Origin of the sequence: Hydrotalea sp. AMD, assembly GCF_004100315.1 — a bacterium.
GTDB classification, from domain to species: domain Bacteria; phylum Bacteroidota; class Bacteroidia; order Chitinophagales; family Chitinophagaceae; genus Hydrotalea; species Hydrotalea flava.
This window is the reverse complement of the sequence record NZ_SCKY01000006.1, coordinates 1-115,343: the sequence shown is the minus strand read 5'-3', so window position 1 is coordinate 115,343 and position 115,343 is coordinate 1. Positions and strand designations below refer to the sequence as shown.

General features: G+C 36.6%; 102 protein-coding genes, 1 tRNA gene and 1 pseudogene. 64 read left to right on the top strand and 40 right to left on the bottom strand.

The window, feature by feature from the left end; genetic code table 11:
• Positions 1-2,559 carry a zinc-dependent metalloprotease gene (locus EO766_RS05800; RefSeq protein WP_074421070.1) on the bottom strand — a complete coding sequence of 853 codons (2,559 nt, stop codon included), beginning with the start codon at positions 2,557-2,559 and terminating at the stop codon, positions 1-3.
• A gap of 325 nt (positions 2,560-2,884) precedes the next feature.
• Here EO766_RS05800 and EO766_RS05795 point away from each other — a divergent pair, with 325 nt between their 5' ends.
• From EO766_RS05795 to EO766_RS05760, 8 genes are all read left to right on the top strand, one after another.
• Positions 2,885-3,766: a MotA/TolQ/ExbB proton channel family protein gene (locus tag EO766_RS05795; RefSeq protein WP_068243068.1), complete on the top strand. Its 882-nt coding sequence runs from the start codon at positions 2,885-2,887 to the stop codon at positions 3,764-3,766.
• Between the two features lie 61 nt (positions 3,767-3,827).
• On the top strand, positions 3,828-4,478 hold the full coding sequence (locus EO766_RS05790) for a biopolymer transporter ExbD (RefSeq protein WP_074421071.1): 651 nt from the start codon (positions 3,828-3,830) through the stop codon (positions 4,476-4,478).
• A gap of 48 nt (positions 4,479-4,526) precedes the next feature.
• Entirely contained in the window at positions 4,527-5,084 is a 558-nt protein-coding gene (locus EO766_RS05785; RefSeq protein ID WP_074421072.1) for an ExbD/TolR family protein, read from the top strand.
• Between the two features lie 56 nt (positions 5,085-5,140).
• On the top strand, positions 5,141-5,968 hold the full coding sequence (locus tag EO766_RS05780; RefSeq protein WP_068243076.1) for an energy transducer TonB: 828 nt from the start codon (positions 5,141-5,143) through the stop codon (positions 5,966-5,968).
• Positions 5,969-6,090: 122 nt separating this feature from the next.
• Complete coding sequence (gene mnmE / locus EO766_RS05775; RefSeq protein ID WP_074421073.1) at positions 6,091-7,485, top strand: tRNA uridine-5-carboxymethylaminomethyl(34) synthesis GTPase MnmE; 1,395 nt, start codon at positions 6,091-6,093, stop codon at positions 7,483-7,485.
• A gap of 346 nt (positions 7,486-7,831) precedes the next feature.
• Positions 7,832-8,119 (top strand): helix-turn-helix transcriptional regulator, encoded by a 288-nt coding sequence (locus EO766_RS05770; RefSeq protein WP_179855940.1) that lies wholly within the window; start codon positions 7,832-7,834, stop codon positions 8,117-8,119.
• A gap of 11 nt (positions 8,120-8,130) precedes the next feature.
• Positions 8,131-9,273 (top strand): site-specific integrase, encoded by a 1,143-nt coding sequence (locus tag EO766_RS05765; protein WP_074421075.1) that lies wholly within the window; start codon positions 8,131-8,133, stop codon positions 9,271-9,273.
• A gap of 11 nt (positions 9,274-9,284) precedes the next feature.
• Complete coding sequence (locus tag EO766_RS05760; protein ID WP_074421076.1) at positions 9,285-9,845, top strand: ORF6N domain-containing protein; 561 nt, start codon at positions 9,285-9,287, stop codon at positions 9,843-9,845.
• Positions 9,846-10,000: 155 nt separating this feature from the next.
• On the opposite strand, the gene EO766_RS05755 is transcribed toward EO766_RS05760, so the two are convergent.
• Both EO766_RS05755 and EO766_RS05750 read right to left on the bottom strand, forming a co-directional pair.
• Positions 10,001-10,804, bottom strand: a complete 804-nt coding sequence (locus EO766_RS05755) for a nucleotidyl transferase AbiEii/AbiGii toxin family protein (RefSeq protein ID WP_074421077.1) — start codon at positions 10,802-10,804, stop codon at positions 10,001-10,003.
• Complete coding sequence (locus tag EO766_RS05750) at positions 10,801-11,622, bottom strand: type IV toxin-antitoxin system AbiEi family antitoxin domain-containing protein (protein ID WP_074420586.1); 822 nt, start codon at positions 11,620-11,622, stop codon at positions 10,801-10,803. The genes EO766_RS05755 and EO766_RS05750 overlap by 4 nt, the downstream gene beginning before the upstream one ends.
• 1,377 nt (positions 11,623-12,999) lie before the next feature.
• Here EO766_RS05750 and EO766_RS05745 point away from each other — a divergent pair.
• The 6 genes from EO766_RS05745 to EO766_RS05720 all read left to right on the top strand — a co-directional run bounded on the left by EO766_RS05745 (position 13,000) and on the right by EO766_RS05720 (position 20,763).
• Positions 13,000-14,439: a hypothetical protein gene (locus EO766_RS05745; protein ID WP_074420264.1), complete on the top strand. Its 1,440-nt coding sequence runs from the start codon at positions 13,000-13,002 to the stop codon at positions 14,437-14,439.
• A gap of 482 nt (positions 14,440-14,921) precedes the next feature.
• Entirely contained in the window at positions 14,922-16,013 is a 1,092-nt protein-coding gene (gene arsB, locus EO766_RS05740) for an ACR3 family arsenite efflux transporter (RefSeq protein ID WP_074418463.1), read from the top strand.
• Positions 16,014-16,110: 97 nt separating this feature from the next.
• Positions 16,111-16,815, top strand: coding sequence for a uracil-DNA glycosylase family protein (locus EO766_RS05735; RefSeq protein ID WP_074418464.1), 705 nt, complete (start codon positions 16,111-16,113; stop codon positions 16,813-16,815).
• A 190-nt stretch (positions 16,816-17,005) separates the two neighbouring features.
• Complete coding sequence (acnA, locus tag EO766_RS05730) at positions 17,006-19,777, top strand: aconitate hydratase AcnA (protein ID WP_074419490.1); 2,772 nt, start codon at positions 17,006-17,008, stop codon at positions 19,775-19,777.
• Positions 19,778-19,931: 154 nt separating this feature from the next.
• Positions 19,932-20,282, top strand: a complete 351-nt coding sequence (locus EO766_RS05725; protein WP_074419489.1) for a DUF488 domain-containing protein — start codon at positions 19,932-19,934, stop codon at positions 20,280-20,282.
• Between the two features lies 1 nt (position 20,283).
• Positions 20,284-20,763 (top strand): transposase, encoded by a 480-nt coding sequence (locus EO766_RS05720; RefSeq protein ID WP_081298683.1) that lies wholly within the window; start codon positions 20,284-20,286, stop codon positions 20,761-20,763.
• A gap of 238 nt (positions 20,764-21,001) precedes the next feature.
• Here the strand turns inward: EO766_RS05720 and EO766_RS05715 are convergent, their stop codons facing one another.
• Positions 21,002-21,310 (bottom strand): RNA recognition motif domain-containing protein, encoded by a 309-nt coding sequence (locus EO766_RS05715; RefSeq protein WP_074419487.1) that lies wholly within the window; start codon positions 21,308-21,310, stop codon positions 21,002-21,004.
• A gap of 165 nt (positions 21,311-21,475) precedes the next feature.
• Here EO766_RS05715 and EO766_RS05710 point away from each other — a divergent pair, with 165 nt between their 5' ends.
• A complete protein-coding gene (locus tag EO766_RS05710) occupies positions 21,476-22,729 on the top strand; it encodes a YaiO family outer membrane beta-barrel protein (RefSeq protein WP_074419486.1) in 1,254 nt (417 codons plus the stop codon).
• 35 nt (positions 22,730-22,764) lie between these two features.
• Here EO766_RS05710 and EO766_RS05705 read toward each other — a convergent pair whose 3' ends face one another.
• Genes EO766_RS05705 through EO766_RS05695 form a run of 3 tightly spaced genes read right to left on the bottom strand, consistent with a single transcriptional unit; the run spans position 22,765 to position 27,953 of the window.
• Positions 22,765-26,364: a sulfatase-like hydrolase/transferase gene (locus EO766_RS05705; protein WP_081301306.1), complete on the bottom strand. Its 3,600-nt coding sequence runs from the start codon at positions 26,362-26,364 to the stop codon at positions 22,765-22,767.
• Positions 26,365-26,407: 43 nt separating this feature from the next.
• Positions 26,408-27,514 (bottom strand): HEAT repeat domain-containing protein, encoded by a 1,107-nt coding sequence (locus EO766_RS05700; RefSeq protein ID WP_074418329.1) that lies wholly within the window; start codon positions 27,512-27,514, stop codon positions 26,408-26,410.
• Entirely contained in the window at positions 27,504-27,953 is a 450-nt protein-coding gene (locus EO766_RS05695; RefSeq protein ID WP_074418328.1) for a response regulator, read from the bottom strand. Before EO766_RS05695 ends, EO766_RS05700 begins: the two co-directional genes overlap by 11 nt.
• A 279-nt stretch (positions 27,954-28,232) precedes the next feature.
• Between EO766_RS05695 and EO766_RS05690 the strand changes: the two genes are divergently transcribed.
• The 4 genes from EO766_RS05690 to EO766_RS05675 all read left to right on the top strand — a co-directional run bounded on the left by EO766_RS05690 (position 28,233) and on the right by EO766_RS05675 (position 30,558).
• Positions 28,233-28,703 carry a thioredoxin family protein gene (locus EO766_RS05690; protein ID WP_081298681.1) on the top strand — a complete coding sequence of 157 codons (471 nt, stop codon included), beginning with the start codon at positions 28,233-28,235 and terminating at the stop codon, positions 28,701-28,703.
• 163 nt (positions 28,704-28,866) lie between these two features.
• Positions 28,867-29,157: an Asp-tRNA(Asn)/Glu-tRNA(Gln) amidotransferase subunit GatC gene (gene gatC / locus EO766_RS05685; protein ID WP_074420265.1), complete on the top strand. Its 291-nt coding sequence runs from the start codon at positions 28,867-28,869 to the stop codon at positions 29,155-29,157.
• Positions 29,158-29,175: 18 nt separating this feature from the next.
• Positions 29,176-29,886 (top strand): ABC transporter ATP-binding protein, encoded by a 711-nt coding sequence (locus EO766_RS05680; protein WP_074419579.1) that lies wholly within the window; start codon positions 29,176-29,178, stop codon positions 29,884-29,886.
• 96 nt (positions 29,887-29,982) lie between these two features.
• Positions 29,983-30,558, top strand: coding sequence for a cob(I)yrinic acid a,c-diamide adenosyltransferase (locus EO766_RS05675; RefSeq protein ID WP_074419578.1), 576 nt, complete (start codon positions 29,983-29,985; stop codon positions 30,556-30,558).
• 17 nt (positions 30,559-30,575) lie between these two features.
• Here the strand turns inward: EO766_RS05675 and EO766_RS05670 are convergent, their stop codons facing one another.
• Complete coding sequence (locus tag EO766_RS05670; RefSeq protein WP_245634906.1) at positions 30,576-31,322, bottom strand: ABC transporter ATP-binding protein; 747 nt, start codon at positions 31,320-31,322, stop codon at positions 30,576-30,578.
• 48 nt (positions 31,323-31,370) lie between these two features.
• Here EO766_RS05670 and EO766_RS05665 point away from each other — a divergent pair, with 48 nt between their 5' ends.
• Positions 31,371-31,592 carry a DUF2795 domain-containing protein gene (locus EO766_RS05665; protein WP_068244984.1) on the top strand — a complete coding sequence of 74 codons (222 nt, stop codon included), beginning with the start codon at positions 31,371-31,373 and terminating at the stop codon, positions 31,590-31,592.
• A 112-nt stretch (positions 31,593-31,704) separates the two neighbouring features.
• On the opposite strand, the gene EO766_RS05660 is transcribed toward EO766_RS05665, so the two are convergent.
• The 5 genes from EO766_RS05660 to EO766_RS05640 form a co-directional block, all read right to left on the bottom strand.
• Positions 31,705-32,520 (bottom strand): enoyl-ACP reductase FabI, encoded by an 816-nt coding sequence (locus EO766_RS05660; RefSeq protein WP_074418324.1) that lies wholly within the window; start codon positions 32,518-32,520, stop codon positions 31,705-31,707.
• Between the two features lie 110 nt (positions 32,521-32,630).
• The gene (gene recN, locus EO766_RS05655) at positions 32,631-34,286 is read right to left on the bottom strand and encodes a DNA repair protein RecN (protein ID WP_074419577.1); all 1,656 of its coding nucleotides are present in this window, start codon (positions 34,284-34,286) and stop codon (positions 32,631-32,633) included.
• A 71-nt stretch (positions 34,287-34,357) separates the two neighbouring features.
• Positions 34,358-35,842, bottom strand: coding sequence for a tetratricopeptide repeat protein (locus EO766_RS05650; protein WP_074419576.1), 1,485 nt, complete (start codon positions 35,840-35,842; stop codon positions 34,358-34,360).
• Positions 35,843-35,951: 109 nt separating this feature from the next.
• Positions 35,952-36,797 (bottom strand): zinc ribbon domain-containing protein, encoded by an 846-nt coding sequence (locus EO766_RS05645; protein ID WP_287100792.1) that lies wholly within the window; start codon positions 36,795-36,797, stop codon positions 35,952-35,954.
• Positions 36,798-36,825: 28 nt separating this feature from the next.
• Positions 36,826-37,923 (bottom strand): Nif3-like dinuclear metal center hexameric protein, encoded by a 1,098-nt coding sequence (locus EO766_RS05640; RefSeq protein WP_074420410.1) that lies wholly within the window; start codon positions 37,921-37,923, stop codon positions 36,826-36,828.
• A 51-nt stretch (positions 37,924-37,974) separates the two neighbouring features.
• Here EO766_RS05640 and EO766_RS05635 point away from each other — a divergent pair, with 51 nt between their 5' ends.
• Together EO766_RS05635 and EO766_RS05630 are read left to right on the top strand one after the other, a co-directional pair.
• Complete coding sequence (locus EO766_RS05635; RefSeq protein WP_074420411.1) at positions 37,975-38,829, top strand: aminotransferase class IV; 855 nt, start codon at positions 37,975-37,977, stop codon at positions 38,827-38,829.
• 43 nt (positions 38,830-38,872) lie between these two features.
• Positions 38,873-40,189: a cryptochrome/photolyase family protein gene (locus EO766_RS05630; RefSeq protein WP_074420412.1), complete on the top strand. Its 1,317-nt coding sequence runs from the start codon at positions 38,873-38,875 to the stop codon at positions 40,187-40,189.
• A gap of 14 nt (positions 40,190-40,203) precedes the next feature.
• On the opposite strand, the gene EO766_RS05625 is transcribed toward EO766_RS05630, so the two are convergent.
• Both EO766_RS05625 and mqnB read right to left on the bottom strand, forming a co-directional pair.
• Positions 40,204-41,046, bottom strand: a complete 843-nt coding sequence (locus EO766_RS05625; protein WP_074420413.1) for a 1,4-dihydroxy-6-naphtoate synthase — start codon at positions 41,044-41,046, stop codon at positions 40,204-40,206.
• A gap of 20 nt (positions 41,047-41,066) precedes the next feature.
• Entirely contained in the window at positions 41,067-41,747 is a 681-nt protein-coding gene (gene mqnB / locus EO766_RS05620) for a futalosine hydrolase (RefSeq protein WP_074420414.1), read from the bottom strand.
• A gap of 177 nt (positions 41,748-41,924) precedes the next feature.
• Here mqnB and EO766_RS05615 point away from each other — a divergent pair, with 177 nt between their 5' ends.
• Positions 41,925-43,184 carry an alkaline phosphatase family protein gene (locus tag EO766_RS05615; protein ID WP_074420415.1) on the top strand — a complete coding sequence of 420 codons (1,260 nt, stop codon included), beginning with the start codon at positions 41,925-41,927 and terminating at the stop codon, positions 43,182-43,184.
• 71 nt (positions 43,185-43,255) lie between these two features.
• Positions 43,256-43,666: a 6-pyruvoyl trahydropterin synthase family protein gene (locus EO766_RS05610; protein WP_074420416.1), complete on the top strand. Its 411-nt coding sequence runs from the start codon at positions 43,256-43,258 to the stop codon at positions 43,664-43,666.
• Positions 43,667-43,714: 48 nt separating this feature from the next.
• Here EO766_RS05610 and dxs read toward each other — a convergent pair whose 3' ends face one another.
• Positions 43,715-45,643 carry a 1-deoxy-D-xylulose-5-phosphate synthase gene (dxs, locus tag EO766_RS05605; protein ID WP_287100791.1) on the bottom strand — a complete coding sequence of 643 codons (1,929 nt, stop codon included), beginning with the start codon at positions 45,641-45,643 and terminating at the stop codon, positions 43,715-43,717.
• 172 nt (positions 45,644-45,815) lie between these two features.
• On the opposite strand from dxs, the gene EO766_RS05600 reads away from it, so the two are divergent.
• The 3 genes from EO766_RS05600 (at position 45,816) to EO766_RS05590 (ending at position 49,035) form a co-directional block, all read left to right on the top strand.
• Positions 45,816-46,865 (top strand): sensor histidine kinase, encoded by a 1,050-nt coding sequence (locus EO766_RS05600; protein WP_075051454.1) that lies wholly within the window; start codon positions 45,816-45,818, stop codon positions 46,863-46,865.
• A 24-nt stretch (positions 46,866-46,889) separates the two neighbouring features.
• Positions 46,890-47,624: a LytR/AlgR family response regulator transcription factor gene (locus EO766_RS05595; protein ID WP_074418610.1), complete on the top strand. Its 735-nt coding sequence runs from the start codon at positions 46,890-46,892 to the stop codon at positions 47,622-47,624.
• A gap of 115 nt (positions 47,625-47,739) precedes the next feature.
• Positions 47,740-49,035 (top strand): M28 family peptidase, encoded by a 1,296-nt coding sequence (locus EO766_RS05590; protein WP_287100790.1) that lies wholly within the window; start codon positions 47,740-47,742, stop codon positions 49,033-49,035.
• Here EO766_RS05590 and EO766_RS05585 read toward each other — a convergent pair.
• On the bottom strand, positions 49,032-49,787 hold the full coding sequence (locus EO766_RS05585) for a phosphoglycerol geranylgeranyltransferase (RefSeq protein ID WP_074418609.1): 756 nt from the start codon (positions 49,785-49,787) through the stop codon (positions 49,032-49,034). The genes EO766_RS05590 and EO766_RS05585 overlap by 4 nt on opposite strands.
• Positions 49,788-50,405: 618 nt before the next feature.
• On the opposite strand from EO766_RS05585, the gene EO766_RS05580 reads away from it, so the two are divergent.
• Complete coding sequence (locus tag EO766_RS05580) at positions 50,406-53,768, top strand: vitamin B12-dependent ribonucleotide reductase (RefSeq protein ID WP_074418184.1); 3,363 nt, start codon at positions 50,406-50,408, stop codon at positions 53,766-53,768.
• A gap of 128 nt (positions 53,769-53,896) precedes the next feature.
• Positions 53,897-54,376, top strand: coding sequence for a YcxB family protein (locus tag EO766_RS05575; protein WP_228733086.1), 480 nt, complete (start codon positions 53,897-53,899; stop codon positions 54,374-54,376).
• A gap of 15 nt (positions 54,377-54,391) precedes the next feature.
• On the opposite strand, the gene EO766_RS05570 is transcribed toward EO766_RS05575, so the two are convergent.
• On the bottom strand, positions 54,392-54,823 hold the full coding sequence (locus EO766_RS05570; protein ID WP_074418183.1) for a GNAT family N-acetyltransferase: 432 nt from the start codon (positions 54,821-54,823) through the stop codon (positions 54,392-54,394).
• 169 nt (positions 54,824-54,992) lie between these two features.
• Here EO766_RS05570 and EO766_RS05565 point away from each other — a divergent pair, with 169 nt between their 5' ends.
• From EO766_RS05565 to EO766_RS05550, 4 genes are all read left to right on the top strand, one after another.
• Positions 54,993-55,229 carry an acyl carrier protein gene (locus EO766_RS05565; RefSeq protein WP_068244159.1) on the top strand — a complete coding sequence of 79 codons (237 nt, stop codon included), beginning with the start codon at positions 54,993-54,995 and terminating at the stop codon, positions 55,227-55,229.
• A 93-nt stretch (positions 55,230-55,322) separates the two neighbouring features.
• The gene (gene fabF, locus EO766_RS05560; RefSeq protein WP_074418182.1) at positions 55,323-56,576 is read left to right on the top strand and encodes a beta-ketoacyl-ACP synthase II; all 1,254 of its coding nucleotides are present in this window, start codon (positions 55,323-55,325) and stop codon (positions 56,574-56,576) included.
• Between the two features lie 10 nt (positions 56,577-56,586).
• On the top strand, positions 56,587-57,285 hold the full coding sequence (rnc, locus tag EO766_RS05555; RefSeq protein ID WP_074418181.1) for a ribonuclease III: 699 nt from the start codon (positions 56,587-56,589) through the stop codon (positions 57,283-57,285).
• 90 nt (positions 57,286-57,375) lie between these two features.
• Complete coding sequence (locus EO766_RS05550) at positions 57,376-58,368, top strand: ABC transporter ATP-binding protein (protein ID WP_074418180.1); 993 nt, start codon at positions 57,376-57,378, stop codon at positions 58,366-58,368.
• Here the strand turns inward: EO766_RS05550 and mce are convergent.
• Complete coding sequence (gene mce / locus EO766_RS05545; protein ID WP_074418179.1) at positions 58,358-58,762, bottom strand: methylmalonyl-CoA epimerase; 405 nt, start codon at positions 58,760-58,762, stop codon at positions 58,358-58,360. The two genes, EO766_RS05550 and mce, sit on opposite strands and share 11 nt — an antisense overlap.
• 117 nt (positions 58,763-58,879) lie before the next feature.
• Between mce and EO766_RS05540 the strand changes: the two genes are divergently transcribed.
• From EO766_RS05540 to EO766_RS05515, 6 genes are all read left to right on the top strand, one after another.
• Complete coding sequence (locus EO766_RS05540) at positions 58,880-60,037, top strand: IscS subfamily cysteine desulfurase (protein WP_287100789.1); 1,158 nt, start codon at positions 58,880-58,882, stop codon at positions 60,035-60,037.
• Positions 60,038-60,329: 292 nt separating this feature from the next.
• On the top strand, positions 60,330-60,680 hold the full coding sequence (locus EO766_RS05535; RefSeq protein ID WP_074418178.1) for a HesB/IscA family protein: 351 nt from the start codon (positions 60,330-60,332) through the stop codon (positions 60,678-60,680).
• Between the two features lie 132 nt (positions 60,681-60,812).
• Positions 60,813-61,529: an ABC transporter permease subunit gene (locus tag EO766_RS05530; protein ID WP_287100788.1), complete on the top strand. Its 717-nt coding sequence runs from the start codon at positions 60,813-60,815 to the stop codon at positions 61,527-61,529.
• Positions 61,530-61,603: 74 nt separating this feature from the next.
• On the top strand, positions 61,604-63,313 hold the full coding sequence (gene gldG, locus EO766_RS05525; RefSeq protein ID WP_074418176.1) for a gliding motility-associated ABC transporter substrate-binding protein GldG: 1,710 nt from the start codon (positions 61,604-61,606) through the stop codon (positions 63,311-63,313).
• Between the two features lie 4 nt (positions 63,314-63,317).
• Positions 63,318-64,274 carry a TerC/Alx family metal homeostasis membrane protein gene (locus EO766_RS05520; protein ID WP_074418175.1) on the top strand — a complete coding sequence of 319 codons (957 nt, stop codon included), beginning with the start codon at positions 63,318-63,320 and terminating at the stop codon, positions 64,272-64,274.
• Positions 64,271-66,733 carry a bifunctional UDP-N-acetylmuramoyl-tripeptide:D-alanyl-D-alanine ligase/alanine racemase gene (locus EO766_RS05515; protein ID WP_074418174.1) on the top strand — a complete coding sequence of 821 codons (2,463 nt, stop codon included), beginning with the start codon at positions 64,271-64,273 and terminating at the stop codon, positions 66,731-66,733. The genes EO766_RS05520 and EO766_RS05515 overlap by 4 nt, the downstream gene beginning before the upstream one ends.
• Before the next feature lie 125 nt (positions 66,734-66,858).
• Here the strand turns inward: EO766_RS05515 and EO766_RS05510 are convergent, their stop codons facing one another.
• Positions 66,859-67,365: a hypothetical protein gene (locus EO766_RS05510; protein ID WP_141676824.1), complete on the bottom strand. Its 507-nt coding sequence runs from the start codon at positions 67,363-67,365 to the stop codon at positions 66,859-66,861.
• Between the two features lie 216 nt (positions 67,366-67,581).
• On the opposite strand from EO766_RS05510, the gene EO766_RS05505 reads away from it, so the two are divergent.
• Positions 67,582-67,663: transfer RNA gene (locus tag EO766_RS05505), tRNA-Leu, on the top strand.
• 70 nt (positions 67,664-67,733) lie between these two features.
• Entirely contained in the window at positions 67,734-69,101 is a 1,368-nt protein-coding gene (gene tig, locus EO766_RS05500; protein WP_074418546.1) for a trigger factor, read from the top strand.
• Between the two features lie 51 nt (positions 69,102-69,152).
• Here tig and EO766_RS05495 read toward each other — a convergent pair whose 3' ends face one another.
• Together EO766_RS05495 and EO766_RS05490 are read right to left on the bottom strand one after the other, a co-directional pair.
• Positions 69,153-69,881: a ferredoxin--NADP reductase gene (locus EO766_RS05495; protein WP_074418547.1), complete on the bottom strand. Its 729-nt coding sequence runs from the start codon at positions 69,879-69,881 to the stop codon at positions 69,153-69,155.
• A gap of 103 nt (positions 69,882-69,984) precedes the next feature.
• Positions 69,985-73,737, bottom strand: coding sequence for a S8 family serine peptidase (locus EO766_RS05490; RefSeq protein WP_074421065.1), 3,753 nt, complete (start codon positions 73,735-73,737; stop codon positions 69,985-69,987).
• 67 nt (positions 73,738-73,804) lie between these two features.
• Here EO766_RS05490 and EO766_RS05485 point away from each other — a divergent pair, with 67 nt between their 5' ends.
• The 3 genes from EO766_RS05485 to EO766_RS05475 all read left to right on the top strand — a co-directional run bounded on the left by EO766_RS05485 (position 73,805) and on the right by EO766_RS05475 (position 78,548).
• Positions 73,805-74,272 carry a carboxypeptidase-like regulatory domain-containing protein gene (locus EO766_RS05485; RefSeq protein WP_143439612.1) on the top strand — a complete coding sequence of 156 codons (468 nt, stop codon included), beginning with the start codon at positions 73,805-73,807 and terminating at the stop codon, positions 74,270-74,272.
• Between the two features lie 62 nt (positions 74,273-74,334).
• Positions 74,335-77,757, top strand: coding sequence for a transcription-repair coupling factor (gene mfd, locus EO766_RS05480; protein WP_287100787.1), 3,423 nt, complete (start codon positions 74,335-74,337; stop codon positions 77,755-77,757).
• A gap of 239 nt (positions 77,758-77,996) precedes the next feature.
• Positions 77,997-78,548, top strand: coding sequence for a hypothetical protein (locus EO766_RS05475; protein ID WP_074419335.1), 552 nt, complete (start codon positions 77,997-77,999; stop codon positions 78,546-78,548).
• A 76-nt stretch (positions 78,549-78,624) separates the two neighbouring features.
• Here the strand turns inward: EO766_RS05475 and EO766_RS05470 are convergent, their stop codons facing one another.
• Together EO766_RS05470 and gyrB are read right to left on the bottom strand one after the other, a co-directional pair.
• Positions 78,625-78,831, bottom strand: coding sequence for a hypothetical protein (locus tag EO766_RS05470; protein ID WP_081298659.1), 207 nt, complete (start codon positions 78,829-78,831; stop codon positions 78,625-78,627).
• Between the two features lie 143 nt (positions 78,832-78,974).
• Positions 78,975-80,954 (bottom strand): DNA topoisomerase (ATP-hydrolyzing) subunit B, encoded by a 1,980-nt coding sequence (gene gyrB / locus EO766_RS05465; protein ID WP_074419334.1) that lies wholly within the window; start codon positions 80,952-80,954, stop codon positions 78,975-78,977.
• A gap of 241 nt (positions 80,955-81,195) precedes the next feature.
• Between gyrB and EO766_RS05460 the strand changes: the two genes are divergently transcribed.
• The gene (locus tag EO766_RS05460; protein WP_074419814.1) at positions 81,196-82,119 is read left to right on the top strand and encodes a helix-turn-helix domain-containing protein; all 924 of its coding nucleotides are present in this window, start codon (positions 81,196-81,198) and stop codon (positions 82,117-82,119) included.
• Between the two features lie 167 nt (positions 82,120-82,286).
• Here EO766_RS05460 and hemL read toward each other — a convergent pair whose 3' ends face one another.
• Genes hemL through hemA form a run of 8 tightly spaced genes read right to left on the bottom strand, consistent with a single transcriptional unit; the run spans position 82,287 to position 89,864 of the window.
• Positions 82,287-83,576 (bottom strand): glutamate-1-semialdehyde 2,1-aminomutase, encoded by a 1,290-nt coding sequence (gene hemL, locus EO766_RS05455; protein WP_074419333.1) that lies wholly within the window; start codon positions 83,574-83,576, stop codon positions 82,287-82,289.
• Positions 83,577-83,615: 39 nt separating this feature from the next.
• A complete protein-coding gene (locus tag EO766_RS05450; protein WP_074419332.1) occupies positions 83,616-83,912 on the bottom strand; it encodes a YciI family protein in 297 nt (98 codons plus the stop codon).
• Positions 83,913-83,956: 44 nt separating this feature from the next.
• On the bottom strand, positions 83,957-84,931 hold the full coding sequence (gene hemB / locus EO766_RS05445) for a porphobilinogen synthase (protein ID WP_074419331.1): 975 nt from the start codon (positions 84,929-84,931) through the stop codon (positions 83,957-83,959).
• A gap of 42 nt (positions 84,932-84,973) precedes the next feature.
• The gene (gene hemF / locus EO766_RS05440) at positions 84,974-85,954 is read right to left on the bottom strand and encodes an oxygen-dependent coproporphyrinogen oxidase (RefSeq protein WP_074419330.1); all 981 of its coding nucleotides are present in this window, start codon (positions 85,952-85,954) and stop codon (positions 84,974-84,976) included.
• A gap of 15 nt (positions 85,955-85,969) precedes the next feature.
• Positions 85,970-87,007, bottom strand: coding sequence for a uroporphyrinogen decarboxylase (gene hemE, locus EO766_RS05435; RefSeq protein ID WP_074419329.1), 1,038 nt, complete (start codon positions 87,005-87,007; stop codon positions 85,970-85,972).
• Entirely contained in the window at positions 87,004-87,723 is a 720-nt protein-coding gene (locus tag EO766_RS05430) for a uroporphyrinogen-III synthase (RefSeq protein WP_074419328.1), read from the bottom strand. Before EO766_RS05430 ends, hemE begins: the two co-directional genes overlap by 4 nt.
• Positions 87,710-88,630, bottom strand: a complete 921-nt coding sequence (gene hemC, locus EO766_RS05425; RefSeq protein ID WP_074419327.1) for a hydroxymethylbilane synthase — start codon at positions 88,628-88,630, stop codon at positions 87,710-87,712. Before hemC ends, EO766_RS05430 begins: the two co-directional genes overlap by 14 nt.
• A gap of 13 nt (positions 88,631-88,643) precedes the next feature.
• On the bottom strand, positions 88,644-89,864 hold the full coding sequence (hemA, locus tag EO766_RS05420; protein WP_074419326.1) for a glutamyl-tRNA reductase: 1,221 nt from the start codon (positions 89,862-89,864) through the stop codon (positions 88,644-88,646).
• 254 nt (positions 89,865-90,118) lie between these two features.
• Between hemA and hemH the strand changes: the two genes are divergently transcribed.
• From hemH to EO766_RS05405, 3 genes are read left to right on the top strand one after another with little or no spacing between them, the layout of a single operon-like run.
• Complete coding sequence (gene hemH, locus EO766_RS05415; protein WP_074419325.1) at positions 90,119-91,168, top strand: ferrochelatase; 1,050 nt, start codon at positions 90,119-90,121, stop codon at positions 91,166-91,168.
• A gap of 16 nt (positions 91,169-91,184) precedes the next feature.
• On the top strand, positions 91,185-91,730 hold the full coding sequence (locus EO766_RS05410) for a CopD family protein (RefSeq protein WP_074419324.1): 546 nt from the start codon (positions 91,185-91,187) through the stop codon (positions 91,728-91,730).
• A gap of 6 nt (positions 91,731-91,736) precedes the next feature.
• Complete coding sequence (locus tag EO766_RS05405) at positions 91,737-92,615, top strand: ChaN family lipoprotein (protein WP_074419323.1); 879 nt, start codon at positions 91,737-91,739, stop codon at positions 92,613-92,615.
• Here EO766_RS05405 and hemN read toward each other — a convergent pair whose 3' ends face one another.
• Positions 92,616-93,983, bottom strand: a complete 1,368-nt coding sequence (hemN, locus tag EO766_RS05400) for an oxygen-independent coproporphyrinogen III oxidase (protein ID WP_074419322.1) — start codon at positions 93,981-93,983, stop codon at positions 92,616-92,618. It abuts the gene before it with no gap.
• Positions 93,984-94,132: 149 nt separating this feature from the next.
• Between hemN and EO766_RS05395 the strand changes: the two genes are divergently transcribed.
• From EO766_RS05395 to EO766_RS05385, 3 genes are all read left to right on the top strand, one after another.
• Positions 94,133-95,767 carry an amidohydrolase gene (locus tag EO766_RS05395; protein ID WP_074419321.1) on the top strand — a complete coding sequence of 545 codons (1,635 nt, stop codon included), beginning with the start codon at positions 94,133-94,135 and terminating at the stop codon, positions 95,765-95,767.
• A 129-nt stretch (positions 95,768-95,896) separates the two neighbouring features.
• A complete protein-coding gene (gene ileS / locus EO766_RS05390; RefSeq protein WP_074419813.1) occupies positions 95,897-99,289 on the top strand; it encodes an isoleucine--tRNA ligase in 3,393 nt (1,130 codons plus the stop codon).
• A 5-nt stretch (positions 99,290-99,294) separates the two neighbouring features.
• Positions 99,295-100,203 carry a TraR/DksA family transcriptional regulator gene (locus EO766_RS05385; RefSeq protein ID WP_179853201.1) on the top strand — a complete coding sequence of 303 codons (909 nt, stop codon included), beginning with the start codon at positions 99,295-99,297 and terminating at the stop codon, positions 100,201-100,203.
• Between the two features lie 68 nt (positions 100,204-100,271).
• Here EO766_RS05385 and EO766_RS05380 read toward each other — a convergent pair whose 3' ends face one another.
• A complete protein-coding gene (locus EO766_RS05380) occupies positions 100,272-102,092 on the bottom strand; it encodes an ABC transporter ATP-binding protein (protein WP_074419390.1) in 1,821 nt (606 codons plus the stop codon).
• A gap of 64 nt (positions 102,093-102,156) precedes the next feature.
• Between EO766_RS05380 and EO766_RS05375 the strand changes: the two genes are divergently transcribed.
• Both EO766_RS05375 and EO766_RS05370 read left to right on the top strand, forming a co-directional pair.
• On the top strand, positions 102,157-102,531 hold the full coding sequence (locus EO766_RS05375) for a ribosome-binding factor A (protein WP_081298668.1): 375 nt from the start codon (positions 102,157-102,159) through the stop codon (positions 102,529-102,531).
• 38 nt (positions 102,532-102,569) lie between these two features.
• Positions 102,570-103,787: an FtsX-like permease family protein gene (locus tag EO766_RS05370; RefSeq protein WP_074419391.1), complete on the top strand. Its 1,218-nt coding sequence runs from the start codon at positions 102,570-102,572 to the stop codon at positions 103,785-103,787.
• 86 nt (positions 103,788-103,873) lie between these two features.
• On the opposite strand, the gene EO766_RS05365 is transcribed toward EO766_RS05370, so the two are convergent.
• Entirely contained in the window at positions 103,874-104,716 is an 843-nt protein-coding gene (locus EO766_RS05365; RefSeq protein WP_074419403.1) for a transketolase, read from the bottom strand.
• A 185-nt stretch (positions 104,717-104,901) separates the two neighbouring features.
• Here EO766_RS05365 and EO766_RS05360 point away from each other — a divergent pair, with 185 nt between their 5' ends.
• The 4 genes from EO766_RS05360 to frr all read left to right on the top strand — a co-directional run bounded on the left by EO766_RS05360 (position 104,902) and on the right by frr (position 106,719).
• Positions 104,902-105,186, top strand: a complete 285-nt coding sequence (locus EO766_RS05360; protein WP_143439129.1) for an MraY family glycosyltransferase — start codon at positions 104,902-104,904, stop codon at positions 105,184-105,186.
• Positions 105,180-105,710 (top strand): MraY family glycosyltransferase, encoded by a 531-nt coding sequence (locus EO766_RS05355; protein WP_074419393.1) that lies wholly within the window; start codon positions 105,180-105,182, stop codon positions 105,708-105,710. Before EO766_RS05360 ends, EO766_RS05355 begins: the two co-directional genes overlap by 7 nt.
• Positions 105,711-105,753: 43 nt before the next feature.
• Positions 105,754-106,035, top strand: a complete 282-nt coding sequence (locus EO766_RS05350) for a hypothetical protein (protein ID WP_143439130.1) — start codon at positions 105,754-105,756, stop codon at positions 106,033-106,035.
• A gap of 120 nt (positions 106,036-106,155) precedes the next feature.
• Complete coding sequence (gene frr / locus EO766_RS05345) at positions 106,156-106,719, top strand: ribosome recycling factor (protein ID WP_074419395.1); 564 nt, start codon at positions 106,156-106,158, stop codon at positions 106,717-106,719.
• A gap of 57 nt (positions 106,720-106,776) precedes the next feature.
• Here frr and EO766_RS05340 read toward each other — a convergent pair whose 3' ends face one another.
• Positions 106,777-107,646 carry a DMT family transporter gene (locus EO766_RS05340; RefSeq protein WP_081298669.1) on the bottom strand — a complete coding sequence of 290 codons (870 nt, stop codon included), beginning with the start codon at positions 107,644-107,646 and terminating at the stop codon, positions 106,777-106,779.
• Between the two features lie 65 nt (positions 107,647-107,711).
• Between EO766_RS05340 and EO766_RS05335 the strand changes: the two genes are divergently transcribed.
• The 3 genes from EO766_RS05335 to EO766_RS05325 all read left to right on the top strand — a co-directional run bounded on the left by EO766_RS05335 (position 107,712) and on the right by EO766_RS05325 (position 109,892).
• A complete protein-coding gene (locus tag EO766_RS05335; RefSeq protein WP_074419405.1) occupies positions 107,712-108,458 on the top strand; it encodes a PPK2 family polyphosphate kinase in 747 nt (248 codons plus the stop codon).
• Between the two features lie 63 nt (positions 108,459-108,521).
• Positions 108,522-108,938, top strand: coding sequence for a large conductance mechanosensitive channel protein MscL (mscL, locus tag EO766_RS05330; protein WP_074419396.1), 417 nt, complete (start codon positions 108,522-108,524; stop codon positions 108,936-108,938).
• Positions 108,939-109,064: 126 nt separating this feature from the next.
• Positions 109,065-109,892 carry a segregation and condensation protein A gene (locus tag EO766_RS05325; protein ID WP_245634900.1) on the top strand — a complete coding sequence of 276 codons (828 nt, stop codon included), beginning with the start codon at positions 109,065-109,067 and terminating at the stop codon, positions 109,890-109,892.
• A 75-nt stretch (positions 109,893-109,967) separates the two neighbouring features.
• On the opposite strand, the gene EO766_RS05320 is transcribed toward EO766_RS05325, so the two are convergent.
• The 4 genes from EO766_RS05320 to dtd all read right to left on the bottom strand — a co-directional run bounded on the left by EO766_RS05320 (position 109,968) and on the right by dtd (position 112,684).
• The gene (locus EO766_RS05320) at positions 109,968-111,434 is read right to left on the bottom strand and encodes a glycine--tRNA ligase (RefSeq protein WP_074419398.1); all 1,467 of its coding nucleotides are present in this window, start codon (positions 111,432-111,434) and stop codon (positions 109,968-109,970) included.
• A gap of 77 nt (positions 111,435-111,511) precedes the next feature.
• A complete protein-coding gene (locus tag EO766_RS05315; RefSeq protein ID WP_074419399.1) occupies positions 111,512-111,838 on the bottom strand; it encodes a nucleotide pyrophosphohydrolase in 327 nt (108 codons plus the stop codon).
• 2 nt (positions 111,839-111,840) lie between these two features.
• Positions 111,841-112,254, bottom strand: coding sequence for a group III truncated hemoglobin (locus EO766_RS05310; protein WP_218836944.1), 414 nt, complete (start codon positions 112,252-112,254; stop codon positions 111,841-111,843).
• Positions 112,232-112,684, bottom strand: coding sequence for a D-aminoacyl-tRNA deacylase (dtd, locus tag EO766_RS05305; protein WP_074419400.1), 453 nt, complete (start codon positions 112,682-112,684; stop codon positions 112,232-112,234). The genes EO766_RS05310 and dtd overlap by 23 nt, the downstream gene beginning before the upstream one ends.
• A 59-nt stretch (positions 112,685-112,743) precedes the next feature.
• Between dtd and arfB the strand changes: the two are divergent.
• From arfB to EO766_RS05285, 4 genes and pseudogenes are all read left to right on the top strand, one after another.
• Positions 112,744-113,133, top strand: a pseudogene (gene arfB / locus EO766_RS05300) (alternative ribosome rescue aminoacyl-tRNA hydrolase ArfB); the annotation flags it as partial.
• A gap of 7 nt (positions 113,134-113,140) precedes the next feature.
• Positions 113,141-113,848: an MbnP family protein gene (locus tag EO766_RS05295; RefSeq protein WP_143439131.1), complete on the top strand. Its 708-nt coding sequence runs from the start codon at positions 113,141-113,143 to the stop codon at positions 113,846-113,848.
• Between the two features lie 49 nt (positions 113,849-113,897).
• Entirely contained in the window at positions 113,898-114,935 is a 1,038-nt protein-coding gene (locus tag EO766_RS05290; RefSeq protein ID WP_179853202.1) for a cytochrome-c peroxidase, read from the top strand.
• An 83-nt stretch (positions 114,936-115,018) separates the two neighbouring features.
• Positions 115,019-115,343: lipopolysaccharide biosynthesis protein (locus tag EO766_RS05285; RefSeq protein WP_502697229.1), on the top strand; the 325-nt coding region annotated here is incomplete at its 3' end.

The following is a 115,343-nucleotide window of genomic DNA, read 5'->3' as shown; positions in this document are numbered from 1 at the left end:
TTAAGCCTTAGGCTCTAACGCTTTTTTGATTCTTTCTGCAACATCCTGTAAATGATATTTACTCATTTTATCTCTTGTGGCAGGAATTGCTGCATTGATGGCTGCTAATAAACTTTTCAATTCGCCTCTTGCTACAGAAGGTACATCTGTATTAGCGGTATTAATAATAGAAAGATTGAAGCCTCTGGCTGTTGCTGTTAAGCTGGCAGAATTTGATTTAGCAGGGTCTATTAAATCAATCAGTTTACTTACATAGGCTTTTTGCAAATTTCTGCGATAGGCATCAATTGGTTTTTGGGTGCTTAATTCACTCCAAATACCTTTTTGAACATCATCCATCATTTCATCCAAACCATAAGTGCTGGTGCCAAATCGGTTCCTGCTGGTTTCTAAACGATACAAGCGTGCGGCATCTAATAAACTGTTCAATATACTGATTTGCAGGTTTTGAATGGCTTCATTAGCGGTTGGGTAAGCTATCTTATTTAAAATATCCTTATCTAACAACCAGTTAGGCGTTTGGAAGAGTTGTGTATTTAAAAAGGCAACTGCTGCTTTTTGTTTTTCTTTTGATGTGGGAGTATACACATCGCCTTTTTGTTCTACACTTTTAAAGGTTTCTTCTATGCCACCCACATTTTTGGTTACATGGCCCATATATCGGGCAAACTGACCCACTAATTGTTGGTATATATCGCTTAAATTCTGGTATTTATCGGCTTCTTCTTTGGTCCAAACCGGCAATTGTACAATAATTCTTTTCAGGTTCATAATACCGTAACTGCTGGCTTTAACTGCATCGTCGCCCAAGTCTTCAGTTTGTGCTCTGGGGTCAACATTTCTTCCTTCGCCGCCAAACCATAATCTGGGGTTTTTAAGACTGTCGATTGCCCATTGGTTGGTAACCAATTCATCTTTTTTGGGATCGTTAATACCAGTGTAGGTATAACCCCATTGAATGGCCCATTTATCGTAATCCCCAATTCTTGGGAATAGTCCGGCTTCGCTGATATTATCTTCCGGTTGTGCAACATAGTTAAAACGAGCATAATCCATAATAGAGGCAGTATGTCCGTTGGCTTCTATCCAGGCTTTGTTACGCAGTAATTCAACCGGTGTTTTGCTGCTGCTGCCCATGTTGTGGCGCAAGCCAAGGGTGTGGCCCACTTCGTGTGAAGAAACGAAGCGAATTAACTGGCCCATCAACGAATCATCAAATTTCATTTTTCTGGCTTTCGGATCAACGGCAGCTGTTTGAATCATGTACCAATCGTGCACTAATTTCATAACATTATGATACCATCCAATATGGCTTTCCAAAATCTCACCGCTGCGAGGGTCGTGTACATTGGGGCCGTATGCGTTTTCAATATCAGAAGCAAAATACCGTATAACAGAATAACGGGCATCTTCTAAACTCATGGTACTGTCGTTTTCAGGCCATTCCTTTGCTACGATGGCATTTTTAAAACCGGCTTTTTCAAAAGCTTTTTGCCAGTCGTTTACGCCTGCAATTAAATAAGGACGCCATTGTTTAGGTGTAGCAGGATCAATATAGTATACAATTTGTTTGGCAGGTTCTACCAGTTCACCACGTTTGTATTTATCTATGTCCTCAGATTTGGGTTCCAGTCTCCAACGTACTGCAAAAACCTGATTATCTACTTTTTGTTGGTTATCACTGTAAATGGTGTAATCATCTGCAAAAAAGCCTACTCTGGGGTCAAACAGCCTTTTATGCATAGGTGTTTTGGGTAATAACAGCATTGAAGTGTTTAATTCAAGTGTAACGGCACCCGCATCCATGGCAGCAGGTAGTGGTTCACTTTGTGGTATGGGTGATGGGGATGGGGCGCCAAATCCACCGGCAGGGCTGGGTGTAGAATTGTATGTTTTTACTGTTCTGATTTCTATATTGATGGGGTAAGTGTGTATACTTTCAATATAGGAACGGTCAGATGCCAGCATAGACAGGCTAAGTCTGCGTTTAATAGCAGGAGTAAGGTTTACTGCTTGGTTATCTCCTTTAAAGAAATCAGTTACATCAATTACAGACGAGGCAGAATCTTTGCCATAAGCAGCAATAGGAAATGCAGCTGCAATGGGGTTTAAGTTAGAATTGGCTACTGCTTTTGAAATTTCATTGGTGGAATCTGCATAATTAATTAAGGTAATGACTTTTAGAAATACTTTGTTTTCAGGGCCTTTTGCAAATTCAATGGTTTGTTGGTTCACCAATTCACCGCCATAATTTCTGCCGCCACCGGGTGTTTTGCTGTAACGGGTTACAGCTAAAATTTCATGTCCTAAAATTGAATCCGGAATTTCGAAATAATATTTATCCTCAACTTTATGAACCGTAAATAAACCTTTTTGTGTTACGGCCTTGTTGGTAATTACTTCTTTATAAGGCTTTGGACCAGTAGCTGGTTTTGCTGCGGCAGCTGCTCCGGCTGTTCGCCCATTCAGTATTGGAAATCGTGATGTATCAGGCCTTTGCTGCGCACATAGCCAGGTTCCGGTTAAAATAAGCAAGGTAAAAGATAACGTTTTCTTCATATAGTGTTATTTAAAATTTTAATGAATGAAGATAACAAGAGGGCTTGAAAAAAAAGGTGTTTTTTATAATTTTTGATGAGTGGTTTAAAAACGGCTTTTTCAGGTTTAATTTTATAAAACAAACCCATTGAAGCAGATTTTGGTTAATTCTTTAAAAAAAATAATGGCACTTATTGAAAAACTAATTTGCAGCATTAATGAAAATAACTATTTTACAGGCCTCTAAAAAAATTTGAAACATTGTTTTGTTTTTTCAAAATAATTTTCAGTAGAATTGTAAAATCTTTTTAACACTGTAATTTAAAAACCAAAAAACAATTGAACCATGGCGGACATTAAACCCACAGCTTCAGCTTCTGCTGCTAAACCGGCAACAGCACAACACCCTAAAAGAAAAGGTAATTCTATTTCATGGATTGCGCCTGTAATTTGTGTTATTGTAGGATATTCTTTTTGGCGTTTTTATCTGGGCGCACCAGATCATTTTTCTCTTCCTGATACTGATCCAAGCCATTGGTTTTGGCCTGGTCATAAAGGACCAAAATCAACCGTTCCTATTGCAAAAATGTATGAAGGCGGTATTATCGTGCCTTTATTAATCGGAACTTTTTTAACTGTATTAACTTTTGTGGTTGAAAGATTTTTAACTGTTACCAAATCAACCGGAAAAGGCAGCATTCAGGAATTTATTCGTAAAGTACAATTTCACTTAGCCAATAAAGATGTTGATAAAGCACTAGCAGAATGCGATAAACAACAAGGTTCTGTTGGTAATGTTATGAAAGCCGGCTTACGCAGGTACAAAGAAATGATTACCAATACAGAATTGGATACTGAACAAAAAATTCTGAATATTCAAAAGGAAATTGAAGAAGCAACTGCTTTGGAATTACCTATGTTGGAAAAAAACTTAGTATTCCTATCAACCATTGCTTCTGTAGCAACTTTGTTAGGTCTGTTAGGTACGGTATTAGGTATGATTAAAGCGTTCTCTTCTCTTGGTGAAGAAGGTGCCGGTGGTGATGCTGCCCGTGAATTATCTGTGGGTATTTCTGAAGCCTTGTTCAATACCGCTTTGGGTATCGGTACTTCAGCCATTGCCATCATTTTCTACAATATCTTCACCACTAAAATTGATGGTATTACTTATGGTATTGACGAGTCTGGCTTTACATTAACACAAAGTTTTGCTGCAAACTATAAATAATAAGTTTGTGGAAAAATTGGAAATCGGAATCTCATTAGTGAATTAATGTAAAATCAGTAAAATGGCAAGACCAAAGTTACCACGAAAAAGCACGAATGTAGACATGACTGCTATGTGCGATGTGGCATTTTTGTTGCTGACTTTCTTCATATTGGCAACAAAATTTAAACCACCTGAAGCTATTGAAATTGTAACACCTAAGTCGGTTGCTTCTAAAGTTGCACCATCCAAAGATGTTGTATTGGTAAGTGTAGACAGAGACGGTAAAGTATTTTTTTCAGTAGAAGATCCGGATGCCAAAAAATACATTGCCAATGCCATCAACAATACCAAGAATTTGGGAATTGATGTAAATGCTTTTGTAAATGCACAGTTCATCGGTGTTCCTTTCAGTCAGTTAAAAGCATTTTTAGCTTTGCCTGAAGCAGATCGCAAAGCCAATGCACTTCCCGGTATTCCGGTGGATACTACAAAAGGGGCCAATGAAATGATAGATTGGATGCGTTATGCAGTAGATGCTTACCAGGGTAAAAAAATGAACCTGTTGTTGAAAGGCGATAATAAATCGAAATATCCTTCAATAGAGGGTGTGATTAATGCCTTTAAAAAAACAGATCAGTTAAAATTTGAAATGGTAACCAATCCCGAAGCAGTTCCAACCGGAAGTGAATTATGGAAATTGGCACAGAAAGGACAAAGAACCGAAGAATAAAACCTATATAGTTTAACCCAATTTTGTTCACTCTAAAATTATCCTGTTATGGCAGAAATGGATACCTCCTCGGGCGGGGGGCATAAGAAAGGCCCGGGCGTCAAGAAAGGTAAAAAAATGTCTACTCGTGTAGACTTAACGCCAATGGTTGACTTAGGGTTTCTATTAATTACCTTCTTCATCTTTACCACTACCATGAGCCAGCCAACGGCCATGAAGCTCTTTTTACCAAAAGATGCAGATAAGCCCGATGAGCAAAATAAAATTAAAGAGTCAGGTGCGCTCACCATTTTATTAGGCGGCGATAATACCGTTTTTTATTATGAAGGTGAATTGGCCCCCAATGGAACTAATTTTAAATCGGCTAACTATAGTAATGGTGATGAGGGTATTAGAGCAGAAATTTTAAGAAAAAAAGCAAGCACACCTGAAAAAGATTTAATGGTCGTGATTAAACCATCACCACAGTGTACTTATAAAAACGTTGTAGATGCATTGGATGAAATGTCTATTAATGTCATTAAAAGGTATGCGTTGGTGGATATATCACCGGTAGAAGAGCAGTTGGTTCAAAAATCGCAGACTGCTGCCGCAACCGGAAATTAATTCAGACAAGGTGTGAAAATAATTAGAAACCGCATCTCATTTTAAAGTTTATTATCATGGACGCAAAACAAGTAATGAATGCCGATTTCCTCGACATCATATTCGATGGTAGAAACAAAGAATATGGGGCATACGAATTGCGCAAAACCTATAACAAGCGAATCATTACCGGTGTAATTTTTATGCTTGCTTTTACTGCGCTGTTCTTACTGCTTACGGTGTTAGGAAATTCAACCAAAAAGGCTAAAACACAAATACTGGTGCAGGATGTTTCCCTGGCAAATGTTACCGACAAACCCAAGGAACCACCTCCACCTCCACCTCCACCACCACCCAAAGTGGAACCACCCAAAGTGGAAATTACCAAATTTACCCCTCCTAAAATTGTAAAAGATGAGCAGGTGAAAGAACCACCTCCGGAAGTTGCAAAATTAGAAGACACTAAAATTGGAACCATTAATCAGGAAGGTGCAAAAGATATGGGAATTGTAGCCCCTGTTGTTGAAAACAAAGGTACCGGTGTGGTGGAAGCACCCAAACAACAGGAAGATTACGACAAAATTTTTACCGTAGTACAAATTCAGGCCGAATTTCCCGGTGGATTGGCTGCATGGCAAAAATATCTGGAACGTAATTTAAACAGTAGTGTACCTGTTGATAATGGGGCGCCTCCCGGTAAATACACTGTTGTTGTAAGTTTTATTGTAGATAAAACCGGCGCATTAAGCGATATTAAAGCTGAAAACGATCCCGGTTATGGTACAAAAGAAGAAGCCATTCGTGTATTGAAAAAAAGCCCTAACTGGAAACCTGCTGTTCAAAATGGTAGAAATGTAATTTATCGCCAACGTCAAAGTATCACTTTTGTAGTGGCAGATGAATAAATAAATATACCTCAATTTAATTTTTTAAAAAACCTGCAGATGAAAATTTGCAGGTTTTTTTATTCTCCGGCACTGATAATTTTATAATGATTTAATTTGTATCCCATCTTCATTAACATTGTATGCAACATCAGTTGAATTATAATACTACCATTGTAGCTTTGGCTACACCGCCAGGGTCTGGTGCAATTGGCATTATCCGATTAAGTGGAACGAATGCAATTGCTATAGCGAATAAAATTTTTAACGGCAAAGATTTATCACTACAACAAGGGTATACCGCTCATTTTGGAGAAATTACAGATGGAGTCAATACTATTGATAAGGTATTAATCACCCTTTTTAAAGGGCCTAAAAGTTATACAGGAGAAGATATTGTTGAAATTAGTTGCCATGGTTCTTCTTTTATTTTAGAGTCTGTTATACAATTGTGTGTAAAAAATGGTGCTACTCCTGCCATGCCGGGGGAGTTCACACAACGTGCCTTCTTAAATGGGAAAATGGACCTAACGCAGGCAGAAGCCGTAGCTGATTTGATTGCCAGTAATGCGGCGGCGGCGCACAAAGCAGCATTGCATAACTTAAAAGGAGGCTTCAGGCATGTATTAGATGATATGCGGCAGCAACTCATTCATTTCAGCGCATTAATTGAATTGGAGTTAGATTTTAGTCAGGAAGATGTAGCTTTTGCCGATAGAAGTGCATTAATTGATTTGCTGAATCAACTTAGTACAAAAACCCAACAGTTATTGCGTTCATTTACCCTTGGAAATGTGATTAAAAATGGTGTAAAAGTTGCCATTGTGGGTAAGCCCAATGCCGGCAAAAGTACATTGTTAAATGTGCTTTTAAATGAAGAGCGAGCTATTGTAAGCGCCATTGCTGGCACAACCCGTGATACGGTAGAGGAAACTTTAAATATTCAGGGTGTTTTGTTTAAATTAATTGATACGGCCGGTATACGCCAGCATACTACCGATGAAATTGAAGCCATCGGTATAGCACGTAGCAGAAAGGCTATAGAACAGGCCGATATTGTTTTATTTATTTTTGACGTGAATGATCCCGTTAATGAAGTCCTGATTCAAATAGACCAATGGAATCTTTTAAAACATCAATGCATTGCCGTTGGTAATAAGTGCGATGTATCAACTACCAATGTTCAATTATTACAGCAAAAATTTTCAAATATTCCAATTCAAAACATACACTATATTTCTGCACTGCAACAAAACGGAATAGAAAATTTAAAAACATTACTTTTTAATATGGCAACGGGTGGTTCATTAGATTTTGAGCACACCATTGTTACCAATGCCCGTCATTTCGCAGCTTTACAGGAATTGGCCAACGCGTTACACGAAGTAAAACAGGGATTAGAACAAAATATTCCCGGCGATTTATTGGCATTGGATATACGGCGTTGTTTGCACTTTCTTGGAGTGATTACCGGTAAAATTGAAACCGATAGAGATATTCTTAGAACTATTTTTGGAAAATTCTGTATCGGAAAGTAACCCACACAAAACAACCAAACACAAAACCTATAAAAATCAACATAAATCCCTGTAAATAAGGGATTTTTTAATGTTTATTAATATACGTTTTTTTTCTTTGTTATTTGTTTATTTATCAAATATTTGTACCTTAGTTGTACCTTGATGTACAAAAACCGATTTTTCGGCTTTTTTTGTACCTCAAAAGGTAAAATAACTTTACACTTTTATACACTTTTTTATAAAACAATACACTATTAATTAAAAAGCAGGTAAAATGAGTAGTAGCAATTTCAAAATTTTAAAGCAGTGTACCAATTGCGGAAATATGTTTGAAGCACAGCGAATTACAACAAAATACTGTTCTATGAAATGTAATGCTGCACATTATAAATTAAAGAAACGGCAGGAAATAAAAGGGAAGGCTGAAAGTGAAATCATACATACCAAAAATTTTAAACCGATTATTCCGGCTTTAAAAGTAGCAGCGGTAAAAGATAAGGAGTTTTTAAGTGTTAGGGAAGTTGCTTTTTTGTTTGGTTGCAGTAGACCAACAATTTATTCATTAATAAAAAGCGGCAAGGTTAAAACATTCAATCTGCATAAAAAGAAAACAATGTTTAAGCGTTCTACTATTGATAAACTGTTTGATTAATATAAAAGACAATGGCAATAAAAGTTAAGTTAAGAGAAAAGAAAATTTCAGGGAACAGGCAAAGCCTGTATTTAGATTTTTACCCAGCCATACCACACCCCGAAACAGGTGAACCAACCCGAAGGGAATTTTTAGGGCTGTACCTTTTTGACAAGGCAAAGAATCCTATTGATAAGCAAGGCAATAAAGAAACCTTACAGCTTGCTGAACAGATAAGGCAGAAACGGGAAAACCATTTGAACAAACCCGAAATTTACACGGGGTACGAACTGGAACAGAAAAGAATTAAGGAACGGGGCGAACAGAACTTTGTTGCCTATTTTAAAAGCCTTGCCGACAAACGCAAAGCCAGTAACCACGATAACTGGGTTTCAGCATATAGTTACCTTGAAACATTCACAAAGGGAAATTTGAAGTTTGTCGACCTCAACGAAAAGTTTTGCAATGAGTTCAAAGAGTATTTACTCACTACCAAAAGCAATAAGAGCAGCAAAACAACCCTTGCCCAAAATTCAGCCGTTTCCTATTTCAATAAACTAAAAGCAACCCTGAAACAAGCTTATAAAGACGGGTATTTAACCACCGACCTGAACGCAAAAATTGAACCCATAAAACAAGCAGAAACCCGAAGGAATTTTTTGACCATTGAGGAACTGAACAGTCTTGTAAAAACGGAATGTAATAACCCTTTATTGAAATGTGCAGCCCTGTTTTCAGCCCTTACCGGGTTGAGGTTTTCGGATATTCAAAAGCTGGTTTGGGGCGAAATATACCACAGCGTAGAAAATGGTTATTCAATTCAGTTCACCCAACAAAAAACAAAAGGGGTTGAGGTATTACCTATTTCAAAACAAGCTTACAGCTTACTGGGTGAACCCAAAGAACCCACCCGCAAAGTATTTGAAGGGCTTACCTATTCAGCATACGAAAACAAACACCTGTACCAATGGATTGGAGCAGCAGGAATAACAAAGGATATAACCTTTCATTGTTTCAGGCATACGTTTGCCACCTTGCAACTATCAAAGGGAACAGATATTTACACCGTTTCAAAAATGCTGGGACACCGTGAACTGAAAACTACACAGATTTACGCAAAGATTATAGACCAAACAAAACGTGAAGCAGCCGACAAAATAAAATTGGACTTCTAAAAACTTACAATATGCAAATAATACAAACCATACAAAACAGGATTTACGAAATACGAGGCGAAAGGGTAATGTTAGACAGGGATTTAGCAGCCCTTTATGAAACCGAAACTAAAGCCTTAAACCTTGCTGTAAAGCGTAATATTAAGCGTTTTCCACAAGATTTTATGTTTCAGCTTACCCAACAGGAATGGGAAAGTTTGAGGTTTCAAATTGAAACCTTAGAGAAACAACAGCACCCTTTGAGGTTGCAAAATGAAACCTCAAAAGGCAGGGGCGGTACAAGGTATTTACCCTATGCCTTTACCGAACAGGGAGTTGCTATGTTAAGCGGTGTATTAAACAGCGACCGGGCAATAAACATGAATATTGCCATTATGCGGGCTTTTGTAGAAGTGCGAAGGGTGCTATTACAGCAAACAGATATAAAAGAGCAGTTGCGTTTGATAAAGGAACAAATTGCCGAACACGATGTACAACTAAGCCAAATTTATGACAGCATAGAAAACCTGTTAGATGATAAAGCAGCACAAAGAAAGTGGGAGGATAGGGAAAGGATAGGCTTTAAAAAATAATAAAACTTAAAGAATAAAAGACAAATGGCAAATTCAAAAATTCTTTCACTTATTCATTATGATGTCGGTTTTGCTTTGACTGAATTGCAAAATCAACTAAAAAATAACCAATTGGAGTTGCTACTTATTCTGTTCTATTTCGTGACTGTTCATTACTAAAATTTCAATTTTTTAAGGTGTCGTTGCACTTCTCTTTCCACTTGGTCAAAGTCGGGCAGGTCTTTTATTTGTTCGCTCATGGAGCTTTTCCACCTGCCTTTATATTGAGGTAATCTTTCTTCCAATTTTTTCGGAAAATCTGTGTGCTGTAAATCCTTGCTTTTGCATTTGGCTTCAAATTCACTTACACAAAAATCTGCATCCATTTCATGTTTTTCCAAGAGATACCAGATGTCGTAAAAATCTCTCGCTTGCATTCGCTGCATTACCGATCGCATTTTTTCAACTAACACTTCTTCCAAACTATAACATAAAAGTTTGTGTTCTTCCATGTCGGAATAGCTAATTATAACATTCTGTATTACAGGTTCAAACACCAATTGCTCACTGCGAGAAATATCTACTTTGACTTTTTTGTTTTGGCCTTGGCCACCAAGTGGACCTATGTAGCTGATGTAAAAGTTGATGCCTCCATCTACGTGTTCATTATTGTCAATGATTTCGAGGGGAATATTTGCTTCCTCTTTTATGAATTCAAATACTTCCTCAAACCAGGAGAAAACCTGATCATTGCTTATTTCGTTATTCAACAGGGTAAAATCCAAATCTTCTGAAAAACGATACTCTTCAAAATATACTTTCTTTAAAACGGTACCTCCTTTGAAAATGATTGCCTTCGATAGTTGATCATGTTTAGCAATACCAAACAGAATCCATGAAAGAATGTAATCCTTTTCAATCTGCTGGTCACGCACACCAACCGCATTTGCCTTTTGCTGTATTTCTCCGGGTTTAATCATGTGTAAATGGCAGATTTAATAGTTTCCGTTTCTAAATTTTGTTGAATACTCCAACGGCTTATTCGCTTTCCTGTTTTGGGCAATTCGGTATCAAGCACCACATACGAAGCGGTTTTCATTTGTTGTAATTCCTGAATAATATGGGTGTCTATGTCTAATGTTTCTAAAAGAAAGCCCAATCGTTTTATCACCGCTTGGGAATCAAATTTCTTGGCGTATTCAAGAAGTGTATCGTATTTTATTTTGTCTTTTGAAGTGTAGATTGCCCTTGATACTTCAACAATTCCACCTGCATAATCGGGTTTAAACAAACAGTCAATAAAAGTTTTCTCTAAGTCAGAACAAAGCACCTTATTGAAACTGTCAACCCAGATTTTTTTTGCACCAAAAAAATGTTTCTCGTTGTGATAGATAAATTGAAAAGGGACTTCTTTGATTTTTATTTCCGATGGTCGTATTTGTTTTGATACAACGATTTGTTCTTTTAATGACGGCTGTGTAATGAGGTTATGTATTTGCAAAGCGGAATAATAGCCAATGTAATGTTTGGCATCATTCACTAAATGCTCTGCTATCAAATGCCAGTCAGGCATAAAAGTTTCTGCATTTTGCTCATAAGGGATGATGTAATAAACGCCTTCTTTCAATCGCATCAATAATCCTCTCTTTGTCATGTCGCTGAGTAACTCCCTCACGGCACTTGCTTTAGAGTCGGGCAAGGCTTTGTATGCCAAAGAATAGTCAAAGCAATTCCTGTTCTGTCCGTTGAAATAGAATAGAAGTTCGTTGGATTGCGTTGAAATGTATTTATTCTTCATAGTAACAATGTCAGGATAAACCTGACTGCAATGATACGAAAGATAATTGAGTTAATTGTTTCAATTTGTCAAAAAAATTATTGTTTATAGTGTCTTGTGAAGCAGTCAGGATAAACCTGACAAAATAGATTTCTAAAACAAGTCTACAAGAAAACATAAACAATAAAAGGATGGAAAGTTTACAATTTTCCAAACTCGGAAGTAAAAGGCTTTAACCCCTCAAAAGTGAGTTTCCTGAAAGTTTTGTACCTTATTTGTACCTTGAAAGTATTGTATTTTCATAAAGCCTTGTAAATAAAATGTTTCAGCCAGTTAGTTACTTTCTGTATCGGAAAGTAACTGTACAAAATAAGCTCCTTTACCAATGGATTCAAGCCACGGAGATAAAAAAGAAATATAACCTTTCATTTATACAGCTCCGTATTTCCCCGATAGTGTATGTATTGCCACAGGCGGAAACTATGGTTGTAAATGGACGGATAAAGATAAATGCAGCGTATACAAGGGCGTACAGTAATACTTTATTCAGATATTGATGCCCATGACGACTGGGAGCGTAAAGCCGAAATATTAAGAAGTTACGGGCTTAATGTCCAGGTTTCACAACTTATAAAAAACCATGCTTTAAAGTATGCTGAACAATACGGAATTGATTACAGCGATTAGTAAAAGAGAAATACGATTTAAGGGGAATTATCTTGTCCTATCATATGATTATAGTAATAAGGCTACACCTGATGAGCTATGCAGGTTTATTGGAATTTATAAAAGACACCTATAAAGCCTGGAGAAAAACGTACAACGCATCCTTTGCATTTTCTCCATAAAACAATGGGGTACTACCCCAAATTTTGAAACAATCATTTTTTAGCCTGTAATCCTTTGAAGCAAAGAATTACAGCGGCTTTTAAGTTAAGTTTTGTCGGACAATAATGATTTAAAATCAATTTAAACATAAGAATTTTTTTAATTAATAAAAATGTAAAATTAATGTAATATGAAAACTACCATCTATTACATTCACATTGCCAATTTCATAATTATCTAACAACAACAAATTTTTAGAATCTCCTCTCCATAGTCACTTATAGAAATAAATCCATTCGAAAAAGACCAACTTTTCTCCAGAGTTAATGAAATGGGCTGAAAGTGAAAACCTCCTTTATCATCCCTGGCAAATACTCTTGTAACATTGTTTTCTTTAATAACCCTTTACAGTTCTGCAGTAATTTCAAGAAGAAGTGGCGCTGCAACAATATCCCGGAAGGAGATAGCGTTTTATTCCATGAGATAACCAGTGTTATAAATGCCTGCATATCTTATCCGGTAAAGAAATGCAGGCATTCGTTTTTAACTTATTTTAGCCACCCATCCAATATGAATTGCCCACGGTATAAAATACTATTACTTTTTTTAGGATTGATATTGCATCAATCTGTTCAATCGCAGAATTACCATGCGCTCAACGGTTCAAAATATGCAGGCGTTTTTGGTATGTATAATAATCCTGCAAGTACAGTTAATGCGCCAATGAAATGGGACCTGAATGTATTTTCGTTACAGGGAACAACCACCAATTCATTGATTGCATTCAATCATTTTTCGTTATCCAATTTTGATAGCACAACCGTTAATATAACTGAAGGAAAAAGAAGCCGTTTTTTTAATGCAGCGATTGATATGAATATCCTGAACCTGCGTTTTGCCATTGGCAGGAATAAGGCCATTGCTTTTGGTTTAAGGGGCAGAACCTACAACCATGTAAAAACCAGTACATTTACCACATACGACAGCATTACCTCTTTTAGCGGTTTTTTACATGCCAATACCAATACTGATTACCTGAGTGGCTTTGCAACACATGCGGGATGGATAGAAGGCGATATCAATTATTCGCAGGTATGGATTGATGATGCCCGGCACCGGGTATCCGGCGGCATTACATTAGGAATTATGAGGGGTTTATCGGGCGCCTTCAGCCAGCTAAATAAACTAACCTATCGGGAATATCCTGATGCACAAAATAATTATTACCAAATTATAACCGGGGGAACTGCCACAGCCGAATATTCAAAAAATTATGACCTTGCAGATACCAATACTATTACAGCAGCAGCTATTAAATCTTTTTTAAAAAATACCCGAACAGCATTCAGCTTAAGTTTAGGCATGGAATATTTAATTAAAAAAGATGAAATTGACGAAACAAAACCAGGGTATGAAACTGATTATAACTGGAAGATTGGCGTAAGCATCATGGATATTGGCGCTAACACATTTGATCCAGCCGGCGGTTCATTTTATGCAGGTATCCCGAAAACAAATATTACGGCAGACCGCTTACGGCAACAGTTCCTTAACGCAACTTCATTAAAAAAATTAAGGGACTCTTTGTTACAAACAATGAACCTGGTTGATACTCTTTCATCTGAGTTCAGCATTACAATACCTACCCGCTTATTGATATCGGTTGATAAAAACCTAAACAATAATTTTTACATCAACGGGCAACTGAATGTAAATTTTTATTCTGCAGAACCCTATAATAAAATTAAAACAAGGGAATTAAACTTAGTAACCATAACACCCCGGTGGGAAACGAGAACATGGGGCGTTTATTTACCTGTTCAATATAATGCACAGGGCCAGCTATGGGCAGGCGCTGCTTTAAAAGCAGGGCCATTGCTAATAGGTATTCATAATGTAGGTTGGTTATTTGGAAAAATGCAGCAATTAAATGGTGGGGGATATATTGCCCTGCATTTTACACCGGCTCCTAAAAAAATAAAAACAAGATTGGATTGCCCTGTAGAGTAAACAGTAACCTGGCTTTATATCCCTACCTTTTCTACGAATAAATGAGTTTGGTATTGTTGCTTGCTAAAAAATTTAAAGAATAACGTGTTGTACTATTAAATAAGTTTCAAACTAATAAGGATTTTTAATAGCAGAGCACCTTAAATTTAAGGTATGATAAGCACAGACAACACAGAAAATGGAGCGAAACAGAGAAGCTCCAAATTATCCAGGAAGCGGAATAAAATGGATTAATGGAAATGCCCCGCTAATACAATGTAGAATTTATTTTATTTAAATGGTGATAAAGTAAATGTGATTTTAGCAGATTTTGAATTTCATATTTAAAAATTTTATCATTCATATATTACTTTTTGCGAATAATATTATTTACCCTCATTTAGTAAACCTCCATAATTTATTTCAACAATTGCAAAATCATAAAAATATCGTAATATTGCGATTGAATTACTAAAATTTATTCCAATCAAGAAAGTTTAGTTATGGCAGCAAATAATTGCGCTCCTGCACAAGAAAGAAAACATTTGAGTTTTTTAGACAGATACTTAACATTGTGGATATTTCTGGCGATGGCAGTCGGTGTATCTATTGGCTATTTTTTTCCTTCATCCGCTAATTTTATAAATTCATTTTCATCAGGTACCACCAATATTCCGTTGGCTATCGGTTTAATATTAATGATGTACCCGCCATTTACCAAAGTAAAATACGACAAGTTAAAAGAGGTATTTAAAAATACAAGGGTATTAAGTGTGTCACTTTTTTTGAATTGGATTATTGGGCCTTTTTTGATGTTTTTTCTTGCCATTATTTTTTTGCACAATTATCCTGCTTACATGACAGGGCTCATTTTAATTGGATTGGCTCGTTGTATTGCGATGGTGATAGTATGGAATGAATTAGCAGAAGGCAACAGGGAATATGCAGCTGGATTGGTAGCACTGAACAGTATTTTTCAGGTATTGTTGTATAGTGTATATGCTTACTTTTTTATTACTATTTTACCACCTCTTTTTGGATTTTCAGGCAATACAGTCAATATTACCATTAAACATATTGCAGAAAGTGTTGCCATCTATTTAGGAATTCCTTTTGTTGCCGGGTTTTTAACCCGCTATTTTTTATTGAAAGCTAAAGGCGAAGAGTGGTATAAAAATAAGTTTATACCTTTTGTTTCACCTATTACCTTAATTGCACTTTTATTTACCATTGTGGTGATGTTTGGTTTAAAGGGTGAATTGATTGTTCAGATTCCTTATGATGTGCTGCGTATAGCATTACCTCTGGTTATTTATTTTGCCATTATGTTTTTGGTGAGTTTCTTTATCGGGAAAAAGATGGGTGCAGATTATTCGGTGAATGCATCTATTGCTTTTACTGCTGCCGGTAACAATTTTGAATTAGCCATTGCTGTAGCAATTGGTGTATTTGGCATCAATAGTGGGGAAGCATTTGCCGGCGTAATTGGCCCGCTGGTTGAAGTGCCAGCTTTAATTACATTGGTAAATGTTGCATTCTGGATACGCGATAAATGGTATGCACCTAAAGTTACTGATGCGCAGGAGCCGGAATAAGTATAAAATTTCATTCCTTTCATTATTTTAAGGTTTCGCTATGGGTTCAAACAATAACTTTATTGTTTGGTTTGAATGCTGTGAAGCTAATATGGTAATGAAAAAAACTTTTGCAGATAGCGTTATTCGTTTTAACAAAGAACTATCATTAAATATTCCTTTGCCTAAAACCATTGTTGCAATGAACCCCTTTCAAAATAATGGGGGTGCTATTCAGTTAATGAAAAGTTTTTACAAGAAGTTTTACGATGATCGAAAGAAACGTTTTTTTATCATCGGTATTAACCCGGGCCGTTTTGGTGCTGCAGTTACCGGTGTTCCTTTTACTGATACCAAACGGTTAACTATTGCATGTGGTATACCTTGTAAAGGTAAAGAAACACATGAACCTTCTTCTGTTTTTATTTATGATATGATTCAGGCTTTTGGAGGTACACAGGTATTTTATCAACACTTTTATATCAATTCCATTGTTCCGCTGGGTTTTTCAAAACAAACAAGTGCAAATAAATTCGTGAATTTCAATTATTATGATGACAAAGATTTGCAAACAGCATTAAACCCATTTATACTTCAATCATTGCAGCAACAAATTCATTTTGGCATTTATACCCATACTGCTTTTTGTTTGGGAAGCGGTAAAAATTATAAGTACATTCAACAATTAAACAAGGAGTTCAATTTCTTTCAAAAAATTATACCGTTAGAGCATCCCCGATTTATTATGCAGTACAGGCAAAAACAAAAACAACTGTATGTTGAAAAGTATGTACAAACTTTCTATGAAACATTATTATTTTAAGTATTTCAGGTAATTTTTATCTTCCCTTTAAAATAAATTGTTTCCTTCCTTCCATTAAAATGAAGTAAATTTATACGCCATTTTACTGCAATAACATTTGAGTGGCATAGCTGTACAAATTCACACAGTTTTTATTTGTTCTTGCTTATTATGCTTGCATACTTTATTTCTTCACCATAAAATTTTCCGTATGAAGAACGATTTTTTAAGCATCACAAAAACACTTCAAACAGCTAAAGGTAGTTTTGCATACTATAGCCTTCCTGAATTAGAACGTAAAGGATATGCTGTAAGTAAAATGCCTTTCTCAATTAGAATATTATTAGAAAATGCACTTCGAAATTTTGACGATTTTGCTGTTACCAAAGAAAATGTAGAAACCATATTAAATTGGAAACCTCAAGCATCAGATAAAGATATTCCATTTAAACCGGCAAGAGTATTGATGCAGGATTTTACAGGTGTTCCTGCCGTTGTTGATATTGCATCATTACGGACAGCCGTTGCTGAAAAAGGTAAAAATCCCGATATCATAAATCCTTTAATACCTGTTGATTTGGTGATAGATCATTCAGTACAGGTTGATTATTTTGGAACTGCTTATGCATACGATAAAAATATGCAGGAAGAATATGTTAGAAATGAAGAACGCTATCGCTTCTTAAAATGGGCGCAACATGCATTTAATAACTTTAGTGTAGTACCTCCCGGAATGGGTATTTGCCACCAGGTGAATTTGGAATATTTATCCAAAGGTATAATAGAACGCGATGGAGTAATCTTTCCCGATACATTAGTAGGTACTGATAGTCATACACCTATGGTAAATGGAATTGGAGTGTTAGCCTGGGGTGTTGGTGGCATTGAAGCGGAAGCTGCTTTATTGGGGCAACCAGTTTATTTTATTATGCCGGAAGTAATTGGATTGCAATTAACCGGAAAGCTTCCCGTGGGTACAACAGCAACAGATATGGTATTAACCATTGCTGCATTATTAAGAAAATATGGCGTTGTTGGAAAATTTGTTGAAGTGTTTGGCGATGGGCTGGATCATTTAACTGTGCCCGATCGTGCTACAATTGGAAATATGTCTCCTGAGTTTGGTTGCACAATAACTTTCTTTCCAATAGATGCAAAAACTATTGAATACATGCGCGAAAGCAATCGTTCTCCTGAACAATTGGCCTTGGTAGAAAATTATTGTAAGGCCAATTTATTATGGAGAACAGGCAATGAGCATATAGAATATACCGATGTAATTACACTCGATCTGTCTACCGTTGAGCCTACTGTATCCGGCCCCAAACGACCGCAGGATAAAATACTTTTAAAAGATTTTAAAAAAACATTTGTTCAACTTTTAAAAGCGAATTATGGACGAGCCTACATCACAGCCAATGAACAATTCATTGATAAATGGAAGGCAGAAGGTGGTAGCCAGCTGATGCATGAACCAAAATCTGCCGAAACAAATGTAGTTGAAGTGTTGGTTGAAAATGGTATGAAAAAAGTATGGGTTAGTTTGGGAGAAGAAAAGTTTATGCTGAATGATGGTGCAGTAGTAATAGCTGCCATCACTTCCTGTACCAATACCTCTAATCCTTATGTGATGATTGGTGCCGGCTTGGTAGCACGTAAAGCAAGAGCCCTGGGTATTGATGTGAAACCCTGGGTAAAAACTTCATTGGCACCGGGTTCAAAAGTAGTAACAGATTATTTGAAAAAGGCTGATTTGCTGGGCGATTTGGAAGCTTTGCAATTTCATGTAGTAGGATATGGTTGCACTTCTTGCATCGGCAACTCAGGACCGTTACCTTTTCATATTGCAAAAGCAGTTGAACAAAACGATTTGGTGGTAGCATCTGTTTTATCTGGTAACCGAAATTTTGAAGCGCGAATACATCCACAAATAAAAATGAATTTTCTCATGTCGCCTATGTTGGTAGTGGTATATGCATTGGCCGGCAGAGTGGATGTTGATTTACTGAACGAACCAATTAGTTTCGACAGAAATCTGGAACCCGTTTATTTAAAAGATATTTGGCCAACAAATGAAGAAATTCAAACAGTGATGCGTCAGGTATTATCACCCAATGATTTTGAAAAAAATTATCAAACTATTTTTGAGGGAAATAGTATTTGGCAAAATCTACCAGTAGCAAAAGAAAAATTATATGAATGGAGTACCGACTCCACATATATTAAAGAAGCCCCTTTTTTTAAGGATCTTCCCAATGAGCCTGCACCATTTCAAAATATTGAACATGCTCGTGTATTATTAATGTTGGGCGATAGTATTACTACCGACCATATTTCACCTGCGGGATCATTCTCAGAATCTTCTGCTGCAGGAAAGTATTTATTAAGCAAAGGAGTACAAAAATCCGATTTTAATTCATACGGTTCACGCAGAGGAAATGATGAAGTAATGGTTCGTGGAACTTTTGCCAATGTTCGAATAAAAAATAAAATTGCCAACAGAGAGGGTGGCTATTCCGTTTATTTGCCCACAAGAGAAGAAATGTTGGTATATGATGTTGCGATGAAATATAAGGAACAACAAACGCCTTTGTTGGTTTTGGCAGGAAAGGAATATGGTAGTGGCTCATCAAGAGACTGGGCTGCAAAGGGTACTTTTTTATTGGGTATTAGAGCAGTGCTGGCAGAAAGTTATGAACGCATTCATCGAAGCAATTTAGTTGGAATGGGCGTTTTGCCTTTACAATATCTGGATGGAGCCACCGCCGAAAGTATTGGATTAACTGGGAAAGAAACTTTTAATATTATGGGTATTGATCAATCTTTAACTCCACTAAAACAATTAACCGTTTCGGCAATCAAAGAAGATGGTACTGCTACTCAATTTAATGTACTGGCCAGATTAGATTCTGAAATTGAAGTTGAATATTACAGGCATGGAGGTATTCTTCAATATGTTTTAAGGCAGTTTTTGAAACAATAATTGATCTTCTATTTAGTGTAGTTACCTTTTTTCGTTTCAACAATTCAAATGTTGATGGGTATGTATAAATTTGGATTAAAGTTATAAACAATACAATAGTTTATTTGATCATTGGATGAAGTAATAATATAGTTTTTTTCATAAACATGAATTCATGAAAAAAAATTTATCCCTAAAAAGAGTATACGATCCACCTGAAGACTCAGATGGATTGCGTGTTCTGGTAGATCGGGTTTGGCCTAGAGGGTTAACGAAAGAAAAAGCAAAGATTGATGTATGGTTGAAAGACATTGCACCAAGTACCGAATTGCGCAAATGGTTTGCACATGATGTTGCAAAGTGGAAAGTATTTCATGAAAAATACACTACTGAATTGTTACATAATAAACCGGCTGTAGAAGAGTTAAGAAAATTACTGTCAAAACAAAATATTACACTTGTTTTTGGTGCAAAAGATGTTTTACACAACCAGGCTGTGGTTATAAAAGAATTCATGAGTAAATAATATCGATTCATCACTAACGCATAATAGCAAAAACTATTTTAGTTATAAGAACCATGTTAATGCCGATAGCACAACCAAACTCATTACCGGCTACAAAGTTACTACCGCCAATATACAGGATAGTGAACAGATGGATGAATTATTAAATAAGAAAGAAGATGGCGGTCAACCCCTTTATGCCGACAGTGCTTACCGCAATAAAGCCATAGAACAGATATGCCACCGGAAAAATATAGAAAGTTGCATCCATGAAAGAGGTTACCGGGGCAAGCCGCTGACAAAGCGGCAACAGCAACGTAATAAAAAGAAATCAGCCATCAGAGCCAGGATAGAACACATTTTTGGTTTTATGACCAATAGTATGAATGAAATGTATTTACGGTACAGGAACTTTATAAGAAACCAGGCGGCCATCGGGTTAATGAACCAGACCTACAACCTGTTCAGGCTGGTTCAACTGAAAGTAGAACTAAGAAGTTGATGGGATAGCTGTACCTATCCCCTAAAAAAAAGGGCATAAAAAGATAAACCGGGATGAAAAACATCCCGGCAATGAAACCACAAAAAAGATTATCAAACCAAACTGCATCAAAAATCATTCTTTGAAATATTGCTAACAAAAAATGGGTTATTATAAATACACCTATGTGTAAAACAAACTGAGCTCTAAAAAAATAGATGCCGACAATATGACCGACATCTATTCAAAAATTAATTTTTTAGTATCTTCTTCCCGGAGGTCTGTTATTAAAAGGTCTGCCGCTACCGCTATTGTTGTTGCTTCGGCCATTATCTTCCGCTTGAGTAACAGCAATTTTTTTGCCCATCATTTTTACGCCGTTCAGCAGCTCAATGGTTTCTTTGGCTTCTGCATCATTGGGCATTTCAACAAAACCAAACCCTTTGCTTTTTCCGGTTTGTTTATCTTTGATAACAATGGCTGAGCGCACATCGCCATATAATTCAAACATCTCCTTTAAATCGGTTTCATCAATATCGCCGGGTAATCCCCCAATGAAAAGCTTCATACAAATTGTTTAACGTTCAACTGCAAAAATAATCAATCAAACGGCTAATTAATAATAATCTTTTTTAAAGTTAACTGCTTATCCTGTTTTACAAAAAAAAATAGCATTTCAGTGTTTAAAATGCACTGCTGTTGCTATCTTTACAAATATTTTAACACCTGTCCTATGCAGCGTAATAGGTATTTATGGCTAATATCTCTGCTATTTTTTACTACTACTATCTACTCTCAAGCAAATTTATCAAGCGATAGTTTGCTTATTTTAGCTCGTAATGCTGCTTTCCGGCAGCATAATTATGCATTGGCAAAGCAATACCTGCATCAGGGTATTCAGCAAAGCCCGGGTTATACTGATTTATGGGTATTTATGGGCAGAATAAACAGTTGGGAAAAAAATTATGACAGTGCGGCTTATTTTTTTGAAAATGCCTTGCAGAAAAATCCTGGCTATGAAGATGCTTCATTAGGATATGCTACAATGTTATTTTGGAATAATGCTTATCCAAAAGCATTGGCTATATGTAACACTGGTTTGCAATTTCATCCGGAATCAGCATCCTTGCTGTTGTTAAAATCAAGGATTTTTGTAGCGCAACAAAACTATGATAGTGCTTATTTCACTATTCAAAAACTGATTCATTTTAGAAATGAAATGGCTGCTGCAAGGGCGTTGGCCGCATCTATTAAATCATTACTCTCAAAAAATCAGATAGATCTGAGTTATGATTTTGTATATTTTGATCAACAATTTAACAACCCCTGGCATTTGGCTAGTGTTGATTATGGAAGGACAACCTCGTTGGGATTAATCACCGGAAGAGTAAATTATGCCAATAGGTTCAACGAAAATGCCTTGCAGTTTGAAGTAGAATCTTATCCGCATATTTCAAAAATATTTTACAGCTATATCAATGCTGGTTATACGGGAAATAATAACGGGGTATTTCCTCAATGGCGTGGTGCATTTTCATTATATGCTAATTTGCCAAAAAGTTATGAAGCAGAAATGGGGGTACGCTATTTACAGTTTGGTAATAGTCCAACTTGGTTATATACTGCCTATGCTGGCAAGTATTATAAAAACTGGCTTTTTGGGGCAAGAGCTTATATTATTCCGTCTAATTATACTTCCAAAGCCGGTGTTTCTTATAGCGCAATGGCGCGTTACTATTTTGGCGGAGCTTATGACTTTATTGGCATTTCTGCCGGTTATGGTATTTCGCCAGATGACAGGTATAATGCAGTTTTATTAGATAATAGGGCTAATCTGGTTGCTTATAAAGCGGGCTTGTTATACCGGAAAACTATTGGGAAAATGAATGTATTGTCGATTGATGCTAATTGGGTAAATCAGGAATATTTACCCAAAATCAAAGGTAATCAATATCAGGTAGGAGTAGCCTGGATGTTTAGGTTATAGATACACTAACATACACTGTAGCTTGTGGGATTTAATTATTCTGTATATTTTTTAAACAAGCTATCGGGTAATAGTTTTAAATCTTTTGCGAATTGATTGTTTTTTACTTTGAATTGATTAAATCTATTATTGATTTCTGCCAATACAGAGTCTTTTTTTGTTGCTTCAATCGATAAGCTTGGATAAATTCTAAACAGGCTTTCCTGGTTTTCTAAGTACTCATTACTGATAAAATCTACTAAATCGGTTTTTGTTTGCATCAATGGATAATGATGTATATTTCTGAACCTTATTGCGGTATCTAAACCTAATCCCATCCATGCAACAGTATCCGGAAAAGCAAGCCTGTATTGCTTTTGTAATAACTTAATAAGTGTTGGCGTTATATCAAAATGTGTAGATATACTCCTGAACACTTCACTTTTTTTCAATAATGGCGAATAGATAATCAAGGGTACATGATATCGGTCTAATTTATCTTCTATAGGGATTTCAGGCATTCTGTGATCACCGGTTATGATAAAAATAGTATGTGTAAAATCTGTTCTTTGTTTATAAACATTAAAAAAATATCTTATATTTTCATCGGCATATAAAACTGCACTTAGCTCTTGTTTGTAATGTGCAACTTTTTCTTTATCTGATTCTCTTAATGCAAGTCGGCTTAAATGTTTACCAAATTTATTATAGTATAAAGCTGCCTGATTGAGTGAGAAAGGCTCGTGAGTAGATAAAGTTAATAAAACATTCAGGTAGGGTGTTGTATTGTTGAGATGATCAAAATAAAACTGATACAGCGATTTATCTTCATAACCCCATGAAAAATTATTCACTGAATTTATTTTTTGATATTTTGTGGCATTGAAATCATGCATATCAAATATTCTGTCTGTTCCATTTTTTTTCATAAACAGGTTCATATTATCAAATGATGCATCTCCACCGTACAGGAACGCAGAATGATAGCCATGTTTCTTTAATAAGTTCATGAGCGTAAATGCCGGCGGCATTTTATTGCCAAGTTCTGCAAAGCCACTTTGTGCAAATGGGAGTGATCCTGTAATAGAAGGTAGTGCAGCAAAAGTTCTGCCACCCTCACTTAAAAAATTACTCCAATACAATGCATGCTTTGATAAAGAATCTAAGAAAGGTGTAAAACTGCCCAAATAAGCTTCATCATTACTAAATGCACTTCCTAAACCTTCTATAATGATAATGACAATATTGGGTATGGTACTGTCAGTTTTAAAATACTGTGAAAGGGTTTCGGCAGAGCTATCTGCTATATGCAGAAAAGGATACTTTTTTTCATCTATATATTTAAAATTTTTTTTAACAAATTTTTCTTGCTCTAATTGTGCTATATTTTCAATGTGTTTTGGAAAGAGGTATTGGTACGATGCGCTTAGAAAATATGCAGTTTTGTTTTGTGATAAGTTGTTGTAGTAATAATTGTTGTATTCTCTAATTTTCATAAAAGAAGAAAATCCTGTAAAAGAAAGTATTAGCAGTATACCACTAAAGATACTAATGCTAATATTGCCAGGGTTCAATTTTTTGGGTAGAAATATTTGCAGGTAAAAAATAATGAATACAATTCCACAAAAAGCTATGATTACATAAACTGAAATATTTGATGCAGTAATGGTTGTTACAATATCACTCCAACTATAACCAAATATATCCGCTCCTAAAGGCACCTGAGTAAAGTAAAAATATGCTGATAACATTAATTGAATAATGCATACACTAAAAAAAACTGATTGAATAAGGAGTTTCGAAAGTTTTCGGCTAATTAAATATGCAAGATACAATAGGAAATACAAGCTAATGACAACTAAAAATAAAAATCGTATATCATGAAAGATAGAGCTTTGCAAAATTTTTGGTAATTGATCAGGAGCACCATTTTTATAGATTTCAGCTAATAATTCAAGTGTACTGATGGTTATAATAGTGCTCACAAATACTATGATATATTTTGCATACAGTTTTGAGAAATAAACCAACTTCAAAAAATAATTTCCAAATGCTTCTAATGTTTTACGATCCTTTTTTTGTTTTAGATGTTCCTCTTTGTGCTGTACAATTGTTGTATTGTTTTCCGTAACAATATTTTTTTTATTGAATCCTATTCGAACCATTTCACCCCAATTTGATTTTTTATTGATTTTATCAATAAATCCTTTCATTGCACTCCAAACTACAAATGGGTGAAAGTAGAAAGGTTCTGTAAAAGTGCTAAATATTAAATGAGTAATATCTATTCTCCGCTTATATTGATGATATGTAAGTACTTCCATTAAAATGGCAAAAATGGAATAAGTATATCCGAAAAATATTATAACGATTAAATATAAAATAAAATAACTCCAATCCAATATTCCTGCTAAAGCAAAAATTAAAAAACTGATAAAACCTATAAATTCTATGATGGGTGAACATAGTTCAAAGAAAAACCAATAAGGATAACTTAATAGGCCAAGTATACCGTATTTGGGATTAAAAAACATTTTTTTATGCAGCCACAATGTTTCATAAGTTCCCCGGAGCCATCGATTACGCTGGCGGCCTAAAATTTTAAAATTATCTGGCGCCTCTGTCCAGCACAGAGGATCGGGAATGTATTTCACTACATATGGTAGTTTTCTTTCTTCCATATACCTGCGCATTCTTACCACCAGTTCCATATCTTCTCCTACAGTTTTGTGGTTATAACCACCAGCCTGTATCACAATTTCTTTATCAAATGCACCAAATGCTCCGGATATTAGCATTAATCCGTTTAAACGACTCCATGCCATTCTGCCTAAAATAAAAGCTCTGATGTACTCCAGTGTTTGCATGCGTGGCAAATACTTTTCAGGTAAATGTACTTTTACAAGTTTCCCACGCACCACTTCACACGAATTGGCAATTCTAACAACACCACCGGTAGCAATTACTTTTTTATCCGACTCTTCTAAAAATGGTTTCATTACTTTTAATAATGCATCTGGTTCCAAAATGCAGTCAACATCTATACAAACAATATAATCTTTTGATGCAATATTGATACCCACATTAAGCGCATCTGCTTTTCCTCCATTTTCTTTATCTACAATAGATAATTTTTTGTAAAGTGGATTTCTACTTCTATAAACACCATTTATAGGTTTTGTTTTAATTTTCTCTTCTGTATAAAAGTTTACCTGCTCTAATTCAAATGCAGTAATTAATTGGGTTAAACTATCATCTTTACTGCCATCATTGATTACAATAATTTCAACATTTATATAATCAATCGATAAGAGTGAATGTACATTTTCCACAATAGTTTTTGCTTCATTATAAGCAGGAGCCAGTACACTAATGCCTGGAGCATAATTATTGGTAAAAAGTAAATCATAATCAGTATATGTGTTCTTATGTAGGTATTTTTTTGTTTCTCCAATTGAATATAATCCTATAAATAAGTATGTGGTAATAAGTGCAACCGAGTAAATGAATATTATTTCTGAAATAATATGATATATTGCTTCAGTCAGTTGATGTGCATTCAGGAGCCACAACATACCATTCTCCCAAATAATGTTTATGTTGCAAATGATGGAGGCAATTTCAAATAGTATATGATGTGTGGCTAAAAAAATCATTTCAGTTGCACGAGCTTTTGTGTTGAAACAGTATCATCAAAATTTATTGATAAGCTAGTTCATCTAGTGCATGCAAAGTGAATTTTGTTACTTTGTTTTTTTGTACAAATAATTGTTCCTTCCACGTTATCATATCCGGTGCTATTTTTAATAGTGTAATCATAGCTTCTTTAGCTAAATCAATATCTTCAGATAGAACTATTTCTTTTAAAAATTGAATATCGTTTCTGCTTCCGATTTTTCGTAGTACAGTTAGTATGGCTATTTTATTTTGTTTTGTTTCTAATTTATAAAGTGCTTTTAGTGCTGATGTTTCTGTTTGTTGGGGAAATGAAACCAATGTTTCAATAGCTGTTTTTCTAACAAAGGCATTATTATGCTTTAAACAAGTTTGGTGAATAATAGGCAATGCTTCTTTAATGCTATAAATAGCTGCTATTTTTAAGCAAAATGTTATTACAGTATCGTTTTTTGATCGTAGCCATTCGTTTAATTTTTTTAAAAAAACATTACTTGGCTGTTGGTTTTGTAATTGTGCTAATAGTTTAATTTGTTGCCATTCTGTGATTGGATTTGATATAACACTTAAAAACCGAAGTCCATCAAATCCATACATATTTACAATGCCTGTTTGTGCTTCTGTGCGTACCAATTCGTTTGTACTATTTGTATTTTTATAAATTACCTTTAATAAATCTCGTTGATCCATGGTATATAATTCGTGGATACCCTTTGCTTTTACATACCATTTTTTACTGTACAGTTTTTTAATTGAACTGTCTTTTAGTTGTAAAATTTCATACAATCGGATGATATTCCCTACTTCTTTTCCCTGAATATTATTTTTTAATACTATTAATTCATTCGTGATTATTTTTTTAGCATAGTTTGATTTTAAAATATTTTTTATTCTATCGGGTAACTCACTTGATGGTTCATTTGTTGCAGCAATTTGTTCAGCCAGCCAGTTGCTCATTCTTTTTTGAATAATAATTTTGAGGAGAAAATACCTTTTTTTAATGTAGGTATTGGTATAAATTACAATCACCAGAGTAACAGACAGAATAAAGAATATCAACGCAACTGTTCGAAGTGTTTCGAGGTGTATATAGTAAAATATAAGCGTTTGCTTCGTAATATTATAATTCATTGGTTCCATCTTTATATAATTGAACAGGGTATTTATACAATGGTATGCTTTCAGGTAAATTTAATAAAGCAGGTTGTGCAATCTGTTTCGATTTGAATTCAGAAATTGCAGTTAATATTTGTTCAATATTAAATGGTCTCTTGATGTATTTATTTACACCTGATTTTTTTAAATCATTGATGATTTCTTCCTGTGTAAGTTTGGTTATTACTACTATAAAAATATTTGGAAACTTTGATTTGGCTAACTTAATTAACTCAAGTCCTGATGCATACTTCAGTTTTAATTTAGTAATCAGTATATCAGGTTTAATGTGCACTATTAATTCATGCACATGTTCTCCTTCTAAACTGCTGTATACGGTATATTTGGCCTCACTTAATCTTATGGTCAATATTTTCAACAGAATAGGATTACTTTCTACTACTAAAACTTTCATAATCTATTATAATATTTATATAGACTGATATAGTATTTGGGTGTCGCCAATACATCAAATTGTAAGTGCGACAAGATTCTTTCTCAGGTTATAGGTTTATTTAAGAGTTGGGTTATTCAAATCTCCATATTAAAGTTATATAAGCTGAAGCATATAACGTATAATTTATTGTATTTATTGTAGTATTATTGCTACATATTGCCTTAAAATTATTTACAATCATCAGATTTAACAGATTTTCTCATTTGAAAATCAGAATTTTACATTTCAATTGGAAGCATGCTGTTGAAAACATTGTTCATTACATTCTTTATTTGGTTGATTCCTTCAACCAATCGTGCCGGCGAAAAGCAGTATATGATGCAACAACCGAATGTTGTAACACATGCCATTCGGTTTATAGAACAGGATTGGAATTTAGCGAAGCAAATGGCTAAACAAGAAAACAAATTAATATTTGTTGATGTATATGCAACCTGGTGCCCGCCTTGTATGCTATTGAAAACCAAAACCTTTCAAAATAAAAAAGTAGGCGATTTCTTTAATAATAATTTTATTAATATTTCTATTGATGCTGAAAAAGGCATTGGCCCGCAGGTATCCCGCTATTTTGGTGTAAATGCTTATCCTACATTGGTATTTACAGATGCAGCAGGTAAACCGGTGATGTATGCATTGGGTTATATGGGTACAAAAGATATTTTAAAGTTTGCACAAGCTGCGCTGGATAAGCTCAATTCCCAAAAATAACCATGTTTTGCAGATAGTCATCCATCTGCTTCAATTAATCAGCCGAATTTGCCGTTAATACAAAGGCTGTGATGAATTAGAACATTTCAGTTATTTTTGAAAGAATAACCATACTCGTTAGTAACGGTATTGTTTTTTAGAATATTAAAACAAAATTTTAAATATGCAGGTTGATAAAGCTTTGGTTGAAAAATTGGCGCATTTATCCCGTTTGAATGTTGATGAAGCCGATATGCCCCAATTAATTAGCGATTTGGAAAATATGATAGCCTTTGTACAGGAACTGCAGGCGGTTGATACTACCAATGTTGCACCATTAATGTACGTGGGCCAGCCCATGAATGTTTTTAGGGAAGATGAAGTTGATAACCAAATTACGCAGGCTGAAGCATTGAAGAATGCACCGCTGCACAATGGTGATTTTTTTCAGGTACCTACTGTTATAAAAAAATAAAGTTTAATTATCAACCGTATGGATACTCTTATTGAACTCAATCATATAGAGAAAGATTATTTTATAGGAAACCAGGTAATCAAAGTATTAAAGGGGATCAGTCTTTCTATATTACGGAATGAGTATGTAGCCTTAATGGGACCTTCCGGAAGTGGAAAAAGCACCCTCATGAATATTTTGGGTTGCCTTGATTCGCCAACGGGTGGTCGTTATATTTTAAATGGTAAAGATGTTAGTAAAATGCCCGATGATGATTTGGCTGAAGTACGTAATAAAGAAATTGGTTTTGTTTTTCAACAATTTAATTTACTACCCCGTTTAACAGCTGCAGAAAATGTAGCACTTCCCCTCATTTATGCAGGTGTTGCTAAAAAAGAGCGGCTGGAAAGAGCCATTGAGGCTTTGCAAAAAGTTGGATTGGGTGATCGTAGTCATCATAAATCGAATGAATTAAGTGGTGGCCAAATTCAAAGAGTTGCTATTGCAAGAGCATTGGTCAATAATCCATCCATTTTATTGGCAGATGAGCCAACAGGAAATTTAGATTCTAAAACTTCAGTTGAAGTAATGGAAATTTTTGGCAAAATTCAGGAAGCAGGCAATACAGTGGTACTGGTAACCCACGAAGAAGATATTGCACGTTATGCCAAACGCATTATTCGGTTGCGCGATGGGGTAATTGAAAGTGATAATATCAAAGATTTTACTACGCACACCGTTTATCAATAATGAGGTATAGAAGAAAACCTGCTTTATTTATTTACTGTATAGCATAAACCTTTTTACGGGTAACTTTGTAACATCTTTTGATTGATATTGTACAATATGGCCCTAAAAATTTATACAAAAACCGGAGATGCCGGCAACACCAGCTTAATTGGTGGAACAAAAGTTGCAAAAAATCATATTCGTATTGAAAGTTATGGTACGGTAGATGAATTGAATTCATTTATTGGATTGCTAAGCGACTCAATTGCTCTATTTCCTGTTTTACAGCCATTATGTGCTGATTTAAAAGAAATTCAGGACAGGTTATTTACCATTGGATCTTCTTTAGCCTGCGATCCTGAAAAAGCACCTTTAATGAAAATTCCTGATTTAAATAAAGCCGACATAGAGTGGTTAGAACATCATATTGATGCCATGCAGGCCGATTTACCTGTGATGAAGCATTTCATTTTACCGGGTGGGCATACTGCCATTTCAACCGCGCATATTACCCGTTGTGTTTGCCGCAGAGCCGAACGTTTGTGTGTGGCTATGCAAGCCAACAATTTGTTTGTAGATCCTTTGGTAATTCAATATTTAAACCGGTTGAGTGATTATTTATTTGTTATAGCCCGTTGCATTGGACACAAACTGCAAATAGCAGAAATTGCCTGGAAGCCCCGTATTCAGTAGTAATTTCAGTAGTTGTTTCAGGAAACAATTAGCCCGTCTTTCATGTGTAAAACCCGGTTGCTTAATGCAGCAAGTTCCGCATTATGGGTAACAATTAAAAAAGTGTGCCCTAATTCCTGCTGCAATCTTAAAAATAAATCGTGTAAATCTTTGGCATTGGCACTATCCAAATTGCCAGTGGGTTCGTCGGCAAAAATAATATCGGGCCGGTTAATGAGCGCCCTTGCCACCGCAACCCTTTGTTGTTCTCCACCACTTAATTCCTGAGGTTTATTATGTATTTTATCGGCCAATCCCAGTAGAGTGAGCAGCTCAGTGGCGTGCAATTGTAATTCTTTTTTCCCTCTTTGGGCAATCCAACCCGGTACGCATACATTTTCCAATGCTGTAAATTCAGGTAATAAATGGTGAAACTGAAATACAAACCCAATATGATTGTTTCTAAAATCTGCTAATTTTTTACCTTTTAACTGATGAATGGGTTGGTTGTTCAGCATAATTTCGCCGCCGTCTGCCTCATCTAAAGTACCTAAAATATGCAGTAAGGTACTTTTGCCGGCTCCGGAAGAACCTACAATTGATACAATTTCGCCCTGTTCAATTTGCACATTTACGCCTTTTAAAACTTCTAAACGATTGTATTTTTTTACAATATTGCGGGCACTTAACATAAATTTTACAAAGGTATTTGGCCGTAAACTTACAATAGATTCCTGCTTTTTACCTATTTTTTCAAAATAATTTACAAATACCTGTAAAGCCATTTTTGGTAGTTTCGCAGATACGGTTACTTTTGCACAAAATTTTTAAATATGTTCTGGACATTAGAACTGGCAAGTTATCTGGAAGAAGCACCCTGGCCCGCTACTAAAGATGAGTTAATAGATTACTCTATCCGTAGTGGTGCACCCATTGAGGTGGTTGAAAATTTGCAGGAATTAGATGACGAGGGGGAGGTTTATGAAAGTATTGAAGATATTTGGCCCGATTACCCAAGTCAGGAGGATTTTATGTTTAATGAGGATGAGTATTAACGAAACCACCTTCCATTATATTAGCCACCATTTATGGGTGGTTTTTTTGTGCCTGTACAATAAAAAAACCGGTGAAAATCCGGCTTTTAATTGCAATATTTTGAAGTGACTTTTATTCCAATCCCATTTTTTCCATAATGGTATTGCTAACACCGGTAGAGGAGTAGCCACCATCATGAAAAAGATTTTGCATGGTAACCATACGGGTTAAATCTGAAAACAACGTAATGCAATAATTGGCACAATCTTCGGCAGTAGCATTGCCTAATGGGGCAATGGCATTGGCATAATCAAAAAAGTCGCCAAAGCCTTTAATTCCGGTACCAGCAGTTGTTTTAGTTGGAGATTGAGAAACGGTATTGATGCGTACTTTTTTTGTTACGCCATAATGGTAGCCAAAACTTCTTGCAATAGATTCTAACATAGCTTTAATATCTGCCATATCTGTATAAAAAGGATAAGTGCGTTGTGCTGCTGCATAAGTTAAAGCCACCACACTTCCCCATTCGTTAATGGCATCTAATTTTTTAGCAACGGCCAGCATTTTGTGTAATGATAATGCAGAAACATCTATACCTTTTAAAAAGTAATCATAATTCAATTCTGTGTAGGGAATATTTTTTCTGATATTCACGCTCATACCAATGGAATGTAAAACAAAATCTATTTTACCGCCCAAAACTTCCTGACCATGCGTAAATAAATGGGTTAACTCTTCAACATTCGTGGCATCTGCAGGAATAATGAGAGAGCCGGTTTTTTCTGCCAGCGCATTAATTTGCCCCATACGCATGGCAATGGGGGCATTCGTTAATACAAATGTTGCACCTTCTTCATGCGCTTTTTCCGCTACTTTCCAGGCAATTGAATTTTCATCTAATGCTCCGGAAATAATACCTCTTTTGCCTTTTAATAAGTTGTATGCCATACATTTATTTTTTCAACTGTAAAAAAATTGTTTATGAAACCTCAAACATAAAGATTTAATGCAAGAAATGGATGCAACTGCTGCTGTTTGTTTACAATTAGACAAATTTTTTAAGGTTGCATCATTTCTTTTGCTGTTTCCAATGCGGCTGCACCGGGTTTTTCTCCGCCCAGCATTTGTGCAATGGCTATAATTCTTTCTTCCTGATTCAGCAAACGTATATTTGTTTGAGTTGCGTTATTGATGTTTTCTTTATATACAAAAAAATGTGCATCGGCCTTGCCAGCCATTTGTGGCTGATGTGTAATACAAATAATTTGCCTGTTTTCCGATAAATTTTTCATAATCAAGCCTACTTGTTTGGCTGCCTCGCCGCTAATGCCGGTATCTATTTCATCAAAAATTAGCGTTGGTAAATCGATGTATTGTGCTATCAGTGATTTTATGCAAAGCATCAGCCTGCTTAACTCGCCCCCGCTGGCCACTTTCTTTACCGGTTCAAAGCGGTTGGTATGGTTGGCATCAAACAAAAACTCAATATTATCCAAGCCATATTCCCACAAAGTAGTGGCTTGTATATTTACCTTTATTCGTGCATTGGGCATACCAACCTGAAACAATAAACGATTTACTTTTTGCTCAAAGGGTTGAATTTGCTTGTGTCTTTCCCCTGAAATGGCTGTTGCCAGTTCAGTAGCATGCTGTTGCAATGCTGCAGCTTTTTTTACCAGTTGTTCAATGGTATCATCAATTAATAAAACCTGTTGTAACTGTTCGCTTAATTGTTGTTGAATGGAAAGTAATGCTTCAGTATTTTGTACATTGTGTTTTTTCAACAACTTATATCCGGCTGCCAGCCGCTCTTCAATTTCTGCAATACGTTCTGCATCAAATAAAATATGCTGATTAATATGATCTATTTCAGTTGCAATATCTTTCAGCTCAATATGTGCAGCATTCAGGCGTTCAATCAAAGCGGGTATATCAGGATGCATGGCATGGTATCCTTGCAACTGCTGTATTATTTGTTTCAATTGCTGCACAATGGGTTGTTCACTTTCTATTAGTGGATATACAATGCCGGTTAAAGTAGCCTTAATACCTTCGCTATTGCTGAGTAATTTCAATTCCTGATCTAAATTTTCCAGCTCATTGGGGGCCAGTTGCAGGGTAGTTAATTCATCTAATAAAAATCGGTTATAATCTGCCTCTTTTTCAAAAGTTGTTTTTTGGGATTGAAGTGATGCTAATTCCTGCAGGGTATCTTTCCATTGTTTGTAAATGAACTGATATTTTTTTAATGGTTCACTTTGTTGTGCCAATGCGTCAATTACCTGCCGTTGGAAATCGGCTTTGGCCAAATCCAATGTATCAAATTGCTGATGTAAATCAACCAGCAAATTACCCAGTGTTTTCAGTTGCTGTAAACTAACAGGCGTATCATTAATAAAAGCTCTTGATTTTCCGTTGGGCGCAATTTCTCTCCTAATGAGCAGCGATGATTCTAAATCCAGTTCATTTTCTTTTAAAAATTGAGTAACTGCTTTTCTGTTTTCGGTTAAAAATACACCTTCAATAATACATTTTTTTTCAGGGTTAATCAGTACGGCTGTATCGGCTCTCTCGCCCAAAATAAGGTTTAAAGCACCCATCAGTATACTTTTACCGGCTCCTGTTTCGCCGGTAATAATGTTGAGTTTATGGCTAAACTGAATGGATACCTCATCAATAATTACATAATTCTGTATGTATAGTTTTTGTAACATGGTACTGGCAATAAAAATAATGACAAAGCGATTGAATGCAAATTAAAAGAATAAAATGAGTAAAAACATGCTTACTGTCCGGTACAACGTGCAATGCCGCTTTTAGCACGCTGGTCCAATGAACTTTTATAATCATGCTCTCCTAAATTCAGGCAAAGATTGTAATAAGCAACTGCTTCATTTTTATTTCCGGTTCTTTCATAAATCATCCCTGCCTGTAATGCAGCCCTTGCAGCATAATATTCTGTTCTGTCTTTGCCCAACTGATAGGCTTTCCGGTAAAATTCAATGGCTTTGGCATTGTCATCCAATCCATCGTAAATTCTACCCATTCTATAGGTAAATTCTAACTGATCGGTTATGTCTGTATAATTATTAACATGGGTATTCCTTAACAGTTGCAATGCTTCTGTTCTGTAGCCGCCGTCATCCAATAGTCTTGCTTCCAGTAACAATGCATTGGGCCATTTTTTGGTTTGTGCTTCTTTTTGTGCTTCCTTATCTGCATCGGCCATGGTGCTGCCTTTGCTCATAATTTGTTTTCGGGCATTTTCTGCCGCAGGCATATTCCCCATTAAAAAATAACACCAGCTTAAGCGGCGGTAGGTATCTTTTACATAAAATTTTCCTTTAAACTGTTGCAGGAATAAATTAAATTCCCTTACTGCATCATTTAATTGTAAGTGATTCAATAAATCGTATCCCAACTCCAAATGCCAAACCGGTGTTTCTAAATAGCCCGATGCTTTGCTGCGGTTTAAAATAATGCTTTTGGCAAATTCTGTCTGTTTATCATTTTTACCCAAATTAGCTGCCATATAGGCCAATAAATGATTGTTCACCAAATCAAAACGTCCCGATCTTAAGAATTGAACGGTTTCTGATTTTTGATTTTCTAAATAAAAATTCAAATATCCATAAATAAATGCGCCTTCCGTTCGCATCAGTTGTGCCCAGGCATTGTTGCTGAAAGCAAAAGTTTTTACCTGTAACATTCCATCTTTTACTGAGCCGCGCAAGCCTAACAGCGAAGCCAGCCATTTATAGTTTTTGGGAATGGTACCTACTGCGGCTTCTAATGCCCCGTAAATAAGTTGATTGGGTAAAAAATTGGGAAATTTTTTCTTGTTTTCTTTAATAAGCAGGAACGATTTTCTAAATGCCCAGCCTGCGGTCCAGGTTTCTCCAAATTTTATGGCAACAGCTGCTTTTTGTAAATAAATTACACTTTGTGTATATAAAAACCAGGGCGAGTTTTTATTGCCTGTTTGCATTAGGCCAATTCTTTCATCGAATAGTTCCTTTTTTTGGGCATATTCCTGTGGATCTTCATTTAAAAAAAGGGTAAAAAAATCGATGTAACTTTCAATATAAACGGGAATTAAATTCTGCGGATTGGCTTGTTTGCTTTCTTCAATATAGCGAAAGCCTTTTCCTATTTGCAATTGCATTACTTCGGTATATGCCTGCTGGCAGGAGCTTGAAAAATCAAATACCTTTTGTGCATTTGTGTTGAAGAAAAACAACAATAAAAGGATGGCGGTTGCTAATTTCATTGGTGATAAATGCTTTTAAAACAATGTATTCAAAATACCAATATGGTGCAAAATAAAACAGGAGCTTTAGTAAAGCCCCTGGTTTGTGATATAAAAAAGTTAAGATATTTTATTTTGCTACAACCGAATCGTTCAAGTCGGCATCTACTAAAATTCTGCCGCAGTTTTCGCATACAATTACTTTTTTGTGCATGCGTATTTCGCTTTGGCGTTGCGGGGGTATGGCATTGTAACAACCACCACAGGCATCTCTTTCAACCGGAACTACAGCAAGTCCATTACGGTAGTTTTTGCGAATACGATCATAGCTGTATAACAAGCGTTCATCAATTTCTTTACGGGCTTCTTCGCTCAGCTTTTTAAAATGTTTTTCTTCTTTTTCTGTTTCCACAATAATTTTTTCCAGTTCGCCTTTTTTGTGGGTTAAAATACCTTCTTTGGTAGCAATTTGTTTTTTTGCAGCATCCAAAGCTTTTACTTTATTGGCCAACTCTTCATTGGCATCCCGAATATTTTTTTCGCACAGCTTAATTTCAAGCTGTTGCATTTCAATTTCTTTAGAGATGGCCTCAAACTCGCGACTGTTTTTTACATTATCGCTTTGTTTCTCGTACTTTTTAATCATGGCCTCACTTTCGGTGATAGCCAGTTTCTTTTGTTCAATAAATTCAGAAATGCCATTAATTTCTTCTTCAATCCTGTTTTTTCTGCTTAAAATGCCGGCAATTTCATCTTCCAAATCACTCACTTCAATGGGTAATTCGCCTTTCAAAATTTCAAATTCATCTAATTTGCTGTCAATTTTTTGCAGCTTAATAAGGCCTACCAGTTTTTCTTCTACAGAAAATTCTTTAGCTGTTGCCATATTTTGTATTGTGTTTTTTGTGTTTAATAGTTTTATGGTACCGGCTGTATCAACCCCCATATTGCTTTCGTTGCGTCGCATTCCGTTCATCGTTCGGTTGGATTGGCAGCGATGCGTTTTATAAAAAATATTGTATGGGATTGGTACTTACCTTACTTTTAAGGACGGCAAAGGTAGGGAATTTGGTTTGTAAAACCGCCTCTAATAAATCAATTGTAAATTGCTCACTTTCCCAATGGCCCACATCGGCTATAATAATAGTGTTGTTGGCTTCAAAAAAATCGTGGTATTTTACATCGGCAGTAATAAATATATCGGCACCAGCGGCAATTGCCCGTTGGGTTAAAAAGCTGCCTGCTCCACCACAAATAGCCACTTTTTGAATGGGTTTCCCCAATAATCGGGTATGTTTTATTACAGGCACCTTCAATAAATGCTTTATTTTTTCTAAAAATGCAGTTTCTTCAACCGGATGAGGTAAACTGCCTATAATGCCACTGCCTACCTGATTAAAATGATTGAGCAAAGGAACCACATCATAAGCTACTTCTTCATAAGGATGCGCTTTCCATAATGCTTCAATAATAGCGGATTGTAGTACAGCCGGAAAAATTACTTCAATTTTTTCTTCCGGTTCTAAGTGCCTTTCACCAATATTGCCTACAAATGGAGTGGTTCCTGTGCCTGCTTTAAAAGTTCCCGTTCCCCCGGTACTAAAACTGCATTCGCTGTATGCACCAATATTGCCGGCTCCGGCTTCAAATAGGGCGTTTTTTATTTTTTCAGTATAGGCTTTGGGTACAAAAGTGTACAATTTGTTCAATGTATTGGGTTTGGGTAATAAAATTTGAGTATTTGTTAAACCCAATTTGGTGGCCAGTATACCATTTACACCGTTAATTACATTGTCTAAATTGGTGTGTATGGCATAAATGGCAATATTTTGCTGAATGGCTTTTATAATGGTTCGCTCTACATAATTAGAGCCGGTAATTTTTTGTAAACCCTTAAAAATAATGGGATGATGGGCTACCACTAAGTTGCATTTCCGGTCATGTGCTTCCTGAATTACTGCTTCGGTTACATCTAACGTGCAAAGTACACCGGTGCACTTCTTTGCAGAATTTCCAACCAATAATCGGGCATTGTCGTAAGATTCCTGATAAGCCGGTGCTGCAAAATCTTCTAACGTTTGTGTAATTTCTCCTATTTTCATAAAAAAAAGTATTAATTAAGCGGCAAAATAAAACTAAACTAAATTTAGGATATGCAACCGGACGGCTACTTTAATTACAATGGAAAATTGTATAAAAACGAGAAAGCGGTAATTTCTGTAAGCAATCGGTCTTTTAGATATGGCGATGGCTGCTTTGAAACACTAAAAATGCTGAATGGCAAAATATGCCTGCAGGCTATGCATTTAGAAAGATTATTTGTATCGCTGCAGCAATTGCATTTTAATCGCCCCAACTACTTTATAACCGATGCTTTTCATGAACAGATTATAGAATTAGTTAAAAAAAATCATCATAAAAAAGCCGCACGTATTCGTATTACCATTGCCCGTGGTGAGGGTGGTTTATATGATCCTGAAAATGATTTTCCTAACTATGTGATACAGTCCTGGGATTTGAACAGCGCCAATAATCAACTGAATGAAAATGGACTTGTTACCGGCATTTATACCGATGCAAGAAAAATTAATGATGCCTACTCACATATAAAAAGTAATAATTACCTGTGCTATGCCATGGCAGCTTATTGGGCTAAGGAAAAAAAAATGAACGATGCATTGGTATTGAATGCGCAAGGCAATGTTGCAGATGCAACCATTGCCAATGTATTTATTATTCAGGATGGCATTATTAAAACACCTGCAATTACTGAGGGCTGTGTAGGTGGTATTATGCGAAAATATTTATTGAAATGCCTGCGTGCTGAAAATATTCCTGTGGAAGAAACTACCATTTCGCCGGAAGATGTGCTAAAAGCAACCGAAGTATTTTTTACCAATACCATTTATGGCATAAAGTGGGTAAAAGAGGTGAATAATATGCACTATAAAACACAAACGACTCCATTACTGTATGAAAAATTTATAGCACCGCTATGGGCTGTTTAAACAATTTGAATGGCTGCTTGTTAAATCGTTCAATATTGTTATTATGAAACAGGAAGTAGCTATTATGTGGTTTAGAAGGGATTTGCGTTTTGAAGATAATGCAGCCTTATATCATGCGTTTCGTCAGCCCCATCCCGTTATACCTCTGTTTATATTTGATACCCATATTTTAGATAAACTTACCAACAGAAATGATGCAAGAGTGCAGTTTATACATTCGGTAATCACAAACATGCACCGGCAGTTGATGCGCAATGGGAGCGGCATGTGGGTGTACTACGGCTCACCGTTACAGGTGTTTCAACAGTTGTCTGAAAATTTTAGCATACAATCGGTGTATACCAATACAGATTACGAACAATATGCCATTGTCAGAGATGCCGGTATTGCCGATTTTCTGCTCCGGCAAGGTGCTGCATTCTATTCTTTTAAAGATCAGGTAATTTTTGATGGGAGTGAAGTGGTGAAAGAAAATGGAAAGCCTTATACTGTTTTTACTCCATACAGCCGAAAATGGAAAGCATTATTGCAACCTTTTCATTTAAAATCTTACCCATCGGGCCGGGATATTAGATATTTTTTTCAGTCGGCCGAACATACCATTCCAACTTTAGCAGAAATGGGTTTCCATGCAGCAGATATACCCATCCCATCGCAACAACTCAATGAGGGCCTGATAGCAAAATATAATCAGCAACGTAATTTTCCGGCTGTAAATGGCACTTCCAGGCTGGGCATTCATTTGCGCTTTGGCACCATCAGTATTCGTATGTTGGCTGCAAAAGCACAGCAACTGAACGAAGTTTTTTTAAATGAATTGATATGGCGCGATTTTTATCATTCCATTTTATACCATTTTCCGCATGTTAGGGGAGGAAAGGCTTTTAAGCCCATTTATGATCAAATTGAATGGAGCAATAATGAAGCAGCATTTGAAAAATGGTGTGCCGGTAAAACCGGTTATCCTATTGTAGATGCGGGTATGCGTGAACTAAATGCCACCGGTTATATGCACAACCGGGTTAGAATGATTGTAGCTTCTTTTTTAACCAAGCATTTGCTGATTGACTGGCGCTGGGGTGAAGCTTATTTTGCAGAAAAGTTATTGGATTATGATTTTGCTGCTAATAACGGCGGATGGCAGTGGGCGGCAGGCAGTGGTTGCGATGCAGCGCCTTATTTCAGAATATTTAATCCTGCATTGCAAACTGAGAAGTTCGATAAAAATTTAGCGTACATCAATAAGTGGATACCGGAGCTGAATAGTTTTGAATATCCGGATCCAATTGTGCAGCACGAAATGGCCCGTAAACGGGCATTGCAAGTTTATGGTGCGGTACTAAAAAATAAAAAGGAGTAGCTAATTGTATGAAATTATGTAATGCATACATCCTGCAGCAATGGCATAGCGTTATGGTGCATATCTGCATATATTTTTAATAAAGTTGCTACAGCTTTTTTACCGTTTTCGCCCAATGTAAACGAGTAATCGTTCACATACAAATCAATATGCTGACGCATAATGGTTGGTTGCATTTCCTGCGCATGTTGTTGTACAAAATCAGCCAGTGTTTGATGGTGCTTTTGATAGGCATATGCCACACTTTCCTGTATCAATGCATCTATCTGCAATAGCAATGCTGTTGGCAAAGTTCTTTTGGCAATAATACCTCCTAAAGGGATGGGAGCTCCAGTTGCGCTTTCCCAATATTCGCCCAGATCTTTTAGCTTTATTAAACCTTTTTTCTGATAAGTAAATCTGTTTTCATGAATAATAACACCTGCATCTACTTTGCCGGTTAATACTGCTGTTTCTATTTCATGAAAAACCATCATTTTTTTATTGCTAATAGTAGGGTAAGCTAATGAAAACAAAAGATGTGCAGTGGTGTTTTCGCCGGGAATAGCTACTGTGGCTGTTTCTGGATACATTTGGATGGCATTATTACCGGGTAAACTAATTAACAATGGTCCTACTCCCTTTCCCAATGCACCACCGCTTTGCAGCAACCAGTAGTAAGGCGAAACCGCGGGTAGCACACCATAACTAATTTTCGAAAAGTCTAATTTTTTTTCAATAGCCCATCTATTCAATGTTTCTACATCTTCTAATATTACATCAAATTCAATTCCCTTTGTATCAATTTTATGATTCACCAATGCATCAAAAATAAAAGTATCGTTGGGGCAGGGTGAAAATCCTAATGTGTATTTCATGATATGTAATGCGCTTTTATTTAGTTCTTACTTTCAAAATTTATTTCATTAAAAATTTCAACATATTGAATGATTGCTTTGTTCAAAGCTTGCAATGCTTTCTCCATCGCCCATTTTTGCTTATCTCGCTCACCTACCACATTCGAAATAGCTCTTACTTGTATATAAGGAATATTAAAAATACCGGCAACAAAATGCAAAGCAACCCCCTCCATCGTTTCTATATCGGGTGCATATTTGCTGTTCAGTTGTACAATGCGTTGCGGATTGGTTGAAATTTCATTCACAGAAATACCACTAACTTCCGGCAATGCGGTAATATTCCATTGTTCTAAATAGTGATTGGTGATGCTCCCGTTTTCAAAAGGTTTTGTGTTTTTTGATTGTAATCCCAAATCAAAAATATCTTTCCAATTTTGCTGTTCCATTACACCTGTATCGCCTAACATCTCTTTTTTTACTGCTACTACTGAGGCAGGTTTTAAGTGTTGATGAAATGTACCGGCAATACCTGCCTGGATGATGCAATCCGGATGCTCTGTTAAAACCAGTTTTGTTAATTGTACAGCAGATAAAAGCATGCCTACACCGGTGGTTGCAAAATGCAATGCAGTAATATTTTTATGGTGTTTGTTTTTTTGTAAAGTTTCCTTTGCAATTTGTATTTCAAAAGCTGTTGCGGCAGTTACCCAAATTTTCATGCAAAAAATTTTCGATTTTTATACTTCAATTTCGCTTCCCTGTTGTTGTTTCGTGCAAGGAAGCATCGAATTGAATGTAAAATTAAAGTTTGTAAATCTGGTATAATAGGTTTGTTTACAATTAAATAACAAAACAATTTCCATTTAAATCTGGAAATTTAGCCATTAATATTTTATATGAAGTTATGTAAAATCAGTTGCTTGTTGTTGGTTGTTTGCTCAGTTCATTCAGTGCTTTTTGCACAGCATCAACAACATAAAGTACTGTTTGTAATTGCGGATGGTATTCCGGCCGATGTGATAGAATCAGTTCCTAAACCTGCTATCAATTCAGTTATTCAGGTGGGTACTTATAGAAGATCGTTTACAGGCGGCATACCAAACAGCTATTCTCAAATGCCTACTATTTCAGCACCCGGTTACAATAATTTATTAACGGGCACCTGGGCATACAAACACAATGTGTTTACGAATGGCGTTAAAAATCCTAATTATCATTATCTCAATATTTTGCGGTTAATTAAAGAGAGCAATCCCGAAAAAAAAGTAGCAATATTTTCCAGTTGGTTAGATAACAGAACAAAGTTGTTGGGTGATGGATTGCCTGCGGCAGGCAATTTTAAACCAGATATACATTTTGATGGATATGAATTAGATACAATGCAGTTTCCGCATGATGCTGCCCATCATTATATGCATTTGATTGATGAAGCTGTGGTAGCGAAAGCAGACAGTGTTGTACGTAGCTCAGGTCCGGATGCTTCATGGGTATATCTGGAATATACAGATGATATGGGGCATATGCATGGCACCGGCGATATATTTAAACAGGCCGTATCATATTTAGATATCCAAATGGGTAAAATTTGGCAGGCTATTCAATATCGGGAAAAACATTTTAATGAAAAATGGTTGCTGATTTTAACGACCGATCATGGCCGTGATGCACAAACCGGACGAAACCATGGTGGGCAGTCAGAAAGAGAAAGAACGACCTGGATGGTAATGAATACGAAGCAATTGAATGAATATGCCAAAAAAGATGAACCTGCTGTGGTAGATATTTTTCCAACCATTGCTCGTTTTATGGAGGTGCCTGTTCCCATTGCCATGCAATATGAATTGGATGGTGTGCCAATGCTGGGTCCGATTTCGGTTGCGCACCCCTCTGTAATGCTGCAAAATGATTCATTGGTAGTACATTGGCAATCATTTTCTGCCAATGAACCGGTTAAAATTTATTGGACAACTACCAACTGTTTTAAATCCGGTAATGTAGATACCTATCATTTAGCAGGTAACGTTCCAAATAAGCAACAGGTTTTTTCTATTGCACTGCAACAGCTCCACGGCAATTTTTATAAGGTAGTAATTGAAGGGATACACAATACGGTAAATACCTGCTATTTACCGCAATCAACTAAGCATACAGAATAAAGTCTGTTGGCGCCACCCGGTTGAAATATAAACTTGCAAATATTACCTTTGCCGGTAAATAATGGTGTAGAATGGTATATTTAACTCGTCAGGAGCATTTTAATGCAGCACATAAACTCTACAATCCCAACTGGAGCAGAGAAAAGAATGAACAAGTATTTGGCCTTTGTGCCAATGAAAACTGGCATGGGCATAACTACGATTTATATGTAACCATTAAAGGCATGCCCGACCCCGATACCGGTTTTTTGTATGATGTTAAAAAGCTAAGCCAATTAATTAAAACTAGGGTGATTGATAAATTAGATCATAAGAATTTGAATTTGGATGTAGATTTTATGCAGGGAAAAATGTGCAGCACCGAAAATCTGGCTGTTGCCATTTGGCAGCAATTGGCTCCTTATTTACCGGATACCGTACAATTGCATTGCATTAAATTGTATGAAACCGCCAGAATATATGTAGAATATTTTGGCGATTAATAGCGAAATTGCAGGCAAAGGCATGATGCTGCACATTCCGGTTTGCAATTATTGCATTACACGTACAGACACTTTTTCATGCAACAAATTTCTTGCAGCAATGGCTATACCTTCTGCATCGTAACCACACTCTTTGTGCAACTCTTTTAAAGTTCCATGTTCAACTAATCTGTCGGGTATTCCCAAGCGAACAACGGTTGCATTGTAATGATTGTCGGCCATAAATTCCAACACAGCACTTCCAAAGCCACCGGTTATAGCACCATCTTCTACTGTAACTATTTTTTGGTAACGTTGAAAAACTTCATGAAGTAAATCTGCATCAATAGGTTTTACAAAACGTAAATCGTAATGTGCAGGATCAATGCCTTCAGTTCTCAATTGTCGAATAGCGGCCTGAACAAAATTACCCGGATGACCAATAGAAAGTATAGCCAAAGTTTTTCCATCTTTTAATTTTCGTCCTTTACCAATGGTAATTGCCTCAAACGGTGTTTTCCAGTTAGGCATTACACCCTCACCTCTGGGGTATCGTATTACAAATGGCATTTGGGTAGATGGTAATTGGGCTGTGTACATTAGGTTGCGCAGTTCCTGTTCATTCATAGGGGCACTGATAATCATGTTGGGAATACAACGGAAGTAGGGAATATCATAACACCCATGGTGTGTTGGTCCATCTTCACCTACTAATCCGGCTCTGTCTAAACACAGCACAACCGGTAGTTTTTGAATGGCAATATCATGCACCACCTGATCGTATGCCCTTTGCATGAATGATGAATAAATATTGCAATACACCCGCATACCTTGTGTTGCAAGTCCTGCACTGAGTGTAGCAGCATGTTGTTCACAAATGCCTACATCAAATGCGCGGTCGGGCATTTTTTCCATCATGAATTTTAAGGATGAGCCACTGGGCATAGCAGGGGTAACACCCATTATGCTGGCATTCTGTTCCGCCAATTCAATAATGGTATGTCCAAATACATCCTGATATTTTGGAGGTTGGGGTATGTCTGAGTGTTTTTTATAAATTTCGCCGGTTACCTTATCAAATAAACCGGGTGCGTGCCATTTGGTTTGGTCTTTTTCAGCCAATGCATAGCCTTTGCCTTTAACGGTAATGATATGCAGTAATTTGGGGCCCGGTATATCACGCATATCTTTGAGGGTATCTACCAATTTGGTGATATTGTGCCCGTCAATGGGTCCGAAATAGCGTATTTTAAGCGATTCAAACAGGTTACTGCTTTTGCTCACCATACCTTTCAATCCGGCTTCCATTTTACTGGCAATATCCCGGCTAAAGTTTTTACCGGCCGGTAGTTTGCCCAAAATATTCCATATTTCATCCCGCATTTTGTTATAAGTATGCGAGGTAGTAATATCAGTTAAATATTCTTTCAATGCACCTACATTGGGGTCAATGCTCATGCAATTATCATTTAAAATAATGAGCACATCACTATCGGCAACACCGGCATGGTTCATGGCTTCAAAAGCCATGCCCGCAGTCATACTGCCATCGCCAATTACTGCAATATTTTTTCTGTTTTCACCTTTGTATTTAGCCGCCATAGCCATACCCAATGCGGCAGAAATAGAAGTAGAGGAATGCCCTACGCCAAATGTATCGTATTCGCTTTCAGACCGTTTGGGGAATCCGCTTAATCCTTTGTATTTTCTGTTGGTAATAAAATTATCTCTACGGCCGGTTAAAATTTTATGGCCATAAGCCTGGTGGCCTACATCCCAAACCAATTGATCGTAGGGGGTATTGTACACATAATGTAAGGCAACTGATAATTCAACAACGCCCAAACTGGCAGCAAAATGCCCGCCATACACGCTCACCACATCAATGATGTATTGCCGTAACTCATCACATACCTGGTGCAATTGTGTACGATCTAATTTTTTTAAATCGTCAGGAAAATTAATTTTTCCCAATAAAACGCCGGGCTTTATGTCCATTCAAAAAAATTTAAAAGTAAAAATAGCAATTTATAAGCTAAATGTATACAACAGTATAAAATTGCTTTGGTTCAGTTTTTTTAATCATGTGTTCAACCAAACAGCACCGATATTTTGCCTTTAATCAAATTCGCTATATTCGGTTTTTATTTTAAGACTACTTTCATACTGCATGAGAAACAAAATATCAACATATTGGTGGTGCCAGATTTTGGGTTGGAGTGCCTATACACTTGTTTGGACCTTCTTTTACTTTGCCATCCGTTCAAAACCGCAACCCTTCTTTTTTCAAAGTTTATTTACCGATGCGTTTTTAGGATTGGTGATTACCCACCTGATGCGCATGGTGATTAAAGGATTTGATTTCATTCGGTTCGATTTGCAGAAACAAATTTTTTTGCTACTCATTACAGCATTGGTATTTGCTTTATTGGATTCATTGGTTTTTGTTTCACTCATCGGTTTATTTAACTGGGAGCTCCCTCAATTAAAACAATACAGTTTTGGAAACAGGGTGGCAAGGGCATTATTAACCACTTTTTTGTTTTATTTAATCTGGAATTTTATTTATTTCACCTATCACTATATTCAAAAAAGCAGGCGCGATGAATTAGATAAAATACGACTGCAAAGTTTGGTGAAAGAGCTGGAATTGAAAACCATCAAATCGCATATCAATCCGCATTTTATTTTCAATGCTTTGAATAGTATCAGGGCATTGGTAGATGAAAACCCACAACGGGCCAGAACGGCCATTACCGAGTTGAGTAATATTTTAAGAAGCAGCATGCAGTCAGAAAAATTAGAACTGGCTCCTTTTGAGCGGGAATTGAATATTGTGAAAGATTATCTGGCTTTAGAACATATCCGTTTTGAAGAACGTCTGCAAGTTGAATATGATATTGATGAAGATACTTTAGATCAGCCCATTCCGCCTATGATGCTGCAAACATTGGTAGAAAATGCCATTAAACACGGCATCAGCCAGCAGCGAGATGGTGGCACCATAAAAATTATCTCTAATTTCAAAGAAAATCACCATGAATTAATAGTACAAAATTCCGGAACTTTAAATTCGGAAAACAATACCGAAGGTTTTGGCATTACCAGCACACTAACACGGCTAAATTTGTTATATGGGAAAGAGGCTAAGTTTGAGTTAAATACCATTTTTGATGAAATGGTAGAGGCAAAGGTAATTTTGCCGGTTCAGGTTAAATAAAAATATTTTTAAATAGAATACAATATGCCCATTAAAGCAATTATTATTGATGATGAACGATTAGCCCGTAACGAGCTAAAAAAATTATTGCAAAACCACAGCGATATTGAAGTAATTGAAGAGGCCGCAAACGTGGATGAAGGAATTGAAAAAATTGAATTGTACAATCCGGAATTAATTTTTCTGGATATTCAAATGCCCGGAAAAACGGGTTTTGATTTATTAGAACAGGTTGAAAAAGCACCCAAAGTAATTTTTACCACAGCTTATGATGAATATGCCATTAAAGCTTTTGAAGTAAATGCATTAGATTATCTTTTAAAACCCATTGAACCCAAACGGCTTAGCGATGCCCTTGCAAAACTGCAGGATGAATTGTTTAAAGAAAAATTAGGCTTAAATGGTCAGGTAAACCGTGGTCCACTCACTGAAAATGATCAAGTTTTTGTAAAAGATGGGGAACGGTGCTGGTTTGTAAAACTAGGCGAAATTCGTTTGTTTGAAAGTGTGGGTAACTATGCCAAAGTGTATTTTGGCAGCAATAAACCACTTATTTTAAAATCGCTCAATGCATTAGAAGACAGGTTAGATGACAAAATGTTTTTTCGTGCCAATCGTAAACACATTATTAATTTACGCTGGATTGAAAAAATTGAACCTTACTTTAACGGAGGCTTGCTAATTGATTTAAAAGGAGGTGAAAAAGTAGAAGTGAGCAGGCGGCAAACCGTTAAGTTCAAGGAAATGATGAGCCTGTAAATTTATTTGTGGAATTATTTCAACCATCCATTTTTTGTACAAAACAAGCTTATTGCCCAATAACCTGTTTTATGCAGTTGCTTATTTCAATACAAACATCATAACAAATACAAATATGCGCTTTCTCAAAACAATTTTATTGTTGGTTTTAACTGCAGGAATACTGGTTGTTCACGCACAAACTGCTCTTGAAAAAATAATTACCGAAAAAGAAGTAACACGTATTGAAAATATACTGGCTGCCGATGATATGCAGGGCCGAAGGGTGTTTACACCTGGTATTGAAAAAGCTGCCGGTTTTATAATAGATGAATTTAAGAAAGCGGGTTTGCAACCACTAATAGCGGGTGGTACCTATCGTCAAAATTTTATGATGCTAAAACCTGAACACAGTATTGCCAGTTTGCAGATAGACGGGAAGGGAATTCCTGCCAATCAATTTATCATTCGTTCTCAGGAAAAAAACCTTGACATCAATGAAAATTCCGGCTATACCCAAGTTACTATACCTGCCGGTAGTGATTTCTTCACGCATTTATTAGAATTGCTACAATCCAATCACAATCAAATCATTTTTATTGATACGGCATTTACAAAATATTTTCCAAGGTTATCTTATTTTTCGCGTCAGTTTCTACAAAATGCAGCTTCTGCCATTTTTGTTTTAACAGCACAAACCCATCCGGAACATTTCCAATTAAAGGCACAGCAAACTTTTACAGAAATGCCTTTAAGCAATATTGTAGGTATAATACCCGGAAAAAAATTGCCGAATGAATATGTTATTTTCTCGGGCCATTACGACCATTTAGGTATTGGTAAACCTGTAAATGGCGATTCGTTGTATAACGGTGCCAATGATGATGCTGCCGGAACAACAGCCGTAATTATGTTGGCCAAATATTATGCACATTTAAATAATAATGCAAGAACCTTGGTTTTTGCAGCTTTTACTGCAGAAGAAATTGGTGAATATGGTTCAGCTTATTTTTCAGAGCAATTCAATCCCGATGCGGTGAAAGCCATGTTTAATATTGAAATGATTGGAACCGAAAGTAAATGGGGTACCAATAGTGCTTATATTACCGGATATGATAAAACCGATATGGGGCAAATCATGCAACGCAATTTAAGAGGAACACCGTTTACATTTTATCCGGACCCATATACCGAACAAAATTTATTTTATCGCTCCGATAATGCCACTTTGGCTAAAAAAGGAGTACCTGCGCACACTATATCTACTTCAAAAATGGATAATGAGCCCAACTACCATAAACCCAGCGATGAGGTGCAAACGCTTAACTTAAATAATATGACGGCTATTATCAGAGCCATTGCACTCAGTGCACAATCTATTGTAAATGGAAAAGATACCCCAACCAGGGTAGATACAACACAGTTGCGCTAAATTTTAATAGGAACAGAATGAATAGCATCGCTTAATTCTTTAATAAGCGATGCATCTTTTTCAATAGCATTACCTACAACAATTATGTCAGCTCCGGCTTTACAGTTTAAATAGGCCTTTTCAGCATCTGTAATGCCACCTCCAATAATTAAAGGCACTTCTATATGTTGTGCTACCAATGCAATCATGGTTTCGGTTATTGGGCGTTTGGCACCACTTCCGGCATCCATGTAAATGAGTTTCATGCCCAGCATCTCTCCGGCCATAGCCGTACACATGGCAATATCATTTTTGTCGGATGGGATGGGGGTGGCATTCGAAATATACGATACGGTAGTGGGTGCGCCACCATCAATCACCATATAACCGGTAGGTATAATTTCTAATCCGCTTTTCTTCACAAATGGAGCGCTTACTACATGCTGCCCAATCAATAATTCAGGATTTCTTCCCGAAATTAACGACAGATACAACAGTGCATCGGCATATTTACTAACCTGTGAAGGTGAACCCGGAAATAATAAAACAGGAATAGTACAAGCGGCTTTAATTTGCCGAATACATTCATCTAAATGGTTTGAAATGACCAAACTTCCACCCACCAAAAAATAATCAACATGGGCATTCACTGATAGCTGCACCAATTGCTCGATAGAGGAATGATTTACCTTATCAGGATCAATTAATACAGCAAAAGATTTTTTACCTGTCTGCTTTTTTTCCGTAATCTGATGATACAAGGTTTGCTTCATGCAAAAAATTGTAAGTGACTGACTTATTGCAAAAATGCAAAAACTTTTTGTTTTATTCGCTTAAATTAATAAGTATCTGGTGTAAAACCATGAAATAATGGTTTTTTATGGATAAAAAAAATCTGCAAATTGTTTATGTTGCTCCTTTTCTCTACCTTTTTTTGAACTACAACAATAAAATAATTAGCAATTATTTAGATGGTTTAAACCCGAATTTAGCTGCTTTTGATGTAATTTTTCAATCATAAATAATGGTTGTTTAATTGGACATATTGTGTGAAAATGTTTGTAAGCACTTTAAATATACGTGAAATATACGTGTGAATGTTTTGCATGGATGCGCACATATGAAACAATAGTATCATTTTATACACATTAATAATAGGAATTTTGTTTGAAACGGCAAGCATTTATTTTCAAAATATTATCTACATGTGTTAATATTTTTTGAAATGCAAACAGGCCTTGAATCTGCAACTTTTTAACAAGGTTTTTCCACAATCTGTTAATATTTACAATAAGGTTTTTTAATTATGAAAAGATATTTTCGTTAACCGCTATCCGTAACAGGATATCCTGTAAAAAACATCATTCACTGCATTACTAAACTAAAGGCTCATGGCACCCGCATCTAAAAACAAAGGCTTACAATTTAAACGCCGCTATACCAAAGAAGGTATCAGTCCATTTGATTTGTTTGAATACGATTACAGAACCAGCATCATTAAAAATCCTAATGGCGAAGTGGTTTTTGAAATGAACAATGTAGAAGTGCCAAAGCAATGGAGCCAAATTGCAACCGATATTTTAGCACAAAAATATTTTAGAAAAGCAGGCGTACCCCAACCCGATGGAACCACCGGTCGTGAAACTTCTGTTAAGCAGGTGGCGCATCGTATGGCCAATTGCTGGAAAGTATGGGGCCAACGCTACAATTATTTTGTTTCTGAACAGGATGCACAGGTGTTTTATGATGAGCTAGTATTCAGTATCCTAAATCAGTCATGTGTACCCAATTCGCCACAATGGTTTAATACCGGTTTGTTTGAAAGTTATGGTATTACCGGTAAACCGCAAGGGCACTATTATGTTGATCCCAAAGACGGAACTTTAAAAAAATCGCAAAATGCATATGAAAGGCCACAGCCTCATGCCTGTTTCATTTTATCTGTTAAAGATGACTTAGTGAATGAGGGTGGAATTATGGATTTATGGGTACGTGAAGCACGTATTTTTAAATATGGCAGCGGTGTAGGTACCAATTTTTCACAAATACGTGGTGAAGGTGAAAAATTAAGCGGCGGAGGAACTTCAAGTGGGTTGATGAGTTTTTTGAAAATTGGCGATCGGGCTGCAGGTGCCATTAAATCAGGCGGTACTACCCGCAGGGCTGCAAAAATGGTGTGTCTTGATTTAGACCATCCGGAAATCATGAAATTTATTAACTGGAAGGTGGAAGAAGAAAATAAAGTGGCGGCACTCATAGCAGCAGGTTATGATTCCAATTATGAAGGAGAAGCCTATTTAACCGTTTCAGGTCAAAATTCTAATAATTCAGTACGTATACCCAACAGCTTTTTTGAAAAACTAGAAAAAAATGAAAACTGGGAACTGAAAGCCCGTACCGATGGCCGGGTAATGAAAACCATTCCGGCAAGAGAAGTTTGGAACAATATTGCTTATGCTGCCTGGCGTTGTGCCGATCCCGGTACCCAGTTTGATACTACCATTAATGAGTGGCATACTTGTCCACAGGGTGGGCGCATAAATGCCTCTAATCCATGTAGTGAATACATGTTTTTAGATAATACTGCCTGTAATCTGGCTTCCATTAATCTCCGCAAATTTTTTAATGAAGCAAATAATACGATTGATGTAGAAGGCATAGAATATATTAGTCGTTTATGGACTGCTGTTTTGGAAATTTCTGTGTTAATGGCTCAATTTCCATCCAAGGAGGTGGCACAATTATCATACGATTACAGAACACTGGGTTTGGGTTTTGCCAATTTAGGAACCATATTAATGTTAAGCGGCATTCCTTATGATAGTGAAGATGCCCGTGGTATTGCCGGTGCAGTTACAGCCATCATGACAGGTACTGCCTATAAAACCTCTGGAGAAATGGCTGCCTTTTTAGGCCCTTTCAGAAAATTTGAAGAGAATAAAGCTGATATGCTTCGGGTAATGCGCAACCACCGTGCAGCGGCTTATGATGCCGAAGAGGCTTATATCGGTTTGCAAATTAAACCGGTAGGAATAAAAGCCAAATATTGCCCGGATTATTTGCTGAAAGCAGCAACCAAAGCCTGGGATGATGCAGTACAACTTGGCGAAAAATATGGGTACCGGAATGCTCAAACTACCGTAATTGCCCCTACCGGCACCATTGGCTTAATTATGGATTGTGATACAACCGGCGTAGAACCCGATTTTGCATTGGTAAAATTTAAAAAGTTAAGTGGCGGGGGTTATTTCAAAATTATTAACCAGGCAGTTCCCAATGCACTGAAAAATTTAGGATATACTGACGCTCAAATAAAAGATATTGAAAATTATGCAGTAGGAACCGCCAGTTTTGAAGGAGCACCCTTTATTAATAATACTACACTGGCTGCCAAAGGGTTTATACAAGAAGAAATTGCCAAAATTAATCAGGCTGCAAAATCAGCTTTTGAAATTGGATTTCTTTTCAATCGCTTTGCATTAGGCGATGCCTGTATGCAACGGTTAGGTTTTAAAGAAGAAGAATACAGTAGCTGGGATTTTAATATGCTGGAAGCATTGGGCTTTACAGATGATGAAATTGAAGCAGCCAACGATTATGTATGTGGAACCATGACTGTTGAAGGTGCACCACACTTAAAGCCGGAACATTTGCCGGTATTTGATTGTGCCAATAAATGCGGAAAGAAAGGGGAACGTTATATCCATGCACATGGCCATATTAAAATGATGGCAGCTTGTCAGCCCTTTTTAAGTGGTGCCATTTCAAAAACCATTAATCTGCCACATGAGGCAAAAGTGGAAGAGATTGAAGAAGCTTATTATTTAAGCTGGAAATTAGGTTTAAAAGCGTGTGCTTTATATAGGGATGGCTCTAAACTCTCTCAACCGTTAAGCAACAAATCAGACAAGAAGAAAAAAACAACCGACGAAGCTGGCCAAACACAAACTAAAGCGGCGGTTACTGAATCAGTAAAAATACCTGTTGATGCTTCTATTGTCGATTTAAGTCAATTAACGGTTGATGAGTTGTTAGAGGAAGTAACCAGAAGAATGAATGCATCTACCGACACTCAATTAAAGAGAGCTTTATCAAGAATTGTAGAGCGCAAATCATTGCCTGCAAAAAGGCGTGGATATACCCAAAAAGCAAAAGTTGGCGGCCAGGTTATCTTTTTGCGAACCGGAGAATATACTGATGGCACCCTTGGCGAAATATTTATTGATTTGGCCAAAGAAGGCTCTACTTTAAGAAGTTTAATGAACTGCTTTGCTATTGCCGTTTCAGTTGGCTTGCAATACGGGGTTCCATTAGAAGAGTTTGTAGAAAAATTTGTATTTACCAAGTTTGAACCTTCCGGAATGGTAGACCATCCCAACATTAAAACCACCACCTCTTTAGTTGATTTTGTATTTCGTGCATTGGCTTTTGACTATTTGGGAAGAACTGATCTGGTACATGTTTTAAATAAACCTGAAGTTGAAAATACAGGTGTACAGGAAACTGAGTTATCTTATTTGGGAAAGCCTGAATTAAGCAATATAAGAGTAACTGCAGGATCCGGAAGCCATACCACTACACAAAAAAGCGCCGGTTCGTCTGCAAAAGTAAACAGTGGATTGGACATGGTGAATGCCGCAGCCAAAAATATGCAAAGTGATGCACCAGCCTGCAATACCTGTGGACATATTACTGTACGCAGCGGCACATGCTATAAATGTTTAAATTGCGGAAACAGCATGGGGTGCAGTTAAATCTGAAAACAGTTATTATACTTTTTTTTACAATTACAACCTGTTACCTAAAAGTACAGGTTGTTTTTTTATGCGTTCATGCATCGCTGCAATTAAACTTTTACTTTTATACTTTTACATTTTAACTTATGATGCAATACAGCTTTTCCTATAATAAGAAAAAAGTAATTCAGGCACTACGCTACCACTTTTTTGCCCGCCAGGAAATTAAATTCATGATTATTCTGGTAAATTTGTATGCAATTTTAGCCGCCATTCTTTTCTTTTTTAAAAAAATACGGCCTGAACCTTTTGTTTTAGGCTCATTGATCTGGTTATTAATGTTGATAGCCGTTTGGTATATTTTGCCCTATTCCATTTATAAAAGAAGTATAAAAACGTTTACTGATCAATTCATCATCCGGTTTACCGATGATAAGATTTTTTTAGAAAATGAATGGGGAGAAGCCCATTGGAAATGGGCTGATTTTGCAAAATACATGGAAAGTCCCCATTTTTTTCATCTTTATTTTAATGCAAAATCATTTTTTTTAATTCCCAAAGAAGGCATGGAAGATGAAAATAAAAAACAAATAAGGGAACTGTTTAAATTACATATTCCTTCCTAAAAAAAGCAAATTTCTTTATCTCAAATTTTTTTTCATCATATAATGCGGAATATTTACTTCGTTAAATTCAGGGGAAGCAATTTGATAGCCTAATTTTTCATAAAACCCAACAGCCGTTTTACGGGCATGCATGCACAACACATCATAGCCCATATCTCTGGCTATATTTTCTGCATAATTCATTAAAGAACGGCCAATACCTTTGCCCTGTAACCCATCAATGACGGCCATTTGGCGTAAACGAACCTTTTTATTATCTAAAGGAGTTAATATACAACATCCTTCTAATTTATCCTCATCAAAACAGCCAATTAAAATATCATTTTTTTCTTCTTCCAGCTCTACCTGGTTAAATTGAAGCCCAAGTGGTTTGCGTAAAATCTGGTAACGCAAATCTACCATTTTCTGGTAATCGTCAGTGCCGTAATCTATTATCCTAATTGCCATTCTGTATAATTTTTTACAAGGTAAAAATCATTTTTAAAATACCCGAAAAAAGTGCCAAACAAAATAATGTTATTAAACTGTTTAAAAAACTTGTTAAAACAAAATTGACAGAAAACATTGGAGTTTTGTCAAAAAGTATATTTTTGCGCCTGTAACAAAACTTATTACAATGTCAGACATCGCAACAAGAGTAAAGAAAATCATTGTCGACAAGTTAGGTGTTGATGAAGCAGAAGTAACCAATGAGGCTTCATTTACTAACGATCTCGGTGCCGATTCTTTGGATACCGTTGAATTAATCATGGAATTTGAAAAAGAATTCAACATTTCTATTCCTGATGAGCAGGCTGAAACCATTACCACCGTTGGCCAGGCAATTACTTATCTGGAAGAACATGCCAAATAAGCTTTTACTCCATTGATGGAATAATGAATCCGCCTTTCTTAGGCTTCTAGCCACGGATAGGCGGATTATCACTTAAACACAGGTCCTTTAACTATGCAATTAAAACGCGTTGTTGTAACCGGATTGGGCGCTATTACGCCCTTAGGTAATACTGTAGCTGATTATTGGGAAAATCTTGTAAAAGGTGTTTCCGGGGCTGCTCCTATTACCCAGTTTGATGCCTCTAAGTTCAGAACGCAATTTGCCTGCGAGGTAAAAGGTTTTGATCCCGTTCAGTTTATGGATAGAAAAGAGGCCCGGAAAATTGACCGTTTTACACAATTTGCACTCGTTGCCAGCGATCAGGCAATGGCCGATGCCGGTTTAAATAAAGAAAATATTAATCCCGATAGGGTTGGTGTGGTATTTGCCAGTGGTATTGGCGGTTTAATCACTTTTCAACAGGAAGTAATGGAATTTGCCAAAGGCGATGGTACGCCTCGCTTCAATCCCTTTTTCATCCCGAAAATGATTTTAGATATTGCCGCTGGGCAAATATCTATGCGCCATAATTTGCGTGGCCCCAATTTCGCTGTGGTTAGCGCTTGTGCCAGTAGTACCAATGCTATGATAGAAGCTTATAATTTACTCCGTTTAGGAAAAGCAGATATCATCGTTAGTGGAGGAAGTGAAGCTGTTATCAGCGAAGCCGGTGTTGGCGGATTTAATGCCATGAAGGCCATGAGCGAAAGAAACGATGATCCCACTACCGCAAGCCGACCATATGATAAATACCGTGATGGTTTTGTAATGGGTGAAGCCTCAGGTGTGGTAATTTTAGAAACATTGGAACATGCACTGGCCCGCGGAGCAAAAATATACTGCGAAATTGCCGGTGGTGGCGCTACTGCCGATGCTTATCATATTACAGCCCCACATCCGGATGGACTGGGTGCACAAAATGTAATGCGTGTGGCTTTAGAAGATGCAGGCATGCAACCGGAAGATATTGATTACATCAACACCCATGGTACTTCTACACCTTTAGGTGATATTGCCGAAGTAAAAGCCATTGTAAATGTATTTGGCCAACATGCTTATGATTTAAATATCAGTGCTACAAAATCAATGACCGGACATTGTCTCGGCGCTGCCGGTGTGATAGAAGCCATTGCTTGCATAAAAAGCGTGGTGCACGATATTGTTCCTCCTACCATTAATCATTTTACTGACGACCCTGACTTAGATTCTAAGCTTAATTTTACTTTTAATAAGGCACAAACCAGAACCATTAATGCGGCATTAAGCAATACTTTTGGTTTTGGCGGACATAATGCCTGTGTAATTGTAAAAAAATATGTAGCTTAACGCTGTGCAAATGCTACCTAAAATTTTCAGTTCGTCTAAAGCAGCCTTCGAAAAAGAGTTAAAAAATGTGCTGGGTATTAAACCCGGTAAAATATCGCTATATAAAATTGCATTAAGCCACCGTTCGGTAAAAGATACCCCTGAAGAAAATAATGAAAGATTAGAATACCTGGGTGATGCGGTATTAAGCGCCATAGTTGCAGATTATCTCTTTAAACGATATCCCTATAAAGGTGAGGGATTTTTAACAGAGATGCGCAGTAAAATGGTGAATCGTCAGCAACTCAATGATATTGCTGTAAAAATGGGTTTAAAGCGTATTACCCGCTTTAATAAGTTTGATGGTTCGCTGAAAAGCAGCCAGATTTTTGGCAATACTTTAGAAGCTATTACCGGTGCCATTTATTTAGATAAAGGGTATGAAAAAACCCGGCAATGGGTTATTCGCCAAATTTTAATTCCCCACATGTTTATTGAAGACCTGGAATTAATAGATATTAATTTAAAAAACAAATTAATAGGATGGGCCAACAGAAATGGCAAAATGCTCAATTTTGAACTGTTGGAAGAAAAATTAGAAGCAGGCAGAAGGGTATTTACCATTAATGCAGTATTAGATGGTGAAATTTTAGCGAAAGGCAAAGGCTTCAATAAAAAAGATGCCAGCCAGATTGCAGCACAATCGGCCATTGAAAAATTAGGCCTTTGATATAATAATATTACGGCTATTTTTAATGCTTCTATTCTCCTTATTTTTTCATCTGATACAGTTTTCAATGCTGATTAAAAAAATTGAATAATGTTTTTACAGGTAGAAAAAATTAGCAAACGGTACAATCAGAATAATGATCATTGGATATTGCAGGATATTAATTTTGAACAAAAACATCATCAAAAAATTGCATTGTCCGGTGCTTCGGGAGCAGGTAAAACAACTTTACTAAAAATTATTGCAGGATGGGAACAACCCGATGCGGGTAATGTTTACTTTAAAGGCAATAAAGTAAAAGGCCCGGATGAACAATTATTGCCGGGGCATAAGGGAATTGCCTTCCTGTCGCAGCATTTTGAATTGTGGAATAATTATACCATAGCTGAAATACTCGATTATAATAATCAACTTGAAAAACAGGCTGCTGAAACATTATTTGCTATCTGCAGAATTGAACACCTATTGCATCGTAAAACCAATGAAGTTTCCGGTGGTGAAAGACAAAGAGTGGCATTGGCTCGTTTATTAATTATGCAACCCCAACTCATCATTTTAGATGAGCCATTTTCAAATCTTGATTTTGATCACAAACAAATATTAAAAACAGTATTAGCTGAAATTGCCCAAAATCAGGAATTGAATTTCATAATGGCCTCTCACGATCCCATGGATACACTACCTTGGGTAGATACCATCGTTATTTTAGAAAATGGACATATTATTCAGCAAGGATCACCTCATGAAATTTATTATCATCCCGTAAATACCTATTCTGCAGGCCTATTTGGCGATTTTAATATAATACCTGCATCGATGGCTGCGTTGTTAGCGCTGCAAAGCACGAATGCCCAATCTACAGACAATTTTATATTAAGGCCTCATCAAATAGAATTACATCCCCATTCAAATGGGCTGATTACAGGAACCGTAAAAGAGGTGCAGTTTTTGGGAAGTTATGATATGATAGTTGTGCATACATCGCAGGCCGGCGATTTAAAAGTAATGGAGCAACATACCACACTGCAACCCGGTAATCAAGTAACTGTTACATTGAAAAATCAACCAATAATCAGCTTTTAATTTCCTGACAAAGTTCAATTAAAACACCGTTGGCAGTTTTAGGGTGTATAAAACAAACCAATTTATTGTCTGCTCCTATTTTAGGTACTTCATTAATAAAAGAAAAACCAGCCTGTTTCAACCGTTCTATTTCTTTTTCAATATCGGTTACTTCAAAAGCAATATGATGCAAACCTTCACCTCTTTTGGCAATAAATTTTGGAATAACCCCTTCTGTATCTAAACTTGCCAGTAACTCTATTTTTGAATCGCCAACGCTAAAAAAAGCAGTATTCACTTGTTCACTGTTTATCATTTCAGTTTTATAGCAGGGAGTATTTAGCAGTATTTCATATTTTTCAATGGCATTTTCTAAATTTTGCACTGCTATGCCAATGTGTTCAATTTTATGCATATCCAATCATTTTACCAAACATGGCAATTGAATGCCTGTTTGCATTATGAAAAGTAAATTTAAAGAACCTAATGCAGTAAATTTGTGTTGTTAGTAAGTAGTAAAAAAATTAGATGTATGTTGAAGTTGCCTGTTTATTTAGATAATAATGCTACTACGCCAATGGATCCAAGAGTGTTGGAAGCCATGTTACCCTATTTTACCCAACATTTCGGCAATGCAGCCAGCAGGAATCATGCTTTTGGATGGGAAGCTGCAGAGGCAGTTGAGTACGCCAGAGAACAAGTAGCAAAATTAATTGGAGCTGAACCGAAAGAAATCATCTTCACTTCAGGTGCTACTGAAAGTGACAATTTGGCCTTAAAGGGCATCGTAGAAGTGTTTGCCGGAAGAGGGAACCACATTATTACCTTGAATACTGAACACAAAGCAGTTTTAGATACCTGTAAACATTTGGAGAAACAGGGTGCTGAAGTAACGTATTTACAGGTTAAAGTGGATGGATTGATTAATTTAGAGGAATTAGAAGCAGCCATAAAACCAACTACCATACTTATTGCCATTATGTATGCCAATAATGAAATTGGCGTCATTCAACCCATTAAAGAAATAAGTGCCATTGCTAAAAAACATGGCGTTTTATTTTTTACCGATGCTACTCAGGCAGTAGGCAAAATTCCGGTGGATGTTGTAAAAGATGGTATAGATATTATGGCGTTTAGTGCACATAAAATGTACGGTCCGAAAGGCGTTGGTGCATTATACATTCGAAGAAAAAATCCGAGGGTAAAATTAATTGCACAAATGGATGGAGGTGGTCATGAGCATGGAATGCGCAGCGGCACACTGAATGTGCCAGGTATTGTAGGATTTGGAAAGGCTTGTGAATTGTGCCGTTTGGAAATGTTTGAAGATGCTGCCAGAATCAGCCGGTTAAGAGATAAACTGGAACAGGCCTTACTGCAGTTAGAAGTGGTTGCTGTGAATGGAAATACAACGCATCGTTTGCCCCATGTTTGTAATATTTCTTTCAAATATGTGGAAGGAGAAGGCCTGCTCATGGGTTTTAATAAAAATATGGCAATAAGTTCCGGTTCAGCTTGTACCTCTGCCTCTTTAGAACCCAGTTATGTTTTAAAAGCATTGGGTTTGAGCGATGATTTGGCACACAGCTCCATGCGTTTTAGTTTAAGCAGGTTTACAACTGAAGAAGAAATTGATTACGCCATTGAACAAATTGCCTTAACTGTTCAGAAACTTAGGGAAATGACTTAATTGTAAAGAAATATTCAATCAATGCAATGTTGTTATAGGGAGGGGTTTAACAAAATGTTGTAATAATGCACCTCTTTTCAAAAAAAATTCAAATGCTCAATAGAAGCCGGGGTGATCATGATTCAGGAATCAATCTTGACGAACTATCTGTAGCCTATCAATGTTCAACAGGTTGGCTTTAATCATAAAGCACAAATTTTGCCTAAAGGCCGGAACTGATTATTAAAAAATGGACGCCACCAATTCAACAATCTTTAATTAAATTTGCAATAATATTTAAATGGTTTCAACAATGGTAGCAAATGATAATGCAATTCATGTAAGTGAAAAAGCACGTGAAAAAGTATATGAATTAATGAAAGAATCGGGCAAAGCAGATAATGCTTCTTATTTTTTAAGAGTAGGTGTAGTGGGGGGCGGCTGTTCCGGTTTAAGTTATAAAATGGATTTTGATAATGAAATTAAACCTGGTGATCAGATTTTTGAAGACAATGGCCTGAAAATTGTAACAGATATTAAAAGTTTTTTATATTTAGTGAATACGGTATTGGAATATTCAGACGGATTGAACGGTAAAGGTTTTCATTTTAATAATCCTAATGCCAGCAGAAGCTGTGCCTGTGGCGAAAGTTTTGCGGTATAATTTTCATTGGAATACTTTTCTTGAAAGCTGCAATCAATTTCGGTTGCAGTTTTTTTTATTAATATACACACAATTTTTTCAAATTTCTGTTCTTCTAAACACAGTAACACTTAGTTTTGAATAGTTATGTGGATGATATGTAAAAAAGAATGGAATCAATTTTTCAGCAGTATTACAGCCTACGTTGCGCTGATCATTTTTTTATTGTTGAACGGGTTGTTTCTTTTTGTATTTCCTGATTCAAGCATGCTTAATTTTGGTTATGCAACACTTAGTCCCTTTTTCGATTTTGTACCCTGGGTACTCCTTTTCTTGATACCCACCATTACCATGCGTAGTTTTGCTGATGAATATAAAACCGGCACCTTCGAGTTATTAAAAACATGGCCTGTTAAACCTTCCGGATTGGTTTTGGGAAAGTTTTTTGGAGCTATGCTCATTATACTTGCCGCATTATTACCAACCTTGGTATATGCTTTTTCATTGCAGTATTTAAGCAGTAGTGGCGGGTTAGATGTGGGCGCTACCATTGGCAGTTATGTAGGCCTGCTGTTGCTTTGTGGCGTATTTGTATCCATTGGTATTGCTGCCAGTAGTTTTACTAATAATACAGTGGTAGCATTTATTGCCGGCGCATTTGTTTGTTTCATGCTCTATGCCGGTTTTGATGCATTGAGTAAGTTACCTGTATTTTCAGGTACACTTGATTATTATATAGAAATGTTGGGTATAAATTTTCATTATCAAAGTGTTAGTCGTGGTGTAATAGATACCAGAGATTTGGTTTATTTTTTTGTAATGAATAGTTTTTTCATGTTCATTACACAAAAAAATGTAATCAATAAATAAATATTCAGTACAATAGCCAAAAATGATTGCTGTCTGTTCATTCACAAGTATTTGTTCGAAATAAATAACAAAAAATGAAGCTTACTTCTTTACTTCAAAAAAAATATGGATGGGCAGTTTTGCTTATTTTTTTTGCCATACTTATTGTTTTATCTGCGCAAATACATGTCCGTTTAGATCTTACTAAAGAAAAGAGATATTCATTAAGTCCTTCTACCAGGCAGTTATTGGCCAATTTAAAGGGCGATATTGAAATACAGGTATTGCTAACCGGAAAGCTGAGTTCAGGATTCAGAAAGTTAAAAAATACAACCGGTGAATTATTAGAGAATTATCGATCTTACTCAAATGGTCATCTGCATTTTAGGTTTATTAAGCCGGGTGAGGGTTTACCCGATTCCATGAAAGTACAATTGTATGATAGTCTGGTGCGTATTGGCATCAAACCTTTTAATAATCAGTTACAGGAAAATGATGATGCACAAACCGAACGGCTTATATTTCCATCGGCAATTGTACAATACAATGGCAAAATAATTCCAGTTGATTTAATGAGTGGAAAAAGTGGTATGGATGAAGAAAGTACTTTAAATTATTCGGAGGCATTGCTTGAATTTAAATTTGATGATGCTATTCAAAAAATAACCGCAACACAATTTCCGGTAGTAGCTTATGCAGTGGGCAATGGCGAACCGTTGAATCCTACAGTGAATGATTTATTTAACACCATTCGCAATAATTTTCGCTTTGGAATATTTGATTTGCGAACCGGAATTTTAGATGCCAATACTATTAAAGCATTGCTGATTGTAAAACCGGAACAGGCATTTACGGAAGATGAAAAAATTAAAATTGATCAATATATCATGCAAGGTGGTAATGTGCTTTGGTTTATTGATAAGTTGTATGCAGAATTTGATAGTTTATTAAGGGCTAAAAGCGATTTTGTTGCTTATGATAAAGGATTGAATATCGATGATCAGTTATTTAAATATGGTGTGCGTATTAATCCTGATTTGTTACAGGATTTAAATTCGGCCAAACAGCCATTGGTAGTGGGTAATATGGGTGGCCAGCCACAAATACAACGCATACCCTTTCCTTATTATCCATTGTTAAGCGCACCTGAAAATCATCCCATTTCACGAAATTTAGATCAGGTGTTAAGTGTATTTCCTTCTTCCATTGATACGGTTGAAGCAAATGGTATTAAAAAAACTGTTTTATTGGCCAGTGATACCAATAGCCGAAAATTAGGAACACCGGCAATTGTAAGTTTACGAAGTATTCGTTCTGAAGGCGATTTGCAAACTTTTACCGATAGTAAAGTACCCGTTGTTGTTTTATTGGAAGGGAAATTTAAATCGCTGTACGCCAACAGATTTACTAAAGTCATGCAAGACTCGGTTGAAAAACTTACGGGGGTACCATTTATGCCAAAAGGCATAAAAGAAGCCCGGCAAATTGTGGCCAGCGATGCAGATATTGTAACCAATGTAGTTACACAATCTAATGGCCCACTTCCAATGGGCACACAACAATTTGAAAATTATCAATTTGCCAATCGTGAGTTTTTATTAAATTGTTTAGATTATCTGGTAGGAAACAGAGGTATTTTAGAAACCAGGAATAAAGAGTTTACTTTACGATTGTTAGATAAAAATAAAGTAAAAGCAAATAAAACATTTTGGCAACTCATCAATATTGCAATACCCATTTTATGCATTATGTTACTGAGTGCAGTAATGCAGTGGTATAGAAAAAAAACATATACTAATATTTAATTCAATGTCTCCTAACGAAATTGTATACTTAGTTTTTGGAATTGTACTGGCCATAGCTTTAGTGGCAGATTTGGGATTGTTGAGTAAAAAAAATAAAGCAGTTACCATTCAGTCAGCTGTTTATTTAACCCTATTTTGGGTATTGCTGGCATTTGCATTTTTTGTTTTTATGTGGATGGAAGAAGGCCACAAAAAAGCAATTGAATACATCAGTGCATATTTTATGGAATGGAGTCTGAGTATTGATAATATTTTTGTGTTTATACTCATTTTCAATGCTTTTAAAATAAAGGAAGTATTTTATTCAAGAGTGCTGTTAATTGGCATTTTAATGGCCATTGTGCTTCGGGTTATTTTTATTACGGTTGGGGTTGAACTGGTAGAACGCTTTCATTGGATTTTATATGTTTTTGGTGCGTTTTTAGTATATACCGGCATTAAAATGTTCACTGAAGATGATGAAAAGGAATTCAATCCGAAAGAAAATAAAATATATCACTTTCTACAGAAATTTTTGCCCCTCACACCTTCTGATGGGAATGGGCGTTTTATTATTCGCATAAACAATAAACCACAATACACCATTTTATTTGTTACAGTTGTAATGCTTGCTTCTGTAGATCTGGTATTTGCACTCGATTCTATTCCTGCCGTAATGGGCATCTCTCAGGATCGTATTATTATTTACACTTCTAATATTTTTGCCATACTTGGTTTACGTAGTTTATTTTTTCTGTTACGTGGTGCTGTAAACAAATTTGCTTATCTACAGCAAGGCATATCCATTGTGCTTATATTGATTGGCAGCAAAATGATTGGCGAAAAGTGGATTGATACCTTTTTAACCAAAAACGAGCAGGTGTTTATTTCTTTGTTGTTAATTATAGTTTGTATTGGCGGTTCTGTGTTGTATTCTATCTTCTATTCAAACAAACAACTGAAAAAAAACAAAACCTTGTGAGTTACCCGATTGATCAAATTGCAAAAATAATTAACGCTGCAGCTTCTATTCATACTACGGCTACTATTCGTTATTTGTTAACTGATACCCGGCTAATGATTGATGCAGAAGCTTCATTGTTTTTTGCTTTGGGCAATAACCCCAGAAGAAATGGGCACCAATTTATTGCAGCAGCTTATAAATCGGGAATAAGAAATTTTGTAGTGTCTCAACAATTCGATGCATCGCCTTATGCTGATGCCAATTTTTTAAAAGTAAGTAATACCTTATTGGCTTTACAGCAACTGGCTGCTTTCCATCGCAGAAAATTTCATTATCCCGTTATTGGCATTACCGGCAGCAATGGTAAAACTATTGTAAAAGAATGGCTCAATCAATTACTGCAAAATAATTTCAATATTGTTCGCAGCCCAAGAAGTTATAACTCACAAATTGGCGTTCCATTAAGTGTGTGGCACATGGCGCCGCAACATCAGTTAGGCATATTCGAGGCGGGTATATCATTGCCGGGCGAAATGCAACATTTACAGCCCATTATTGCGCCCACAATTGGGATACTTACATCAATTGGCGATGCACATAATGAAGGATTTGCATCCATACAAGAAAAAGTAAAGGAAAAATTAATTTTATTTCAGCAGGTTGAATGTTTCATTTATTGTGTAGATGATTTACCTGAGGGTACAATTTTACCAAAGGTTCCGCTTTTTTCATGGGGAAATGATAGTAATGCAACCCTTAAAATTGTTCATCTTTCTTTCCAAACAAAACAAACACTTGTTGATTATGTATACAACGGCAGCGAGGGTAAGTTAGTTGTTCCTTTTTCTGATAAGGCTTCTGTTTATAATGTGATTACCTGTTTTTGCTGCATGTTATACTTTAAATTTAATGTTGCCATTATCCAGGAACGCATTTTGCAGTTACAGCCTATTGAAATGCGGATGCAATTAAAAAAGGGGATACAGGATTGTACCATTATTAATGATAGTTATAGCAATGATATAGATTCTTTAGCCATAGCATTAGACTATTTGCAACAACAGGCAGCAGGCAGTAAAACAACGGTAATATTGTCTGATTTTTTGCAGACTGGTTTGCCAACTGAAACTTTGTATCAAAAGGTTGTTCATTTACTACAACAAAAGAAAATAAATAGATGCATTGCCATTGGTGAAAATGGTATGGCAAACAGAAAAATTTTAGAACAGGCAGCGCCGGAAACTTTTTTCTTTTTCGATACTTACCAATTCCTGAATGAATGGTTTCGATTTTCATTTCATGCTGAATTTATTTTGTTAAAGGGAGCTCGTAAATATGCTTTTGAACAAATTGCAGTATTATTAGAACAGCAGGTACATCAAACCATATTAGAAGTGAATCTTACAGCACTTGCGCATAATTTAAGAGCATATCAGCAATTGCTGGCACCCAATACCAAAACCATGGCCATGGTAAAAGCCTTTGGTTATGGAAGTGGAAGTGTAGAAGTTGCAAAAGTTTTGCAGTTTTATGGTACCGATTATTTGGCCGTTGCGTATATAGACGAAGGCGTTACTTTACGTAAAGCGGGGATTGCTTTACCCATTATGGTGATGAATGTTGAGGAGAATGGCTTCAATGCCATGATTGAGCATGGTTTAGAACCGGAAATTTTTTCTTTTCAATTGTACAATAGCTTCCATCGTTTTTTATTAGAGCAGGGTATTGAAAAATTTCCTGTTCATATTAAGGTTGATACGGGTATGCACAGGCTTGGATTTGAAGTATCTGAAGCAGAAAAATTAGGACACCTGCTTTTAACAACCAATACCATGTGGGTAAAGTCTGTTTTTACACATTTGGCTTCTGCTGAAAACCCTGCACATGATGCTTTTTCGCAATGGCAACACCAGCAATTTCTGTATTTCAGTAATACGATTGAAAATATTTTGAAATATAAATTTATTCGCCATATTGCCAATTCTGCTGCTATTATCCGGCATCCCGGCATGCATCATGAAATGGTTCGTCTGGGTATTGGTTTATATGGTGTAAACAGTTCAAATACACAGGGTGTGTTTTTGCAAACAGTTGCTGTTTTAAAAACAACCATTGCACAAATTAAACATTTAAGACCCGGCGATAGTGTGGGTTATAACCGATCGGCTATTGTAGATACGCCAATAGTTATTGCTACCATTCGTATTGGCTATGCAGATGGTTTTAGTAAAAGGTTAAGTAACGGTGTTGGATTTGTGTATATTAATGGCTATCGTGCCCCTGTTATTGGCAGTGTTTGTATGGATATGACCATGGTGAATATTACCAATATTCCAAATGTTGAAGAGGGCGATAGTGTTGAAATTTTTGGTTTACATATTGGCGTAGAAGAAGTAGCGAAATGGTGCGCCACCATTCCTTACGAAATTTTAACCGGTATTAGTCAGCGCGTAAAAAGAGTTTACCTCAATGAATAAAAAAAGGCATTGCTTCTGTTGAAACAATGCCCGTAAGGTAATCATAGAATTCATGTCTTTAAAAACCGGCCTAATCTTTATCATCAATTACATTCCTGCATTAACAGCCGGTTTGGTTTCATATTTTAATTGGTGCCACCATTATAACCATTGTAATAGGTGGGTTGATTGTTATAACTGGTTGAGCCTTCTTTATAATAATTCTTTTTGGCATTGCTAATGGCCTGATCTCTTTCTAATTTTAATTCTCTTATGGTAGCCCTTCTTTCTCTTCCAGTCATACTGTCATCTGCACGGGCCGAATTTATTTTTTGCGCATAATCGTGCTGAATATCCATAATTTCCCGGTCTAATTTAGATGGCCTTGCCTGATAACCATATCCGTAATCATAGTATGGATATCCATAACCATACCAAGGCATTCCGAAACCATAACCAAAACCCAGACCAAAATAAGGATTATAAAGAGGGGCATAGCCACCATAGCCACCGCCTACTATAACAGTGGTACGGCCTTTTCCACCTCCAAAATCATCCCTGTCGCTCATTCCGCCAAAATGTGGCCTAACTGTTGCTGCTGTAGCTCCTGTTACTAACAGTATTGCAAATACAGCTATTGATAATTTTTTCATGATCTTCATTTTTTGTTGTTCATATATATATGACTATAAAAGATGCCTCAAATAACATGCTTGATGGTTAAAAATGCAGGTTATAACATTTATTTAAATATTCGCCGTTAAATAGCGCCCATAACACTACTTTTTAAAGCCTTTGATTGGCTTTTACAGTCTTAAAAATCAAACTTTCGGTTATTCGTTAAAAACCTTACTTTTGCGTCCCCAATTGCGGATGTGGCGAAATTGGCAGACGCACTAGACTTAGGATCTAGCGCCGCAAGGCATGTGGGTTCGACCCCCTCCATCCGCACTAATAGTACTCATTCCTCTTTTTTAAGGGGGATTTTTTTTAAATTGGTTAAACAATAAACAGCGCAATTATGGCAAATGTTACCAGAGAGAACCTGAGTGTTTTAAATGATAAAATCACCGTTACTCTTTCAAAAGAGGATTATTTTGAAGGGTTTGAAAAAAGCCTGAAAAAATATGCGAAAACTGCCAATATTCCCGGCTTTCGTAAAGGAATGATTCCGGCAGGTTTAATCAAAAAAATGTATGGGCAAAGTGTTTTTAGTGAGGAGGTACTGCGAAAAGTTGAAAAATCTTTACTCGATTTTTTAGAAAATGAGAAGCTGGAAATTTTTGCACAACCTCTCCCCTTAGAAAATGGGAGTCCGGCTTTAGATATGAATAATCTGGTTGATTATTCTTTTTCATTCGAAATTGGTTTAAAACCCGAAGTAGTTATTGACGTTGCAAAATTAAAAGTTACACAATACAAAGTAACCGTTACCGATGAAATGGTAGAGCAGGAAATAGACCGTTTACAGGTACGCAATGGAAAAATGACAGAACCGGAAACTGTTACTGGAGAAGACAATGTACTGAATGTAAAATTTGTTGAAACTGATAAAGAAGGAAATGAACCAGAAGAGGGTATTAGCAAAGAAAACTCGTTGTTAGTAAAATATTTTACTGAAAAATTCAGAAAGAATTTAATGGGTAAAAAAGCAGGTGATTCTGTTGTCCTGCAATTGAAAAAAGCATTTGACGATAAAGAGTTGGACTTTATTTTGTCTGATCTTGGTTTAGAAAAAGGCAAAAAAGGAGATGAGAGCAAATATTTTAAACTGCAAATTACAAAAGTAGGGTTGGTGGAAAGGCCGGAGTTGAATGAAGCATTTTTTGAAACGGTTTATCCCGGAAAAGCAATTGCTACCCTCGATGAATTTAAAAAAGCAGTAAAAACTGAAATAGAAAATTATTATCAAGCTCAGGCTTTAAATCAGGTACACGATCAAATTTATCATCAACTATTAGAGCATGCCAATTTTCAATTTCCCGATAATTTCTTAAAGCGTTGGTTACAGGTAAGCGGCGAAAAGCCAAAAACAACTGATGAAATTGAGGTAGAATTTCCAACATTTAAAGAACAATTAAAATGGACTTTAATTAGTAACCAGCTTACAGTAGATCATAAAATTGAAGTGTTGCCGGATGATATTCGTACATTGGCTAAGCAACAATTATTGCAATATCTAGGCGGACAAATTAATATGGATGAAAATCAGCAATGGGTAGAAGATTACGCCAACAGAATGATGCAGGATAAAAAATTTATGGAAGATAGCTATCACAGAATTGCAACAGAAAAAATGTTTACTGCAGTTGCAGAAAAAGTGAGTAAAACAGAAGAAGCAATTAGTGCAGAAGATTTTGCTGCTAAATTGCACCATCACCACCATTAATTGTATTTTAAATTTGCATATGGCTGTTTCAAATAATGAAACAGCCTTTTTTTATCCATACAATTCCAAATGAATGTCCTTACGGTCGTAGCCTAATGCTATAATTCTTTCTTTTGCCTCATCAATCATATTTTTCCATCCACACAAATAAAATGCCGCAGGCTTTTTTTCATGCGCTAATAACTGCTCGTAAACGTGGTGAACATAACCGGTATAGCATCCTTCTTCTTTTAAACTTTCTTCTCTTGAAAAACAAGCATGAAAATGAAAACCGGGCTCATGTTTACTGAGTTTCCTTAATTCATTCAAGTACAAACCATCTGTTTGTTTTCTACAACCAAATATTAAATGAATGTTTTGATGCGGTAATTTGTTTTGGTGAAGATATTGAACCATTGAGCGAAAGGGAGCAATGCCCGTGCCGGTGCATATTAAAAATATATCTTTTTCAATCTTTTCAGGCAAAGTAAATTTTCCTAGCGGTCCTCTCAGAAGAAATTCAGTGCCTACTGTAGCTTCATTAAACAAATAATCGGTACCAGCGCCACCTTCTAAAAAAACAATAATTAATTCAATAATATTGGTATCGTTAGGTGCTGAAGCAATAGAGTAACTGCGCCATCTTTTGTTTTTTTGTTCATGAATGGGTAAATCTAATGTTACAAATTGGCCGGGGGCAAAATCAAATTTTTCTACTTCCGGAATTTGAATAAAAAATTTTTTGGTAAAGTTGGTTTCGGGTTCAATTGCAACAATAATACCCTTTTGCCAGGCTTGCATATTTTTCGTTTTTGCTAATATAGTAGTAAGTATCAAACAGACAGTTTTTTTACAAAAAAATACCCCGATTTTTTCGGGGTATTTTTTAAATTGTATCGGTTAATTAATGAACTACCAATATTTTTTGATTATACACTTTGTCTTTCTGCTTTATTTGCAAAATATAAGTACCCGGAGCAAAGCTCGCTGAGCTGTATTGTTTATTAAAGATTCCACTGTAGTTGCTGTATTGTTCATTCATCATTAATTGTCCTGCTTCATTAAACAATGCAATATTTACAGGACCGAGCGTATTCATGATAAATCGAATTGAGAAATTGCTGTTGGCCGGATTAGGTGTAACCTGTAAACCAATGGTTGAAGGATTCACATTTTGAATAGCTGTAAATACATAGTTGAATGTATTGGAACCTCTCTGACATCCTGATGAATCTGTTACAATTACAGCATAGCCGCCCGATTGTGATGGCTTAATGGAACGAGTAGTTGCACCTGTTATGGGGTTGTTGTTGAAATACCATTGGTTACCATTGTTGCTACTGCTCATTAAACTATCACCCACTTGTGTAACGGTTGGTGCAGCAACGCTGCTTGCAACAATGGCCGTGCGTGGGCTGGTACAATCTGATGTGCTAACCCTTACATTATAAAAGAAGTAATAGTAAGATTGTGGGTTTGATGCTGCAGGTACACTGTTGCCTGTAATCATAAACAAACCATTTACACCCATTGGGTAGATGGTGCCACTGATACCGCTGTTTCTAAAAATGCTGGCACCATTGCTGCATTGCATAATTAATGCATAATCTCCGGCAGCAGGTACCTGTAAGTTTAAATTAAAAATAGCACCGCTGTCGGCCGGGTTATCACTACCCGGTAAGGTAGCAGGTGGTGTTGGATTTGTAGCCGCAACATTGAAGTTGATAACCTGAACAGGACTGTAAGTATAGCTTGAACCATCTGCACTTACAGTAAGATTGCTGGCTAATGTTATTTGTATGTTACCTGCATTCCCAATATACATTCTGGCAGTTTCTATAGTGAGGGGTGCATATGCATGAAATGTAACATAATTTCCGGCAAAGGCATTATATCCTCCGGTGCCATATACTGTTTTATTGGCCGGACCAACTGTAACTTTGCTTCCGGTTTGTAAATAATAAGTGTTATTAGAAGGTACAGTACTGGTTGAAGTATTTGCTCCTACTGCAATAGGGCTTGTAGCGGTATCGGAGCTATACCATAAATAAGTACTGTTACTATTGGCATTGCTTGCTTTTAAATAAGCTGTATTAGTGCCACAAATAGTAGCTGTACCAACAGGGGCAGCTGGTGCATTGGCTATTGCAATGGTTACTGTTTTGGTATTATCTGTTGTATCCTGATCGGCTGCATAAACAATTGTTGCATGAATTGTATAACTGGTGCCGGCAATTGTACTAAATGGTGTTTGAAATACATAAGTATCTGTACCACCGGCTGCTAATGTTAAAGGATATAGGCCAGATAAGTTGGCAATAACGGTAGCACCGTTGCTAACGGTAGCATTCAGTGTAAAATTGCTGGCGCTTACAGTGCCTTTATTTAAAATTTGAACTGTTAAATACTGGTTATTGGCTGCGCAAGCGCCTGCTGTAGGTGTAACAATACCGGCTAATGTTAAATTATTGGCAGGTGCAATAAATTGAATACGGTAGTCCTGTGTTTCTCCATATCCATAATTACCGCAAGGTTGTACGGTTGAAGAGTCTGTTGTTTCAACAGCTACAATACGCATTAGTGTTAAATTATTCACAGGTAAATTTCCGGGTGTAATAATGTTAGTGGTATAAGTACCATTTCCGGTAGCTACGATGGTGGCCACTTGTTCTCCGGGATCAGAAAAACTACCATTACTATTATAGTCAATATACACTTTCACCACTTTGGGATTATTAGTGGCATCTGAACTGTTTAATAGAATGCTGAAAGGCAAGATTTGATTGGATTGAATTTTTCCTGTAATATTGGTAAAGTTACTATAGGTGGTATTGGTTGTTGTGTTCTTATTAGTAATGCCTGCAAAAGCTACACTATCAATTCTGGTGCCTGTGTTGTTGGTAGCACCTGAACTACAATAAGCAGTTCCGCCAATACCGCTTACTATTAATGAAAATGCCTGTGAACCTCTTTGTAAATTGCCTTTATTGGTGATGGAAATGGTATATAACTGGCCGGGTACTGCACTATCTACATTAATTTTTTCAACATTATCCAAGTAGTTGTCTCCTTTAGTTGCTGGAGCACTTGGAATAGTCGGATTTAAAACCCATGGTTTGTATACATTACTACCATTGCTAATACGCATGTCCAAATCGTTTACCAAACGAGGGGTAGTGTTGTTTACCGAATTAGAAGGCGATAATGGTGCAATGGGGGGGTCTAACCAGCTTAAAGTGGCCACTAATGGTCCTTTACCCGAAGCAACAACATTCATGGTATATGGCACTGCATTGCTCAAAGTTTTTTCAAGAATGGTATCTGAAACTTGGTTATAAGAAGAGGTAATAACAGATGATGCTTTCAGTACATTTAATAACCCCCAGCCAAACTGATAGCCAGGCCCAGGTGCTGTGCCAGCTTGATTAGCAGTATGAATAGCCAATGCTTTTAAAGTAGCAGATCGCATAAAATTGCCCGGATGCAATTTGTTGTAATATTCCTGAACTAAATATAATGATCCGGTGGCATTGGGTGCTGCCATTGAAGTGCCGCTTTCTGTTTGATAAGCAGTAGTAGAAGTACTCCAGCTTGAAGTAACATTCACGCCATCGGCAACTACATCAGGTTTAATTCTGCCATCGCTGGTGGGGCCCCATGCACTGAAACTGCTCATCACCACATCACTGGGATAGTTATAACCAAGCGGAATACCATTTACCGCACCTACGGCTAAAATATTTTTGGCATCCTGTGTATAGGCAATAGAGCCATAATCGGGATTATTGGGAATTGATGCTGTTCTGTAAATAGATTTGTTGCTATTTCCGTTATATAAATATTTTGATCCTACTGCCGGCCCGTTTGAATTTCTGGAGTTACCTGCCGACATGCTGATTAAATAATAGGGTGCATTGTACGCAATAGAATCGAACATTTGCGCACTTTGATCATAATATCCAAAACCGTATGATTTGCTGGTACTAATGGTTGTATCGCCATACCAACTCCAATTTGTACCATCATAATTCCATCCGGCTAAAAAACCATATGAGTGGTTTGAAACCAATAAATTGGGTGAGGCTGCCATCATTTCAGACTGGTCATTACTAAAATCATACGCAATTAATTTCTGCGCATTAAATGCCATTCCTTTGGCAATGGGGTTAATACCGGTTGCGATTAAAGTTCCGGCTACGTGCGTAGCATGGTCGCTCAACGCAGCTGAATCGGGATTTACTATGCGTCCAATTAACTCTACATGGTTGGTTAAAGGAGTGCCACCATCCCACATAGCTAATTTACCGGCAACACCATTGGATGAGCCGGATAAGTTTAAATTAGAACTACCCCCCGGCCAAAGCTGGTTGGTATTGGTAGTGGCAGCTGCAGTAGTATTATTAAAAGTGCTTAGATATAATGGATTACCTTTTTCATCTACACCTGCTAATGCAATTACTTTTCCGGTTGGCGTTACGCGTTTGATAAACCAGCCTTCCTGCTTTGCCAGTTGCAGGGCGCGCTGTAAATTATTGTTTTCTGAAATCCGGATGGCATCAGACAATTTTTGATATTCTTGCGGCGAACGGATATTTTGTGCCAAAATATTGCCGACACTGAGCATTAAAATAATAGCAAGGTGTAATTTTTTGAACATAGTACAGTGTGTTAAGTGAACAGCTTAATTTTACTAAATTAGATACTTTAAACACTCAAAATGCTTTATGTATAAAAATCTTTTTCTCCTAATCGGTATAACTATGTTGTTAATGGGTTGTTTGTTTGAAAAGAAGACAACATCCAACAAAAAAATTAAACAGGGAATTACGGGATATGTTTTTCGTGTTGCAGGCAATCAAATGCCTGCCCCGAATGCACCTGCTCCGCAACCACAACCTTTATCAACCACCATTTATATTTACGAGCTAACCAATATAAAAGATGTTAAGCGCATCACCGAGTCGGCCATGTATACGGCTATTCGTACTCGGTTGGTTGATTCTACCTTATCTGATTCAAAAGGTGCTTTTGCTGTGTCATTACCCGCAGGCAGTTATTCTTTATTTGCCAAGGTAGATGGTCATTTTTATGCCAACAGTTATGATGAAAAAAACAATATACAATCCGTGTACGTGCAGCCCGATTCTGTTGCAACAATTACCATACAAATTAGCAATAATGCTGTCTATTAAAAGCGTAAAGTAAACTATTGTTTAACTTTTTTTAGAAAATTCAGTGTGTTAAAATCGTACCTTTGCACTCTGTTTTTATGAATATAGGAGTGCTTTTGGATCAATTTAGAAATACCCCCCAGGTAAAAAACCTGTTGGAAAAACTGGTTATTGCCCCAACTATAGAAGCACAAAAAATTTATCTTTCCGGGTTACATGGCAGCAGTCCGGAATGTATCATCAGCGCTTTATACCAGCGTTCCAATCTCGAAAATTGTAACCATCTGATTGTATTGAGTGATGCAGAAGATGCTGCTTATTTTTTCAATACAATAGAAAGCTTAACCAATGCATTAGATATTTTTTATTTTCCCTCTTCATTTAAAGTAAGAAAGAATTTTAGATTGCTCAATGCTTCGCATGTAATGTTGCGAACTGAGATGTTGACAAGACTATCTGCCGGAGGCAACAAAAAAATAATGGTAACCTATCCTGAAGCTTTGGCAGAAAAGGTTGTAAAACCAAATACCTTAAACAATAATACCATTTCCATCAAAACAAATGATACCATTCAGCCGGAAAGTTTAATGGAATTGTTGGTGATGTATGGTTTTGTACGCAACGATTTTGTATATGAACCCGGACAGTTTGCTTTAAGAGGCGGCATTCTCGATATTTATTCTTATGGTAATGAAAAACCTTATAGAATTGAGTTGTTTGGTAATGAGGTAGACAGTATCCGGATTTTTGATCCTGAAACGCAGCTTAGTGAGCGAAAACTATTGCAGGTAAGTATTATTCCCAATATTGAAACGCAATTTGATGAAGGAGAAAAAATTTCTTTACTTGAATTTCTAAGTGAAAATACCATTATTTGGTTAAAAGACTGGGATGTTATTTTAAATAAACTGGAGGTTCAGGAAGAAGATCTGGGTATTTTCCTTCAGAAAAATAACGATGTAGCCTTTGTGCAGGAAGTTGATGAAGAGGATACTAAAATTTTAAAAGGAATTGGTTTAAGCGATTTTACACCCGCTGCTACCATTACCCGCCAAATTCAATACAAACACCTGATTGAGTTTGGCTATGCACCACATTTTGCACAAACAACCATTCATTTTCAAACAGAAGAGCAGCCTTCTTTTAATAGGCAATTTGATTTGTTGATGAAGAACCTATCTTCATTTGAAACTGCAGGATATACTATTTATATTTTTTCTGATCAGTCAAAACAATTAGAGCGGTTACATAGTATTTTTTCTGACTTATCATCAGAAATCAAATTCGTTCCTGTTCCTATTAGTATACATGAGGGTTTTATTGATCATGATTTAAAAGTGGTTTGTTATACTGACCACCAAATATTTCAACGCTATCATAAATACAAAATAAAGCAGGCATATAGTAAAAGCAAAGCGCTTACTTTAAAAACCCTACGTGAGTTACAACCCGGCGATTATGTTACGCATATAGATCATGGCGTTGGAACTTTCAGCGGGTTACAAAAAATTGAAGTAAATGGTAAATGGCAGGAAGCAGTACGAATTATATATAAGGATAATGATATTTTATATGTAAATATCAATTCACTGCATAAAATTTCTAAGTTTACCGGGAAAGAAGGTACAATTCCAAAAATTAATAAACTGGGAAGTGATGTTTGGAATAAACTAAAAGAAAAAACAAAAACCAAAGTAAAGGAACTGGCATTTGATTTAATTGGTTTATATGCAGAACGAAAAGCCAGACAAGGTTTTCAACATTCGCCGGATAACTATCTGAATACAGAATTAGAAGCATCCTTTATTTATGAAGATACACCCGACCAAAGTAAGGTAGCAGCCGATGTAAAAAAAGATATGGAAAGTGCCAGCCCAATGGATAGGTTGGTTTGTGGTGATGTTGGATTTGGTAAAACAGAAGTAGCCATCAGAGCTGCATTTAAAAGTTGTGTAGATGGCAAACAGGCAGCTATTCTGGTACCTACTACTATACTTGCGTTTCAACATTATAAAACATTTAAAGAGCGTTTGAAAGATTTTCCGGTTACGGTTGATTTTGTAAATCGCTTTAAATCTTCCAAAGAAAAAAAAGAAACCCTTCAACGTGTAGCTGAAGGTAAAGTAGATATATTAATTGGTACACATGCCATTCTAAGTAAAGATGTAAAATTTAAAGATCTTGGATTATTGGTAATTGATGAGGAGCAAAAGTTTGGTGTTGGACATAAAGAAAAATTAAAAGCCCTCAAAACAAATGTAGATTGCTTAACACTAACGGCAACGCCCATTCCACGAACGCTTCAGTTTTCACTAATGGGCGCCAGAGATTTAAGTGTAATTAATACCCCCCCGCCTAACCGCCAGCCCATTCAAACAGAAGTACACGTGTTTAATGAAGATTTTATTCGTGATGCCATATATTTTGAAACAGAACGTGGCGGCCAGGTTTTCTTTATTCACAACCGGGTGCAAGGCCTTTCTGAAATGGCTGCACTCATTCAAACATCATGCCCTGATTTAAGTATTGGATTTGCTCATGGACAATTAGAAGGACATGAACTAGAAAAACGTATTCTGGATTTTATTGATAAAAAATATGATGTATTAGTTTGTACCAATATTGTGGAAAGTGGCGTAGATATACCTAACGTGAATACCATCATTGTAAACAATGCACATCATTTTGGATTAAGTGATTTGCACCAGTTACGCGGCAGGGTAGGACGAAGTAATAAAAAAGCATTCTGTTACCTGTTGGCACCACCCATGGCTACATTGCCAACCGATTCAAGAAAACGACTGCAAACTTTAGAACAGTTTAGCGATTTGGGCAGTGGTTTTCAAATTGCCATGCGAGATTTGGATATTCGTGGAGCAGGTAATATGCTGGGTGGTGAACAAAGTGGCTTTATGGCTGAAATTGGATTTGAAATGTATCAGAAAATTTTAGATGAAGCAATCCGCGAATTGAAACGTAGCAGTTTTAAAGAATTATTTAAGGATGAAATTGCACAGCAGGATGATTATGTAAGTGATTGCACTATTGATACAGATTTGGAAATATTAATTCCGGATGACTATGTTTCAAACATTACCGAACGCCTTTCCTTATATACCCGATTGGACAACTGTGAAAATGAAGCTGATTTAACTGCCTTTAAAACTGAAATGGAAGACCGCTTTGGAAATTTACCACCACAGGTATCTGATTTATTTGATACCGTTAGAGCCAGATGGGCAGGTGTTGCATTGGGATTTGAAAAAATGACTTTAAAGGAGAATACTTTGCGTTGTTATTTTATCAATAAGCCAGACTCTCCATATTTTGAATCAGATTTATTTAAAAATATATTGAGCTATTTGCAAACAGGCACCAATAAAGCAAGGTTAAAGCAAGCCGGTAAAAACTTTTTATTAGTTGTAGAAGATGTTAGCTCCATGCAAGCGATGTTGCGGTTTTTACAAAAAATGCAAGCGGGAACTGTGCCTGTTTCACTTTCTTAAAATTACCTATCTCAAATTATATTTTTCTTAACTCCATTTATGTAGGCAATCATCCATTCATCCACTTACTTCAGTATTGTTTTGTAGCAACTTTTCATTTTTGCCAAAATTACCCTGTATGAAATTTAAATTTACTATTGTCATTATTGGACTAATGGTATTGCTGGCAAGTTTGTAGTACAAACAAACCTTTTGTTAGCAAAAATGCAGCTACTACTCAGTTAAAATCAATTGCTATATTGCCGGTTCAGGTACAATTTACAGGTCAACTTCCCCACAATGTTACTCAGGCACAATTAGATAGTGCTGCTTTAAAAACGGGTTACACCTACCAGCAAATTGTATTAGCTAATTTTCAGCGCTATGCCAAACCCCGGAAAAAATTCAATATGGTACAAATTCAAAGTCCGGATAAAACCAATGGACTTTTACGTTCGGCGAGTATAAGTGCAAATGATGCTTTTAACACCGACCCCGATGTTTTAGCAAAAATGTTAGGAGCAGATGCTGTGATAAAAATGAATGTTATTAGTAATAGAATGATGAGCGATTTAGCATCGATGGGTATTGGTGCCGTGCATAATATAATTTTTTTGGGTACTCAAATGGATCCGGTGGTTGGTGGCAGTATTAGCAATAAAACCGCCGATGTATTTGCCAACTGTGGTTTAGTAAAAAATGGAGAAACACTTTGGTCAGCCGAATATCAAAAGCCTACTAATTGGCATATTTCAGGCACAGATGTAATGAATAAAATTACCCGAAAAATGGGGAAACGATTTCCGTTTTAGTTTGGTTTTAAAAGGTCAAAAAAAGGGCAGCTTTCCTTAAAGAAAGCTGCCCTTTTCATGTAATTAGGTATAAGTATTAAAATCCTTTTTTGGCAACACCATCTGCAATAGCTTGTAAAGCTTTTGCTTCACTCAAAATGGCAGCCATTTTATTGCCTTTTCCATCATTGCCACTGGCCATATAACCACCTCTTGCAGTTTTAGTAATTACGGCATCGTGCATGGGAACATTTTTTTCTTTTGTTTTTAAGCAGTATGCTTTAATCATTTTAGAAGTATCCATTGTTTTTTTGTTTTAATATTCTCAAAAAATGAGAATGGATTAGTAAATAAGTTTTGATTCTGCTAACACAAACTACAATTATTTTTTGGTTTGTGAAACTTGTTCTCGTGTAAAACACGCATTATTTTATAAAACATGGCATTTTATGCATCAATACGGGCATAACGGGCATGTGTTTCAATAAATTCTCTACGGGGCGCCACTTCATCACCCATTAGCATACTGAATATTCTGTCTGCTTCAGCGGCACTTTCAATGGTTACTTTTTTCAGTGTTCGGCGGCTGGGGTCCATGGTGGTTTCCCATAATTGTTCTGCATTCATTTCACCCAAACCTTTGTAACGTTGAATAGTAACACTGTCTTCTTTGCCCCCACCTAATTTTTCAATCCATGCTTTTCGTTGTTCTTCGCTATAGGCATAGGCTTGTTCTTTGCCTTTTTTAATCAGGTATAATGGGGGTTGTGCAATGTAAACATACCCATGTTCTACCAATTCTTTCATATAACGGTATACAAAAGTTAAAATTAATGTGGCAATATGCGAACCATCTACGTCCGCATCAGTCATAATAATTAATTTATGGTAACGTAGTTTGGTAAGGTTCAATTGTTTGGGATCATCGGGTGTTCCTACGGTTACGCCTAAAGCCGTGTACATATTTCTAATTTCTTCGTTCTCGTAAATTTTATGTTCCATTGCTTTTTCAACGTTCAAAATTTTACCACGTAAAGGTAAAATGGCCTGATAGCTTCTGTCGCGACCCTGTTTGGCAGTACCGCCGGCTGAATCTCCCTCCACTAAGTATAATTCACATTTTTCAGGATCGCGTTCAGAACAATCTGCTAATTTGCCCGGTAGGCCACCCCCGCTTAAAACGGTTTTGCGTTGCACTAAATCACGTGCTTTTTTTGCTGCCACTCTGGCTTGGGCAGCAAGAATAATTTTTGAAACTACATTTTTTGCTTCTCTGGGATTTTCCTCCAAATAGGCTTGTAATGCTTTTGCTACAGTAGTTTGAACAATACCTGAAACTTCACTGTTGCCTAATTTTGTTTTGGTTTGTCCCTCAAATTGTGGTTCAGGTACTTTTACGGATATAATTGCACTCAGACCTTCTCTAAAATCATCTCCTTCTACTTCTACTTTGGCTTTTTCAAACAAACCTTCTTTATCGCCATAACTTTTAAACACACGTGTTAAAGCTTGTCTGAAGCCTGTTACATGTGTACCACCCTCAATGGTATTAATGTTATTAACGTATGAAAAAATATGTTCTTTAAAATCATTGTTATAAGTCATGGCTACTTCAACCGCTACATTCGTTGCTTCGTCGTGTCCTTCAAAGAACAAAGTTTTAGAAATGAGGGGTGTTCTTTTTCCTATTTCATCCAGCATTTCCACAAATTCTACAATACCACCTTCACTGTAAAAATTTTTGCTGTAATAGGAGCCGTCTTCATTTTTTTCTCTTAAATCGTTCAAGGTAATGCTGATTTTTCTGTTTAGAAAAGCCAATTCACGTAAACGGCTTTCTAATATTTCCCGTTTAAAAACTGATTCCTGAAAAATGGTTAAATCGGGCCAAAAATGCACATTGGTGCCGGTTTTATCACTAATGCCGACTTCTCTAACGGGGTATTGTGGCACGCCAATTTTATATTCCTGTTCAAATATTTTGCCTTCTCTTTGAACGGTAACTATGAGTTTTGAGCTTAATGCATTTACGCAACTAACCCCAACGCCATGCAATCCACCGGAAACTTTGTAGGTGTTTTTATCAAATTTTCCACCGGCATGTAGAACAGTCATTACCACTTCTAAAGCACTTCTTTTTTCTTTGGTATGCATAGCAGTAGGAATACCACGGCCATCATCTTTTACACTGATGGAATTATCTTCATGTATGGTAACTTCAATGTTTTTGCAGTAACCAGCCAGGGCTTCATCTATGGAGTTATCTACCACTTCGTAAACCAGATGATGCAGACCTTTAACGCCAATATCGCCAATGTACATGGCTGGTCTTTTTCTAACTGCTTCTAATCCTTCTAAAACCTGTATGCTATCTGCGCCGTAGTTTTTATTTTGGGCATCTGTAATCAATTGTTGTGTTTCACTCATAAATATCTAATAACTATTGTGTTTAAACGAATATTTCGGGGGGTGGGCGAAGATAATGATTTTAAGGGCTAAAATGGCATAAAATACAGGTATTTATCCAATATTTACCTGATGTATAATTTAATGCTCTATAACAGGTTTTTTGCCCAAAATAACCGGCATTTATGTATGTTTTTATGAAAGTATTGTTTTACAGTTTTGTGACTAAATTTTAAATGTATATACATACTTTTGCAATGATATGATGCAGGTTTTAGATATTTTAAAAGTAGCCCATAAAAATGGGATTGAGCCAAGCATGGATTTGTTGTATCAGAAAGCCCAGCATATTCCTGGATCTATTCAGTATGATATTAGAAGATATTATGCACAACATCCCTGGGTGGCAGAAGATACTGGTATGATGGTATATCATTATGATGAAGCCCGACCTGATAAGAACTATTTGGAACTTCGTTTTTGTACCACCGGTAATCGGTATTGCGAAGAAAGAAGTTGTTCTTTTTGCAGTCAGCTACCTACTGAAAGTTGTGATGGGAAAATACAAACGGTAGATGTTTTTACTTTTCATTTTACAGCAACTTTTTTATATCAGTTTACGCATAATGTAAAATTAAATAATCGGAAGGATGAAGTTTTGGCTTTTAAACATCCCCATGCTTTCACCAAAATTTTTACAGTTTGCAATAAAAAACGTAATATTTTAGACGGTTTGTTAAACCACAGTTATACCGGCGCTTTAGAGAACATATTTGTGAATGCAAAAATTCATGAATTATTGTTATATAGTTTAGATTGTTTGGTGGATGAAAAAGAAGAAGGTTTTTCTTGTAAATTTTTATCAGATCAACGGAGCAAGGAACAAATTTATCAGGCACGAGATCTTTTATTGCAACACATTGGCGATCCTATTACCATAAAAGAATTGAGTCGTAAAGTTGCCATGAATGAATGTTACCTGAAAAAAGGATTTAAAGAAATTTTTGGTACAACCATTTTTGATTTTTATCAGCAACAAAGAATGGAACATGCAAAATACCTTTTATACGAGAAGGGGTTGAGTGTTACAGATGTATCGGCTTTGTTGGGCTATTCTTCCATATCACATTTTTCTGCTGCATTTAAAAAGCATACCGGATTAAAACCTTGTGACTTATTAAAATAAAAGATAACCCCCTGTTTTCATAAAAAAGAGGAAGTCTCAAAAGTAAAATGAAGCGTTTGAGAATGGCTTAAATGAAAACTTTCTCCACCCCCTACCCCCTCCCCTTACCGAATAAAAAGAGGCTGCCTCGGACTTTTGAGACTGCTTCTTTTTATTTCATATTTTGGTTACATCATCTCCTGTAAACTTTCTTTACTGGCTTGAATGGTTGCATCTAAATCCTGGTAGGTAAGTGCATTATTCAAAAACCAGCTCTCAAAAGGGGATGGTGGTAAATATATTCCTCTTTTAAGCATTGCGTGAAAGTATTGCTTAAATAATTCATTGTTGGCTGCTGCGGCAGTTTCAAAATTTGTAACGGGCTGCTTGCTAAAATGCACACTGATCATAGAACCTAAACGATTAATGATAAAAGGTATTTTAGAAGCAGTAAATACTTCCTGCAACCCTTGATGCAAATAAGCCGTTTTGTCATCTAACTCCTGATATATGGAAGGATTATTTTTTAATTCATTTAATAATGTATAACCCGCAATCATTGCAATAGGATTGCCGCTTAATGTTCCGGCCTGGTATACATTTCCCAACGGCGCAATGTGTTGCATGATTTCTTTTTTACCTCCAAAAGCGCCTACCGGCATACCTGCACCAATTACTTTTCCATAGGTAATTAAATCAGCGTCAATGCCTAACCGCTCTTGTGCGCCACCGGGGGCCAACCGAAAGCCGGTCATTACTTCATCAAAAATGAGTACGATATGATTATCGGTACAAATTTTTCGTAATCCTTCCAGAAATCCTTTTTCAGGAAGAATGCAACCCATATTGCCTGCAACGGGTTCTACAATAATGGCGGCTATTTCATTTGGATTTGCTTCAACTAATTTTTTTACGGCATTTAAATCGTTGTAGGCGCAGGTTAACGTATCGGAGCTAACACCTGCAGGAATACCTGGTACGGTTTGTATATTAAATGTGGCCACGCCGCTGCCTGCTTTTACCAAAAATGCATCTGCATGTCCATGATAATTTCCTTCAAATTTGATGAATTTATTTTTACCGGTATATCCTCTGGCTAATCGTAGTGCACTCATACAGGCTTCTGTTCCGCTGCTGACCATTCTAATTAAATCAACATTGGGTGCCATACTTTTAATTAACTCGGCCATACAAATTTCTAAGGAAGTAGGAGCGCCAAATGAAGTAGAATCTACTGCTTTTTCCTGTATGGCTTTAATAACCGGCTCGTAAGCGTGACCAAGTATCATCGGGCCCCATGAAGCAATATAATCGATGTATTGATGATTGTCTTCATCAAATAAATAAGCGCCTTTTGCTTTTTTTATAAACAAGGGTGTACCACCTACGTTTTTAAAAGCCCTAACCGGCGAGTTTACCCCACCGGGCATGGATTGTTGTGCACGGTTAAACAATTGCCGGCTATTTTCTGTTAGCATAAAAATTTATTTATTTCTGATAACCTTAGTGATGCTTTGTTATTCATTTCCATCCAATAAAGTTGTAAAGGCTTTTACCGATTTGGTTGGCTTAAATTCTATGATATTCCACTCTGCCAGTTTGTTAACATAAAATGGATCTTCAGCCATAATCTGTTCTATTGTTTTTCTACTATCTGCATTTGCCAAAATGATTCCACCGGTGCGTGGTTCTTTTCTGCCGGAAGCAATAAAATTGCCGGACTGATAATATTTTTCCAGAAAAGCAATATGGGCTTCCATATGCTGATCAATTAAATTAGTGGATACTTTGTAAGTAATATCTACAATAAACATAAAGTTGTTTTTAAGTGTACAAATTGAATTGCTATTGTTTTGGATTAGCTAAGCAACATAACTGCCTGTTTTGCAAAATAAGTGGCAATTAAGTCGGCTCCGGCTCTTTTAATAGAAGTAAGGCATTCAATAATAGCTTTATTTTCGTCGAGCCATCCACGTTCTGCTGCAGCTTTTATCATGGCATACTCTCCGCTAACATGATAAGCACTCACCGGAATGGTTACTGCGTTTTTTACTTCCCGAATAATGTCTAAATAAGCCATAGCTGGTTTTACCATCACAATATCAGCACCTTCTTCAACGTCTTGCAATGTTTCGTTAATGGCTTCCAGACGATTTGCATAATTCATTTGATATGTTTTTTTATCACCAAATCCCGGTGCGCTGTCTAAGGCATCTCTAAATGGTCCGTAAAAGCAGGAAGCGTATTTAGCACTATAGCTCATAATACCGGTTTTTGTAAATCCGCTTTCTTCCAATGCTTTTCTAATGGCTCCAATTCTTCCATCCATCATATCGCTGGGTGCAACTATATCTGCCCCTGCTGCTGCATGGCTAACACTCATTTTCACTAAAGCCTCAACGGTTTCATCATTTACAATTTCACCATCTTTTACAATGCCATCATGCCCGTATATGGAATAGGGATCTAATGCTACATCTGTCATTACAATCATTTCAGGTACGGCATCTTTAATGGCTTTTATACTTCTTTGCATTAAACCGTTGAGATTCCAGGCTTCTTTGCCTTCATTATCTTTGGTTTCATCTAATGCTTTTACAAACAGCAATACACTTTTTATACCGAGGCTGTATAATTCTTTAATTTCTGTAACCGTTATATCTAAACTGTTTCTGTAATAGCCCGGCATAGAGCTAATTTCAGTTTTTTGATTGATACCTTCATCAATAAACAAAGGAGCAATAAAATCGTTAGGCGTTAAAACAGTTTCAGCAAGCAAACTTCTTATGGCTGCCGATTTTCTTAATATTCTATTTCTTTTTTGTAAATACATTTTATTAAAATTATATGATTAACATTGATTGGTTTGTTGTATTCATTCATCAATGGTGATGGATTGATGCTCGTTGATCCAATCTTTGGGATGCAGACAGGCATCTAATAAAATGGCTTCAGGCGTTCCTGCTTCCGGTTGGTAATTATAGTTGAAGCGAACGGTTGGTGGCAAGCTCATTAAAATACTTTCTGTTCTTCCATTTGTTTTTAGGCCAAATATGGTACCACGGTCGTGTAATAAATTAAATTCTACATAACGGCCACGCCTTATTTCCTGCCAAAATTTATGTTGTGCTTTAAACGGAGTATTTTTTCTTTTTTCAACAATAGGTAAATAGGCATCTAAAAATGCGTTTCCACAAGCCTTTGCTAATCCCAGCCAAAATTGTTCATTTCTTTCGGGTGTGGGTTTTTGGTGATCATAAAATATACCGCCAATGCCTCTCCGTTCATTTTGCCGGTGTGTGTTTACAAAATAATTATCGCAGGTTGTTTTAAAAAGAGGATAGAAGGATATATCAAACTGATCGCAGGCATTTTTGTGTGTTTGGTGAAAATGAATGGCATCTTCATTCAATAAATAATAGGGGGTAAGATCCGTTCCACCTCCAAACCATCTGTCTATCACTTTATTATTTTCATATAATTCAAAATAACGATAATTGCAATGTATGGTAGGTACAAAGGGATTGTTGGGATGTATCACTAAACTTAAACCACAGGCAAACCATTCATCGCCGTTCATTTGTAATTGTTTGCGCATGGGATCGCTAACGGTACCATATACTACAGATGTATTTACGCCACCTTTTTCAAAAACATTTCCATCGGCAATTACTCTGGTTTTTCCACCGCCACCTGTACCATCGGGCTTACGTTGCCATTCATCTTGTACAAAAACAGCTTTGCCATCTGCCATTTCAAGTGCAGTGCAAATCGTATCCTGAAGGGTATAAATAAATTGTATCCATTCTTCTCGAAATGCTGTTGTATGGGTGGCCGGTAAAAAATTTGTTTCCATGATGAATGCTTTATGCTAACTGGCAGGTTGCCATTCTTTAACTGTATCAACAAATGCTTTAGCATGGTCAACCGGAACATTGGGTAAAATTCCATGCCCTAAATTAGCAATATGTTTTTGTGGACCGAAAGCTTGTAACATGGCAATTACTTCTTTTTTTATAACAGGTATGGGCGAGAGTAGTTTTGCCGGGTCAAAATTACCCTGTAAGGTAATGTTGTTGCCTGCAAAATTCCGTGCTAATTCAGGCGGCGTACACCAGTCAATTCCTAGTGCTGCTGCTCCTGTTTGAGCCATCGCAGATAAGCTGTACCATGCACCTTTGGCAAATACAATTACCGGAACACTGGGTTTGATTGCTGAAACAATTTGTTGGATGTAAGGAAGTGAAATGGTTTCAAAATCTTCTTTGCTCAATAACCCGCCCCAACTATCGAATATTTGCACCGTATCGGCACCGGCAACCACCTGAGCCTTTAAATAGGCAATGGTCGTATCTGTAATCATTTGCAATAATTGGTGTGCCAATGCGGGTTGTTGGTAACAAAATGCTTTGGCTTCATCAAAAGTTTTAGAGCCCTTTCCCTGCACCATATAACAAAGCAGCGTCCAAGGCGCACCAGCAAAACCAATTAATGGAACTCGTCCATTGAGTTCTTTTTTAATGAGCTGAATGGCTTCAAAAACATAGCCTAATGTTTCGTGTACATCCGGTACGCGAATCCGCGATAAATCATTTACTGTTTGAATAGGGTTGGGTAAAATAGGCCCTTTGCTTTCAATTAACTGCACTTCAAGGCCCATAGCCTGAGGTACTACTAAAATATCAGAGAACAATATAGCTGCATCAACACCAATAATATCAACAGGCTGTAAAGTAATTTGGCAGGCTAATTCGGGTGTTTGGCAACGCTCAAAAAAACCATACTTATTTCTTAATTCCATGTATTGTGGTAAATACCTACCGGCTTGTCGCATCATCCAAACAGGCGAACGTTCAGTTTTTTCACCTCTTAAAATTCTTAGAATCAAATCGTTTTTTAATACACTCATGCTTTAATGTTAATCGATTTAAAATAGTTCATTGCTAATTCAATCATTTGTTCTTTTCCGGGCCATTCACTAGTAATTATTTTGTTTTGAACATAGGTATGTATGGTTGCTGCAGTTGTTTTACCAATGGCAAATAAAACAGTGGCTAACGGTATGGTATTTACGGAGAAGAAACTATGAACAGCACTTGGGCTAAAAAAAATAATACCCTGATAATTTTTTGATACTTCAACGGGTGTTTGTATGGTATTGTAAACAATAACCTGTTCAGTTGGAAATTGGTTTGCGGCTAAGGTTTCAGGAAGTTCATCCATTCGTTGATCACCACAAAAAAATACTAACGCGTTTTCGGGCCGGTGCTCAATAATTTTTTCAGCCAGTAAACCCGCACTTTTAGCACTGCCTTTAAAATGTTTTTCGCCAAAAAACTGAATAATTTTTTCTTTGGTAATACCGCCTAAACAATAAATATCCCATTTGGGAACTTGCGGTAATTGGGCTGTAACTGCATCTACTGCATTCATGCTGGTAAAAAGAGCCGTAATTTTTTTTTCAGCCAATTCGTGAATGGTTTGTGTAATTAATTCATTTATAATGGGACTGGTTTCAATAAATGGGATACAATCAATGGTAATGCCTCTTGTATTGGCATTGATTATAATGATAGGGTCTAATGGACGAGTGCATAAAATGGGTATGGTACTATTTTTTTGCATGGTGAATTGATTCAATGATCGTTTTTGCGCCGGTTGTTAAAAGTTCTTCAGCAGCTAATCTGCCTAAGTTTACAGTATCTGAAAGGGTTGTTTTTTTTTCTATTTTAAATTGTTGTTTGCCATCTGGGCTGGTAATATTTCCCTTAAAGTAAACCTCATTATTTTCAATCGTGGCCAAAGCACTGACAGGGGTAGAACAACCGCCCATTAAAGTTTGTAAAAAATCGCGTTCTAATTTGGTACAAAGCTCGGTATTTGGATCGTTTAGTTGATTTAATTTTTTAAAAGTTTCAGTATCATCTTCCCGGCATACAATTACAATGGCACCTTGTGCAGGTGCAGGAAGCATCCAGTCTAAATGCATGGATTGTGCGGGGCGTAATGCAATTCGTTCTAATCCTGCAGCAGCAAATATGGCTCCATCCCAATTGCTTTCTGCTACTTTTTTTAATCGGGTATTCACATTGCCTCGTAAATTTTCAATAGTATGATTTGGGTAATGGTGCAGCCATTGTGCTTTTCGGCGAATACTACTGGTGGCAATAATGGCATTAGATTGAGCGTCTGATAAAAAATCTGTATTGTTTTTGAATACCAATATATCCTTGTATGATGCTCTGGGAAGAACAGCAGCCTGCACAATGCCTTTAGCTAACTGTGTAGGTACATCTTTCATTGAGTGTACAGCAATATCAATGGTTTTACTCAGTAATGCTGCATCTAATGTTTTTGTAAACACCCCTTGTACGCCAATGGCATATAGTGGAGTAACCAAATCAATATCGCCATCGCTTTTTATATGTTTTAATTCACTTTGAATATGGTGTTTACTTAATAGCGTTTGTACCAGTGTTGCCTGCCAAACGGCTAATTGGCTTTCTCTGGTTCCAATTTTAATTATACCCATGATTTAAATAAAATCAGTTACTGCTGATGGTGATAAAATCGTTAATAGCTTCAATAAAATTACAACCGGGTTTGTAATTGCTGCGTAATTTAACAGCCATGTTTTTTACTGCTTTTTGAACAGCCTCATTTGTACTGGTACTGTGGTTATTGGCTGTATAAACAGCATTAAACATTTCACAGTGGTTCATGTCTTCTAATTTCTTTTTTACAGCCTTAATAACCGGTACAAATTTTCTGCTGTCTAACCACTCAAAAAATTCGGCTTCAAATTCGTGAATAATGGCTGATGCTTTTGGAATTTCTGCCTGGCGTTTTTGTAGAGTAGCATCATTAATTTTTGCTAAATCATCTACATTTACTAATGAAATATGAGCTAATTGGGCGGTATCGGGATGAATATTATTGGGAATTGACAAATCAATCAAAATTTTTTTACCCGAGTTAATAAAATTCTCTTTAAATAAAATAGGAGCTTCTGCATTGGTGGCTACAATAATGACATCTGCTTTTGCTGCTAAAGTGGGTAAAGTTTGGTAAGTGGCTGAACCAATACCGAGTTCTGCAGCCAGTTCAGCTGCTTTTTCATTGGTTCTGTTGATGAGTGTGATATTAGTTGTATCTAAATAATCAATTAAATTTTTACAAGTGTTTTTGCCAATTTTACCTGTTCCAATTAATAAAATATTTTTTTGTGGTATGAAATGAAGATGCTCTTTCAGGTATTGAATGGCTGCAAATGATACAGAAACAGTGCCACCGCTTAAAGCGGTTTGGTTTTTAATGGTTTTAGAAGATTGTAGTATGGTGTTAAACAATCTTTCCAGAAATGAACCTACAAATCCACGTTCTTTTGCAAACTTAACTGCCAATTTCATTTGCCCTACAATTTCATAATCGCCCAAAATTTGCGAATCCAATCCGGCACCAACAGAAAAAATATGTGTTACTGCTTCTTTTTCTTTTTTTATGTAACAACGTTCTAAAAATATTTCTTTTGAACCCACAGTTTCACTGCAAAGCAGGTTAATAAGGTCAGAAGCCTGGTTAGCAATGCCATAAATTTCAGTGCGGTTACAGGTGCTGAGTATTACTAACTCTTTTATAGAAAGGGTAGAGGCTTTTTGTAAAATAGCGGCATATTGTTCGGGGCCAATGGCGTATTGACCTCTTACAGAAGCATCTGTTTTTTTGTAATTAATACCAATGGCAAAAAAATTTGATAAGTTTATCATCTGCTGGTCTTAATATGGTTCCTTTTATAAACGCAAAAGTATTCCGCTTGGATGGCAGAAATGTATGACTTAGGTCATGTCTCTGTCATTTAATTGTCATTTTACCAGATTTGAATACGATTTACCGGTTTACTGTACTTTTTTATGGCTGTTCCAAACCAATTCATATTTTGTTTCGTTGTTACGAGTAATAAAATGCAAACAACCTGTTTGAAACAATTTTTGAAATAATACATTTGCTAACATTTATTTTTATGCACCAAAAGAAAAAAGGGGTTATTTTAATGAATCTTGGTTCGCCGGATTCAACATCTGTAAAAGATGTGCAACGATATTTGAAAGAGTTTTTAATGGATGAACGTGTAATAGATGTTCCATATTTTTTCAGGCTTTTATTAATTAAAGGCATTATTGTTCCATTCAGGGCACCTAAATCGGCAGAGGCATATAAAACCATCTGGACAGATGCCGGTTCGCCACTCATTGTTTTAACCCAACAGTTAAAAGAGGCTGTTCAGCAGCTTATTCAAATGCCGGTTACTGTTGCTATGCGTTATGGAAATCCATCACCTGAGGCTGCTTATCAATCATTATTAGAACAAGACCCTGATATTGAAGAAGTTTTATTATTTCCATTATATCCGCATTATGCCATGAGCAGTTATGAAACGGCAGTGGAATATATGAAGGAGGTGCATCAAAAAATGGGGTATAGATTTAAGTTGCAAACCATAAAACCTTACTACAACCAGCCCGAATATATTCATGCTCTTGCCAACAATATTCAACCCTATTTACAACAGGAATATGACCATATTCTATTCAGCTATCATGGTATACCAGAACGACATATTCGAAAAAGTGATACAACGGGATGCCATTGCCTTCAGGTAAAAGATTGCTGTAATGTGTCATCCATTGCACACCAAACCTGTTATAGACATCAGGTTTTTGAAACCACTAAACTGGTAACTGAAAAGTTGCATATACCGAAAGAAAAATTTAGTGTTTCTTTTCAGTCTCGATTAGGCAAGGGGTGGCTACAACCCTTTACAGATAAGCGATTGGAAGAAATGCCATCACTGGGCATCAAAAAATTGCTCATTCTTTGCCCGGCTTTTGTAAGTGATTGTCTGGAAACCTTAGAAGAAATTGCAGAACGTGGTAAAGAAAGTTTTATGCATGCAGGTGGTGAAAGTTATACTACCATTCCCTGTTTAAATACACAGCCGCTTTGGGTAGCCACTATCAGTAACTGGATAAATGCTTATGAAAATGGTGCAAGCAATATGTTGTTGAATTAATCTTATCTTTAGTAAGATGTATCTATACTTGAAGGCTGCACATATTATTTTTGTTGTTACCTGGTTTGCGGGTTTGTTTTATATGCCTCGCTTGTTTATTTATGCTACTGAAGCAGGCGATAAACCAGAGCCTGAACGCACTATTCTGAGAAATCAGTTTGCCATTATGATGAAGCGTTTATGGTATGGCATTACCTGGCCTTCTGCAATTATTACTTTATTATTAGGCACTTCTGTTTTAATGGAAGGTGGTTGGTGCCTGTTATTGTTTAAATCGGAGGGTAAATGGTTACTTGTAAAATTGGTTTTAGTGTTATTTTTATACGCGTATCATTTTTCATTACAAATATTGGTAAATCAGGAGGTACATGGCATTTACCGATACAGTTCACAGCAATTGCGCATTTGGAATGAGGTAGCTACTTTGTTTTTGTTTGCAATTGTGTTTTTGGCAACAGTTAAACAAAGTATTAGTTTGTTGTGGGGATTTGTTGCTCTACTGGCGTTGCTTTTAGTACTGTTAAGTGCCATTAAAATTTATAAGCTGCTACGAAACAAATAAACAATCATGCGCAAAAAAATATGTATTACTGCTTTGTTTGCTATTGCTTTTATTGAATTGTTTGCTCAAAAAAATATGCAAAATAATTATGTAATTTATGATGTTGCCCAACACAAAACCATTGATTTGGGTGAATTAACAACCGCTTTAATACACACACAGGTTGTATTTTTTGGGGAAGACCACAATGATGCAGTAGCACATTATCTGGAAGATTCCTTATTTAAAGCGTTGGTGCAGGAAAAGAAAAATGTTGCGTTGTCATTAGAAATGTTTGAAACCGATTGTCAGGCACCATTGAATGAATATGTAGAAGGATTTATTACTGAAAAACAATTTTTGGCCAACACACGTCCGTGGAATAATTACAGTGATTATAAATCAATGGTAGAAACGGCTAAATACAATCATCTTCCTGTAATAGCAGCCAATGCTCCCCGCCGTTATGTAAGTTTGGTACACCAAAATGGTGTTCAAACCTTATTAAGATTGGATCAATTATCAAAATCTTATCTGCCTCCATTGCCATTTTCTGCTGCCGAAGTAGCCTATCAACAAAAATTTGAAGGTATTATGGGTGGGCACGAGCAATTCAATCAAAATATGTTTGATGCACAAAATTTATGGGATGCTACCATGGCTAATAGTATTTACCGGTTTTGGAAACATCATAAAAGTTATACTGTTTTTCAGGTAAACGGGCGTTTTCATAGCGATGATAAATTAGGAACTTATGCACGTTTGCGGGCATTATCCCGTAAAATAAAAATGCAAAGTATTAGTTGTTATAACGAAGAGCAATTTACCCATCCCAACTGGGTTGCATTGAAGCAGCAGGCTGATTTTATTATCATTACCAATCCAGAAGTTCCAAAATCATTCTAATTAAATTGCTTTACTAAACTGTGGGTTGTGCATTGATTCATGTACGTGATTGCGCAATAAACGCAAATCAAATGCTCTACAAATATTTCTAACAAAATTTTTGCCTAAAGGCGTTACCGTTAGTTGGTGTTCATCTAATTCAACCAATCCATCTAATTCTAATTTTTCCAATTCAGGAATTACAAATTTTGTAATCATAGCTTTGTCTGCATCATGCAAAACTGTTTCGCCATTACAGCTAATGTCTAAAATATATTGTTTAAAGTGAAGGTCTTCTTCCGTTAAAATAATGCCCTTGGTTACAGCCAGTGTATTGTTGCATACTGTCTCATAATAATTGTGCAGGGTTTTTTCGTTCTGAGCAAAAGCTGTCCCCATATCGCTTATGGCCGAAACACCCAAGCCTATCATATTATTGGTTTGCTGGGTAGTATAACCCATAAAGTTTCGGTGTAATCTTTTTTCCTGTTGTGCAATATACAGGGTATCGTTTGGCAATGCAAAATGATCCATGCCAATATCAACATAACCGGCTGCAGTAAGCATTTCTTTGCCTAATTGATACAACTTCATTTTTGTATCCACATCCGGCAGGTCGTGTTCATCAAACAAGCGTTGGCCTTTGCTGGTCCATGGCACATGGGCATAACTGTAAAAGGCAATACGGTCAGGTTGTAAAGCAATGGTTTGTTCAATAGTAGTGCGCATGCTTTCAACTGTTTGGCGGGGTAATCCGTAAATCAAATCAAAATTTACAGAGGTATATCCCGTTTGTCGCGACATATTGACTGCCTGCTGCACTTTTTCAATAGGTTGTATGCGGTTAATCAGTTTTTGTACCAGTGGATTGTGGTCCTGAATACCAAAGCTAACCCTGTTGAAACCTAAGTTATGCAGTGTTTCCAAATGTTGCAAGGTTGTATTATTGGGGTGTCCTTCAAAACCAAATTCATGCTGGGGATGCACTTCAACGGTTGCTAAAATTGAACTGATTAAATAGTGTAAATTTTCCGGAGAAAAAAAAGTGGGTGTGCCGCCGCCTAAATGCAGTTCACGCAACAAGGGTTTGCCGGGCATTAATTGTAAATACAATTGCCACTCTTTTAAAATGGCTGCTAAATATTCGGTTTCAACCTGATGATTGGTGGTAATTTTTTTATTGCAGCCGCAATAGGTGCAGAGCGATTCGCAAAAAGGCAAATGAATATATAGGCTTAATCCTGATGCATCTTTACTGAATGCTGTTTGTACCAATTGTTCCCATGCCGGTAACGATATGGTTTCATTCCAAAATGGAACGGTTGGATAACTGGTATACCTGGGTACAGGAACATTGTATTTTTCTAATAAATGATGACTTACCTGCATACTCCTCAATTTTCAACAAAGCTAAATGCTGTGTTTAGGCTGTACTATGATTGTTGTCATACCGTGTCAAAAATTCCGGCATTTTGGTATGTAAGTTATCCTACATTCAGTATTTAACTATCTTCATGTTTCATTTTTATCATTGCTTTATGAGAAAAATTTATTTGGGGGGATGTATCCTTCTTTTTAGCGCTTGTGTTCAAAAAAAACAGGTAGATACCATTGTTTACAATGCACATATTTATACCGTTAATGCGCAGTTTGATACGGCAAGCGCCATGGCCATTCAACAGGGGAAGATAGTAGCCATTGGTAAAACAGACAGTATTCTGCAACATTTTTCTGCTAAAGAAATGCTAAATGAAAATGGAAAAACCATATTTCCCGGTTTTATTGATGCGCATGCTCATTTTGTAGGCTATGCTCAGGAACTATTTACCGCCGATTTGCGTAATACCAAAAGTTTTGATGAAGTGCTGGAACGCTTAAAAGTTTTTGCTGCCCAACATCCTAACCAACCCTGGTTATTGGGCAGAGGTTGGGATCAAAATAAATGGCCGGGTAAAGCTTTCCCTAACTCAGTTGCAAAATTAAACCAGCTTTTTCCATTTACTCCCGTTTTTTTAACTAGGATAGATGGCCATGCAGCCATAGCTAATGCCAAAGCAATGGATATGGCAGGAATTAAAGCGGGCCAAAAAATTGTAGGCGGTAGTTTTGAAACTTTTGAAGGCAGACTTACCGGTGTTTTAATTGATAATGCACAAAAGCCGGTATTGGCAGTAATGCCACTTTTATCTGCCAATGCTTATGCGGAAAGATTGATGGCTGCTCAGCAAAATTGCTTTGCCATGGGTTTAACAACTATTACAGATTGCGGTCTGAGTTACAAAGATGTATTGCAAATTGACAGCCTGCAAAAATCCGGTGCTTTAAATATGCAACTGTATATTATGCTGAGTGATGCCAAGGAAAATTACGACTATTTTTTGCCTAAAGGCCCCTATAAAACCGATAAATTGTTTGTTAACGGTTTTAAATTTTATGCCGATGGCGCTTTGGGTAGCCGCGGTGCCTGTTTGCTGCAATCCTATGCCGATAAACCCGGCTGGTATGGTTTTTTATTGAGTAATGCTTCACACTTCGATTCAATGGCCAATATTTTATCGAAAACAAATTTTCAAATGTGTACCCATGCCATTGGCGATTCCGGTAACCGTGTAATTTTACAGGTATACAACAAATATTTAAAAGGCAAAAACGACAGGCGTTGGCGCATAGAACATGCACAAATTGTTGCTCCGGAAGATATTGCTTTATTTGGTGCAGCTTCCATTATTCCTTCTGTACAGCCTACCCATGCCACCAGTGATATGTATTGGGATGAAAGCCGATTGGGTAAAACCCGGCTTAACAATGCCTATGCTTATAAAAATCTTTTAGCACAAAACGGCTGGCTGCCATTGGGTACCGATTTTCCGGTAGAAGACATTTCGCCCTTTAAAACTTTTTTGGCTGCAGTATTTAGAGTAGATAGTATCGGTTTTCCACCCGGAGGGTTTTTGCCCGAAAATGCCCTAAGCCGCGAAGAAGCCATTCGGGGTATGACCATTTGGGCTGCCCGGGCCGATTTTTTAGACAAAGAAACCGGCAGCCTTGAGCCTGGTAAAAAGGCCGATTTTGTTGTGCTTGATGCCGATTTAATGCAAATTCCCTGGAATCGGGTGCTGCAAACAAACGTGCTGGCTACTTATATTTCAGGCAAAAAAGTATACCAAAAATAAAAATAAAAGACGGGTTTTTTTCATGAAGTGGTTTCATGCTTTGTGGTGAATGACTGCTGTATCTTCTTATTGCATTAACAGATTCCTTACCTTCGCAACTTTTAAAACCGCATTGATAGTACAGTATTTATGAGCAATACATACCGCGAATTTCAGGCCTTACATTTACCTTCTATTGAAAAAGAAATATTGCAACGCTGGCAGCAGGAGCAAGCTTTTGAAAAAAGTATTTCTTTACGTGAAGGCGCACTGCCCTTTGTGTTTTATGAAGGGCCGCCCAGTGCCAACGGTATGCCGGGTATACACCATGTTATTTCCAGAACATTGAAAGATTTGGTTTGCCGCTACAAAACCATGCAGGGTTTTCAGGTAAAAAGAAAAGGAGGCTGGGATACCCATGGCCTTCCGGTTGAATTAGGGGTAGAAAAAGAACTGGGCATAACCAAAGAAGATATTGGTAAAAAGATTTCAGTTGAAGCTTACAATCAAAAATGTAGGGAAGCAGTTTTGCGCTACAAGGATAAATGGGATGAGATTACCACTAAAATGGGCTATTGGGTAGATTTGAATGACCCTTACATTACATTCGATAATAAATATATTGAAACCTTATGGTGGATTTTAAGTGAACTGTATAATAAAGGTTTACTATATGAAAGTGTAAGCATTCAACCATACTCTCCTGCGGCGGGAACCGGTTTAAGCAGTCACGAATTAAACCAGCCCGGCACTTATAAGGACGTAAAAGATACAAGTTGTGTGGCGATGTTCCGCTTACTGCCTGTTTCAATAATTGAGGGAAAATGGAGAGAAACATTTAGCAACTACCTCATTGAAACTGCCTCTAATTCCTGGAAAACTAATAAAGTAAAAAGTTCAGACGTTTTTCTTTTAGCCTGGACTACTACCCCCTGGACATTGCCCTCAAATTTGGGATTAGCAGTAGGGGCAGCTGTAGATTATGTACTCATTAAAACCTTTAACCCGTACACGCATTTGCCGGTAAATGTGGTATTGGCTAAAGATCTTATTCCAAAATATTTTAAGCAGGAAGCCGAAAATGCTGATTTTAACGGCTATTCTTCCGAATCAAAAATCATCCCCTGGCAGCAATTGGCCATTTTTAAAGGCAGCGAATTAGAAAATTGCCGTTACGAGCAATTAATGCCTTACGAAGCCAATCAGCCTGTATTAGCCGATGGTGAGCCATTTAGGGTAATGCTGGGCGATTTTGTTACTACAGAAGATGGTACCGGTATTGTACACATTGCGCCTGCATTTGGAGCAGATGATTTTAAAGTAGGAAAGAAATACGGCATCGGTATTTTAACGCTGGTAGATAAACAGGGTAAGTTTGTAGATGGCTTGGGCGAATTCAGTAACCGTTATGTAAAAAATTATACCGACGATCCGCAGTATCAGGATGTAAATGTAGATATCTGTGTAAAACTTAAAAAAGAAAACAGGGCATTTAAGGTAGAAAAATACGAGCACAGCTATCCCCATTGCTGGCGCACCGATAAACCCATTTTGTATTATCCGTTAGATGCCTGGTTTATTAAAACCACAGCGGTTAAAGACAGAATGGTGGCACTCAATAAAACCATCAACTGGAAACCCAAAAGTACCGGCGAAGGCCGCTTTGGCAACTGGTTAGAAAATATGGTAGATTGGAATTTGAGCAGAAGCAGGTATTGGGGCACACCCTTACCCATTTGGCGAACAGAAGATGGTGCAGAAGAAATTTGCATTGGTTCAATTGATGAACTAAACGCAGCCATTAAAAAAGCCAATGAGGTGTTAGGGGTAGAGGTAAATAAGCATTACCTGCATGAAGGTATTTTAGACCTGCACAAACCCTATGTAGATGCAATTGTTTTGGTTAGCCCTTCCGGTAAACCCATGAAACGGATACCCGATTTGGTAGATGTATGGTTCGATAGTGGCGCCATGCCTTATGCACAATGGCATTATCCGTTTGAAAATAAAGATTTGATTGATAAAAGCGCCGCTTTCCCCGCCGATTTTATTGCTGAAGGCGTTGACCAAACCCGTGGATGGTTTTATACGCTCCATGCGCTGGCAGTGATGTTGTTTGACAGTGTAGCCTACAAAAATGTAGTATCCAATGGGTTGGTATTAGATAAGAACGGTAATAAAATGAGCAAGCGCCTTGGTAATGTGGTAAATCCGTTCGATACAATTGAACAATTTGGTGCCGATGCCACCCGCTGGTATTTAATTACCAATGCCTCACCTTGGGATAATTTAAAATTTGATTTAGAAGGTATTAAAGAAGTACAGCGTAAATTTTTTGGCACCTTATACAATACTTATCAATTTTTTGTGTTGTATGCCAATGTAGATGGTTTTGCATTTAAGGAATCTTACATCCCCATTCAGCAAAGGCCTGAAATAGACCGTTGGATTCTCTCTTCGCTCCATTCCCTCATTCAAAAAGTAACCGATGCATTGAATGATTATGAGCCCACTATTGCCGGTCGTGCTATAGAAGATTTTGTTAATGAACAGCTCAGTAACTGGTATGTACGCTTATGTAGAAGAAGGTTCTGGAAAGGAGAATATGAAACTGATAAAATCAGCGCATACCAAACCCTTTATGAATGTTTAGAAACAATAGTGCAGTTAATGGCACCTGTTTCACCCTTTTTTAGTGAGGCCATTTTTTGTAATTTGAATGAAGTTAGCCGGCGTTATCAGGCTGCATCTGTTCATCATACAAACTATCCTAAAGCCAATGCAGCCATGATAGATGCTGATTTAGAAGAAAGAATGCAACTGGCGCAGGATGTGTGTTCCCTGGTTCTATCGCTTCGTAAAAAAGTAAACATAAAAGTTCGGCAGCCGCTGCAAAAAGTAATGATACCGGTTTTAAATGCCGATATGCAGCAGCAGTTAGAAAAAATAGCCGATTTAATTAAGGCCGAAGTAAATGTAAAAGAAATTGAATTTTTAACGGATGCGGAAGGTGTTATTCAGAAAAAAGTAAAACCCAATTTTAAACTGATGGGGGCCAAAATGGGCAGTAAAATGAAAATGGCAGCAGCATTAATTGGGCAATTAAATCAGCACCAAATCGGCATTCTGGAACGTGAAGGCAGTTTAATGTTGGAGTTGGAAGGGGAACAAATACCTGTTTTGCTGGAAGAGGTAGAAATTTTGGCAGAAGATATACCCGGCTGGTGTGTTGCTTCCAAAGCATCTTTAACCGTTGCTCTGGATATTACAGTGACTCCTGAACTGCAAAATGAAGGAAATGCCAGAGAATTAGTGAATCGTATCCAAAATATCAGAAAAGAGAGCGGATTTGAGCTAACAGACCGTATATTCGTACACATTATGGAAAATGCCGTATTAAAGCCTTCCATAATTCAATTTAACGATTATATTTGCCGCGAAATTTTGGCAGACGCTATTCACTGGGTACCAGATTTGCAGCAGGGTACAGCAATTGAAGTGAATGGTGTTTTGTTAAAACTGGCAGTAACAAAAAAAGGATAAAATGTATGGCTACCAAAAAAACTGCGCCTAAAAAAACAACAAAGCCTGCCGCTAAGGCAGCTAAAAAGGCAGCACCAGCCAAAAAAGTTGCTGCAACCAAAAAAGCAGCAGCACCGGCCAAAAAAGCGGCTCCCGTAAAAAAAGCAGGAACACCGGCTAAAAAAGCTATATCTGCAAAAAAAGCAGCACCTGCCAAAAAAGAAACGGTTGTTACCGTAAAAAAATCTGCTGCTGTGGTACAACCTGCAAAAAAAACAGTTACTGCAGGTAAAAAAACGATGCCTGCAACAAAATCAGTGGAAGCTATACATAAAACCAAGCACGAAAATATTCATTCTGAACCCATCAAACCCAGTAAAGCAGAAAAAGCTGCTACTGTTCCCACTATGCCAAAGAAAAAGCAACCTGAGCCATTGAAAGAAGTGAAAGTTCCTAAAACCAGTACCAAAACCAGTGTTCCTTATAGCCCGGGTTATACACCACTTGAAAAAAGAGTTGACATGGGTAAACCAACTGAATCAATAGTGCGCTATTCTGATGCAGAATTAAATGAGTTTAGAGAGCTGATTAATAAAAAATTAGATAGCGCCAAACGTGAATTAGCCTATTTGCAAGGTTTAATAACCCGTAAAGATGAATTGGGTGGCGATGAAAGCGAAGGCCGTTATATGACCATGGAAGATGGTGGTATGAGTATGGAAAGGGAACAATTAAGCCAAATGGCCAGCAGGCAAATTACCTATATTGACCATTTGGAAAAAGCGCTTATGCGAATTGAAAATAAAACCTATGGTATTTGCCGTGTTACCGGAAAATTAATTGATAAAGCCAGACTGCGTGCTGTTCCACATGCTACCTTAAGCCTTGAAGCCAAATTAGGTTTGGTGAAAGGTCCCGAAACAAGCAATGAATAAACTTTTACAAAAATAAAAATGGTTTAAGCTCGTTTTAAGTGGCTTTTTTATGGAATTGATTCCATTGATTAATGCACTTCCTGCATGGTTACCAATTTTTTATAAATACCTTCTAATTCAATTAACTGTTGGTGGGTGCCCCTTTCAATAATTTCACCTTTATCTAATACAATAATTTCATCGGCATGTTTAATGGTAGATAAGCGGTGTGCAATTACAATGCTGGTTCTGTTAAGCATCATATTATTAATGGCATCCTGCACCAGGCGCTCACTTTCAGTATCAAGAGATGAAGTGGCTTCGTCTAAAATAAGAATCGGTGGGTTGCGTAAAATAGCTCTGGCAATGGTAATTCGCTGTTTTTCGCCACCACTTAGTTTATTGCCCCGGTCGCCAATATTGGTTTTATATCCTTCTTCTTTTTGCAATATAAACTGATGGGCATTGGCAATTTTAGCTGCTTCTATAATTTGCTCCATTGTGGCATTTTCGGTGCCAAGGGCAATGTTGTTTGCAATGGTATCGTTAAACAAAATGGGTTCCTGTGTAACAATACCCATGTGTTTGCGTAAGCTATACAAGTTGTAATCTTTAATATTAATACCATCAATTAGTAATTCGCCTTCACTTACATCCTGAAAGCGTGGAATTAAATCTGCGAAGGTACTTTTCCCTGCACCACTGCTGCCTACAATAGCAACGGTACTTCCTTTGCGTATGGTGAGATGGATGTTTTTAAGTGTTGAAAATTCATCATAACTGAAGCTTACATTTTTAAATTCAATTTGATGTTTGAATTCTGTAAACTGAATTGGATTTTCTATTTCAGTAATTGAAATGGGTGCTTTTAAAATTTCTTCTATTCTCTGAATAGCCGAACTGCCGCGCTGTGCGTTGTAAAAAGCTGTAGACAGAGATTTGGCTGGATTAATAATTTGCGTGAAAAATAAAATGTAAGTAATAAAAGCATCAGGCTGTAAAAAGTTTTTGCCGCCAAGTACCAACCTTCCGCCAAACCACAAAATACAGCACATTACAATTACACCTAAAAATTCGGAAAGTGGAGATGCCAGATCTCTTCTGAAATTCATTTTATTCCGTATCTCATTCAGTTTATTATTGGTATAATAAAATTTACTGCCAATCAATTTTTCAGCATTAAAGGCCTTGATGATTCTAAGCCCACCCAGGGTTTCATCTAAAATAGACATTAGGGTACCCTGAAACTCCTGGGCATGGGTAGATTGTTTTTTTAATGAACGGCTTACCCTGCCTATAATAAAACCGGTTAAGGGTAACAAAACCAATAAAAAAAGCGACAGTGCCGGACTGAGAAAAACCAGCGTAAATAAAATAATAATGATGTTTAAAGGATCTTTTACCAATCCCTCCAACGTACCAATAATGCTCCATTCAATTTCATTGGCATCATTACTCATACGGCTAATAATATCGCCTTTGCGTTGTTCTGTAAAATACCCAACTGGCAATGCCAGAATTTTTGCAAATAAATCGCTCCGCAATTTTGTCATTACATAGTTGCGCATGGGTGTTAATACCCGGTATGACAAATAAATAAAAGTGTTTTTCAGAAAAATTGAGAGGATAATGATAATGCAAATAAAAGCCAGTGCATACATTTCACTGTGTGTTCTAATTAACTGGCTTAAAATATATTTCAGATAATTTAACATGCCATTGGCACTGTATGAAAAATCGGGTTTTACTTCCATCAATTTTTCCTTCCCGAATAATAATTGTAAAAAAGGGGCCAGCATAGCCAGTGAAACCAGCGAAAAAACAATGGATAACAGGTTAAATATTACGTATAAAACAATGTTCTTTTTTTGACTGCTTAGGTAAAACAAAATTCTTGAAAAACGCTTCATAGATAAAATATAATAAGAAAGCCGCAAAGTAACTAAATTTACCACCAAATAAACCTTAAAGATTATGTTGGAAGGAAAACGTCAAAAACAAGTAGCTGCTGTGTTGCAAGAGGCCTTGAATGAAATTTTTATGCGGCTCGGTTTAAATATGATAGATGGTGGAATGGTATCAATTTCTAATGTAAAGGTAACACCCGATTTATTGGAGGCCAGAATTTATATCAGCCTTTTTAAAATAGAACAACCCGCTGTTACCATGAAACGGATTGATGATCGTGCTTGGGAAATAAAAAAGCATTTAGCCGAACAGGTAAAACACCAGTTAAGGCGTATTCCGGTATTGCAATTTTATTTAGATGATACCCTTGATCATGTTTTTAAAATGGAAGCATTGTTTAAACAAATCAATACTTCAAAAAATGATGATGCTGCATCATAAAAAATATTATTGATAGCTCACCACTGAAAATTGTAACATTGAATTTTTTATTTGCCAGGCGATATTTTACCTCTAAAAAATCAACCAATGCTATTACCCTGATTGCATGGATTAGTATTACTGCCATTATGGTTGGAACAGCTGCTTTGATTATTGTTTTAAGTGTGTTCAATGGTTTTGAAGATTTGGTGAAAGGCCTGTATGCCGATTTTTATGCCGATATACGCGTAACACCACAAAAAGGAAAAACTTTTTTATTACTTCCTACGCAGTTGGGTCAACTTAAAAATATTTCCGGAATCGGATCTTATAGTTTAACTGCCGAAGAAAAAGCCCTGCTAGTAAACGGCGATAACCAAACAATTGTTCTTGTAAAAGGGGTAGATAGTAACTATACACGTATTAACAACATTCAATTGCATATGGTTCGTGGGTCTTTTGTATTGGGCAATGCTCAAAAACCACAATTAATTGTAGGAGCTGGTATAGAAAATGCTTTGGGATTAGATGTAGAGCGAAGTTTGTATCCGCTAACATTGTATATGCCCAATACACAATCGGATAATATGTTATCATCAGAAGGGCTTTACGCCTATAATATTTTACCCGCCGGTACTTTCATGATTCAGGAAGATTTCGATAACAAATATGTTTTTACCAATCTTGCTTTTGTGAAATATATGCTTGATATGCAGCCCAATGAATACAGTGCTATTGAAATTAAATTAACAAAAGATGCCAATACGAACAATGTACAGTTGCAAATTGAAAACTTGTTGGGCAATGCATTTAAGGTGCAAACCAGATATCAGCAAAACGAAAGTTTGTATACTGTTATGGAGGTGGAAAAATGGGTGATATATGGAATATTGTCAATTATATTAATTATTGCTGCATTTAATATGATTGGCGCATTAACCATGCTGGTATTGGAGAAGCAGAAAGATATTGCTGTTTTAAAAGCATTGGGCGCATCAGACGGGCTGATTCAAAAAATATTTTTAACTGAGGGTTTTTTATTGGCCATTACAGGTGGTGGGGTAGGAATGGTGTTGGCGCTCCTGATATGTTTCATCCAAATTAAATTTCATTTAATTGGGTTAGGCGGTGGAACGTTTATTATTGATTATTATCCTGTAAAATTAGTGCCCGGCGATTTTGTATTGGTAATGATAACGGTACTGGCTATTGCATTATTAGCTGCCTGGTTTCCGGCATACAAAGCAGGCAAAGAAAAATTATCGCTTAAAAGTTGAAATTAATGTGCAATAAATGCAATAAAATTGTATAAAAAAAGCCGGCCATTCTATGAAACTGCCGGCTTTCATCTTTCTATCTTATTTTAATAATCACCTAAAGTTTCAGGTAATTGGTTTAAAGCATCAGCTAATTGAGCATCGCTGGGTGCAATACCATGCCATTCATGGTGTCCTTCCATAAAATTTACACCTTTCCCCATTACTGTTTTCATTAAAATGCAAATGGGTTTGCCCTGACCGGTTAACTTTTTTGCTTTATTTAAACCGGTAACTACCTCCTCCATATCATTGCCATTCATTTCTAAAACATGCCAGTTAAACGCATCAAATTTGGCTTTCAGGCTTTCTAAATTCATTACAACACTGGTTGGACCGTCAATTTGCTGGCCATTATAATCGATAGTAGCAATTAAATTATCTACTTTATGGTGTGCTGCAAACATAATGGCTTCCCAGTTTTGACCTTCTTCCAACTCTCCATCACCGTGTAAAGAAAAAACAAGGTGTTTATCACCATTTAATTTTTTTGAAAGTGCTGCTCCAATTGCTACACTCATACCCTGTCCTAAAGAACCGCTGGCTACGCGTACACCTGGTAAATGTTCATGAGTGGTAGGGTGACCTTGTAATCTGGAATTTAATCTTCTGAATGTGCCGAGTTCTTTTACATCAAAATAGCCTTTTCTGGCTAAAACACTATAAAATAAGGGTGATATATGTCCATTGGATAAGAAGAAAATATCTTCTCCAATGCCATCCATATGAAAGGGAAGTTTGGTATCCATTATATCAAAATAAAGTGCAGTCATATAATCGGCACAACCCAATGAACCGCCCGGATGTCCGCTCTGCACATCATGTACCATCCGTAAAATATCTCTTCTAACTTGCGATGCTGTTTTTTCTAATGTTGCTATGTCTGCCATAAATACTAATTTGGTTTGGCAAGATAATTGATAATTGAATACCATCCGCATCGGGATGCATAATGTTAGCCCGATATGATTTTTTTACAATTTTATGTACAATTGTTAAAAATTTAAAAAACATCTATCTTGCCTTTGTAATTCTACCCCTCTAACCAATAACTAAAGCTGTAAAAAATCCTGCAATGGAGAAAATTATTATTGGGGGCCTACTCTCTTTTATTATAACACTACTTGCAATTCCGGCAATTATTCAAATTGCAAAGATGAAAAAGTTGTATGATGTACCTGACGATTGGAAGATACATCATACGCCTGTTTCCTCATTGGGCGGTGTTGGTATTTTTGCAGGGTTTCTTATTGCATTTTTGTTGTTGAGCGATTTGGCTCCCCGGGTGCATGGCTTTCCATTTTATATAGCAGCTTTTGTGGTGGTTTTCTTTTTTGGTGTTAAAGATGATATTTGGTAATAACACCTTTAAAAAAGTTTTTAGGTCAGTTGGCTGTTGCTATTATTTTAATGTATAAAAACCAGTTGCTGATTGATGATATGCATGGTTTTATGAATATTGGTATCATTCCTCCTGTATTTAGTTACCCACTTATCATGTTTACAATTATTGTTGTAATGAATTCTTGCAATTTAATTGATGGTGTAGATGGCTTGGCTGTCTCTATAGGATTCATTACCTGCACTTTGTTTTCTGTATTTTTCTATTTAAATAATGATTGGTTTTTTGCGTTGATGGGCATCTCTATGTCAGGGGCATTGCTGGCTTTTCTTCGCTTCAATTTTTCACCTGCCAAAATTTTTATGGGCGATACGGGTGCTATGCTATTAGGCTTGGTCAATGCAATTTTGGTCATTCATTTTATTAAAACTGCTGAAGGCTCTCATATTTTACCAGTTTACGCTGCACCTGCTATGGGATTTGGTATTTTGTTATTGCCTTTATTAGATACACTTCGTGTATTCAGTTATTCGTATTTTTAATAAAAAGTCACCTTTTTCGGCTGATCGAAATCATTTACACCATATGTTATTAGACAGGGGATATTCTCACAAAAAAATTACCCTTTGTTTATCTTCTGTATCCATTCTCTTTATAGTACTCAGTTATCTGGCACTTCCCTTAGGTACAACAAAAGTTATTTTGTCGCAAATTGTATTGTTTTTCTCTGCAATATTATTCTTGAATTTTACCAACATACGGCAACAAAAGAAAAACGCAGAGTTAATGGATGCCGATGGGCATCAAAATTTTATTGCTTTAACTACTAATAAAACAAATCCTATTGCTACGGTAACTGATAAATAATTTAGTTTTTCATTGCATCTGGCTGGCGTCTCACTCCCTTATTCTGTTGAATTTGTAAATACTGGGCTGCAAGATGTTGTATTCTTTATTAGATTTGCGCCACTTAATCATCATTTTATTATGACCGAAGCATTAAATCTAATTATTGAGGATATTGAATCAGGCATGAAAAAGGCCATTTTGCATTTAGAGGTAGAATTGACTAAAATCAGAGCGGGTAAAGCCAATCCGGGTATGTTAGAAGGTATTGCTGTAGATTATTACGGTAATCCTACCCCCATTCAGCAAGTGGCCAATGTAAGTGTTTTAGATGCCAGAACCATTAGCATTCAGCCTTGGGAAAAGAAAATGCTGGCAGCCATTGAAAAAGCCATTATGCAGGCCAATATTGGAATAACTCCGCAAAATGATGGTACCCAAATTCGTTTATTTTTACCACCTTTAACAGAAGAGCGCAGGAAAGAAATGGTGAAAAAAGCTGCTGCTGAAGGGGAACAAACCAAAGTAGCTATTCGCAATATTAGAAGAGAAGGTATTGAACAGGTAAAGAAATTACAAAAAGATGGTTTAAGTGAAGATGTGGTAAAAGATGCAGAAAAAGATATTCAGGAAATTACAGATAAATACACGGGCCTGGTTGAAAAACATTTAGCTGTTAAAGAAAAAGAAATAATGACGGTATAATGGGTTGGGTTTTGAATGGTTTGTGGGCAAAACATTGTAAATGAATGTATTTGCCCATTATTTTTTATAGCGGTTGGTAATAGACACACCGGTTAAAATTAACAGCATACTAATCAACTGATTCATTCCAAAAACTTCTCCTGTTAAAACACCCCAGCCTACAGCCACAAAGGGTATACCGTAAGTAACCATTGATGCAAACAGTGCCCCCGATTGTTTTAATAAAATATAAAACAGTACAGTGGCAACTGCTGTACCCATAATACCCAATAAAGCACTAAATAAAGTGGCATGTATTACCGCAGTAATAAATGTTTGTGTAAAATAGCCCGTAAAACTTAAAATTACCAAACAAGGTATCATTAATAACACAAATGCCATGCTGGCTATATGTAGTGAGCCAATACCCTGCAGGTGTTTTCGTACATAATTTACATTTAAGCCATATAAAAAAGTAGCCAATAAAATAAACAGTGCATAGCCCACATTTGTAAAACTAAAGTGCCCTTTGTTAAAAAACAGGAACAACAAACCTCCAAAACCGAGCAATACACCCAACAATTGCATGGGTTTAATTTTCTGTTGAAAAAATAAAATACCGGTAGCAATGGTAAATAAGGGGGTAAGTGCATTCAATATACCTGCCAAACTGCTGTCTAATTTTGTTTCGGCCAAACAAAACAAATAGGCCGGAAAAAAACTGCCCAAAAGCCCAGAAACCAATACCGGCCATCGTTTATCAACAGTAATACTTTTAAAAGCTTTCAGCCCAAATGGCGTTAATATAATACCCGCACTTAAAATTCTGATGGTTGCCACCTGGTAAGGGGTTAGTGCCTGCATGCCTTCCTTCATTAAAATAAAGGAACTGCCCCATATAATGGAGAGCATTACAAATAAAAACCAACTTAAAAAGGGTTTATTCACTGCTAAATTTTTGCAAACCTAAATTTTTAAAAATGAATAGTGTTATATTTAATAAAATTTCAATTATGGCAAAAATCCGTTTAGCCCATTTGGATACCCTTCCTCCCAAAAAAACACAGAAAAAGAAAATTATAGCCGAAACTGAAAAAATAATTGAGGAATTAGATGAATTGCAGAACCAGTTATATGCTCAATCTAAACATGCTGTTTTAGTGGTAATACAAGGTATGGATGCTGCCGGAAAAGATGGTGCCATTCGGCACGTATTCGGTAAACTAAATCCGCAGGGTGTACAGGTTACTTCATTCAAAGAACCCACCGCATTAGAATTATCGCACGATTTTTTGTGGCGTATTCATCAGCATACCCCTGCAAAAGGGATGATACATATTTTTAATCGCAGTCATTATGAAGATGTATTGGTTACCCGTGTCCATAAAATGATTAATAATAAACTGGCTTATAAAAGGATGGATGCCATTAATGATTTTGAACATTTACTGGAGGAACACAACAATACCCATATTCTAAAATTTTACTTACATATTTCACATGGGGAACAACTGAAAAGATTAGACGAAAGAATAAAAGACCCTAAAAAACAATGGAAGTATAACGAAAAAGATTTTGAAGAATCTAAATTGTGGGTAGAATATATGGAAGTGTATGAAGATTGTATGAATCATTGTAATAAAATACCCTGGATAATTACTCCTTCTGATGCACACTGGTACAAAGAATACATGATTGCTTCAACTTTACATCAACTTTTAAAAGATTTAAAAATGCAATACCCCGGTTTAAAAAAATGAGCCAACTAATTTGTGTGTGCAACGAATTTTACATATTTTTATTAGCAAACCAACATCTGAAATATGTCTTTTGTAAAAGAATTTCGCGAATTTGCCACGAAGGGCAATGTAATGGATTTAGCCGTGGGTGTAATTATTGGCGGTGCTTTTGGCAAAATAGTAGATTCTGTTGTAAACGATTTAATTATGCCGGTTGTGGGTATTTTGTTCAAGGCTGATTTTACTAACCTTTATCTTCCGCTATCCTCAAAAGTAACACAAGGGCTTACTTTGGTAGAAGCAAAAAAGTTGGGGCCTGTTTTTGCCTGGGGAAGTTTTGTAACAGCAGTAATTAACTTTATAATTCTGGCTTTTGTTATTTTCCTTCTGGTCAAGGGCATGAACAGGTTAAAACGTAAAAATGAAGCTGCCGCTCCGCCGCCGGGACCAACCCCTACCGAGCAATTACTCATGGAAATACGCGATGCGCTAAAAAAATAACCAGTTTTACTTCAAAATCCTGCAAATGAAGGTTTGTGGGATTTTTTTGGTGGATAACTTAAAGGGTTGTCGGCGTATTTATACCATTCCTTTTCTTTTATTTGCGGGTACTAAAAGCTGAAAATTGTGAATCAGGAAACTTACCAAATTAAAATTGAGCATTTTGAAGGTCCCTTTGATCTGTTGTTGTTTTTTATTGAACGCGATGAATTAGATATTTACAATATACCTATTACTAAAATCATCAACGATTTTCTGGTTTTTATTCATGCGCAGGAAAAATTGAATATAGAATTGAGTAGTGAATTTATACTATTTGTATCTACATTAATGCGCATTAAAGCCAGATTATTATTACCACGCAAAGAAATAGATGCACAGGGCAACGAAATAGATCCACGGCAGGAATTGGTAGATAAAATTCTGGAATACAAACGTTTTAAAGAAGCCGCAGCTCAAATGGCAGAAATGGAAGCCAATCGTTTGTTGATGGCAAAACGCGGTAATCTGCCAAAAGAAATGGCTATTATAACAGAAGAAGCAGGTGAGGGAACCGAAATACAAACTATTACACTTTTTAAATTGATGAAAACATTTGAAAAGGTAATGCTGCGTATACAGGAAAAGCAAAATAGGCCTACCCATACAGTTGTGCGTTATAACTATACCATTGAGGGTAGCCGTGATTATATGTTAGAATTTATGGCCAAAGAAAAAACAGCTTCATTTGAAAATATTTTTGAAATATGCGAAAACCGTATACATGCTATATTTCTGTTTCTCTCAATTCTTGAGTTGGTGCAGCAAAAGTTTATGAAAATGATGGTAGGCGAAGGACGTAATAATTTTATTTTAGAATGGAATGAGAATCGGGAAGATGATTTAAAATTGGCCGGCTATGAAGTAGAACGTGCCACTGAAGAAACACCTTTGCCCGAAGATTTTGACGAATAAACGATTCTAAATTTTATAAAAAAGCCTGTTTTACAAATGCGTAAAACGGGCTTTTTTAATGGGTGCAGTTGTATGTTAAAATATTGCATTCATTACAATGTCTTTTACCTGACTCAATAAAATTCTTTCCTGTTGCATCGAGTCGCGGTATCGAATGGTTACAGTATTATCTTCTTTAGTTTGATGGTCTATTGTTACACAAAATGGTGTTCCAATGGCATCTTGCCTGCGGTAGCGTTTACCAATCGCATCTTTTTCCTCATAAAAACACCTGAAATAATTTTTGCATTCATCCATTAAATCACGTGCAATTTCAGGTAAACCATCTTTTTTGGTGAGGGGTAAAACAGCTAATTTAATGGGTGCAATTTTTTCAGGAATATGCATTACCACTCTGTTGTCGGTACTACCATCTTCTTTGGTAATGGTTTCTTCTTCGTAAGCATGTGCCATAATTAATAAAAACATTCGGTCTAAACCAATAGATGTTTCAATAACATACGGTATATAATTGCCGTAGGGCTTACCGGTAGCAACATTTGTATCAGCATCAAAATACTGCATCTTTTTTTTGCTGTACAATTGGTGTTGCGTTAAATCAAAGTCGCTGCGAGAATGAATACCTTCCACTTCCTTAAATCCAAACGGAAATTCAAATTCAATATCGCAGGCTTCTTTGGCATAATGCGCCAGTTTAACATGGTCGTGATACCGGTATTTTTCTGCAGGTATACCCAGGCTAAGGTGCCATTGTAAACGTGCCTGTTTCCAGTATTTATACCATTCTCCTTCAGTACCAGGGCGAACAAAGAATTGCATTTCCATTTGTTCAAATTCCCTCATTCTGAAAATAAACTGGCGGGCAACAATTTCATTGCGGAAAGCTTTACCGGTTTGGGCAATTCCAAAAGGTATTTTCATGCGGGCAGTTTTTTGTACATTTAAAAAGTTTACAAAAATACCCTGTGCAGTTTCCGGTCGTAAATAAATGGTATCAGCCTCATCTGTAACAGAACCTAATTTCGTATCGAACATTAAATTAAACTGCCTGATATCGGTCCAGTTACAAGTGCCACTAATGGCGCAAACAATTTTATGGGATTCTATTAAATTTTTTAAACCAGCAAAATCATCTTTCGATAATAAAGCATCCATTTCCTGCAATAAAGCCTTTGCTTCTTTTACTTGCCCATTTTCTTCTAATTTGGCCGCATGTGCTTCAATCAAATGGTCTACCCTGTAACGCTTCTTACTGTCTTTATTATCAATCATGGGATCGTTGAAATTATCTACGTGCCCACTTGCTTTCCAGGTGGTTGGATGCATAAATATGGCCGCATCAATACCTACAATATTTTCGTGTAGTTGTGTCATGCTTTTCCACCAGTAGTCTCTAATATTTTTTTTCAGTTCACTGCCATAAGGGCCATAATCGTAAACGGCACTTAATCCATCATAAATTTCGCTGCTGGGAAACACAAAGCCATATTCTTTGGCATGGGCAATAATTGTCTGAAAGCTATTGTCTTGTTGCGTACTCATAATGTGCAAATATAACTGTATGCAAATGTTCTGTGATAGAAGTGAAATTTTTTTTCAACAAACAAATGTTTGTTATGCTATTGTAGTTTAGAATTATTCAGATGTCTGGTGCTGTCGCGCTTTGTCTTCTTTTCTATATTTTTCTGCAGGGCTTCGGTAAGGTTTACGCCGGTTTGGTTAGCAAGGCAAATGAGTACCCACAATACATCGGCCATTTCATCTCCTAATGCATCTTCAGTTTCGCCGGCTTTAAACGATTGTTCACCATATTTACGCACCATAATTCTGCTGAGTTCGCCTACTTCTTCCATTAAAATACCCAGATTGGTCAGTTCATTGAAATAGCGAACACCTACAGTTTTTATCCATTCATCAATTTGTTGTTGTGCGGCAGCAATTGTCATGATTAAATTGTTTTTAATAAAATGATGGTGGCAATAGATTGTGCTCTTTGTTTTATTTTTTTGGCCATATTTCCTGAAAATAATTGATCGGTAGTTTGGTTAAATAAAAGCAACCATTGGTTAAAATGCGCTTTAGTAAAGGGTGCTAATTCATGCAGGTGTTGGTGAACAGCAACGGCATTTCCTTTGTATACCGGTGTTTCAAATAAAACTGATTCCCAAAAATCTACAATCACCGGCAAATGTTTTTCCATGTTTAATTGCACTATTTCATTAAAATAATGTTGTATTACATCATCCTTCAGGGCTTTTGCATAAAATGTTTTCATCAATAACATTAAATCTGTACGGTTGCTGATATCTTTTAACATGGCACAACAATGAATGGGTTCATTATTCTCTGTTTTTAGAATCAATAAAAATGGTTACCGGTCCATCGTTCAGCAAAGCTACTTTCATATCTGCTCCAAAAATGCCCTTTTCAATTTTTTTGCCCAATGCTTGTTCTAAGTGAAGTATTAGCTGCTCAAAAATGGGATTGGCTATTTCCGGTTTGGCTGCTTTGATAAACGAAGGACGATTGCCTTTTTTGGTGGCGGCATGGAGTGTAAACTGACTAATGAGTAAAATATCGCCATCAATTTCTTTCACACTTAAATTCATCAATCCGGCTGCATCATTAAAAATACGTAATTGTACAATTTTATGACTCAGCCATTCAATGTCTTCCAGATTATCCTCATTTACTATTCCTGCAAAAACCAATAAACCCTGTTGAATAGTACCTACGATGTTGTTATTAACAGTTACAGATGCCTGACTTACTCTTTGAATAATGATACGCATAATGGTGGTTGATACTTAAGTTTTAACTTTACTGGAATATGAAGATAAATATTCAGGATGAAATAATTTTTTCTACTGCCCGCAGTGGCGGCAAAGGTGGCCAAAATGTAAATAAAGTAGAAACAATGGTAGAGGGCAGATGGCCGGTAATGCAATCTGCATTGTTTACCGAAGAACAGAAACAGCAAATTAACAGGCATTTACAACACAAAATAACCAAGGAAGGATTTTTATTAGTAAAATCGCAGCAGGCAAGAAGTCAGTTAGAGAATAAAGCATTAGTAATTCAAAAAATGAATGATTGGGTAAATGCAGCATTGGTGAAGAAAAAAGCACGTATTGCATCTACACCTACTGCAGTTTCTAAGCAAAGAAAAGCAATGGCCAAACAAAAAAGGGCTAACCTAAAATTGATGCGCAAAAAATATTTCAATAACGATACTGAATAAAGAAGTTGTGTGTAAAAAATTTTTACTGTTTGTTTTTTGTACCATGTGTGTATGGGTATTGTATGCACAAAGCCTGCAGTTGAAGTTTGTAGCTTTGGCCGGCCAACAACCTTTGGTGTTATTAGATAGTACCTACCACACCGCTTTGAATGAGCCGGTTACATTTCGGAACTTTCTTTTTTACATAAGCCATATTCAGCTGAAAGATGATAATGGCCATGAAATTCCATTGAAAAATGAATATTATTTAATTAATGCTACAGATGCGGCCTTTAAAGCAATTGACCTACCGGTTAAGCCACAACATATTGCTTCTATTACATTTACGGTTGGGGTAGATAGTATTAAAAATGTAAGTGGTATACAAACCGGTTCGTTAGATCCTATGCGGGGTATGTTCTGGACTTGGAATACCGGTTACATTTTTGCAAAATTAGAAGGTAATTCACCTGCATCAAAAGCGCCGGCGCATTATGTAACTTACCATATTGGCGGATATAAACACAATGAAAATGCTTTGCGGGTTATTCATTTCAACCTTCCACAAAAAAAATCGGTGCATCAAATTAACATAGGGGCAGATGTATTGGCATGGTTTAATAAGCCGCATCCTTTGTCTATTCAAGAACATCCTATTTGCCATTCGCCTGGTAAGTTGGCCATGCAAATAGCGGATAATTATGCGCAAATGTTTCATATCATAAATGTTGAATAATTTTTAAAACGGAAGTTTTGTAAAATGTATGAAGTGGCAAATTACCATAATGATAATTGTACTATTGGTTATAATGGCAACCGGTTTTACCATTTATAGCAGTAAGCCTACACCGTTGGTATTTAAAATACCACCCGGATGGCCGCAGCCTGTGTATAATTTTAAAGAAAACCCTTTAACCGTCCAGGGTTTTGAATTGGGTAGAAAATTATTTTATGATGGAAGATTGAGTAAGGATGGTAATTTTCCCTGTGCCGGTTGCCACCAACAGTTTGCAGCATTTGCTACTTACGATCATAATTTAAGTCATGGCTATGATAATTCACTTACTACCCGCAATGCACCTGCTTTACAAAACTTAGCCTGGCAAAAAGCATTCATGTGGGATGGGGGTATTAATCATTTAGATGCACAGCCACTGGCGCCTATTACTGCACCGAATGAAATGGCCGAAACCATTGAAAACATTATTAAAAAGCTCAATGCAGATTCCGAATACCCAACGCTTTTTAAACAGGCTTTTGGTACAAAAGAAATTAATACCAAACGTATTATGCAGGCCCTGAGCCAGTTTGAACTGATGTTGGTAAGCAGTAACAGCAAATACGATAAAGTAATGCGTGGTGAAGCTCATTTTAATTTACCCGAAAGTTTAGGCCATGCTATTTTTAAACAAAAATGTGCGAGTTGTCATAAAGAACCTTTGTTTACCGACTTTTCTTATCGCAATACCGGACTGCCGGCAGATGATGTGCTGCAGGATATGGGCCGTATGAAAATTACCGGTAATCCGGCCGATTCATTGAAGTTTAAAGTGCCCAGCCTGCGCAATGTGGCTGTTACCCAGCCTTATGGGCATGACGGACGTTTCTTTTTTCTAATTAATGTATTTGATCATTACCGAAAATCAATGATAGTAGGCCCCACTACGGATAGTTTATTACGGAACAAACTGCCTTTATCGAATTATGAAATTGGACAATTAACCGCTTTTTTATATACATTAACGGATAGTTCATTTTTAAAAGATCCGCGATTTGCTCCTCCCGGATACACCATTACACCTCCTTTTATGCATGTGCATTAAATGGAACTGTTAAACTATTTGCTAAACCTTTGTGCTTACTGTAATCGATTCGTTATTTTAGCGCCCAATAAAAAGGATTACTATTGAGCAGTATCAAAAAATTAGCCGGACAAACCATGTGGTATGGGGTAAGTTCTATTGCCGCAAGGTTTATCAACTATCTTTTAACCCCGCTATTAACCTATGGACTGGCCAAAACCAGCGATTATGGAAAAATGGGATTAATTTATGCGGCTATTCCCATTTTAAATGTGTTATTTACTTATGGTTTTGAAACGGCATATTTTCGTTTTTCTTCGAAAGATGAAAACAAAGCCATTATTTATGATACCGCAGCATTATCGATCTTCTTTTCAACCATTTTATTTTCAGTAATACTTTGGATGAATCAGTCTGTTTTAGGAAATG

Coding starts and splice junctions, on each gene's coding strand:
- ileS (WP_074419813.1), top strand. CDS start 95,897: ATGAGCAATACATACCGCGAATTTCAGGCCTTACATTTACCTTCTATT.
- EO766_RS05735 (WP_074418464.1), top strand. CDS start 16,111: ATGAAAAAAACTTTTGCAGATAGCGTTATTCGTTTTAACAAAGAACTA.
- EO766_RS05600 (WP_075051454.1), top strand. CDS start 45,816: ATGAGAAACAAAATATCAACATATTGGTGGTGCCAGATTTTGGGTTGG.
- EO766_RS05800 (WP_074421070.1), bottom strand. CDS start 2,559: ATGAAGAAAACGTTATCTTTTACCTTGCTTATTTTAACCGGAACCTGG.
- EO766_RS05725 (WP_074419489.1), top strand. CDS start 19,932: ATGAAAAAAAATTTATCCCTAAAAAGAGTATACGATCCACCTGAAGAC.
- EO766_RS05550 (WP_074418180.1), top strand. CDS start 57,376: ATGTTTTTACAGGTAGAAAAAATTAGCAAACGGTACAATCAGAATAAT.
- EO766_RS05450 (WP_074419332.1), bottom strand. CDS start 83,912: ATGTTTATTGTAGATATTACTTACAAAGTATCCACTAATTTAATTGAT.
- hemF (WP_074419330.1), bottom strand. CDS start 85,954: ATGGAAACAAATTTTTTACCGGCCACCCATACAACAGCATTTCGAGAA.
- EO766_RS05430 (WP_074419328.1), bottom strand. CDS start 87,723: ATGCAAAAAAATAGTACCATACCCATTTTATGCACTCGTCCATTAGAC.
- EO766_RS05490 (WP_074421065.1), bottom strand. CDS start 73,737: ATGTTCAAAAAATTACACCTTGCTATTATTTTAATGCTCAGTGTCGGC.
- EO766_RS05365 (WP_074419403.1), bottom strand. CDS start 104,716: ATGGCAGACATAGCAACATTAGAAAAAACAGCATCGCAAGTTAGAAGA.
- dtd (WP_074419400.1), bottom strand. CDS start 112,684: ATGCGTATCATTATTCAAAGAGTAAGTCAGGCATCTGTAACTGTTAAT.
- gldG (WP_074418176.1), top strand. CDS start 61,604: ATGAAGCTTACTTCTTTACTTCAAAAAAAATATGGATGGGCAGTTTTG.
- EO766_RS05615 (WP_074420415.1), top strand. CDS start 41,925: ATGAAGTTATGTAAAATCAGTTGCTTGTTGTTGGTTGTTTGCTCAGTT.
- arsB (WP_074418463.1), top strand. CDS start 14,922: ATGGCAGCAAATAATTGCGCTCCTGCACAAGAAAGAAAACATTTGAGT.
- dxs (WP_287100791.1), bottom strand. CDS start 45,643: ATGGACATAAAGCCCGGCGTTTTATTGGGAAAAATTAATTTTCCTGAC.
- mqnB (WP_074420414.1), bottom strand. CDS start 41,747: ATGAAAATTTGGGTAACTGCCGCAACAGCTTTTGAAATACAAATTGCA.
- EO766_RS05485 (WP_143439612.1), top strand. CDS start 73,805: ATGTATAAAAATCTTTTTCTCCTAATCGGTATAACTATGTTGTTAATG.
- tig (WP_074418546.1), top strand. CDS start 67,734: ATGGCAAATGTTACCAGAGAGAACCTGAGTGTTTTAAATGATAAAATC.
- EO766_RS05585 (WP_074418609.1), bottom strand. CDS start 49,787: ATGAAGCAAACCTTGTATCATCAGATTACGGAAAAAAAGCAGACAGGT.
- EO766_RS05320 (WP_074419398.1), bottom strand. CDS start 111,434: ATGAGTACGCAACAAGACAATAGCTTTCAGACAATTATTGCCCATGCC.
- fabF (WP_074418182.1), top strand. CDS start 55,323: ATGCAATTAAAACGCGTTGTTGTAACCGGATTGGGCGCTATTACGCCC.
- EO766_RS05315 (WP_074419399.1), bottom strand. CDS start 111,838: ATGACAATTGCTGCCGCACAACAACAAATTGATGAATGGATAAAAACT.
- EO766_RS05350 (WP_143439130.1), top strand. CDS start 105,754: ATGTTATTAGACAGGGGATATTCTCACAAAAAAATTACCCTTTGTTTA.
- hemH (WP_074419325.1), top strand. CDS start 90,119: ATGCACCAAAAGAAAAAAGGGGTTATTTTAATGAATCTTGGTTCGCCG.
- EO766_RS05785 (WP_074421072.1), top strand. CDS start 4,527: ATGGCAGAAATGGATACCTCCTCGGGCGGGGGGCATAAGAAAGGCCCG.
- EO766_RS05470 (WP_081298659.1), bottom strand. CDS start 78,831: ATGGATACTTCTAAAATGATTAAAGCATACTGCTTAAAAACAAAAGAA.
- EO766_RS05705 (WP_081301306.1), bottom strand. CDS start 26,364: ATGATTTTTTTAGCCACACATCATATACTATTTGAAATTGCCTCCATC.
- EO766_RS05535 (WP_074418178.1), top strand. CDS start 60,330: ATGGTAGCAAATGATAATGCAATTCATGTAAGTGAAAAAGCACGTGAA.
- EO766_RS05575 (WP_228733086.1), top strand. CDS start 53,897: ATGATGCAATACAGCTTTTCCTATAATAAGAAAAAAGTAATTCAGGCA.
- hemA (WP_074419326.1), bottom strand. CDS start 89,864: ATGATAAACTTATCAAATTTTTTTGCCATTGGTATTAATTACAAAAAA.
- EO766_RS05380 (WP_074419390.1), bottom strand. CDS start 102,092: ATGAAGCGTTTTTCAAGAATTTTGTTTTACCTAAGCAGTCAAAAAAAG.
- hemL (WP_074419333.1), bottom strand. CDS start 83,576: ATGCTAACAGAAAATAGCCGGCAATTGTTTAACCGTGCACAACAATCC.
- gatC (WP_074420265.1), top strand. CDS start 28,867: ATGCAGGTTGATAAAGCTTTGGTTGAAAAATTGGCGCATTTATCCCGT.
- EO766_RS05755 (WP_074421077.1), bottom strand. CDS start 10,804: ATGATTAAACCCGGAGAAATACAGCAAAAGGCAAATGCGGTTGGTGTG.
- EO766_RS05710 (WP_074419486.1), top strand. CDS start 21,476: ATGCAGCGTAATAGGTATTTATGGCTAATATCTCTGCTATTTTTTACT.
- EO766_RS05385 (WP_179853201.1), top strand. CDS start 99,295: ATGGCTACCAAAAAAACTGCGCCTAAAAAAACAACAAAGCCTGCCGCT.
- EO766_RS05565 (WP_068244159.1), top strand. CDS start 54,993: ATGTCAGACATCGCAACAAGAGTAAAGAAAATCATTGTCGACAAGTTA.
- EO766_RS05590 (WP_287100790.1), top strand. CDS start 47,740: ATGCGCTTTCTCAAAACAATTTTATTGTTGGTTTTAACTGCAGGAATA.
- frr (WP_074419395.1), top strand. CDS start 106,156: ATGACCGAAGCATTAAATCTAATTATTGAGGATATTGAATCAGGCATG.
- EO766_RS05770 (WP_179855940.1), top strand. CDS start 7,832: ATGAAATGTAATGCTGCACATTATAAATTAAAGAAACGGCAGGAAATA.
- EO766_RS05670 (WP_245634906.1), bottom strand. CDS start 31,322: ATGGCTTTACAGGTATTTGTAAATTATTTTGAAAAAATAGGTAAAAAG.
- EO766_RS05510 (WP_141676824.1), bottom strand. CDS start 67,365: ATGAAAAAATTATCAATAGCTGTATTTGCAATACTGTTAGTAACAGGA.
- EO766_RS05375 (WP_081298668.1), top strand. CDS start 102,157: ATGTTGGAAGGAAAACGTCAAAAACAAGTAGCTGCTGTGTTGCAAGAG.
- EO766_RS05680 (WP_074419579.1), top strand. CDS start 29,176: ATGGATACTCTTATTGAACTCAATCATATAGAGAAAGATTATTTTATA.
- EO766_RS05665 (WP_068244984.1), top strand. CDS start 31,371: ATGTTCTGGACATTAGAACTGGCAAGTTATCTGGAAGAAGCACCCTGG.
- EO766_RS05745 (WP_074420264.1), top strand. CDS start 13,000: ATGAATTGCCCACGGTATAAAATACTATTACTTTTTTTAGGATTGATA.
- EO766_RS05625 (WP_074420413.1), bottom strand. CDS start 41,046: ATGAAATACACATTAGGATTTTCACCCTGCCCCAACGATACTTTTATT.
- gyrB (WP_074419334.1), bottom strand. CDS start 80,954: ATGAGTGAAACACAACAATTGATTACAGATGCCCAAAATAAAAACTAC.
- EO766_RS05610 (WP_074420416.1), top strand. CDS start 43,256: ATGGTATATTTAACTCGTCAGGAGCATTTTAATGCAGCACATAAACTC.
- recN (WP_074419577.1), bottom strand. CDS start 34,286: ATGTTACAAAAACTATACATACAGAATTATGTAATTATTGATGAGGTA.
- EO766_RS05630 (WP_074420412.1), top strand. CDS start 38,873: ATGAAACAGGAAGTAGCTATTATGTGGTTTAGAAGGGATTTGCGTTTT.
- EO766_RS05660 (WP_074418324.1), bottom strand. CDS start 32,520: ATGGCATACAACTTATTAAAAGGCAAAAGAGGTATTATTTCCGGAGCA.
- EO766_RS05360 (WP_143439129.1), top strand. CDS start 104,902: ATGGAGAAAATTATTATTGGGGGCCTACTCTCTTTTATTATAACACTA.
- EO766_RS05405 (WP_074419323.1), top strand. CDS start 91,737: ATGCGCAAAAAAATATGTATTACTGCTTTGTTTGCTATTGCTTTTATT.
- hemN (WP_074419322.1), bottom strand. CDS start 93,983: ATGCAGGTAAGTCATCATTTATTAGAAAAATACAATGTTCCTGTACCC.
- EO766_RS05460 (WP_074419814.1), top strand. CDS start 81,196: ATGATGCAGGTTTTAGATATTTTAAAAGTAGCCCATAAAAATGGGATT.
- acnA (WP_074419490.1), top strand. CDS start 17,006: ATGAAGAACGATTTTTTAAGCATCACAAAAACACTTCAAACAGCTAAA.
- EO766_RS05640 (WP_074420410.1), bottom strand. CDS start 37,923: ATGAAAATAGGAGAAATTACACAAACGTTAGAAGATTTTGCAGCACCG.
- EO766_RS05645 (WP_287100792.1), bottom strand. CDS start 36,797: ATGAACGGAATGCGACGCAACGAAAGCAATATGGGGGTTGATACAGCC.
- EO766_RS05495 (WP_074418547.1), bottom strand. CDS start 69,881: ATGCAAGCCTGGCAAAAGGGTATTATTGTTGCAATTGAACCCGAAACC.
- EO766_RS05635 (WP_074420411.1), top strand. CDS start 37,975: ATGCAACCGGACGGCTACTTTAATTACAATGGAAAATTGTATAAAAAC.
- EO766_RS05335 (WP_074419405.1), top strand. CDS start 107,712: ATGGCAAAAATCCGTTTAGCCCATTTGGATACCCTTCCTCCCAAAAAA.
- EO766_RS05520 (WP_074418175.1), top strand. CDS start 63,318: ATGTCTCCTAACGAAATTGTATACTTAGTTTTTGGAATTGTACTGGCC.
- EO766_RS05410 (WP_074419324.1), top strand. CDS start 91,185: ATGTATCTATACTTGAAGGCTGCACATATTATTTTTGTTGTTACCTGG.
- EO766_RS05580 (WP_074418184.1), top strand. CDS start 50,406: ATGGCACCCGCATCTAAAAACAAAGGCTTACAATTTAAACGCCGCTAT.
- EO766_RS05765 (WP_074421075.1), top strand. CDS start 8,131: ATGGCAATAAAAGTTAAGTTAAGAGAAAAGAAAATTTCAGGGAACAGG.
- EO766_RS05750 (WP_074420586.1), bottom strand. CDS start 11,622: ATGAAGAATAAATACATTTCAACGCAATCCAACGAACTTCTATTCTAT.
- EO766_RS05675 (WP_074419578.1), top strand. CDS start 29,983: ATGGCCCTAAAAATTTATACAAAAACCGGAGATGCCGGCAACACCAGC.
- mnmE (WP_074421073.1), top strand. CDS start 6,091: ATGCAACATCAGTTGAATTATAATACTACCATTGTAGCTTTGGCTACA.
- EO766_RS05760 (WP_074421076.1), top strand. CDS start 9,285: ATGCAAATAATACAAACCATACAAAACAGGATTTACGAAATACGAGGC.
- EO766_RS05570 (WP_074418183.1), bottom strand. CDS start 54,823: ATGGCAATTAGGATAATAGATTACGGCACTGACGATTACCAGAAAATG.
- EO766_RS05530 (WP_287100788.1), top strand. CDS start 60,813: ATGATATGTAAAAAAGAATGGAATCAATTTTTCAGCAGTATTACAGCC.
- rnc (WP_074418181.1), top strand. CDS start 56,587: ATGCTACCTAAAATTTTCAGTTCGTCTAAAGCAGCCTTCGAAAAAGAG.
- EO766_RS05650 (WP_074419576.1), bottom strand. CDS start 35,842: ATGAAATTAGCAACCGCCATCCTTTTATTGTTGTTTTTCTTCAACACA.
- EO766_RS05790 (WP_074421071.1), top strand. CDS start 3,828: ATGGCAAGACCAAAGTTACCACGAAAAAGCACGAATGTAGACATGACT.
- EO766_RS05595 (WP_074418610.1), top strand. CDS start 46,890: ATGCCCATTAAAGCAATTATTATTGATGATGAACGATTAGCCCGTAAC.
- EO766_RS05700 (WP_074418329.1), bottom strand. CDS start 27,514: ATGAATTATAATATTACGAAGCAAACGCTTATATTTTACTATATACAC.
- hemC (WP_074419327.1), bottom strand. CDS start 88,630: ATGGGTATAATTAAAATTGGAACCAGAGAAAGCCAATTAGCCGTTTGG.
- hemB (WP_074419331.1), bottom strand. CDS start 84,931: ATGTATTTACAAAAAAGAAATAGAATATTAAGAAAATCGGCAGCCATA.
- EO766_RS05715 (WP_074419487.1), bottom strand. CDS start 21,310: ATGAAGCTTTTCATTGGGGGATTACCCGGCGATATTGATGAAACCGAT.
- EO766_RS05795 (WP_068243068.1), top strand. CDS start 2,885: ATGGCGGACATTAAACCCACAGCTTCAGCTTCTGCTGCTAAACCGGCA.
- EO766_RS05540 (WP_287100789.1), top strand. CDS start 58,880: ATGTTGAAGTTGCCTGTTTATTTAGATAATAATGCTACTACGCCAATG.
- EO766_RS05695 (WP_074418328.1), bottom strand. CDS start 27,953: ATGAAAGTTTTAGTAGTAGAAAGTAATCCTATTCTGTTGAAAATATTG.
- EO766_RS05780 (WP_068243076.1), top strand. CDS start 5,141: ATGGACGCAAAACAAGTAATGAATGCCGATTTCCTCGACATCATATTC.
- EO766_RS05290 (WP_179853202.1), top strand. CDS start 113,898: ATGATAATTGTACTATTGGTTATAATGGCAACCGGTTTTACCATTTAT.
- EO766_RS05395 (WP_074419321.1), top strand. CDS start 94,133: ATGAGAAAAATTTATTTGGGGGGATGTATCCTTCTTTTTAGCGCTTGT.
- mce (WP_074418179.1), bottom strand. CDS start 58,762: ATGCATAAAATTGAACACATTGGCATAGCAGTGCAAAATTTAGAAAAT.
- hemE (WP_074419329.1), bottom strand. CDS start 87,007: ATGAGTGTATTAAAAAACGATTTGATTCTAAGAATTTTAAGAGGTGAA.
- EO766_RS05690 (WP_081298681.1), top strand. CDS start 28,233: ATGCTGTTGAAAACATTGTTCATTACATTCTTTATTTGGTTGATTCCT.
- mscL (WP_074419396.1), top strand. CDS start 108,522: ATGTCTTTTGTAAAAGAATTTCGCGAATTTGCCACGAAGGGCAATGTA.